Below are 91,128 nucleotides of genomic sequence, written 5' to 3'. Positions count from 1 at the left end.
AGCCGACCCGCCTGCGCAGCCACCGACCCCGCCACACCCCGGGCCGACACCACCCACGGCACCACCGACGACGCAACCACCGGAACCACGACATCCTGGGGCTCGGGTGCGTCCTGCGGTTCCGGCGCCTCGACGATCACATGCGCGTTCGTCCCGCTGATGCCGAAGGAGGAGACAGCGGCCCGCCGGGGATGATCCGGCCGCGGCCACGGCCGCTCTTCCGTCAGCAGCCGCACGGTGCCGTCCGACCAGTCCACGTTGGGGCTGGGGGCGTCCACGTGCAGGGTCTTGGGCATCACACCGTGGCGCATCGCCATGACCATCTTGATCACGCCACTCACACCGGCCGCGGCCTGCGTGTGTCCCATGTTCGACTTGATCGAGCCCAGCCACAGCGGACGGTCCTCGGGCCGGTCCTGACCGTAAGTCGCCAGTAGTGCCTGGGCCTCGATCGGATCACCCAGCGTCGTCCCCGTGCCGTGCGCCTCCACCACGTCCACCTCGGCCGCGGAGACCCCCGAGGCAGCCAGGGCCGCACGGATCACCCGCTGCTGGGACGGGCCGTTGGGGGCGGTGAGGCCGTTGGACGCGCCGTCCTGGTTGATGGCGCTGCCCCGCACCACCGCGAGGACCGGGTGACCGTTGCGACGCGCGTCCGACAGACGCTCCACCAGGAGCATGCCCGCGCCCTCGCCCCAGCCCGTGCCGTCGGCCGCGGCGGCGAAGGACTTGCAGCGGCCGTCGGCCGCGAGCCCGCGCTGCCGGCTGAACTCGACGAACACCTCGGGTGTCGACATCACCGCGACACCGCCCACCAGGGCCAGGGAGCACTCGCCGGAGCGCAGCGCCTGCACGGCCAGGTGCAGGGCGACCAGCGACGACGAGCACGCCGTGTCCACCGTCACCGCCGGGCCCTCCAGGCCCAGGGTGTAGGAGACCCGGCCGGACACGATGGAACCGGCGGCACTGCTGTAGGGGTAGTCGTGGTACATCACGCCGGCGAAGACGCCGGTGCGGCTCCCTCTGAGGGACAGCGGGTCGACGCCCGCGCGTTCCACCGCCTCCCAGGCGGTCTCCAGCAGCAGCCGCTGCTGCGGGTCCATCACCAGCGCCTCGTTCGGACTGATCCCGAAGAAGGCGGGGTCGAAGTCGGCCGCTTCATGCAGGAACCCGCCCTCGCGCGCGTAGGTCTTCCCGGCCCGCCCGGGCTCCGGGTCGAACACCCCCGGGTCCCAGCCGCGGTCGGACGGGAACCCCGACACCGCGTCCACCCCGTCCGCCACCAGCCGCCACAGGTCCTCCGGCGAGGCCACACCGCCCGGATAGCGGCACCCCATCCCCACGATCGCGATCGGTTCCCGCTGGGCGGCCGACATCTTGCGGTTCTGTCCGCGCAGCCGCTCGCTCTCCTTGAGGGATGCCCGGAGTGCCTCGACTAGCCGCTGGTCGGAGTTGGCCATCTCGGTCCCACTTCCCGTGTCACGTCGTGAATACTGGACAGGCGTCTGAGCGCCGACGGGCGAAGGCCGCGGCGCGGAATGCCGGATCGGGGCAACCCGGCGGGCTTTTCAAAATCCGGTGGCCGCATCGGAAAACCGGACGGACGAGCGCGCCGGGCGCCGGATGAGGGTCGGCGTGAAAAAGGGACAGCCTTGTTGGGGCCACCGTAGGACAGCGGGCAGGCGTCGTAACCCCTAAAAACTCCCCTACGCGACCCGACGAATTCTCCTGCGCCGACGGGCCCGCACCGGCCCGGTGCGGGCGATGGACGGGGACGGGTCGGTGACGGTGCCGGGGTCGCCGCGCGGCCGAGCGGGTCTGCGCGGCGGACCCCTAAGTGGGGGTGCCGCCCGGGAATAGGGGGACGGTGTCCGTCTCCGCGGGACGCCGGAACGGTATAACGAAATTCGAGTCGGCGCAGGGCGCACGCCGCGGGAGAACCACGAGCATTCTCGTACGTCTCTTCCGCTCTTCCGTGTTACTCCGGCAGTTCAGTTGCCTGCCCGGCCCGCGTGGCCGAACCGCCGTCCGTCATGTCACTACAGCAGAAATGTCTGGAGGGCCCCATGGGCCGGGTAGAAGGCAAAGTTGTCGTCATCACCGGTGCGGCGCGCGGGCAGGGGCGCAGCCACGCCGTGCGCCTGGCCGAGGAAGGCGCCGACATAATCGCGATCGACCTCGGCGAGGACATCGAGGTGGTCGGGTATCCGCTCGGCACCGCCGAGGAACTGGCGGAGACGGCGCGCCTGGTGGAGAAGACGGGCCGCCGGGTGGTGACGAAGCAGGCCGACATCCGTGACCGTACCGCGCTGCGCAAGGCGATCGACGAGGGTGTCGCGGAGCTGGGCCGGCTGGACGTGGTCGTGGCGAACGCCGCGATAGGCCCGGTGGGCGCCGACCGTCCGCTGTCCGCGTTCACCGAGGCCGTCGACGTGAACCTCAGCGGCACGCTGAACACCGTCCACGTGGCGCTGCCGCACCTTCGCGAAGGCGCGTCCATCATCCTGATCGGTTCCGCCGCCGCCTATTTCGCGTCCTACGGCGGCGACCCGGGCGGTATGGGTCCCGGCGGCATCGGCTACGCCTTCACCAAGCAGATGCTCGGCCACTACGTCAACTGGTTCGCGCCCTTCCTGGCTCCCCAGGGCCTGCGGATCAACGTGGTGCACCCCGCCAACGTCAACACGCCGATGCTGCACAACGAGGCCATGTACAAGGTCTTCCGTCCCGACCTGGAGCACCCGGTCGCACAGGACGCGGAGCCCGGCTTCGGCATGGTGCAGGCCATGCCGATCCCGTACGTCGAGCCGATCGACATCTCCCACGCGGTCACCTACCTCGCCTCCGACGAGTCCCGTTACGTCACCGGCACCCAGATGCGGGTGGACGGCGGCGCGGTCGTCAAGAACGGCAAGTGAGGCGTGAGTTCGCCACGCCGCAGCCAGGGCGGTCCTCGCACCCCGTGAAGGAGGCAGCCGGATGACGCACACCTTGCCGCACACGTCCACCGTGGCGCCCGTGAGTGATGAGCTGTCGGGGCGGTTCCGCGAGGCGATGGCCTCGTACCCGAGCGGTGTGACCCTCGTGACCACCACCGACGAACAGGGCGTCTGGCGAGGCTTCACGGCCACGTCGTTCTGCTCGCTTTCCGTGGCCCCTCCGTTGGTCCTCGTCTGCCTGGCGAGGACCGCGCAGTGCCATGCAGCGTTCCAGACGGCCGCTTCGTGGGTGGTGCAGGTGCTGCCGTTCCGGCGCGCGGACCTGGCCACGCGGTTCGCCACCCGCGGGGCGGACAAGTTCGGCCAGGGCGACTTCACGGCGAACGCGCAGGGCCATCCCGTACTGGAGGAGGCCGCCGCCGTGCTGGAGTGCGACGCCTACGTCCGCCACGACGTCGCCGACCACACGATCCTCGTCGGCCGGGTACGGGACGTACGGCTGCGCGACGATCCGCCGGCGGTCTACTTCCGCCGGGGGTTCCACGCTCTCGGAGGCTGAGGCTCGGAGCGGAGACAGGGGAGGGGCCTCGGACCGTGCAACGGTCCGAGGCCCCTTCCTCGTTTCGTTTTGGTGGTGCCGTGCGGCACTCGGACGGAGTGCCGCACGGGTCGTTCACTGGCCCACCGGGACCGCCTTCGAGTCCTGCTGGTCCGACGGCGAGGTGTGCGGCCGCAGCTTCGGCATGAACAGGGCGAAGACGCCCGACAGGGCGAAGGCTGCCACCGTGACCCACAGGGCGTTGGTCACGGCGTCGTTGAGGGTGTCGAAGGTCGGCTGGTCACCGGCGGTGTTGAAGAAGATCACACCGGCGACCGCCACACCCAGTGAGTAGCCGAGCTGCTGGAAGGTGGTGAAGGTACCCGACGCGGCGCCCGCGGCGCTCGGGGGAACGGTGCGCAGCGCCTCGTCCAGGAGCGGCACGATGAGCAGGACCATGCCGGCGCCGGAGACGCCGAGGGCCACCGCGAGGTCCCAGCCGGTCAGGCTGGTGCCCTGGTTGTTGATGACCCAGATCGCGTAGACGAACGCGGCGGCCTGGATGATCCCGCCCGCGAAGATGACGTACTTGCCGAACTTTTTCGCCAGCGGCGCGCCGGCGGGGGTGACGATCATCGAGCCGACGGTCATGCCGAAGATGGTCAGGCCGGTCTTGAGCGGGGTGAAGTCCAGGGCGGTCTGGAGGTAGTACCCGAGGGCGATCATGTAGCCGCCGTTGGCCATCCAGAACAGGATCTGCACCGCCAGGCCACGGCTGAACCCGTGGTCGGCGAACAACTGCATGGGCAGCAGGGAGGAACCGTCGCGCCGCATCCTGGCACGCTGCTGGAGGACGAAGAGCACGATCACGACCGGGGCGGCGGCCAGCATGCCCCAGATCCACGGCGCCCAGTCGGCCATGCGGCCGTCGATCAGCGGGAACTCGATGAGGAAGACGGCGCTCGCGGCAAGCAGTACGCCGAGGAGGTCCAGCTTCAGGGGGTGCTCGGACCGGCTGTTGGGGACGAAGAAGTTCGCCAGGGCCAGCAGCAGGACACAGACCGGCACGTTGACCAGGAAGATGATGCGCCAACCGAGGCCGAACAGGTCGGCGGTGACCATCCAGCCGCCCGCGATGAGGCCGACCACGGATCCCAGGGCGCTGATGGCGCCGATCAGTCCGTAGATCTTGCCGCGTTCGGCGGGTTCGTACATCACCTGCACCGACGACAGCACCTGGGGCACCATCACGCCGGCGAAGGCACCCTGCGCCACGCGGGCCATCACCAGCGCCTGACCGGTGTCGGCGGCGGAGGCCCACAGGGAGGTGAGGCCGAAGCCGGCCACACCGATGAGGAAGATGGTGCGGCGGCCGAAGATGTCTCCGAGGCGTCCGCCGGTGATCAGCAGGACGGCGAAGGCCAGCAGGTAGCCCGCCATGATCCACTCGAGGTGGGCGTCGGTGGCGTGCAGGTCCTCCTGGATCGGGCGCAGCGCGACATTGGTGATCGTGGTGTCGACCAGGTCCATGAACTGCGCCACGATCAGGGTGGTGATCGCGATGGTCCGTTTCTTCACGACGGACACTCCTCACTCGACAGGTCGGCGCGCGAACGCGAACACGGATGCGTCACCGACGAAGGTGTGCGGTAGTTCCGCCGGTCAGCGGGCGGCCAGCTCCGCGAGGTCCAGGACGCCGGTCGTCAGGCCGGCGGCGAGACTGGCCCCCTGAGCGGCACCGACCTGGTCGGACAACGGGCCGTCCAGCCGCATCGTGTGGGTGATGAGGGTGCCGCCGTTGTCCAACGGGGTCAGGTGGCAGATGGACTGGGCGATCAGGTCCCCGCCGGGCCGCGTCTCCATCGTGAAGCCGGTGCCCGACTCCACGGCGGTCAGGGTGAACGGCGCGGGCGGCCGGCCCTCGTTGGTCACGGTGCCGGTGGTGCCGGTGGCGAACGGGCCGGAGCGCTCGATGGAGATCAGATCCGGGTTCCAGTCGGGCCAAGTGGCGGGGTCCTCGTAGCAGGTCCACACGGCCTGCGGCGGTGCGGTCGTCTCAGCGGTCTGCGTGGTCTCCCACATGGGGGCTCCTGTCATTTGTTCTATACGTACTTACGCTTAAGACAAATGTACAGATGGCCTCGGGGGACCGCAACCGGGTCCGGGGCAACGGAAAACGGGCGGGTCCCGGCACCTCAGAGGTGCCGGGACCCGCCCGTCCGTGCGGACCGTCGATCAGGCGGTGGCCGCCTCGACCGCCGGAACGCGCATCCTGCGCCACGCGGTGCCGACGCTCGCCAGCAGCGTCGCGGTCGCGGCGATGGCCACGATCGAGAGGTGGATGGCCAGCGGCGCATCCGGTACGACGTCGTCGGTCCTGGCCAGGGTGAAGGGCAGCACGGTCGCCAGCGAGGCCAGTGACCCGAACAGCACGCCGGTCAGGGCCAGCAGCACGCCTTCCGCGGTCACCATCCGCAGTACCTGGCGGGGCGTCGCCCCGATCAGCCGCTGCTGGCCGAACTCACGGCTGCGGTGCGTGGTGGCGGCGATCAGGACGTTCACCAGCATGATGCAGGCGAAGAGGACCACGGTGCCGATGACCACGAAGTTCAAGGTCTCGATGTTGCGCTGTTCCGTCGTCTTGGCGACCCCTTCGGCGGCGGTCGCGGCGTTCTCGATGCTCTGCATGTAGAAGGTGCCGGAGCCGATTCCCGTGAACAGGATGACCGGCATCAGGGCCGTGCCGATCCGGTCCGCCCGCCGGCGCACGTTCTGCACCGTCAGGTAGCCGCTCACTCCGCCGAGCCGCTGGAGCGGGCCGCCCAGCAGGGCCGTGACACCGCGCATGAGCGCCGGAGCCAGCAGCGCCAGGCCGATCGCCACGAGGATCGACGCCGAGCCGGCCGTCTGCATGATCTCGGCGCTCTTGTCGTGATCCAGCACGATCGTCATCACACCGAGGTTCACCCCGCCCGCCAGGAACAGCACCGCTGCCGCGATCCTGATCCGCCCCATGCGGCGGGAGCCGTTGGCCGTCGCGGCGCTCGCCTCGGCCACCCGCATCCTGGCCGTGCGGCGCGCCGTCACCAGGGCGGCCAGCGTGGCGGCCACCAGGGTGATGACGGTGCCCGTGCCCAGCCCGATCGGGCCGAAGCTATACGACACGGCGGGCGCCACCTGATCGGTGTCGATCAGCACGTCCAGCAGCGCGCTGCCGCCGAAGATGGCCCACGGAATGGCACACACCGAGGCGGCCACCGCCAGCACCGCCGCCTCACCGACGATCATCCGGCCGACCTGCGCCGGTGTCGCGCCGGCGCTGCGCAGGGTGACCATGTCGGCGCCGCGCTGCTGCACGGCCAGCGTCAGCGTCGAGGTGACGGCGAAGACCACGAGCAGCAGCCCCCAGCCGCCGACGACGCTCGCCAGGGTGGTCAGCGTCTCCTCGCTGCCGGTGTCCACCGCGTCGCCCTGCGCGGTGTCGAGCAGCGAGGCGAACGACATCAGCATCACGGAGCCGAGGAACAGCACGAGGAAGCTCGCCAGATAGCCGCCGGGGCGGTGTCGCAGCGAACGAAGAGCCAGGGAGATCATCGTCACGCACCCGCCGTCACACGTCGCCGGGCCACCTCGTCACCCAGGTGGGTCATCCGCTCGGCGACGGCCTCCGCGGTCGGCCGCTCCATCCGGCCCACCAGCTCACCGTCGGCGAGGAAGAGCACGCTGTCCGCGTAGGACGCGGCCACCGGGTCGTGCGTCACCATCACGACCGACTGCCCGTGGACGCGGACGCACTCCTGGAGCAGGGCCAGCACGTCCCGGGCGCTCCGCGTGTCCAGCGCACCCGTCGGCTCGTCGGCGAAGACCACCCGCGGCTCGGTCAGCAGGGCACGGGCGATGGCCACCCGCTGCTGCTGGCCACCGGACAGCTCCGAGGGCAGGTGCCCCAGCCGGCCGCCCAGGCCCACCCGGTCCAGCACCGCGTGGGCGCGTCGGCGGTCGGGCTTGCGGCCGGACAGCCGCAGCGGCAGCGTCACGTTCTGCTCCACCGTCAGCATCGGCAGCAGGTTGAAGTGCTGGAAGATGAAGCCGATCCGCTTCCGGCGGAACCGGGTGAGCTTCGCCTCGCTCCCCTTGGCCATCTCCTGGCCGTCCACGAAGACCCGCCCGGAGCTCGGACGGTCGAGGCCCGCCGCGCACTGCAGCAGCGTGCTCTTGCCCGATCCGGACGGTCCCATCACCGCGACGAAGGTGCCGGCCGGCAGCGAGAGCGACACGTTGTTCAGTGCCGTGACCGAGCCTTCACCAGTGCCGTAGACCCTGCTGACCGCGTCGAGGCGCAGGGAGTCGTCGCTCCTGCTGGGGGTCGAATGAGTGATCCTTGACATCTGACGTCTCCTCAACGGGCGCCCGGTGCGCCTTCCACAACGACGCTACGGACCGCGCCGAGGAGTTTCGATGGGCGCAGCACCCGAGTTCGAGGGTGCACCTAACACACCCCTATCGAGGGCTAGGTGTACTGCCCTGTGAGGTTGGGGACGTGGCTGGCGGGTGGTTGGCCTTTGAGCGCGGTGTGGCCGCGGTGGTGATTGTGGGTGTGCGGCCAGCCGGGGAACGCCTGGCGTCGTTCCTGCTCGGAGCGGTAGGGGCGGGCGTAGGCCCATTCGTCGGGCAGGGTGCGGTTGAAGCGTTCGGCCTTGTCGTTGGTCTGGGGCCGGCAGGGCCGGGTTCGTTCGTGGGCGGTCCCGGCCGCGGCCGGCAGGTCGCGCCGGTCGCGGGAGCGGTGGCAGGAGCCGTTGTCGGTCAGGACCCGTTCGACGGTGATTGCGGCCTGGGTGAAGAAGGCGTGGGAGCGCTGCCGGAAGGCGGTGGCGGTCTGTTTCTTCTCGTCGGTGTGGATCTGGCTGTAGGCCGGGCGGGAGTGGTCGTCGAGGGCGGTGTGCAGGTGGCTGTAGCCGGCGCCGGAGCGGGTCCTGTGGCCCGCCGGGCGGCCCAGCACCTTGTGGCCGCCGCCGTCGGGGATGTTGCCGGGGTTTTTGATGTCCACATGCACCAGCTCGCCGGGCCGGGCCCGTTCGTAGCGGCGATTTCAAGATCGGTCAGCCGTGACCCCTGTCACCGTCCACAACCTCCCGGGACAGAACAGCCAGGGCCCCGGACACGGCGACGGAGGTACCCGGCCGCCGACCCTTCTTTTTGGCACCGCATGCCAGTACTGTTCCGTGAAGCGCACGGCGCGGTCGGCACGACACACGACCGACCGAGTGCGGCCCGCTCTGCCCTGCTCACCCACCCCTGCGCCACTGCTCGGAACCTCAAGGGAGAGTCGCATGAACGAGCCCAACTCGTCCGGGACGGAAACGAACTCGGACGACGAGTCGACCCCGTCCGCCGCAGCCACCGACGAATCCCCCCTCGCAGTGGATGAGTTGATCGAAGAGGTCTCGATCGACGGCATGTGCGGCGTCTACTAGAGTCGGCCCGCACCGATGTCCGCCGGACCCTCGTCCGTCACCGCCCTCGACCTGGACCGCCCTTGGGACCTGCATCCGCAGGTCGCGGTCCGGCCGGAACCCTTCGGCGCCCTGCTGTACCACTTCGGCACCCGGCAGCTGATCTTCCTCAAGGACCGCGGGCTCCTCCACGTGCTCCAGGCGCTCGCCGCGGCACCCACCGCCCGTGCCGCCTGCACGGCCGTCGACGCCGACACCGGGAACACCTCCCGGTACGGCGGGGCCCTGGCGTCCCTGGCCCGCTCGTCGATCCTGGTCGAAAGGACACCGGCCGCATGACCCCTGCCACCCCCGTGCCGACCCGGCCCGGCTCCCGTCTGGTGGACCTGTTCGAGTACGGCCTCGCCGCCCCGATCTGCCTGACGTGGGAACTCACCTACGCCTGCAACCTGTCCTGCACCCACTGCCTGTCCAGTTCCGGCCGCCGGGACCCCCGGGAGCTGACCACCGCCGAGGCCAAGGCCGTCATCGACGAACTGGAGGCCATGCAGGTCTTCTACGTCAACATCGGCGGCGGCGAGCCCACGGTCCGCCCCGACTTCTGGGAACTGCTCGACTACGCCACCGCCCATCGCGTCGGCGTCAAGTTCTCCACGAACGGGGTGCGGATCACCCCGGAGATCGCCCGGCGGGTCGCCGGCAACGACTACGTCGACGTGCAGGTGTCCCTCGACGGCGCGACCGCGGAGGTCAACGACGCGGTGCGCGGGACCGGTTCGTACGACACGGCGCTGCGCGCGATGCGTCACCTGGCCGACGCCGGGGCGCGGAACTTCAAGCTGTCGGTCGTCTGCACCCGGTACAACATCCCGCAGATGGACGACTTCAAGGCGCTCGCCGACCGGTACGGCGCGCAGCTGCGGCTGACCCGGCTGCGCCCGTCCGGGCGAGGCGCCGACGTCTGGGACGAACTGCATCCCCTGCCCGGGCAGCAGCGGCAGCTGTACGACTGGCTGGTCGCCCACGGCGACACGGTGCTCACCGGGGACTCCTTCTTCCATCTGTCCGCGTACGGGCAGGCGTTGCCGGGACTGAACCTGTGCGGCGCGGGGCGCGTGGTGTGTCTGATCGACCCCGTCGGCGACGTGTACGCGTGCCCGTTCGCCATCCACGACGAGTTCCTCGCCGGGAACGTGCGCGAGCCGGGCGGGTTCGCCGGCGTGTGGCGCGACTCGGCCCTGTTCCGGCGGCTGCGCGAGCCGCAGCAGGGTGGGGCGTGCCGCTCGTGCGCCTTCTACGACACCTGCAAGGGCGGCTGCATGGCCGCCAAGTTCTTCACCGGGCTGCCGCTCGACGGGCCCGATCCCGAGTGCGTCCAGGGATACGGCGAGCAGTTGCTCGCCACGCGGGGCCGCACCGTACCGAAACCGTCCGGTGACCACTCCCACCGCACCGTGTCCCGTCCCCGACCCGTCGACGTCGTCCTCACCCGGCGCGCGGACCTCAACCGGCCGCCGGTCGGTGCGTGCTGCGAGGACCCTCTGGCCGGCCCGGCCGAGGGCACGACCTGACGTCCCCAGCGAGAGAGGCCCTGACAGTGGGCAGAAACCCCTGGTTCGAGACCGTCGCGGAGGCGCAGCGACGCGCCGAGAAGTACCTTCCGAGCACCGTCTACGGCGCACTGGTGGCCGGCTCCGAACGCGGCCGGACCATCGACGACAACACCGACGCCTTCGCCGAACTCGGCTTCGCCCCCCGGGTGGTGGGCCATCACGCCGAGCGGAACCTGGGCACCACCGTGCTCGGGGTGGAGTCCGCGCTGCCGGTGGTGATCTCACCGACCGGTGTCCAGGCGGTCCATCCCGACGGCGAGGTGGCCGTCGCACGCGCCGCGGCGAACCGTGGCGTGATCATGGGGCTGAGCTCGTTCGCCAGCAGGCCCGTGGAAGAGGTCGTCGAGGCCAACGCGAACACCTTCTACCAGATGTACTGGCTGGGCAGCCGGGAGGCCATGGCCCGGCAGATGGAGCGCGCCCGCACCGCCGGGGCCAAGGCGCTGATCGCCACCCTGGACTGGTCGTTCTCCCACGGACGGGACTGGGGCAGTCCGGCGATCCCCGACCGGATCGACCTCAGGACGGCGCTCCGGTTCGCGCACGACATCCTGCCGCACCCGCGCTGGCTGTGGGCGTTCGCCAAGTCCCGGCGGTTGCCCGACCTAACCGTGCCCAACCTCTCGCCGGCCGGCGTCCCGGCGCCCACCTTCTTCGGCGCGTACGGCGAGTGGATGCAGACCACGCCACCCACCTGGGACGACGTCAAGTGGCTGCGGGAGGAGTGGGGCGGCCCGTTCCTGCTGAAGGGCGTGTCCCGGGTCGACGACGCGAAGCGGGCCGTGGACGCCGGTGTGTCCGGCATCTCGGTGTCCAATCACGGCGGGAACAACCTGGACACCACTCCCGCCACCATCCGCCTGCTGCCCGCGATCGCCGAGGCGGTCGGCGACGAGATCGAGGTGCTGCTCGACGGCGGCGTCCGGCGGGGCGGCGATGTCGCCAAGGCCCTGGCCCTCGGCGCCCGTGCCGTCCTCATCGGCCGCGCCTATCTGTGGGGCCTCGCCGCGAACGGGCAGGCGGGTGTGGAGAACGTGCTGGACATCCTGCGCTCCGGCCTCGACTCCGCGGTCCTCGGCCTCGGGCACTCCTCCGCCGCCGAGCTGGGCCCGGACGACCTGGTGATCCCGGACGGCTTCACCCGCGCCCTCGGTGTTCCACGTGCCGTGGGGTGACGGGACGGAACTGGCGCGCTCGGCCTGGCCGGAGGTCGTGGAGGGCGCGCTCGTCCTGGTGCCCGTGGGCTCCACCGAGCAGCACGGGCCGCACCTGCCGCTGCACACCGACAGCGTCATCGCCGAGGCCGTGGCCCGCGGCACGGCTCGACGGCTCTCCGCGCGAACGGTCCTGACGGCGCCTTGCATCGCGTACGGCGCCAGCGGGGAGCACGCGGGTTTCCCGGGGACGGTCTCGATCGGGCTGGAGGCACTGCGCTTCGTGCTGGTGGAGACCGTGCGGTCACTGTCGCTGTGGGCCGGCCGTACCGTCTTCGTCAACGGGCACGGCGGCAACGTCGTCGCCCTCGACACGGCCCTCGCGCAGCTCCGCGACGAGGGGCACGACGTGGCGTGGCTCGGCTGCGGGACACCCGGCGGTGACGCGCACGCCGGCCGCAGCGAGACGTCCCTGATGCTGCACCTGGCGCCCGAGCAGGTCCGGCTGTCCGCCGCGGCCGCCGGCGACACCCGGCCGCTGGAGGTGCTGCTGCCGCGGCTCATGGCCCACGGCGTCCGCGCGGTCTCCCCGTCCGGGGTGCTCGGCGATTCGACCGGTGCCACCGCCGAGCAGGGGCGCGCCTTGTTCGAGGCGATGGTGTCCACCGCCGTACGGCTCGTCACCTCGGGGCGGGCCGACGCGCGCGGCCGGCTGGTCGACGCCGGGGACACTCCGCATCCCGCCGGCGGACGGGAGCCGGCGCGCCCATGACGCTCCCGCACGGCTTCGTGGTCACCCTCGACCGGACCACCCGGGTCCTCGACGGCGGACGGGCCCTCCTGGGCGGCCATCCGCCTCGCCTGCTGCGGCTCGGCCCCCGGGCCGTGCCGCTGCTCACCGGACGCACGCTGCGGGTGCGCTGCGCGGCCGGTGCCGTCCTCGCCGGGCGTCTGCTGGAGACCGGCCTCGCCCAGCCGTCCGTGCGGGACCTGCCCCCGCTGCCGGGCCCCGGCGCCGGTTCCGCCCCGGTGTGCAGCTATGTCGTCCCGGTGCGCGACCGGCCGTACGAGCTCGACCGCCTCCTGGCGAGCATCCGTGCCCCGGCCGGCACCCCGGTCGTCGTCGTGGACGACGCCTCCCTCCGCCCGGGCCTCGTCGCCGCCGTCGCCGCACGTCACAACGCCCGGCTGGTCTCCCTCGCCGCCAACCTGGGACCGGCGGGCGCCCGCAACGCCGGACTGCGCGAGGTCACCACGCCCTACGTGGTGTTCGTCGACTCCGACGTCGTGCTCGCGCCCGAGACGGTGCCCACACTGCTGCGGCACTTCACCGACCCCGCAGTCGCCCTGGCCGCGCCCAGGATCACCGCGCTGACCACTGCGGACTCCGACCGCTGGCTCGGTCGCTACGAGAGCGTCCGCTCCTCGCTGGACCTCGGCCGCCACCCGGCCGCCGTCCGCCCCGGCACCCCGGTCTCCTGGCTGCCCGGAGCGTGCCTGGTCGCCCGGACGGACGTGCTGCGGGCCCTGGGCGGCTTCGACGCCGGGATGCGGGTGGGTGAGGACGTCGACCTGTGCTGGCGGGTGATCGGGGCCGGCCACCGGGTGCGCTACGAACCCGGCGTCCAGGCGGCCCACGAGCACCGGGTGGACCATGTCGACTGGTTCCGCCGCAAGGCCGTCTACGGCACCGGCGCCCACCCCCTCGCCGAGCGGCACCCGGAGCACATCGCCCCCGCCGTGCTGGCGCCCTGGTGCGTGGCGCTGCTCCTCGCCCTGTTCGCGCAGCGGCGCTGGTCCCTGCCCGTCGCGGGAAGCATCGTGGCCGGCGTCACCGTCCGCAACGCGGAGAAGCTCAAAGGGATCGAGCGGCCGGTGCGGCACGCCGCGCGGCTCACCGGGCTGGGCACGGTGGCGGCGCTCACCCAGGGCGCGGCGCTGCTGACCCGCCACTGGTGGCCGCTCACCGCCGTCGGCTGCCTCGCCTCGCGCCGGGTACGCCGGGTGGCGGCGGTGGCGGCCGTCACCGACATCGCCCTGGAACAGCTGGACCGGCCCTCCGCCGCCGCCCGGCCGCGTCCCGTCGCCTACGGCATCGCCCGCCGCCTCGACGACCTGGCCTACGGCTCCGGCGTCTGGATCTCCGCCCTGAAAGGCCGCTCGACGGCGGCCCTGCGCCCCCGTGTCGTGCGCCGCACCCGGCCTCGCGCGGCCTCCGGCGGGGCGTCGGAGCGACACGCGACGCGCGCACCGTGACCGCGGGCGCCGCCTGCTGTCGGGGGTGGCCCGTGCCGCGTCGGCTCAGGCGCGGCACAGCGTGATGTCGCCGCTGGCCGTGGTGATGTCCACGGTGACCTCCGCGCCGCCTTCCGAGGGGGCGCCGTCGGCGAGGTCGCCGTGCCGGTCACCGCTCCTGGTGTGCAGGCTGGGCCGCACGCCCAAGCCCGGGGCCACGCCGACGCTCACGTCGCCGGAGGACGTGGTGGCGTGCACGAGGCCGCCGCGGACCGTCTCGATGCGGACGTCACCGGAGGAGGTCTCGACGCGGACCTCTCGTTCGGCGGTACCCAGACGCATGTCACCGCTGGCGGACCTGCCGCTGACCGGGCCGCCCGCGTGCGCCACCCGCACCCCGCCGGACCGGGTGGCGAAGGTCAGGGAGCCGCCGACGCTGCCCAGCCGGGTGTCGCCGGAGGCCAGGTCGAGGCGTACGTCGCCGGTGACGCTGTCGGCCTCCACGGCGCCGGAGCCCGTGTCGGCCACGAGCGCGGCGAGCGGGCCGCTCGTGACGAGGCCGGCGGAGTCGGAGGCGTATTCCAGCGCCGAGCCCGCCGGCACGGTGATGGTGAGCCGGATGCGCCCCTTGATCCGGTCGCCCGGCTGTCCCCGGTCCACGGACAGGACGCCGTTGTCGTAGCTCACCTCGGTGCTATCGGCCGCCTTGCGGTCACCGGAGCGCCAGGACACCGCCGGGGCCACCTCGACGGTGACGCCGGGGCCGTCGCCCGCCCGTACCGCGCAGCTCCCGCCGGTGATGCGTACCCGCGCGGTCACCGGGCCGTCCGCCTTGAACTCGTACATCGCCATCGCGCCTTCACCAATCGTCGGAAGCGGGCCCAGGGGCCCGTGTGGGGGGTGTACGGCCGGGACCGGTGCCTGCCGGCGGCCGGTGCCGGCCGGCCGGTCACGGCTGGGCCGGCACCGTCGGTGAGGGCAGCAGCACGCCGTCGTCGATCCCGATCAGCCGGCCGACCAGGGGGGACCAGGTCAGGCGGACGCTCACCTGGGCGCTGCCCACCAGATCGCCCCAGGGCATCGCCGTGTGCGCTGCGCGCACCTGACCCGTCGGGGCGGTCGCGTTGGGTGGCGCGGCACACTCCTGCGCCGCGGGGGAAGGGAATACGGGGGGCGGTGCGCCGGTCGTCGGGAGGGGCGCGGCCAGCCGGGCGAGAGCGGTACGCGCACAGGTGCGCACCGCCTCCCACTGCCGTTGTCGCGCCGTGGCACTATCCTGCGGTCGATGCGGGGGGCGCGTCACTGCGCCGCCTCGGCACCGGTCCCGGTCGAAGATGTCATCGGCATGGCGTCAGGCTAGGGCCGGCCCCGACGCGTCGGACACCCCGACGGACCCCTGTTCCCCTGCCCTCGGCGGGATCGCAGCGGTGAGCGATAAGGGGTGCGGCGCCGCGGGGAGTCCGGGACCGGACGCACATCGTCCACGCCCGGCCTCAGTTCTGGTCCAGGTAGGCGAGGACCGCGAGGACCCTGCGGTTGTCGTCCTCCGACTGCGCCAGACCGAGCTTGCTGAAGATGTTGGCGGTGTGCTTCGCGACCGCGCGTTCGGTCATGCAGAGCTGGGCGGAGATGGCGGCGTTGGAGCGTCCTTGCGCCATCAGCTCCATCACCTCGGTCTCGCGCTTGGTCAGCCGGCCGATCGAGGTGCCCTCCGAGGACTGCCTGGCCACCAGCTGCGAGATGACCTGGGGGTCCATGGCGGTCCCGCCGCCCGCCACCCGGCGCACCGCGTCGATGAACTGGTCGGCGTCGAAGACGCGGTCCTTCAGCAGGTACCCGACCCCGCCGCTGCCGTCGGCCAGCAGCTCACGCGCGTACAACTGCTCGACGTGCTGGGACAGCACGAGCACGGGCATGCCCGGACGCTTCTGCCGGGCGGCCAGCGCACAGCGCAGCCCCTCGTCGGTGTGGGAGGGGGGCAGCCGCACGTCGACGACGGCCACCTCCAGACGGGGGTCGTCGAGGGCGCGGGTGAGATCGGGCCCGTTGTCGACCGCCGCGAGCACCTCGAAGCCATAGGCCTCGAACAGGCGGATGAGCCCGTCTCGTAGCAGGAAGAGGTCTTCGGCGAGCACCACGCGCACGGAGGTCTCCAACATTGCCGAGAAGTCGTCAGGGATCGCGGAATCACGGGCGCCGAAAGGGCGTTGGCGACCGCCGCTGCGACGAATCTACCCAGTTCGCGTCCGCCCCAGCGCCAGTCCAGGTGGTGCGCCCCCTAATCTTCTGTCCGCCGCGGGCCGGGGGCGGCCCCTCATCCGAGCGTGGCTCCACGAAGAAATGCGAGGTCAGCGGCGTAGGGGTGGTGATAACCCCCGGGAGGACCGGGAGGAAGTCCCCCGACGGATCCGGTACCTGGCCCGCTGTCGGCGCGGAGCGTTCCTGCCCAGACTCGAGTCCATGACGTTCTCCATCGACGCTCCCGTGGCGGCCGCACGGCCCTCCGGCCCTGCGCGGCCCTCCGGCACCGGCAGCGATTTCGCCAGACTCTCCCAACGCATCAGCGAGGCGGGCCTGATGGACCGGCGCCCGGGCTACTACACCGTGCGGCTGGGCCTGGTGCTCGCGGCTCTGCTGGGTGGCGGGGCGGCCTTCTTCGCACTCGGCGACACCTGGTGGCAGCTCGTCCTCGCCGCCGCGATGGCCCTCGTCTTCGGCCAAGTCGCTCTCGTGACGCACGATATGGCTCATCGTCAGATTTTCCGCCGACGCCGCCCGAGCGAGATGTGGGGCCGTCTCTTCGGCAACCTCGGCATCGGCATGAGCTACGGGTGGTGGATGAACAAGCACACCCGTCACCACGCCAACCCCAACCACGAGGAGCTCGATCCCGACGTCGCTCCGGACATCCTGGTGTGGTCCACCGAACAGGCGCGCGACAGCAGCGGCCTGGCCCGGGTCATCGGCGGCCACCAGGCGTTCCTGTTCTTCCCGCTGCTGACGCTGGAGGGCTTCAACCTGCACGTGTCGAGCGTGCGGGCGCTGCGCTCGCCGACTATGAAGCACCGGGTGCTGGAGGGCGCGCTGCTCTTCCTGCACATAGCGGCCTACCTGTCCGTGCTGTTCCTGGTGCTCTCCCCCGGCAAGGCCGTGGCGTTCCTCGCCGTGCACCAGTGCCTGTTCGGGGTGTATCTCGGCTGCACGTTCGCCCCGAACCACAAGGGCATGCCCACCTTCACCGGCGACGAGCGGCCCGACTTCCTGCGGCGCCAGGTGCTCACCTCCCGCAACGTGCGGGGCGGCTGGTTCACGGACGTGATGCTCGGAGGGCTCAACTACCAGATCGAGCACCACCTGTTCCCGAGCATGCCCACGCCTCATCTGCGACGCGCCCAGGTGATCGTGCGGAAGTACTGCGCGGAGATCGGCGTGCCGTACCACGAGACCGGGCTGATCCAGTCCTACCGCGAGGCCCTCACCCACCTGCACCGGGCGGGAGAGCCCATCAGGCAGCAGCGCAAGGCGTCTTGACGGACCGTCCTATCGAACGTACGTATGTCTCATGCGTACATATGTACGGATGCGCTCCATCCGCGGTCACGGCCGCACCCACGGACCGCCGCACCCCCACGCCACCCCCGTCGTCGGGGTGCGGCTCGGCCGGGGCTTCTGACCTCCAGAAGCCCCGGCCTTTGTGCACCTGCAAGCAGAACGGCCGCCTGGGGTCTGTCGGTTATCGACAAACCACTTCCCCACGAGCCCGAGGGTTGGGCTATATTCGGTCACACGTCTTAGTCATACGTCCTTGCCACACGCGCGTATAGCGGGGGGTCCGCGACATGACGCTCATTGAACGCGATCGACCCATCGAACCACTCGAACAACTCCCATGCGAGAGCGCTGCCGGTCGCGGGCAAGTGGCCCTGATCAACGGCGGCCTGGCCAGCGGGAAGACCGCCCTGCTCGACGCGTTCACCGACCGGACCGCGGCCTCGGGGGCCCTGGTCCTCACCGCCTCCGGCTCCCGCGCCGAACGAACCCTCCAGATGGGGGTGCTGGACCAGCTGTTCCGCGGCCCGGCCCTGCCCCCGGCGGTCGCCAGTGACGTGGCGCGCATGGTGACGGTCTCGGCACCGGCGTCCGGTGAGGAGGACGCCGACTCCGTGACGGTCCGTCAGCCCCACGTCACCCGGGTCCACGGCATCTGTTCCGTACTGCTCGACCTCGCCCGTGAACGTCCCCTGGTCATCGCCGTCGACGACCTGCACTTCGTCGACCCGGTCTCCTTACAGGTGCTGCTGTACCTGCAGCGCCGCATCCGCGCCGCCCGGGTGATGCTGGTCTTCACCGAATGGGACCATCGGGCCGCCGTCCCGGTGCGCTCGCACGCCGAGCTCACCCGCCGCCCGCACTGCCTGATCAAGCTGTCCATGCTGAGCAGGCAGGCCGTGGCGCAACTGGCGGCGCAGCACCCGACGGCGGCTGCGGGCCCGCTCCATGCCGAGCGCCTGCATCAGTGGAGCGGCGGCAACCCCCTTCTGGTGCACGCCCTGCTCCAGGACGGCCCGGCCGGCGGCCAGGAGGCGGCCGGTGACACCTCCGGCACCGAGGAGGGACCCGCGGCGGCACCGGGCAGCGCGTTCCGGCGGGCCGTACTGGGCTGCCTGCACCGCTGGGGTCCGCTGGTGCTAGAGGTGGGGGCGGGCGCTGGCCGTGCTGGGCGACTATTCGTCCCCCTCGATGGTGCGCCGGCTGATCGGCGTCAGACAGGACACGGCCGCCCAGATCATCGACGTGCTCCAGGAGGCCGGTCTGCTGAACGGCCACGTCTACCAGCACCGGGCGGCCCGCGCGGCGGTGCTCGCCAGCCTCAAGCCGGCCGACCGCACGGTGCTGCACCTGCGGGCCGCGTCCCTGCTCCACGAACACGGGGGCGCCGCCTCCGAGTGGCGCACCACCTGATCGCCGCGGACCGCGGTGAGAGGCAGTGGGCCGCCGACACGCTGCGGAAGGCGGCGGCGGAAGCCCCGTCGGTCCACCGCCCCCAGTTCGCGGTCCAGTGCCTCACCCTGGCACTCGGCGCCTGTGTCGACGAGGCCTCCCGCACGGCGGTCCGGGAGGCGCTGATGCGCATCGAGTGGCGCGCCAACCCCAGTGCCGCCGCCCGGCATCTGGCCCCTCTGCACGAGGCGCTGAACGCCGGGAGGCTGCACGGCTCGGAGGCCGCACTGCTCGCCCGGCGTCTGCTGTGGCAGGGCAGCCAGGACGCGGAGAAGGTCACCGCCGAGGTCCTCGGCGGCGCGGACGCCACCTCGGACTCCGAGACGGTGGCCGAGCTGCGGCTGACGCGGGAGTGGATCCACGGCTCGCCGCGGCGGCCCCTGCGGGACGCCTCGTCCGCCGCCGACGTGACGCTGAGCCGGAAGCCGGCCAAGGCGAACGGCAACGTGTGGGCCGAGGTGGGGGCGACCCTGACCGCGGCACTGGCCGCGCGGAGCAGCAGCCGGGTGGCGCACCACGCCGAGCAGATACTGCGCAGCTGCCGGCTGGGCGACCACACGCTGGGGGCCATCGCCTGCGCCCTGTCCGCCCTCGTCTACGCGGACAGAGCGGATCTCGCGGCCCCTTGGTGCGACTCCCTGCGGCAGCAGGCTCAGCAGGACGGGGCCACGACCTGGCAGGCGGTGCTGACGGCGCTGCGCGCGGACATCCATCTGCGGCAGGGCAGCCTGGCGGAGGCGGGCGCGCAGGCACGCGAGGCGCTCGAGCTGATGCCCATGCAGAGCTGGGGCGTGGTCGCCGGTCCGCCCCTGTCGATCGCCCTGCTGTCGGACATCGCGGTGGGCAGGCACGCGTCGCCGCCCGACCGGGCCGTGCCGCCCGCCATGTTCGAGACGGTGCTCGGGATGCGGTATCTGCACGCCCGCGGCCGTCACCACCTCGCCCACGACCGGGTCCTGGCCGCCGTCAACGACTTCCAGCGGTGCGGCGACCAGAAGCAGCAGTGCGGCATGGACCTGCCGACCCTGGCGCCCTGGCGCAGCGACCTGGCCCTGGCGCACCTGCGCATGAACCAGACTCAGACGGCGCGTGAGCTCGTGGAGGAGGAACTGCGGCGGCCCGGGGCGGACAATCCCCGGGTGCGGGGTCACGCGCTGCGCGTCCTGGCGAAGGCCAGCCAGGCCAAGGCGCGGTCGTCCCTGCTGAGGAAGGCCGTCGATGCCCTCCAGGAGTCCGGCGAACGGCTCGAACTGTCCTCGGCACTGGACGAGTTGAGCCAGGTGCACCACGAGCAGGGGCAGTACCGCCGGGCCCGCGTGGTGGCCCGGCAGACCGCGCAGGAGGCCCGCACGCTGAAGGTGCCGGAGCTTCCGCAGCAGCGCACCCGGGACGAGGCGGAACCGGCCGTCGCCGTCTCCGAGCCGGTGCTCAGCGGCGCCGAGCGCTGGGTGGCGGCCCCGGCCGCCCTGGGGCACACCAACCGGGAGATCAGCCGCCGCCTGTTCATCACGGTCAGCACGGTCGAACAGCACCTGACCCGCGTGTACCGCGAGCTCAACGTCAGCGGCCGGGCCGACCTGCCGGCGGGACTGACGCTCCACCGCGAGTACGCGGTGGGCAGCGCCGGGCCGCGGCCTCCGCAAGCCTGCTGAGGGGTGGCAGCGCCATCACCATGCGATCTCATGTCAGCCGGCCCGACCGACCGGGTGCCTCCTACACCTCAACAGTGGATCCACCCCCCTCTCCCGGACTCGCACACCCTGCCACCATGAAGGAGTGCCGTCAGGCGGACCCGGTGCACGGGTCACGCGGGCGGCCACCTGTCGGTGATACGGGAGAGCGGGCTGCACGAGGTCCGCGGGGAGGCCATCGTGCCCATTCGACCCAGTCCGGGCGTAACGGCAGTCGTTCTGGAGAACGGGGACCTGGAACTGCACTCTCAGGAGTCGGGGGTCCGTACCTGCTGGGGCCCGGTGAACACCGCGATGTGGATAGCCCTGCGGCAGAACGACGGGCACCTGGAGGCCGCCGCCGATCTGCTGGCGGCACTGTGGGACGTCGATCCGCCCTGCATGCGGTCGGATCTGGAGGTGTGGGCGAACGAACTCAGCGACGCGGGCCTTTTGCGCAATGTGCCGTGAGCGCGCGGCCGTCGCCGGGCGTGGAGCGGTGGCCGACGGCTCAGGGGGTCGTCGCGACCAGCCCCGCGGCGCGCAGGTCGTCCACCCAGATGTCCAGTTCGGCGTGGAGGATGACCGGTGCGGAATCCCACATCTCGGCGAGCGCGACCGCCGCCCGGTCGATGTCTCCGTCATGCTGCCGCAAAGCTATCCACAACGCGGCGCAAAGCTTCGGAAAAACGTGCGTCTCACCGTCACGCAGACATAGAAGGAGCTCTCCGCTCTGCAGAACATTCGCCCTCACACCGGGCACGGGCTGCACGTGCATGGATTACCCTCCTCGTGACAATCCACGTGTCCGAATCCAGGAGCGGCGGAACATCACAAGAGGCAGAGTATGGCTCCGGCGGTGTTGACGGGACGACACCCGCACCCGGGCAGACCAGGAGCGTCCCTGGTGCGCCGTGACAAAGAATCCCCAACGCACTCATTATACGCGGAGTTTACAAGCCTGTAAATTACCTGGAAATAGTTGGCGGAAGGTGGCGTTCCGAAAAGAGAAGGGCGCGGAACATGTACCGGGCGCATCGGGCTTTCGCTTGTCGGCGCCCGCCGTGAGGGAGGCGTTGCCCTACCGGGACCCCACCGCGGACGCGCCGACGTGGTCCGTGATGACGGACATCACCTCGGCGGCATGGGCGTTGAGGAAGAAGTGGCCGCCCTCGAACCACCGCAGCCGGAAGGCCCCGGTGGTGTGCTCGGCCCACGCTTCCGCCTCCGCCGCGGTGACCTGCGGGTCCTGGTCCCCCACGAGCGCGGTGACGGGGCAGGCAAGCCGCGTGTCCCCGGTGAAGCGGTAGGTCTCCGCGGCCCGGTAGTCGTTGCGTACGGCCGGCAGGATCATGCGCAGCATCTCCGGGTCGCCCAGTACCTGCGACTCGGTGCCGCTGAGCCGCCCCAGCTCCATGATCAGCGTGTCGTCGTCGGCCAGGTGGACCGTCTCGTGACGGAACCGGGACGGGGCCCGCCGGCCGGAGGCGAACAGCCCCTGAACTGCCAGTCCCCGCTGTTCCAGCCGCAGGGCCACCTCGAAGGCCAGGGACGCTCCCATGCTGTGACCGAACAGGTTCAGCGGCCGGTCCGCCCACGGCAGGAGCTCCTCGACCACCGCGTCGGCCAGTTCGGCGACGGTCTTCATGCAGGGCTCGTGCCGCCGGTCCTGCCGGCCCGGGTACTGCACGGACAGCACGTCCACGCCCGGTGACAGCGTGCGCGACACGGGGAAGTAGAACGTCGCCGATCCTCCCGCGTGGGGAAAGCACACCAGGCGGGTGGGCGCCTGGTCCGCCGGGTGGAACCGGCGGATCCAGGCGCCGTTGGAGGCAAACGATTCGGTCATGACGTCTCGGCTTCCTTTCCAGGTGCTCTCATTCGGAGCCCTGCCCTCCGGTGCGCAGCCGTCCGGGTTACCCCATTCAAGCTGTGTAAGGACCGGGTCCGCCAGAGCGGGAAACCCCTACTTCGCGACTCAATCCCCCTAGCGATTGCCCCGTCCGTCCGGATTTCACTGCGAAACCCTTCGGTGACGCGCGGCGAGTCGGCCATTTCCGCATGCCGGAACTCTTCGAAATTGGCTCGAATTATTCCCTGCACACACTGGGCGTCAAAGGAGAGCCGAATTAAGCTCGCAGCGATACCTGCACTCGGCACAAGCCGTTCTACGCCAACTGCGCACCGGAGCGGCCGAGCCGTACGGGCGCGACCGGCGACATCGAGACGACACGGGGGCGAAGTGACGCTGGTTGGTCGCGAAACAATACTGCACACATTGGACAAAAGGCTCGAAACCTGCGCGTCGGGGGAAGCGCACACCGTCCTGATCGAAGGGGCGGTCGGCTGCGGTAAGAGCGAGGTACTGGACACCTTCGCCAAACGGGCGGCGCGCAGCGGCGCGCTCGTGCTCCAGGCCTTCGGATCGGCCGCCGAGAGCACCCTCCCGCTCGGGGTGATGCGGCAACTGCTCGCCTCGGCGGGGCCGGGGCCGCTGCCGCCGCCCTCCTCGCTCGACGACGCCTCGGTGACCGCCGCCATGAACGTCTTCTGCGCCGGCCTGCACGCGGCGACCGCCGACGCCTCGGTGGTGGCCTGCGTCGACGACCTGCACCTGGTGGACGACGCCTCACTGCGCTTCCTGGCCCACGTCCTGCGACACGCCCACTCGGCGTCGTTCCTGCTGGTGCTGACCTCCCCCCTGCACGAAGCGCCAAACATCGACTTCCGGACAGAACTGCTGCGGCGGGACAGCGTCACCCGCGCCCGCCTGGAACGCCTCGCACCGCAGGAGGCGGCCGCGGCACTCGCCAGCTCCGCTCCGCAGTACGACGAAGACCTCGCGGCCCTGCTGCACAGGTCCAGCGGCGGCAATCCGCTGCTGCTGCGCGCCCTGGCCGAGGAGTACCGCTGGACGGCGCCGCGGGCGTCGGGCGAGCCGCTCGCGGACTTCCCCGCGGTGGGCGGCCTGTTCGTCCAGGCCGCCGAGACCTGTCTGCGACGGAGCGGTCCGGTGGCGCTGGACGTGGCCCGGGCCGTCGCGGTCCTCGGGACGGACGGGACCGAGGCCGAGATCGCCCGCCTGCTGAACATGACCGTGCCCGACGTGACCCACCAGCTTGCGTCGCTCGCCGCCGCGGGCATCGTCGAGGACAGGCGTTTCGGCCATCCCGCCGTCCCGACCGCGCTGCTGGGCCGGATGAACACCGCAGACCGCGCCGAACTCCACCGACGCGCAGCGGAGGTCCTGTACGACGGGGGGCGGCCCGCCCTCCGGGTTGCCGGGCACCTGGTGACCGCCCAGCAGTCGGGAGCCGTACTGCCGCAGGAGCAGTGGGTGACCGATCTGCTGCGGGACGCCGCCGAGGAACTGGTCGAAGCCGACGACCTCGAGCAGGCCACGGCCGTGCTGGAGGCGGCGTACGCCGGCCGGCCCGATCCCCAGCAGCGCGCGGAGATCAAGATCCGGCTCTCGGCGATCACCTGGCGGCTGAATCCGGCCACCGCCGAGCAGCACCTGAGCGAGCCGCTGGCCCTCCTGCGCGACGGCGGGCTGGCGACCGAGCGCATGGAGTCGCTCGCCTCGGTGCTCCTCGCGCAGGGCCGCCTCGAGGAGGCGCACGAGACGCGCCGGCACATCGCCGAGGCACTCGGCACGGAGTGCGGCGCCCCCGCCGAAGGCACCGACTGGCCCCTCCCCGACGCCGACCCGGCCGGTGAGACGGCTTCGTGCGAATGGTTTCTGCAGACCACCGCGCTCCAGGACACCACACTGCTGCCGATCGCCCGCGCGATCCGCACCCTGATCCACTCCGAGCAGCCCGAGTCCGCCGTGGCCTGGTGCCGAAGACGCCTGACGGAGGCGGGCCGCTACAGGGCCCCGGCGTGGCGTGCGGTCTTCGCCACGCTCCACGCGGAAGCGCTGCTGCGGCTGGGCGACCTCAGGGGCGCGGAGGAACAGGCCCTCCAGGCACTGCAGTTCCTGCCCCAGCGCAGCGGGAACGCCTTCGCCGGCAGCCCGGCGGCCCATCTGATCCGGGCACGCACCTCGATGGGCCGACATGCCGCGGCGGCAGCCCAGCTGGAGCAGCCGGTTCCGAGCACTCTCTTCCACAGTGTGCACGGTCTGCCGTACTTGCGCGCCCGTGGTCTGCACTGGCTGGCCACCGGTCAACTGCGTTCGGCACTGGCGGACTTCCTGGAGGCCGGGCGACTCGCCCAGGAGTGGGGGCTGGACCACCCCTCGGTGCTGGCCTGGCGGGGTGACGCCGCGGAGGTGCTGCTGCGGCTCGGGGACGCCGAACAGGCGGAGCAGTTGCTCCTTCAGCAGATGGCCAAGCCCGACGCCCGGCGCTCCTGGGTGCGCGGCACGTCGCTGCGGCTGCGGGCAGCGACACAGCCGGCCGCTCGCAGGACCGCCCTGCTGCAACAGGCGGTCGACGAGCTGCGCAAGTCCGGAGACCGCCTGGAACTGGCCCAGGCGCTGGCCGATCTGGCACAGGCGCACCAGGACAACGGCGACGCGGCGAAGGCCAGCGCCTCCTCGCGGCAGGCGTGGAGCCTCGCCGAGACCTGCGGTGCGGAACCGCTGCGCGAGCGCATCCTGCCCGGCGTCCGTGCCGAGGTGCATCCGGTCCGCCGTCCGGCACAGGCACCCGCGCTGCCCGACAGCGAGGGCACCCTCAGCGAGTCCGAACGCCGGGTGGCCACACTCGCCGCCCGCGGCTACACCAACCGGCAGATCTCCCGGGAGCTGTACATCACGGTCAGCACGGTGGAGCAGCACCTGACCCGTGTCTACCGCAAGCTCAGCATCACACGCCGCCAGGACCTCCCGGCCGACCTCCGGATCGTCTCCCGCGAGATCGCCTAGCGAGGCGCGCCCTGACGTGGTGGTGGTGCCGGTCCGGGTACCTCCGTCGCCGTGTCCGGGGCCCTGGCTGTTCTGTCCCGGGACGTTGGTGACACGCGTGCTGGGTGCTTGAAGAGGTGAGGGCCTTCTGGGTTCGGTGTGGATTGCGAGATCTACGACCGGTACTCAGGAGGCCCTCGTGTCCCACCGTAACGCCCCGCTGACGCCGACGGGGCGCCTTCGGCTGGCCCGGTGCGTCGTGGAGGACGGCTGGCCGCTGCGGCGGGCCGCGGAACGCTTCCAGGTCTCGCCGACCACGGCCCGGTGCTGGGCCGAGCGCCGCCGGCAGTTCGGCGAGGCCGGGATGTGCGACCGCTCCTCCCGCCCGCACACCAGTCCGCGCCGCACCCCGACCCGCACCGAGCGCCGGATCATCAAGGTCCGCCTCCTGCGCCGCTGGGGACCGGCCCGGCCGCTGGGGACCGGCCCGCACCGCGCACCTGCCGCGCCTGGTGCCCTCCACCGTGCACCGGGTGCTGACCCGCTTCGGCCCGGCCCGCCTCACGCACCTGGACCGGGCCACCGGCCACGTCACACACCGCTACGAACGGGACCGGCCCGGCGAGCTGGTGCATGTGGACATCAAAAAGCCCGGCAACATCCCCGACGGCGGCGGCCACAAGGTGCTGGGCCGCCGGGCGGGCCACAGGACCCGCTCCGGCGCCGGCTACAGCCACCTGCACACCGCCCTCGACGACCACTCCCGCCCGGCCTACAGCCAGATCCACACCGACGAGAAGAAACAGACCGCCACCGCCTTCCGGCAGCGCTCCCACGCCTTCTTCACCCAGGCCGCAATCACCGTCGAACGGGTCCTGACCGACAACGGCTCCTGCCACCGCTCCCGCGACCGGCGCGACCTGCCGGCCGCGGCCGGGACCGCCCACGAACGAACCCGGCCCTGCCGGCCCCAGACCAACGACAAGGCCGAACGCTTCAACCGCACCCTGCCCGACGAATGGGCCTACGCCCGCCCCTACCGCTCCGAGCAGGAACGACGCCAGGCGTTCCCCGGCTGGCCGCACACCCACAATCACCACCGCGGCCACACCGCGCTCAAAGGCCAACCACCCGCCAGCCACGTCCCCAACCTCACAGGGCAGTACAGCTAGGGCTTGCGCACAATGGCCGTGGCGGGCTTGGATTCTGAGCCATGACACCTGGCCGGCACCCCGTCCTCGTCGTCGCCGTTGTCGTCCGTACGGCCGTTGTCGTCCGTGCGGATGAGGGCCGACTGCCGTGAACCCCCGGCCCGATGTCGTCGTGGTCGGCGCCGGAGGTGCCGGTGCCGTGCTTGCGGCCCGGCTGAGCGAGGACGCCGACCGGAAGGTGCTGCTGCTGGAAGCTGGTCGAGTCCCGCGTGGCGCGGCCGAGTTCGGCCCCGCACTGCTCGACGCGCGGCTGGTGCCGGGCGCACAGCCGGATCATCCGGCCGTACACGCCCACGCCGTACGACTGACTCCGCACCGGCCGTGGCTGGCGCCCCGCGGGCGTGTCCTCGGCGGATCCACCACGGTCAACGGCGGCTACTTCATCCGGGCCCGGCGCGAGGACTTCGACCGCTGGGCCGCCGAGGGGAACCCCGCCTGGGCCTACGACAACGTCCTGCCCCTGCTGCGCGCCCTGGAGACCGACCTCGACTTCGGTCCCGGCCCGGCGCACGGGCAGAGCGGCCCGATGCGGATCACGCGCAGCCGCCTCGCGCACCCGGCCGCCTCCGCGTTCCGCGAAGCCGCCCGTGCACTGGGCTTCCCTCCGGAACCCGACAAGAACAACCAGGCCCCCGCGGGCTTCGGCCCCGTGCCCTCCAACTCGGTCGAGGGCGTACGCCGCAACACCGGGCTCAGCTACCTGCCGCCCGAGGTGCTCGACCGCCCCAACCTCACGGTTCTCGATACCTGTTCGGCTCACCGCGTCGTCGTGGAGCAAGGCCGCGCCACCGGCGTGCTGGCCGAACGCGGCGGCAACCACATCACGTTTGACGCGGACACCGTCGTCCTCAGCGCAGGCGCCCTCGCCACCCCCCGCCTTCTCCTGCTCTCCGGGATCGGCCCTCGTGCCGACCTCCGGCGCATCGGCATCCCCGTGGTCCACGACGCCCCCGCGGTCGGCACCCGCTTCGGCGACCACCCGCAGATCGTGCTCGACTGGGCACCGCGCGACGACCTGGGTGAGCCCGCCGAATCCTGGCTCGGCGGCTGCCTGCACCTGTCCTCCGCAGGCACCTCGGCCCCGTGTGCCGATCGCGGCCCGGGCGATGTGGAGATCCTCCAGTCCCTGATTCCCATGGTCGGACTAACCAGCGGTGCCGTGCGCGTCCCCGGCGCCCCGCTCTCCTTCCTCGCCTCCGTTCAACTGCCCCGGCCCACCGGACGCCTGCGCTTACGGTCCGCCGACCCCGCTGTGCCGCCCCGTATCGACTACCGATATCCGAGCGCCCCGGAGGTCCGGCGCCGGCTGCGCACCGCCGTCCGCGTCACCGCGGAACTCCTCGGCACGCCCCCCTTCGCGGCACTCACCTCCGGCCTGATCGAACCGGTGTCCGGCCTCCTCGACGACGACCGCGTGCTCGACCACTGGATCCGTGGCCGCCTCAGCACGGCCCAGCACACCTGCGGAACCGTTCCGATGGGGCCCGCCGACGACCCCACCCGCGGCGCGGTCGACCAGTTCGGCCGGGTGCACGGCGTGCGCGCGCTGCGTGTCGCGGACACCTCCATCCTCCCGGACACCCCCCACCGCGGCCCCGCCGCGACGGCCGTCCTCGTCGGCGAGCTGATCGCCGACGCGATCCGGCGCGACCTGCCCTGAGGCGGTCACACTGCGCCCAAGCCCTCGTCCAGCCGCCGGATGGCAAGGTTGAGCAGCCCGCTCAGCTCGGCGCCTTCCTGGGCCAGCCAGTGCTCGTATGCCGTGACGGCGGCGGCGAGCACGGTGTGGCCGAATAGCCGCGGCACCATGTGGGACGGCGGCAGACTCAGGTGCCGTCCCACGAAGTCGGTCACGATCGCGCGCCATGACGCGTAGCGCAGGGCAGCATCGGCCTGAAGGGCGGGCACGGTCAGGATGAGTTCCATCCGTTGCCGGTGCCAGGGCACCACGTCTGCGTCGAACCGGTTGAACTCCACGACGGCCTCGCGCAGGGCCACCATCACCGGCACGCCCGGGTCAGAGGCGTCCAGCAGGGTCCGGAATCCGGCCAGGTGCTGCTCGAAGTCGCCCCAGACCAGGTCGTTCTTCGAGGAGAAGTAGCGGAAGAAGGTCCGCCGGCCGATACCGGCGGCCCCCGCGATGTCGTCGATCGTGGTGGCGTCGAAGCCTTGCTGTGCGAACAACTCGAAGCCGAGCCGCTCCAGATCGGCACGCGAGGTGACACGCGGACGCCCCGCCCTGACCGGCTGGTTGGCCACAGCACGCGAAGGCGACTCCATACAGGACTCCTTCCGCCGGGGTTCAACATACCGCCGCCCGCCGACGAGGTACGGCCCTGCTCGCCGACCACGCACCGGCACCCGAGAGCGGTCGCGTGCTTCCACCGCGCCGGAACCCCGCCACCGGGTCTGTACACAGCGAGTTCCGTCGGTGCCCCACACCGTCGAAACGGGCGGCACCGATCACGGTGCCGCCCGTTTCGCTGTACGCTGACCTGCCGGTGTGTGAGAGATGTCTCAGAGGCCGACGGGCCCGGCGAGGCCGTCACGCCCGTACGCCCGCCAGGTCCACGGCGCGGCGGCGCAGGAGGAGCGTGGCGGGGACGGCGGACGCCGCCACCGCGGGTACCGCGCACGCGGCGGCCGAGGCGCCGGCGGCCGTCCGCAGCCGTCCACGGCAGCTCGACCGTGCCGCGCACCGACAGCAGGACGGGCGCGGCTCCCCTGCCGGCCCGGTCGAGCCCGGTGACCAGGAGGCCGAGCGGCGCGCCGGCCGCGACCACCGTCGGCGTCTCGGCGCCCGGGCCGCCGCCGCGGGAACCGCCCGGAGCAGGAGCGGTGCGCGGGAACCGCCCGGAGCAGGAGCGGTGACCGGGCAGCGCCGCGCCGGCCGCGTCCGGCCGCCCCTGTGATCCACGTCATGGCCGGAACCAATCGGTCGCCGCGTGTTCCGGCGGGGCGGCTCGCACGATGGTCTCCCGAGCCCCTTGACGCAAGGAGCGATGCGACATGGCGCAGCAGTCCTGCCCCTTCCTGGCGATCGACCCCTCCGGCCAGGACCTCTACGGCCAGATATCCCGGATACGGGCCCAGGGGCCGGCCGTCGAGGTCGAACTCCCCGGCGGCGTACGGGCGTGGTGGATCAGCGGCCTGGAGCTCAACAAGCGGCTCCTCGCCAGCCCTCTGGTCAGCAAGGACGCGTACCGGCACTGGCCGGCCTGGATCAACGGGGACGTCTCCCGCACCTGGCCGCTGGCGATCTGGGTCTCGGTGCGCAACATGGTCACCGCCTACGGACCCGACCACACCCGGCTGCGCAGACCGATGGCCGCCGCCTTCACCAAGCGCCGCGTCGACGCGCTCCTGCCCCGCGTCCAGGAGATCGTGGACCGGGTCCTGGACGGCCTCGCACGGGTCCCGGTGGGCGAAGTCGTCGACCTGCGCCGGTCGTTCGCGGCGCCGGTGCCGCACGAGGTGGTGTGCGAGCTGTTCGGCGTACCGCGCGAACCGCACGGTCCCGACGGTCCCCGCCAGGCCCTGTACCGCATCATCAACCGCTTCTTCGACACGGAGATCTCACTGGAGGACGCCCACGCCAACGCGCAGGACCTGTACCGGACCCTGACCGCGTTCCTCGACGCCAAGCGCGCCCGGCCGGCCGACGACCTCACCACGGCCCTCATCGCCGCGCACGAGGAGGGGAGCCTCACCGAGCAGGAGCTGATGGACAACCTGATCCTGCTGCTCACCGCGGGCTACGAGACCACGGTCAACCTCATCGACAACACCGTGCACAGCCTGCTCGCCCACCCCGACCAGCTCGCCCTCGTCCGCTCCGGGCGCGCGAGCTGGGAGGACGCCATCGAGGAGTCGCTGCGCCACGAGGCGCCGGGTGCCATGTCGGGCCTGCGGTACGCCGTCGAGGACATCGAGATCGAGCCAGGCCTGACCATCCCCAAGGGCGATCCCCTCGTCGTCTCCTTCGCCGCTGCCGGCCGCGACCCCGAGCGGCACGGCCCGGACGCCGACCGCTTCGACGTCACCCGTCCCACCAGCCGCGACCACCTGTCCTTCGGCCACGGCGTGCACCACTGCCTGGGCCGGCCCCTGGCCATGGCCGAGGCCACCACGGCCCTGACCGCCCTGTTCGACCGCTTCCCGCACCTGGCCCTGGCCGACCCGGCCCGGCCCCCGAAACGACTGCGCTCCGTCATCTCCACCGGCCACCAGGAGCTGCCCGTCCTGCTGCACGGCCGTGACGGCACCCCGGCCCGGGGTCCGGCCCCCGAGGAGCTGCGGGCGATCAGGAAGCCCGCAGGAACGACCGGTACCAGGGTGCCGAGCGCGTGAACGCGCCGGCGAACCCCTCGCCCGGAACGCAGTCCAGGCCCTTCCAGAAACCGTCGTCCGCGAACCAGTGGTCGACCGTGAGCAGGGCGAGGTGATGCAGCGCGCGCGCGGACCCGGCGGCCCGCTCCCGGGCGGTGGCGACGTCCACCACCGCCCCGCCGCCGGGGTCCTCGACCTGCGCGCACACGGTCGCGACCAGCTCCGAGGCCCGCACCGGCTCGGGGTGGTTGACGTGGTGCACACCGGGTCCGTGGGCCGGGGACAGGGCCGCGGCCACCACGGCACGGCCCAGCGTCCGCACGTCGATCATCGACTGCAGCGCCTCGCACCCGGTCACGGCCGCCGACAACTCCCTCAGCAGCCCGACCAGTCCGGGGACCACCCAGCGGTCCCCGGGGCCGTACACCAGGTGCGGCCGCAGCACCAGTCCGCCCGCCTCCAGGACGTGCCGCTCGGCCGCGGCCCGGGTGCGGCTGGTGGCCGAGGCGGGCGCGAGCGGCACGTCGCCGGGGCGTACGCCGCGGAAAGGGCCCGGTCCGTAGACGGCGGCCGTGCTCACGTACACGATCCGGCGCACGCCGTGGCGCACGGCGTCCTCGACCAGCGCCCGCGTGCCCACGTCGTTGACGGCGGCGGCGACGCCGGGGTCACCGCCGATCTGCGAGGCGCAGTGCACGAGGACGTCCACCCCGGCGCAACCGCCGCGCAGGGAGGGCGGATCGGCGAGGTCGCCGGGGACGGTCTCGTCGCCGACGACGCGGCGCGGGGGCGGCGGGGGTGTGCGGCCGCCCTGCCGGGGCGGCGGATCCGCGGGGCCGCCCGCGCCCGCTGCGGTCCCGCCGCCGAGGTCGCCGGAGCCGGCGGCGTGCGGTGGCGTACGGCGGGACAGCAACCGCAGGCGCACGTCCGGGCGCCGGCGGGCCGCGTCCGCGACCCGGCTGCCGATGAAGCCGCTCGCGCCGGTGACCAGGAGGGTGACCGTCACGGCAGGGACCGCAGCGGGGCCGTCGGGTCGCAGGTGAGCGTGGCGGTGAACACGGACTCGCCGTTCTGCTGCCCCGACACCCGGACCTCCACCTCCTCCGGGCCCTTGTCCAGCACCTCGGTCTCGATCCAGCAGGGGCGGTCCAGTTCGGCGTAGCGGCGGAAGGAGGTCGCCATCTCGCTCGGCAGGAAGGGCCGCCGGCCGGTTGCCGCGGTCGCGGCCTGGCGCGCGGCCTCGAACAGCAGCATGCCCGGGACGTGGTCGTTGGGGTGGGGGAAGAGGACCGGGTGGCCGGTGTCGACGCGCAGCCGCCAGAGGCCGGGGCGGCCGGCCGGGGACAGGACGACGTCCTCGGCCCGGCTACGGCCGACCAGCCCGGGCGGTACGGCGGGCAGGAGGGGGACCGGCGTGCCCGGGCCGGCCGGCCGGCGGGCCCGCAGCCGGCGGTAGGCGGCGGGTGAGGTGCAGCCGGTGCTGCCGGTGCCGCGGGCGACGAGGTGCCCCGCGCGGCGGAACTCCATCGTCGTGCGCATGCTGCTCAGGCCGCGTCCCCGGAGCCGTATCTCGGAGCAGACGACGTCGATGGCGACCGGCTGCGCGGCGTCCGCCGTCAGCAGTGCGGACGGGGCGATGCAGACCGTCATGTCCCGCATGACGAAGTGCGTGTCGGCCGGCACCCCGAACTCGGCGTGCGCGAGCACCATCGAGGTCTGCCGCAACGTTTCCCCGACGATCATCGGGTCCTGGTGACGGTCGTCGACGGGCTCGAAGAAGCCGTGGTCGGCGGGCCAGCGCGCGGTGACGAGGAAGCGGGTGCCGGAGAGGCGGCGCCAGTGAAGGGGGAGGACGTCGGACTCGTGCGAACGGTGGGCGAGGTGCGGGGTGACTTCGGTGATGTCGGTGGTGCGGGTGGTGCCGGTGACGTCGGCGGAGTGGGTGTACGGGGTGGAGTGGGTGGCGTGAGTGGACTGGGTGGCCTCGGCGACCCTGGTGATGTGCCCGTGCCCGGTGGCTCCGTTCACCGCGTCACCCTCGGGGTTTGCCGGACCGCCCGCCAGTCCGGTCTGATCGTCCGTGGGCGCGCTTGATGGGCCCGTGTGAGACATGAGGAGAACCCCCAGGATCGACTGCCTGGTCCCGGTCGACGTGGGCACTAAGATACGTACGAGACGGTTTTTTTCCAAGGGTGGTTCAAGGGCGGTTCGAGCTGGTCCAAGCCGCTGAGCAGGCATCGCGGCCGTGTCGTGGGGATGTCGGCGGGCAACGGTTGACACCGGTTGACGCGGTTGGCGTCGGTTGGCGTCGGTTGAAGTGGGTCGGCTCGGGTTGATGCCGGTTGGCGACTGTTGATACCGGTTGGTGTCGGCCGGCTCCGGCTACCGCCGGTTCGCGTCGACGCGCGGTGTGGGGGCGTCGGCCGGACGGTGCGGAGCGCCGAACGGGCTTCGCGGGGACGTCCGGATGACCGGGGCGTGTCGGGGGCGCCTGGGACGTCTGGGGACGTTTGCGGATGTCTGCGGACGTCTGGGGCGTCGTACGGGCGGGGACGTCGCGGGCCGGACTCCCCGGTGAGGAGACGTCAGGCAGAGGGGGACCCGGCGTCGGCGCGGATGGAGACGTCCGGAGACCTGGGACAGACGAAGACGTCGCCCGGATCGACCAGATCGACCGGCCGACGCGGAGCAGGAGGCATCCGATGGCGCGACAGGAGCGCGCGATCCGTACCCGGCGCACCATCCTGGAGGCGGCCGCGGCCGTCTTCGACGAACGCGGCTACACCTCGGCCACCATCGGGGAGATCCTGGAACGGGCAGGGGTCACCAAGGGCGCGCTGTACTTCCACTTCGCCTCCAAGGAGGAGCTGGCGATCGGCGTGTTCGAGGAACAGCTGGCGATCTCCCTGCCCCCGCAGCCCAGCAGGCTCCAGGAACTCGTCGACTCCGGCCTGGTGCTCGCCCGGCGGCTGCGGAGCGAGGCACTGGTACGGGCCAGCGTGGGCCTCGCCCTCGACCAGGGCGCCATGGACCTCGACCGCACCCCCGCCTTCCAGATGTGGATCGACCGGAACGCGCAGCTGCTGTCCGGGGCGAAGGCACAGGGCGAACTCCTGCCGCACGTCGACGTGGCCGAGACGGCGGAGCTGCTGGCCGGCAGCTTCTCGGGGGTGCAGTTGCTGTCACAGCTGCGCTGCCAGCGGCAGGACCTGGAACGCCGGGTGACCGTGCTGTTCGAGCACCTCCTGCCCAGCATCGCCGTCCCGGCGGTGCTGGCCCGGCTGGACCTCGCGGCGGACCGGGCCGAGCGGCTGCTCGCCGAGTGCGGGGCGCACGACGCGGGAGCGGAGGGACCCCTCACGGCGACGCCGGGGGTGCCGGCCAGGGCCGAGGCGGGGTAGCGGGGCAGACGGGGTACTGGGGCAGGGGCGGGGTGGTCCTCCGGGGCTTTCGGTGACCGGCGGTGGCCCGGGGCGTAGCCCTCCGTGCGGCGGGGGACGCCCGTCGGCGCGGGCGGGTTCTCCCCGACGACGGAGTTGTCCACAGGGTCTGACGCTCCCCGGCCCCCGGTTGTACGGTCGGCACGAGTTGATGTCCGTGCGTGTGCGGGGAGGCGGTCGCGGTGACCGAGAGCGGTGCCAGGACGACGGGCGCGGACGCGGCCGTGGAGCAGGCGGTGCCCGGCGGCACCGGGCGGGCGCGCAGGCTGCCCCGGGTGCGGGGCTTCGCCGCGTGGCCCGCCGACGGCTCCCCCAAGGACGAGGGGAAGGCGCTGCGCAAACAGGTCCCGCGCCGCGCGCACGCCACGCTGGACCTGGACGGCTCGCGGCCCGACGCGGTGACCGCGGTGCAGGAGTCCAACCGCGGACGGCTCCCCGATCTCACGCCGATGCGGGTCGGCCGGATGGCGGCCACACCCTTCGCCTTCCTGCGCGGCGCCGCGGGCCTCATGGCGTACGACCTGGCCCGCACCCCCATGACCCGGATCCTCGCCCAGATCTGCGGCGACGCCCACGCGGCCAACTTCGGCCTCTACGGCGACGCGCGCGGCGGCCTGGTCATCGACCTCAACGACTTCGACGAGACGGTCCGGGCCCCCTGGGAGTGGGACCTCAAGCGCCTCGCGACCTCGCTGGTCCTCGCGGGCCGGGAGGCCGGCGCGGACGAGGACACCTGCCGCGAGGCGGCGCACGACGCCGCGGGCTCCTACCGCCGCACCATGCGGCTGCTGGCCGGGCTGCCGGCCCTCGACGCCTGGAACGCCATCGCGGACGAGGAACTCGTCTCCCACACCGACGCCCACGACCTGCTCGGCACGCTGGAGCGGGTCTCCGAGAAGGCGCGCCACAACACCAGCGGACGCTTCGCGGCCAAGTCGACCGAGGCGAGCGAGGACGGCGGGCGCCGCTTCGTCGACGCCCCGCCGGTACTGCGCCGCGTCCCCGACGCGGAGGCCGCGGCGGTGGCCGAGTCCCTGGAGGAGTACCTGACCACGCTGCCGGAGGACCGCCTGCCCCTCATGGCCCGCCACGCGGTGCAGGACGTGGCGTTCCGGGTCGTCGGAACGGGCAGCGTCGGCACCCGGTCGTACGTGGTGCTCCTCCTGGACCACCGGGGTGAGCCGCTGGTGCTGCAGGTGAAGGAGGCCCGCCCCTCGGCCCTGCTGCCGCACCTGGTGACCGCCGGCTTCGAGACGCCGCCGGCCGGCCACGAGGGCCGCCGGGTGGTCCTGGGCCAGAAGCGCATGCAGGTCGTCAGCGACGTCCTGCTGGGCTGGACGACGGTCGACGGCCGTCCCTACCAGGTCCGCCAGTTCCGCAACCGCAAGGGCAGCGTCGACCCCACGGCCCTGGCCGCCGACCAGCTGGACGACTACGCCCGCATGACCGGCGCCCTCCTGGCCCGAGCCCACTCCCACAGCGCCGACCCCCGCCTGGTCGCCGGCTACTGCGGAAAGAGCGAGGAACTGGACGAGGCGATAGCGGCCTTCGCCGTCGCCTGTGCCGACCGGACGGAGGCGGACCACGCGGAACTGGTGGCGGCGGTGCGGGAAGGGAGGATCGCGGCGGAACTGGGGGTGTGAGGGCTCGGGGGAGCCCTCCAGGCGATGCCGGTGAACTCCGCCCGACCCGTGGCCTACGCTGGTCGGGTGACGACCCCGGAAGTTGAGCAGTCCCGCCCGGAGGAGCGGCTGGAGCGGGCCGTGCGGGCCGCCGAGCACGCGCTGATCGAATACGAGATCGCGGTGGAGACCTTCCGCGTCGAGGTCGAGAACTTCTCCCGGCTGCACGAGCAGCGGCTCGGCCCCGTGTACGCCCGCATCGAGGAGCTGGACGCGCAGATCGCCGAGGCCAGGGCCGCCCGTACCGGTGACCCCGAGGACGTCCGCAAGGCCCAGGAGCTGCGAGCCCGCCTGATGCCGATCCCCGGCGTCGAGGAACTGCTGAACGGCTGGATGGACGGCGACGGCCTGTTCCCGGAGGCCGCCGCGATGCTGACGGACCAGCCGGTCCGGCCCCCGCAGCGGGTACGGCCCAGCGAGGAGGCCCGCAAGCTCTACCGCGAGCTGGCCCGCAAGGCCCATCCGGACCTGGCGCAGGAGGAGAAGGAGCGTCGGCGGCGCGAGGAGTTCATCACCCGGGTCAACGCCGCCTACGCCCGCGGTGACGAGGCGGAGCTGCGCGAACTGGCCGAGGAGTGGGCCGCCGGTCCGGAGCTGAAGCAGGTCCCGAGCCGCAGTGAGGAGCTCTACGCCCGCCTCGAATGGCTCACCCAGCGCAAGGAACTGCTCACCCTCGTCGCCAAGGAACTGGAGGAGAGCGCCATCGGCTCGATGCTCCGGCTCGCCCCGGACGACCCCGACCGCCTCCTGGAGGAGATCGCCCAGCAGCTCCAGGCCCAGGTCGCCGAGCGTGAGGCGGAGCTCGCCGCGCTGCTCGGGTAGCGTCGGGGACATGAATTTCGGAGCTGGTGTGCCCACGGTCCGGGTCGCGGACCTCAAGGACGGCGACTTCCTGCTGGACGTCCGCGAGGACGACGAGTGGAAGGCGGGTCACGCCGAAGGAGCGCTGCACATCCCCATCAGTCAGTTCGTGGCCCGTTACGGCGAGCTGACCGAGGCCGCCCCGCAGGACGGCCGTGTCCATGTGATCTGCCGCTCCGGGGGCCGTTCGGCGCAGGTCGCGATGTACCTGGTCCAGCAGGGCGTCGACGCCGTGAACGTCGACGGCGGCATGCAGGTGTGGGAGGCCGCCGGCCGTCCTGTCGTGACGGACGACGGGCAGCCGGGTCACGTTCTCTGACGGGCAGCGGGGGCGGGTCCCCGCGCAGGACCGGGCAGCGGGGTCGCGTCCTCCTGCCGGGCCGGTTCCCGCAGGAGGACGTGTCCCTGTCCGGTCCGCCCGAGGCGGAGGGGGCGGTTCGTCTCCCGCCGTCGTGGGCGAGCCGGTGTGCCCGCCTACCGGTCGAAGTCCAGCTCCACCGTCTCCGTCACCGGGTGCGACTGGCACGCCAGCACGTAGCCGGCCTCCGTCTCCTCCCGCTCCAGCGCGAAGTTGCGGTCCATCCGCACCTCGCCCGAGACCAGGAGGGCCCGGCAGGTCCCGCAGACCCCGCCCTTGCAGGCGTAGGGCGCGTCGGGCCGGTTGCGCAGCACCGTCTCCAGCAGCGACTCGCCGTCCTGGACGGACCAGGTGCCGCCGCGTCCGTCGAGCCGGGCGGTGACCGTGCTGTGTGCCGGAGCCGCCGCCCTGGTGGCCACCGGGGTGGAGTCCACGTGGAAGATCTCCTCGTGGATGCGACCGCGCGGCACGTCCAGCGCCCGAAGCGCCCGCTCGGCCTCCTGCACCAGTCCCAGCGGCCCGCACAGGAACCACCCGTCCACCCGCCGCACCGGCACCAGCGCGGGCAGCAGCCCGGTCAGCCGTTCCTGGTCGAGTCGTCCGGAGGGCAGACCGGCCTGCTGCTCCTCCCGGGAGAGCACCGTCACCAGTTGCAGCCGCTGCGGGTAGCGGTCCTTCAGGTCGGCGACTTCCTCCAGGAACATCGTCGAGGCGGTCGTGCGGTCGCTGCGGATCAGGCAGAACCGTGCCTCCGGCTCGCGCGCGAGCAGTGTGGAGACGATCGACAGCACGGGGGTGATCCCGCTGCCGCCGACGATCGCGGCGTACAGGCCGGGTGCCGGTTGCAGCGTGAAACGGCCGGCCGGTGTCATGACCTCCAGCTCGTCCCCGACGTTGATCTCCTTCAGCGCGTACGTCGAGAAGGCTCCGCCCTCCACCAGCCGCACTCCGACGCGCAGGGTGGCCGGGCCCGTGCCGTCGGGGGCCGGGGAGCAGATGGAGTACGTGCGCCGTATCTCCTGCCCGTCGGCCGTGCGGCGCAGGGCGAGGTGCTGGCCCGGAGCGTGGCGGTACTCGTCGGTGAGCTCCGGGGGCACGGCGAGGGTGAGGGCCACGGAGTCGTCGGTGAGCCGGTCGACCGCGGCCACCCGGAGCCGGTGGAAGCGCGCCATCACAACTCCTTGAAGTGGTCGAACGGTTCACGGCAGGCCAGGCACCGGCGCAGCGCCTTGCACGCGGTGGAGGAGAAACGGCTGAGCAGTTCGGTGTCGGCGGAGCCGCAGTGCGGGCAGCGGACGGGGTCCCCGGGGTGGTCTCCGTCCGGGCCGAGGGTCCGCGTCGGGCCCAGCGCGACGGTGACCGGGCCGCCGTCCGCCCGCCCTGCGCGCGGCGGGGCTATGCCGAACTCCCGGAGCTTGCGGCGTCCTTCGTCCGTGATGTCGTCCGTGGACCAGGCGGGTGTGAGGACCGTGCGGACGCTGACGTCCCGCATGCCGTGCTCGCGCAGCACCCGTTCGATGTCCAGGGACATCGCCTCGACGGCCGGGCAGCCGGTGTACGTCGGGGTCAGCTCGACCTCGACGGCGTCCGTGCCGCGCACGCGCACCGCGCGCAGCACGCCCAGCTCGCGCAGGGTGAGCACGGGCAGTTCGGGGTCGGGCACCGAGCCGGCGAGCTCCAGCAGCTCCGCCTCCAGGGCGGTGACCGTCACCATGTCGCTCCCGGGTGGCTGCGGTGCAGGTGCTGCATCTCGGCGAGCATCCGCCCGAAGGGCTCGGTGTGCACGCCCTGCCGGCCCGCGCCGGCCGACCAGGCCCCCGAGCGCGGTCCCTCGGGCACGGTGAGGGTGGCGCGGCGCAGTACCTCCGCGACCTGTTCCAGCCAGGCGGTCTGCATGCCCGCCCAGTCGGCGTCGAGGCCCTCCACCGGCTGGAACATCTCGCCGGTGTACCGCCACAGCCGCTCGCACGCCCGCCGCATCCGCTCGTGGCTGACGTCCGTGCCGTCGCCGAGCCGCAGGGTCCACTGCTCGGCGTGGTCGCGGTGGTAGGCGACCTCCTTGACGGCCTTGGCGGCCAGTGGCGCGAACGGTCCGTCCGAGGCGGCCAGTTCGGTGTACAGCAGGTGCTGGTAGGTGGAGAAGTACAGCTGGCGGGCGATGGTGTGGGCGAAGTCGCCGTTGGGCTGTTCCACCAGCTGGAGGTTGCGGAAGGCGCGCTCCTCGCGCAGATACGCCAGCTCGTCCTCGTCGCCGACCAGCGACAGCAGCACCCGGGCCTGGCCGAGCAGGTCCAGCGCGATGTTGGCGAGGGCGACCTCCTCCTCCAGGACGGGCGCGTGGCCGGCCCACTCTCCCAGGCGGTGGGAGAGCACCAGGGCGTCGTCGCCCAGGGAGAGGGCCGCGGTGGCGGGAACGGTCGTCGTGCGCGGTGCCGTCACAGGTGCTGCACCCCCTCCGGGATTTCGTAGAACGTCGGGTGCCGGTACGGCTTGTCGGCGGCCGGCTCGAAGAAGGGGTCCTTCTCGTCGGGCGAGGACGCGGTGATCGAGGACGAGGGCACCACCCAGATCGAGACGCCCTCGCCGCGCCGGGTGTACAGGTCACGGGCGTTGCGCAGGGCGAGCTCCGCGTCCGGCGCGTGCAGGCTGCCGGCGTGGGTGTGGGACAGGCCGCGGCGCGAACGCACGAAGACCTCCCACAGGGGCCAGTCGGTGGTGCTCATGCCCGCGCCTCCTCACGCTCGTCGGTGTGGTCGCCGGTGCGGCCGCCGCTGTGCTTGGCCGCGTAGGCCGCGGCCGCCTCCCTGACCCAGGCGCCCTCTTCGTGGGCCCGCCTGCGCTGGGAGAGCCGCTGCTCGTTGCACGGGCCGTTGCCCTTGAGGACCTGCCAGAACTCGGTCCAGTCGATCGGGCCGAAGTCGTAGTGCCCGCGCTCCTCGTTCCACTTCAGGTCGGGGTCGGGGAGGGTGAGGCCCAGCGTCTTCGCCTGGGGGACGCAGATGTCGACGAAGCGCTGGCGGAGCTCGTCGTTGGAGTGCCGCTTGATCTTCCAGGCCATCGACTGCGCCGAGTGCTGCGACTCGTCGTCGGGCGGGCCGAACATCATCAGCGACGGCCACCACCAGCGGTTCACCGCGTCCTGGGCCATCGCGTGCTGCTCCGGGGTGCCGCGGCTGAGGGCGAGCAGCAGCTCGTAGCCCTGGCGCTGGTGGAAGGACTCCTCCTTGCAGATGCGGACCATCGCGCGCGCGTAGGGACCGTAGGAGCAGCGGCACAGCGGCACCTGGTTGGTGATCGCGGCGCCGTCCACCAGCCAGCCGATCGCGCCGACGTCTGCCCAGGTCAGCGTGGGGTAGTTGAAGATCGAGGAGTACTTCTGGCGGCCCGCGTGCAGTTTGTCGAGCAGGTCGTCACGGCTGGTGCCGAGGGTCTCGGCCGCGCTGTAGAGGTACAGGCCGTGCCCGGCCTCGTCCTGGACCTTGGCCATGAGGATGGCCTTGCGGCGCAGCGAGGGCGCGCGCGTGATCCAGTTGGCCTCCGGCTGCATGCCGATGATCTCGGAGTGGGCGTGCTGGGCGATCTGCCGGACGAGCGTCGCGCGGTAGGCGTCGGGCATCCAGTCGCGTGGTTCGATGCGCTCGTCGGCGGCCACGGCCGCGTCGAAGGCGCGCTGGTACGCGGTGGTGTCCCCGGTGGCGTCCGGTGCGCCGTACGCCTCGCTGCGGGCCGTCTCGTGCGCGGCTGCTGTCGCCATGAGTCCCCCTCGACCTGGGCTCTGCTCGGAGCACGCTCCCGACCGATCGTTCGGTTCGTGCGATTCCATGGTGGGACGGGCGTCGTAAGGTGTCAACCGCTGTGGATAACCTGCGCGGTTCCCGCGGACGATCCGCGGGGGGCACCTCCTCGGACGATCCGCGGGGTACCTCCGGGGACGGCGTGGGCCGCGGCTCCTCCTGCGCGGGAGGGCCGTACGGCCGGTTCCCGCGGTGTGGCGACGGCCACGGCGGGAGTGCCGGCCGGGGGTTGTGCCCGGCGGGGCGGGCCTGAGTACGGTTCCCGTGCCGGCGCCGTGCGGCGCGCAGGCGCACGACGCCCCGCGGCCGGGCGGACGGAGCGACGGACCGGATCGGGGAACGGGGCGGAATGGACGCGTACGACAACGGCTCGGACGCCCGGCACGGGGCGACCGGGCCGGACGATCCGACGGGCCCGCGGCTCCCGCCGCCCGGCCGGGAACCGGCGGCCGGTGAGCCGCCCCGTGCGCCGGACGGCCGCTCCCGGGCCTTCCGGTCCCCCGGGGACTCCCGGGCCCCCGAGGACTCCCGGGAGTCCGGCGCCGGCCCGGCGGACGGCGTACCGCTGCCCGCGCCCCGTGCCGCCACGCCGGGATCCACCGCCCCGCCAGGTCCTGCCGCCCCGCACACCGCGGGCCCTCCCGAGGCCACGCCGCCCGGACCGCCCGGACCGCCCGGCGACCCGCGCACCGGGGTCGCCGCGCTCTCGTTCCGCTACCGGATCGGCGCCGCACTCGCGCTCGCGGCCGTGGCCGCCGGGGTCTGCGCGCACCTCGTCATGACGTTCCTGCACGTGGCGCCGGCCAACACGGTCACCAAGGAGCACGGCAGGGCGATCGACGAGTGGATCTACCCCGAGTTCGAGCAGAACTGGAAGCTCTTCGCGCCGAACCCGCTGCAGCAGAACATCGCCGTGCAGGTCCGGGCCGAGGTGCGGACGGCGGACGGCGGCGTCCGCACCACCGGCTGGTACGACCTGTCCGCCCAGGACGGCCGGGCCATCGACGGCAATCCGCTGCCGAGCCACACCCAGCAGAACGAACTGCGCCGCGCCTGGGACTTCTTCGTCGCCACGCACGACGGCGACAACCGCCCGGTCGGGCTGCGGGGCGCGCTGGCCGAGACGTACCTGCGCCGCATCGCGGTGCTGCGCCTGCACCGCGAGGACGCGGCCGGACCCGGCGGCGTCCTCGAACGCGTCCAGTTCCGCTCCCGTACCACCAACGTGCCCCCGCCGCGGTGGAGCCGTGAGCAGGTCGCGACGGCCCCCGTGTACCGCGAGCTGCCGTGGTGGCCGGTGCCGGACGCCGAGGCGCGGGGAGGTGCGCGGTGAACCGCGTCGTGCTGTGCCTGTCGCGCGGCATCGCCCGCGTCACCGGGTCCGCGCTCGGCCCGTACCAGACGGCCGTGGTCCGCATCGGCTTCGCCCTGACCTGGCTGCTGTTCCTGCTGCGCGAAGTGCCCCACCGCCACGAGCTGTACGGCCCCGACGGCCCGTGGAGCTGGGACCTGGCCGAGCAGCTGATCAGCGACAACGGCGCCTTCAGCGTCCTGATGTGGTCGGACGCCCGGATCTGGTTCGAGGCGGGTTACGCGTGCGCGCTCGTCTCCAGCGCCCTGCTGGCGCTGGGCTGGCGCACCCGCACGACGTCGGTGCTGTTCATGGTCGGCGTGCTGTCGCTGCAGAACCGCAGCATCTTCATGGGTGACGGCGGCGACAACGTCCTGCACCTGATGTCGGTCTACCTCGTGTTCACCCGCTGCGGCCAGGTGTGGTCGCTGGACGCGCGGCGGGAGCGCCGGGCGCGGGCGGCACGCGCGCGCGGGGAGCGGGCCGTGGACCGCGTCGGTCCGGCGCTGTGGGGCGTGCTCGGGTTCGTGCTGGTCGCGGCGACCCTGGCGGGCCGGTTCGACGGTGACCGGCTGATACCGGTGATCCTGTGGGGCGTGTGGCTGGCCCAGGCCCTGTGGTGGCTGGCCGGGCACCGTGCCAGGACCGGCCAGCCGCGGATCCTGCTCGACGTCGTCGCCCACACCGTCCACAACGGCGCCCTGCTCGTGATCATGGCCGAGGCGTGCCTGATCTACGCCACGGCCGGCTGGTACAAGATCCAGGGCTCCCGCTGGCAGGACGGCACCGCGGTGTACTACCCGCTGCACCTGGAGTACTTCTCGCCCTGGCCCGGCCTGGCCGACCTGCTGTCCGCCAGCGGCACGGTGGTGATGCTCGTGACGTACGGGACGGTCCTCGTGCAGGTCGCCTTCCCGTTCACGCTGTTGAACCGGCGGGTCAAGAACGTCCTGCTGGCCGCCATGATGACCGAGCACGCGGTGATCGCCGTCGTCCTCGGCCTGCCGTTCTTCTCCCTGGCCATGATCGCGGCGGACGCGGTCTTCCTGCCGACGTCCTTCCTGCGCCGGGCCGGCGGGTGGGCGGCGCGCGTGCGTGCGGGCGTCCTTTGGCGCCGCGGCCGTGCGGTGACGCCGGAGCACGTCCCGGAGAGTGCCGGGCACACGCACGTAGGCTTCACCGCATGACCGATCCCGACTCCGAAACCGGGCGTGCGACCGATCCCGGGGCCGGGCGCGCGACCGCCCCCGGCACCGGGCCCGACCCCGTGACCGCCTGGCGCGCGCTCGCCGGCACCAGCGTGCTGCTCGACGGCTTCCACGCCCTCAAGCACGCCGTGCGCTTCGGTGCCGAGGTCCCGGTGGCGGTCGCCTGCGACCGGGCGGCCGCGCTCGCCCTCGCCGACGAGCTGGCCCCGGACGTGCGGGACGCCCTGGACGCGCTCCTGACGGAGGTCTCGGAGGCGGCCTACACGTCCCTCGTGCCGCGCCCGCACCCCACCGCCGTGGCCGCCCTGGCCGTACGGCCCTCCCGCGCGGCCGGCCTCGGCAGGCTCGCGCGCCTGCCCCGCACCGCGCCCGTGGTGGTCCTGGACAACCCGCGCAACCTGGGCAACGCGGGTGCCGTGATCCGGCTGGCCGCCGGTTTCGGGGCGACCGGGGTGGTCACCACCGGCACGCTCGATCCCTGGCACCCCACGGTCGTGCGCGGCGGTGCCGGGCTGCACTTCGCGACCACCGTGGAACGGCTGGCCGTCGACGACCTGCCGCCCGGCCCGCTGTTCGCGCTGGACCCGGAGGGCGAGGACATCCGCGGGCTGGAGCTGCCGGACGACGCGCTGCTGGCCTTCGGCTCGGAGCGCAGCGGACTGTCCCACGAGCTGCGCGCGCGGGCCGACCGCCTGGTGGCGCTGCCGATGCGCCCCCAGGTCTCCAGCTACAACCTCGCCACCAGCGTGGCGATGACGCTGTACCACTGGAGCGCCACCGGGGGCGCGGCGCGCGTGCATTAGGACCTGCCGTCAGGCCTCCCGGCGCACCTCGACCACCCGGAAGCGGTTGGCGACGAACGCCCCGTCGCACAGCGCCGCGTTGGCCGCCGGGTTGCCGCCCGAGCCGTGGAAGTCGGAGAAGGCGGCCGTCTGGTTGACGTACACCCCGCCGGTGAGGTTGAGCGACAGCTGGGCGGCCTCCTCCAGGCACACCTCCTCGACGGCCCGCTCGACCTCGGCGTCGGTGGTGTACGCGCCGACCGTCATCGCGCCCTTCTCGCGGATCGTCCGGCGCAGCAGCTCCACCGCGTCCGGCACCGAGTCCACGGCGACGGCGAAGGAGACCGGCCCGAAGCACTCGCTCATGTAGGCGGCCTCGGCGTCCGGCTTGGCGCCGTCCAGCTTCACGATCACCGGTGTGCGGACCACCGCGTCCGGGAAGTCCGGGTTGGCGATCTCCCGGGAGGCGAGGGCGACCTCGCCGAGGCCGGCGGCGGCCTCCAGGCGGGCCTTCACGTCCGGGTTGACGATGGCGCCGAGCAGGGCGTTGGCCCGCGCGTCGTCGCCCAGGAGGCCGTCCACGGCCCGGGCGAGGTCGGCGACCACCTCGTCGTACGACTTGGGGCCCTGGTCCGTGGTGATGCCCTCGCGGGGGATGAGCAGGTTCTGCGGGGTGGTGCACATCTGGCCGCTGTACAGGGACAGGGAGAACGCGAGGTTCGACAGCATCCCCCGGTAGTCGTCCGTGGACTCCACGACGACCGTGTTGACGCCGGCCTTCTCGGTGTAGACCTCGGCCTGGCGGGCGTTGGCCTCCAGCCAGTCGCCGAAGGAGGTCGAGCCCGTGTAGTCGATGATCCTGATCTCGGGGCGGGTGGCCAGGGTCTTGGCGATGCCCTCGCCGGGCCGCTCGGCGGCCAGCGCGACCAGGTTCGGGTCGAAGCCCGCCTCGGCGAGGACCTCGCGCGCGACCCGCACGGTGAGGGCGAGCGGCAGCACCGCGCGCGGGTGGGGCTTGACCAGGACGGCGTTGCCGGTGGCCAGGGAGGCGAACAGGCCCGGGTAGCCGTTCCACGTCGGGAAGGTGTTGCAGCCGATGACCAGGCCGATGCCGCGCGGGACGGGCGTGAACCGCTTGGTCAGCGCGAGCGGGTCCCGCTTGCCCTGGGGCTTGGTCCACTCCGCCGCCTGGGGCGTGCGCACCTGCTCCGCGTACGCGTACGCCACCGCCTCCAGGCCGCGGTCCTGCGCGTGCGGGCCGCCCGCCTGGAACGCCATCATGAACGCCTGGCCGGAGGTGTGCATGACCGCGTGGGCGAACTCGTGGGTGCGGTCGCTGATCCGCTTGAGGACCTCCAGGCAGACCACCGCGCGCACCTCGGCGCCCGCGTCCCGCCAGGCGCGCTGGCCGGCCCGCATGGCGGGCAGCAGCACGTCGACGTCCGCGTGCGGGTAGGTGACGCCCAGCTCGATGCCGTACGGCGAGACCTCGCCGCCCACCCAGTCGTCCGTGCCGGGCTGGCCGAGGTCGAGGCGGGTGCCGAGCAGGGCGTCGAAGGCGGCCTTGCCCGCCGCGGCGTCCAGGCTGCCGTTCTCACCGTAGGCCTTGGGGTGCTCGGGGTGCGGGGACCAGTACGCGCGCGTGCGGATCGCCTCCAGCGCCTGGTCGAGGGTGGGCCGGTGCTTGGCGATGAGGTCGTGTGCGGTGAGTTCGGCGGCCATGCGGGACCAACTCCTCGTCTGGAGAACTCTTCGTCGAGTTCGTGACCTGGCAGAAACATGGGCGGGAACGGGCGGTCAGGGCTAGAGTAACCGAACGATCGGTCGGTTCAAGGGGGTCCGCCGCATCTGTGGAAAACCCCGTGCGGGAGGATCGCGCACATGACAGCACTCGACCTCAGCAGCCCCGTGGCCGTCGTCGGCACCGGCACCATGGGCCAGGGCATCGCCCAGGTCGCGCTGGTCGCCGGGCACCCGGTACGGCTGTACGACGCCGTTCCCGGGCGTGCGAAGGAAGCGGCCGCGGCGATCGGTGCCCGGCTCGACCGGCTCGTCGAGAAGGGCCGGCTCCCCGCCGCGGACCGGGACGCGGCCCGGGCCCGGCTGGTGCCCGCCGACGGCCTCGCCGAGCTCGCCGACTGCGCCCTGGTGGTGGAGGCGGTCCTGGAACGGCTGGACGTCAAGCAGGAGCTCTTCCGCGAGCTGGAGGGCGTCGTCGGCGACGACTGCCTGCTCGCCACCAACACCTCGTCCCTGTCCGTCACCGCCATCGGCGGCGCCCTGCGCGCTCCCGGCCGGTTCGTGGGCCTGCACTTCTTCAACCCCGCGCCGCTGATGCCGCTGGTGGAGGTCGTCTCCGGCTCCGCCACCGACGTCACCTCGGCCACCCGCGCGTACGAGACCGCCCGCGCCTGGGGCAAGACGCCCGTCGCCTGCGCCGACACCCCCGGCTTCATCGTCAACCGCATCGCCCGTCCCTTCTACGCCGAGGCCTTCGCCGTCCACGAGTCCCAGGGCGCCGACCCGGCCACCATCGACGCGGTCCTGCGCGAGTGCGGCGGTTTCCGGATGGGCGCCTTCGAACTGACCGACCTCATCGGGCAGGACGTCAACGAGTCCGTCACCCACTCGGTGTGGCAGTCCTTCTTCCAGGACGTGCGCTTCACGCCGTCCCTCGCCCAGCGGCGCCTGGTGGAGTCCGGCCGGCTCGGCCGCAAGAGCGGCCAGGGCTGGTACGACTACCGCGACGGCGCCGAGCGGCCCGAGCCGCACACCGCGGAGCGGCAGGAACCGCCCGCGTACGTCGTGGCCGAGGGCGACCTGGGCCCGGCCTCGGAGCTGCCGGCGCTGATCCGCGAGGCGGGCATCGAGGTCCGCGAGGAGGACGAGGACAACGGCACCCGCCTGGTGCTGCCCGGCGGTGGCCAACTGGCCCTCGCCGACGGGCAGACCTCCGTGGAGTTCCGGGACGTCGTCTACTTCGACCTCGCCCTCGACTACCGCAAGGCGGGCCGCATCGCCCTGTCGGCGTCCCAGGACACCTCCGCGCGGACCCTCGCCGAGGCCACCGGCCTGTTCCAGGCGCTCGGCAAGAAGGTCAGCGTCATCGGCGACGTGCCCGGCATGATCGTCGCCCGGACGGTCGCGCGGATCGTGGACCTCGCCCACGACGCCGTCGCCAAGGGCGTGGCCACCGAGGAGGACGTCGACACCGCGATGCGACTCGGTGTCAACTATCCCCTGGGCCCGTTCGAGTGGAACCGCAGGCTCGGCCGGTACTGGGCCTACTCGCTCCTCGACGACCTCCACCTGCGCGACCCCTCGGGGCGCTACGCGCCGTCCCTCGCGCTGTACCGCCACGCGCACGCCTCCGACAAAAGGGAGGGCACCGCCTCATGACCACCGCCAGGCGCGACACGTACACCCCGGAGACGCTGCTGTCCGTCGCCGTGCGGGTCTTCAACGAGCGCGGCTACGACGGCACCTCCATGGAGCACCTCTCCAAGGCGGCCGGCATCTCCAAGTCGTCGATCTACCACCACGTCGCCGGCAAGGAGGAACTGCTGCGCCGGGCTGTGAGCCGGGCGCTGGACGGCCTCTTCGGGATCCTCGACGAGGAGCAGGCGCGCGTGGGGCGTGCCTCCCGGCGCCTGGAGTACGTCGTACGGCGCATGGTCGAGGTGCTGATCGCCGAGCTGCCCTACGTCACCCTGCTGCTGCGGGTGCGCGGCAACACGGACACCGAGCGGTGGGCGCTGGACCGGCGCCGCGAGTTCGACCACCGGGTGGCCGAACTGCTGAAGGCGGCGGCCGCCGACGGGGACGTGCGCGGCGACATAGAGGTGCGCCTGGTGACCCGGCTGGTCTTCGGCATGATCAACTCGATCGTCGAGTGGTACCGGCCCGACGGGCGCGGCATGGGCCGGCGGGAGGTCGCCGACGCGGTCGTGCAGTTGGCGTTCGCGGGCCTGCGCAAGCAGGGCTGACTCACCCCTGCGGCTCCAGGTCCTCCTCCTCGAACACCAGCAGGGTGCGCGTGCTGAGCACCTCCGGGATCGCCTGGAGCCGGGTCAGCACCAGTTCGCGCAGCGCGCGGTTGTCGGAGGTGTGCACCAGCAGCAGCACGTCGAAGTCCCCGCCCACCAGAGCGATGTGGGAGGCCCCGGGCAGTTTCCGCAGCTGTTCGCGCACCGTGCGCCAGGAGTTCTGGACGATCTTCAGGGTGATGTAGGCGGACGTCCCCTGGCCGGCCCGCTCGTGGTCGACGCGGGCGCCGAAGCCGCGGATGACGCCGTCCTCGACGAGCCGGTTGATGCGCGCGTAGGCGTTCGCGCGCGAGACGTGGACGCGTTCGGCGACCGACCGTACCGAGGCGCGGCCGTCCGACTGGAGCATCCGCAGGATGTCCTGGTCGATGGCGTCCAGGGGGCGCGGCGGCGAAGCGGCGCCGTCCGGCGAGCTGTCGGCCATTTGTTCAGATGCCACGCGCCCCCGCCTCCCTGCCATGGACGTACTGCGTCCATCTCAGGTTGTGGAGAACCGTTTGTCCACAGCCCGGGGCCACCCATAGCCAAAATGCGCCGACGACCGAACAATCGGTAGGTGGGGCGCGTCACGGACGCCGCGCCTCGTGAAGCCGCTCCCACGAGGAGGTGCCGTCATGACGGTCATGGAGCAGCGGGGCGCGTATCGGCCCACACCGCCGCCCGCCTGGCAGCCCCGTACCGACCCCGCGCCGCTGCTGCCCGACCAGGAGCCCTACCGCGTCCTGGGCACCGAGGCCGCCGCGCAGGCCGACCCGGAGCTGCTGCGCAGGCTGTACGCCCAGCTGGTGCGCGGCCGCCGGTACAACGCGCAGGCCACCGCCCTCACCAAGCAGGGCAGGCTCGCCGTCTACCCCTCCAGCACCGGTCAGGAGGCCTGCGAGGTCGCCGCCGCGCTCGTCCTGGAGGACCGTGACTGGCTCTTCCCCAGCTACCGCGACACGCTCGCCGTGATCGCCCGCGGCGTGGACCCGGTCCAGGCCCTGACGCTGCTGCGCGGCGACTGGCACACCGGCTACGACCCCTACGAGCACCGGGTCGCCCCCCTGTCCACCCCGCTCGCCACCCAGCTGCCGCACGCGGTGGGCCTCGCGCACGCCGCCCGCCTCAGGGGCGACGACGTGGTCGCGCTGGCCATGGTCGGCGACGGCGGCACCAGCGAGGGCGACTTCCACGAGGCGCTGAACTTCGCCGCCGTCTGGCAGGCCCCGGTCGTCTTCCTCGTGCAGAACAACGGCTTCGCGATCTCCGTCCCGCTCGCCAAGCAGACCGCGGCCCCGTCGCTGGCCCACAAGGCCGTCGGCTACGGCATACCCGGCCGCCTGGTCGACGGCAACGACGCCGCGGCCGTCCACGAGGTGCTCTCCGACGCCGTGCGCCGCGCCCGCGCGGGCGGCGGCCCCACGCTCGTCGAGGCCATCACCTACCGCGTCGACGCCCACACCAACGCCGACGACGCGACCCGCTACCGCGGCGACGCCGAGGTCGAGGCCTGGCGCGCGCACGACCCGATCCTGCTGCTGGAGCGCGAGCTGACCGGGCGCGGCCTGATCGACGAGGCCGGCATCGAGGCCGCGCGGCAGGACGCCGAGACCATGGCCGCGGCCCTGCGCGAGCGCATGAACCAGGACGCGGAGCTCGACCCCATGGACCTCTTCGCCCACGTCTACGCCGAGCCCACCCCGCAGCTGCGCGAGCAGCGGGAGCAGCTGCGGGCCGAGCTGGAAGCCGAGGCCGAGTCGGAAGGGACGCACCGATGACCACCGTCGCCGTCAAGCCGGCCACCATGGCGCAGGCACTCACGCGCGCGCTGCGCGACGCCATGGCCGCCGACCCGGACGTCCACGTCATGGGCGAGGACGTCGGCACCCTCGGCGGTGTCTTCCGGGTGACCGACGGGCTCGCCGAGGAGTTCGGCGAGGACCGCTGCACGGACACCCCGCTCGCCGAGGCGGGCATCCTCGGCACGGCCGTCGGCATGGCCATGTACGGCCTGCGGCCGGTGGTGGAGATGCAGTTCGACGCGTTCGCCTACCCGGCGTTCGAGCAGCTGCTCTCGCACGTCGCCAAGATGCGCAACCGCACCCGCGGCAGGATGCCGCTGCCGATCACCGTCCGCGTCCCCTACGGCGGCGGCATCGGCGGCGTCGAGCACCACAGCGACTCCTCCGAGGCGTACTACATGGCGACCCCGGGGCTGCACGTCGTCACGCCCGCGACCGTCGCCGACGCCTACGGGCTGCTGCGCGCCGCCATCGCCTCCGACGACCCGGTCGTCTTCCTGGAGCCCAAGCGGCTGTACTGGTCGAAGGACTCCTGGAACCCCGAGGAGCCGACGCCCGTTGAGCCGATAGGCCGCGCGGTGGTGCGGCGCTCCGGGCGGAGCGCCACGCTCATCACGTACGGGCCGTCCCTGCCCGTCTGCATGGAGGCGGCCGAGGCGGCCCGGGCCGAGGGCTGGGACCTCGAAGTCGTCGACCTGCGCTCCCTGGTGCCGTTCGACGACGAGACGGTGTGCGCCTCGGTGCGGCGGACGGGACGCGCGGTCGTCGTCCACGAGTCGGGCTCCTTCGGGGGCCCGGGCGGGGAGATCGCGGCCCGGGTCACGGAGCGCTGCTTCCACCACCTGGAGGCGCCGGTGCTGCGTGTGGCCGGGTTCGACGTCCCGTATCCGCCGCCGATGCTGGAGCGCCACCACCTGCCCGGTGTGGACCGGATCCTGGACGCCGTGGGGCGCCTGCAGTGGGAGGCCGAGAGCTGATGGCACAGGTGCTGGAGTTCAAGCTCCCCGACCTCGGTGAGGGACTCACCGAGGCGGAGATCGTGCGCTGGCTGGTGCAGGTCGGCGACGTGGTCGCCGTCGACCAGCCGGTCGTCGAGGTCGAGACGGCCAAGGCGATGGTGGAGGTGCCCTGCCCCTACGGCGGTGTCGTCACGGCCCGCTTCGGCGAGGAGGGCCAGGAGCTGCCCGTCGGCGCCCCGCTGCTGACGGTGGCGGTGGGAGCGCCGGCCGCCGGCGGCCCGGCGGCGGACTCGGGCACCGGCCGCACGCACGGCGCGGCCACCGGCGGGACGGCGGCCACCGGCGGGACGGCGGACCCGGCCGCCGAGCGCGCCGAGGGCTCGGGCAACGTCCTGGTCGGGTACGGCACCTCGCAGGCGCCCGCGCGGCGGCGCAGGATCCGGCCGGGAGCCTTCGGCGCCGGGGCGCCGAAGGCGGTCAACGGCGGGGCGAGGGCCCCGGAGACGGCGGAGACGGCGGACGCGCAGGCCCCGGCCCCCGCATCGGTCGACGGCCGGGCCGGCGTCCCCGGGGCGACGCACGGTGAGGTCGCCGCCCCCGGCGCGGCGGGCGACGGGGCCGCCGTGCCCCACCCGGCGGACGGTCCCGTCCCCGTGATCTCACCGCTGGTCCGCAGGCTGGCCCGGGAGAACGGCATCGACCTGCGGGAACTGACCGGCTCCGGGCCCGACGGGCTGATCCTGCGCGCGGACGTGGAGTACGCGCTGCGGGCCGCGGCCGCGCAGGGCCGGACGGCCGTCCGGCCGTCCGCCGGACCGCACCCGCGCCCGGCACCGGCACCGGCACCGGCACCCGCAGCGGCAGGCGTCCCCGGGGCTCCCGCCGCCGAGGCCGCCGACGGCCTCCGCACGCCCGCCGCGGCCTCCGGTGGGCTGCGCACCCCCCTCAAGGGCGTCCGCGGCGCCGTCGCCGACAAGCTCTCCCGCAGCCGCCGCGAGATACCCGACGCGACCTGCTGGGTGGACGCCGACGCGACGGAGCTGATGCGGACGCGGGCGGCGATGAACGCGGCGGGCGGGCCGAAGATCTCCCTGATCGCCCTGCTGGCCCGGATCTGCACCGCCGCTCTCGCCCGGTTCCCCGAGCTCAACGCCACCGTCGACACGGAGGCCAGGGAGATCGTCCGGCTCGACCGCGTGCATCTCGGCTTCGCCGCGCAGACCGACCGGGGTCTCGTCGTGCCCGTCGTACGGGACGCGCACGCGCGGGACGCCGAGTCGCTCACGGCGGAGTTCGCCCGGCTGACCGAGGCGGCCCGGGCCGGCACGCTGACGCCCGCGGACCTCACGGGCGGGACCTTCACGCTGAACAACTACGGGGTCTTCGGCGTCGACGGCTCCACACCGATCCTCAACCACCCCGAGGCGGCCATGCTCGGGGTCGGCCGCATCGTCCCCAAGCCCTGGGTGCACGAGGGCGAGCTGGCGGTGCGGCAGGTGGTCCAGCTGTCGCTCACCTTCGACCACCGCGTGTGCGACGGCGGCGTGGCGGGCGGCTTCCTGCGCTACGTGGCGGACTGCGTGGAACAGCCGGCGGTGCTGCTGCGGACGCTGTGACCGGGATGCCCGGCCGCCCCTGACCGGAACGCCTGGCCGCCCTTGACCGGAACGCCTGGCCGCGGAACGCCCGGCCGCCCCTGACCAGGGCGCCCGGCACGATCGGGGCGGCTCGGCGGGTGTGTGCCGAGTCCGTACCCGCACCCGCGCACCCCGCGTCCGCGCCGGTCCGCCCCGGGCCCCGACGGCCGGGGCGGCGAGCGGGCTCCCGCCCGGCGCCTGCCGTCCGTCTCGCGCCCGTGGGGCGGGATGGCCCCGGGGTGTCCGCCCGGCCCGCACCCGCCCGCCGCACGTCCGCGGTGATCGGCTCGTCCCACCCGCACGTTCCCTGTGATCGGGATGGCACGCATACTCAGGGGGTGACCTCGTACGAGCCGACGGGCGCTCCCGGCGCCGACACCGGCCGCGCGCCCGCCGCGTACGACGCCGTCGTGCTCGCCGGCGGTGCCGCGCGGCGGCTCGGCGGCACGGACAAACCCGGCGTGCGCGTGGGCGGACGTGCGCTGCTCGACCGGGTGCTCGCCGCGTGCGCCGGCGCCCGGACGACCGTGGTCGTCGCCGATCCGCGGCCGACGGCACGGCCCGTGACCTGGGCCCGCGAGGATCCACCCGGCGGCGGACCGCTCGCCGCGCTCGGCGCCGGGCTGCGGCACACCACGGCGGAGCACGTCGTGGTGCTCTCCGCCGACCTGCCGTTCCTCGACGGCAAGGCCGTCGACCGGCTGCTGACGGCGCTGCGCACGAGCGGCTGCGACGGCGTGCTGCTCACCGACGCCGACGGCCGTGACCAGCCGCTCGTCGCGGCCTACCGCGCACAGCGCCTGCGCGCAAGCCTCGCGGCCGTCCAGGACGAGCACGCGGGCCTCACCGGCCTTCCCCTGCGGCTGCTGCTCGCAGCCCTGCGTCTCACCCGGGTCTGCGACCCCGTCGCGTCCTTCGACTGCGACACCTGGGACGACATCGCCACCGCCAGGTCACGTATCAGGGAGCATGGGCACGTGTTGGACGAATGGATCTCCGCCGCCAAGGACGAGCTGGGCATCGACCTCGACGTCGACACCGGCGCCCTGCTCGATCTCGCCCGCGACGCCGCGCACGGCGTGGCCCGCCCCGCGGCGCCGCTGACCACGTTCCTCGTCGGCTATGCGGCCGCACGGGCCGGCGGCGGGCCGGAAGCCGTCGCCGAGGCCACCCGCAAGGCCGCGGCCCTCGCCCAGCGCTGGGCCCAGGAGGACACCGCGCGGGCCCGGCCCGCCGGCAGCACTCCCGGCGCCGCGGAACCCGCCGGCTCCGCCGCCGAGTCCGCCGGCCGGCCCGACGTCGCCCCCGACGCCACGCCCGACACCCGCCCGGACGCCGGATGACCGCCCGCTCCCCCCAGGCCGCCGGGACCGCCGCGGACACCCAGGCCGCCGAGGGCGTCGAGGGCGTCGAGGACCTCTACGTCGAGGAGGCGCTCGCCCTCGTGAAGGAAGCCAGACGCCCCGCCTCCGGCGGCCGCGCGCCCGTATCCGCGCCCGGCGACGAGCGGCGCCACGGGACCCACCGCGGCGACCGCCACGAGGCGACGCCCTGGCCCGAGGCCCGGACGATCGCCGCCCGCACCGGCGCCGGGGCGGCGCGCCGCCCCGCCGTCCAGGTCCCCCTCGGCGCCGCCCTCGGCCTCACCCTGGCCGCCCCTCTGACCGCCCTCACCGACCTGCCCTCCTTCGACACCTCGGCGATGGACGGCTGGGCCGTCGCCGGCCCCGGCCCCTGGGCCGTACGCGACGAGGGCGTCCTGGCCGGGCACGCCGAGCCCGCGCCGCTCCGCGACGGCGAGGCCGTGCCCGTCGCCACCGGTGCCCGCGTCCCGCCGGACACCACCGCCGTCATCCGCAGCGAGCACGGCCGCACCGGTGACCGCCGCCGTCTGCAGGCCACCCGCGACGTGGTGCCCGGCCAGGACATCCGCTCCCGCGGCCAGGAGTGCCGCAGCGGCGACCGGCTGCTGCCCGCCGGCACCCTCGTCACGCCGGTCGTGCTGGGGCTGGCCGCGGCCGCCGGGTACGACACCCTCGCCGCCGTCCCGCGCCCTCGCGTCGACGTGCTCGTCCTCGGCGACGAGCTGCTCACCGAGGGGGTGCCGCACGACGGCCTGATCCGTGACGCGCTTGGTCCGATGCTGCCGCCCTGGCTGCGGGCGCTCGGCGCCGAGGTCACCGCCGTGCGAGGGGTCGGCGACGACGCCGAGGCGCTGCACCGGGCGGTCACGACCTCGCGGGCCGACGTGGTCGTCACCACCGGCGGCACCGCCGCCGGGCCCGTCGACCACGTCCATCCCACCCTGCGCCGCATCGGCGCCGAACTCCTCGTGGACGGCGTCCGGGTGCGGCCGGGCCACCCCATGCTGCTGGCCCGCATCGAGGACGGCCGGTACCTGGTCGGTCTGCCCGGCAACCCCCTGGCGGCGGTCTCCGGACTGCTCACGCTCGCCGAGCCCTTGCTGCGGGCCCTGGCGGGCCGGCCTGCCCCGGAGCCGCACGGGCTGCCGCTCAAGGACGCGGTGCACGGGCACCCGTACGACACACGGCTGGTTCCCGTCGCGCTGCGCGGTGGCCGTGCCGTGCCGCTGCACTACAACGGCCCGGCCATGCTGCGGGGCATCGCGGCGGCCGACGCGCTCGCGGTCGTCCCGCCGGGCGGCGGACGGCCGGGACAGGAGACGGAACTGATCGGACTCCCCTGGGCGTCTGGGGGAATCGGGGTGTGTTTCACGTGAAACTTCCGGGCCAGGACACGATCGCCCGTCAGCCGGACGAGCATCTCGTCTCGCATCAGGTGCTGCTGCCGCGCAAGGTCGTGGAGCACCCGTTCCGCCAGGTCGCCAAACGGCTGTCGATGGCCCTGGTGGTCCTCCTCTTCACGGCGTTCATCGTCTACGCCGACCACGACGGCTACAAGGACAACAACGGCGACGGCATCAGCCTGCTCGACGCCTTCTACTACGCGACCGTCACCCTCTCCACCACCGGGTACGGGGACATCACCCCGGCCAGCGACACCGCCCGGCTGGTCAACATCTTCGTCATCACGCCCCTGCGGGTGCTGTTCCTGATCATCCTGGTCGGCACCACACTCGAGGCCCTCACCGAACGCACCCGTGAGGAATGGCGCCTGAACCGCTGGAGGTCCACGTTGCGCGATCACACCGTCGTCATCGGCTTCGGCACGAAAGGACGGTCGGCGATCCGGACCGTGTGTGCGACGGGGCTGAAGAAGGAGCAGGTCGTGGTGGTCGACCCCAGCTCCAAGGTGATCGACGCGGCGGCCGCCGAGGGCTACGCGGGCATCATCGGGGACGCCACCCGCAGCGACGTCCTGCGGCGGGCCGAGGCGCACCGGGCGCGGCAGATCATCATCGCGACCCAGCGCGACGACACGGCCGTCCTCGTGGCGCTGACGGCCCGGCAGCTCAACCGCGGCGCGAAGATCGTGGCCGCCGTGCGCGAGGAGGAGAACGCGCCGCTGCTGAAGCAGTCGGGCGCCGACGCGGTCATCACCAGCGCCAGCGCGGCCGGCCGGCTGCTCGGCCTGTCCGTGCTCAGCCCCGCCGCCGGCATGGTGATGGAGGACCTCATCCAGCAGGGCAGCGGACTGGACATCGTCGAACGGCCGGTCATAAAAGCCGAGGTGGGCAAGACCCCGCGCGAGACGGAGGACCTGGTCATCAGCGTCGTGCGCGGCCACCGGGTGCTCGGCTACGACGATCCGGCCGTGGGGAGGCTGGAGCTGACGGACCGGCTCATCACGATCGCGCGCGTGACGCCGGGTACGCAGGTCGCACCCGACATGCGCCCGCTCCCCCGGGACTGAGGGCCGCGCAAGGCCCGCCCGCGGCCGTCCGGGCAGCCGATCGGCCGCCCGGAGGGCCTGCGAGGACCCGGGCGGCCGGCCGGCGCGGGAGGCCTACTTGCGGTTGTACAGCCGCATCGTGATCGGTCCGAAGACCAGCACGAACAGGGCGGCCCACCCCAGCGACCAGGCGATCTCGTCCGCCGGCCAGTCGCCGGCCATCAGGCCGCGCACCGCGGACGCCAGGTGGGTGACGGGACTGTTGTTGACGAAGGCCTGGAGCCAGCCCGGCATGGTCCTCGGATCGACGAAGACGTTGGACAGGAAGGTCAGCGGGAAGATCACCATCATGCTGACTCCCATCACCGACTTCTCGGTGCGCAGCATCAGGCCGAACATCGTCCAGATCCACGAGAACGCGAACGAGAAGACGATCAGCAGCGCGACGCCGAGGACCACGCCCGGCACGCCGCCGTCCGGCCGGTAGCCGAGGACCAGGCCGACGGTGAGCATCACGACGGAGGCGATGGTGTAGCGCAGGGCGTCGCCGAGCAGGTAGCCGACCATCGTCGACGGCCGCCAGATCGGCAGGCTGCGGAACCGGTCGAAGACGCCCTTCTCGATGTCCGTGTTGACCGAGACGCCGGTGTACATGGTGATCATCACGACCGACATCACCAGGATGCCCGGCAGCAGGAACTGGATGTACTCCTTCGGCGACCCGGCCAGCGCCCCGCCGAACAGGTACGTGTACATCAGCACCATCATGATCGGGAACGCCGTGACGTCGAAGAGCTGCTCCGGCACGTGTTTGATCTTGAGGATGGCCCGCCAGCCGAAGGTCAGCGAGGCCGACCACGCGCTGGGGCGCGGCGGGCGCTCCTTGGCGACCAGCAGCGCGGCGAGCGAGTCGACGCTGACCGGGGTGAGTTCCCTGCTCTCGGTGGTCGTCGCGGTGCTCATGCCGTGACCTCGTCCTTCGTGTCGCGAACGTCCTGGGATTCCCGCGCGTGGTCCTGCGTGCCGTGTCCGGTGAGGGCGAGGAACACCTCGTCCAGGCTGGGCTGGCCCAGCGCGAAGTTGTCGACGGTGACACCGGCGCGGGCGAGTTCGGTCAGGGCGCGGGCGGCCTGCTCGGAGGCGGTGTCGGCGCCGGCCGCCGTCCCGAGGCGGGCCGTGAGCGCCACCGGGTCGGGCTCCGGCTGGACGTCCGCGTCGAGGGCCCGCTGCAGGACGTCCGCGGCCAGGGGCCGCTGGTCGGCGTCGCGCAGCCGCAGGTGGACGGATCCGGCGCCCACGGACGCCTTCAGCTCGCCCTTGGTGCCCTCGGCGATCACCTTGCCGCGGTCGATGACGGCGATCCGGGACGCCAGCTGGTCGGCCTCGTCCAGGTACTGCGTGGTCAGCAGCACGGTCGTGCCCTGCGCGACGACGGCCCGCACGATGTCCCACACCTGGTTGCGGCTGCGCGGGTCCAGGCCGGTCGTCGGCTCGTCGAGGAACAGCAGGTCGGGGGTGTTGAGGATGGACGCGGCGATGTCGATGCGGCGCCGCATGCCGCCCGAGTAGTGCTTGACCTGCTTCCCGGCCGCGTCCGTCAGCCCGAAGGCCTCCAGGAGCTGCCCGGCGCGCTCCCGGGCGGCCTTCTTGCCGTGCCCGAGGAGCCGGCCCAGCAGGACCAGGTTCTCGGTGCCGGTGAGGTCCTCGTCCACGGAGGCGTACTGCCCGGTGAGGCTCACGCGGCCGCGGACCCGGTCGGCCTCCCGCACGACGTCGTGTCCAAAGACGTGGGCCTCACCGCCGTCCGGCCGCAGGAGCGTGGCGAGCATCTTCACGGTGGTCGTCTTCCCGGCGCCGTTCGGGCCGAGGACGCCGTAGACCGTGCCGGCCGGTACGGCCAGGTCCACTCCGTCGACGGCCCGTGTCTCGCCGAACGTCTTCACCAGGCCCGCGGTCTCGATCGCCAGGCCGGACGTATGCGTGCTCATGCTTCGGGTCCTTCCGCGTGCTTGGGCTACGCATGGGGAGACTTTTACGGTCCCGCAAACTCATCGCTCCCGCCCAATGTTTTCCTGCCGGTTCGGCCCAAGGGCCCAGACGGTTCGGTCCGGGGACCGAGGCGGTTCGGCCCGGAGGCTGAGACGGCTCGGCCCGGGGACCGAGGCGGACGGGCCCGGGAACGCGGGCCTGGGGCGGCCTGGCCGGAAGGACGGGGCGGAGGAGGCAGCGGATCGGGTCCGGGCCCGGAGGGGCCGCCCCGGCCCGTGGTGGGCCACAGGCACCCCGGGGCCGCCCCGGCCGCACAGGACCCGGCGACCGGACCGGCCCCGCAGGACCCGGCGACCGGACCGGCCCCGAGGGGTAGCGTCCCCTCCATGTATGCGATCACGATTCCTGAACCCGGTGGACCCGAGGCGCTGGTCTGGGACGAGGTCCCGGACCCCGTGCCCGGCGAGGGCGAGGTCCTGGTCGAGGTGGCGGCCGGCGCCGTCAACCGGGCCGACCTGCTGCAGCGGCAGGGCTTCTACGACCCGCCGCCCGGCGCCTCCCCGTACCCGGGCCTGGAGTGCTCCGGACGGATCGCCGCGCTCGGCACGGGCGTGTCCGGCTGGGCCGTCGGCGACGAGGTGTGCGCGCTGCTCTCCGGCGGCGGCTACGCGCAGAAGGTCGCCGTACCGGCGGGCCAGCTGCTGCCCGTCCCCGAGGGGGTCGGTCTCGAGCACGCCGCCGCCCTGCCGGAGGTGGTGTGCACGGTCTGGTCGAACGTCTTCATGATCGCCCACCTGCGTCCCGGCGAGACCCTGCTCGTGCACGGCGGCTCCAGCGGCATCGGCACGATGGCGATCCAGCTCGCCAAGGCCGTCGGCGCCAGGGTCGCCGTGACGGCCGGCACCCGCGAGAAGCTGGACCACTGCGCCCGGCTCGGTGCCGACATCCTGATCAACTACCGCGAGCAGGACTTCGTCGAGGAGATCGGGAAGGCCACGGACGGCGCGGGCGCCGACGTCGTCCTCGACAACATGGGGGCCAAGTACCTGGACCGCAACGTGCGCGCCCTCGCCGTCAACGGCCGCCTGGCGATCATCGGCATGCAGGGCGGCGTCAAGGGCGAGCTGAACATCGGCGCCCTGCTGAACAAGCGCGCCGCCATCAGCGCGACCTCGCTGCGGGCCCGTCCGCCGCAGGAGAAGGCGACCATCGTCGCGGCCGTCCGCGAGCACGTCTGGCCCCTGATCGACGCCGGTCGCGTGCGCCCCGTCGTCGACCGCGAGATCCCGATGCCGGACGCGGCGGCCGCCCACCGCGTCGTGGAGGAGAGCGGGCACGTGGGCAAGGTGCTGCTCATCGCGCCCTGACGCGGGACCCGCCGGCGGGTCCTACGCCCGGCGCAGCCGGAGCGCGACGAACGCGAGCCCCAGGCCGATCCCGATCAGGACCAGCCCGCTGCCGAGCGGCAGGATCCGCAGCACGGGCCCGACGGACCCCTCGGCCCGGGTCTGCCCCGCGGACGGTGTCGCCGAGGGCACCGGATCGGTCTCCGGCGTGCGCTCGGGCACGGCGTCGGCGTCATCCAGGTCGGGCTCCTCGTGCAGGTGTCTGTGGTGCTCGCCCCGCGGGCCGTCCGGCCTCTCCTCGGCCTCCGCCCGTCGCCCCGGCCGCTCCCGCCCCTCGCCCGCCCGGTTGCCCGCCCAGCGGGAGGGCCCGGCGGACCGGGAGGGATCAGCGGTCGGCGGGGCGGCGGCGCCGGGCACGTCCCCGGGACGGTACGCCGTCCCGGGGACGTGCGTCGGGGCGGGACGGCTGCCGGAACTGCCGGCCGGACCGCGGGCGGGACCACTGACCGGACCGCGGGCGGAACCACCGCCGGAACTGCCGGCGGACGCACTGACGGAAGCGCTGACGGAAGCACTGGCGGCACTGCCGGCCGAAGCACTGGCAGAGCCGGCAGGGCCGGCAGAGCCGGCATGGCTGCCGACGGAAGCGCCGGCAGGGCCGGCGGAACCGCCGGCGGAAGCACTGGCAGCACTGACAGGACCGCCTGCAGAAGCACTGGCAGGACTGTGAGGGACCCCCACCACACCCGCCCCCAGGACGACGGTCGCCAGTCCCGTCGCCGGTAGTGCGCGTAGCCATGGAGTCACGCCGGTGACCCCCTCCCGTGACCGGTTCGGCCGGCTGAGCCGATCCGGCAAGATCGGTCGGATGGACGGCACCAGCCTCACATTCACCCACCTTCCCGGCATTCCGGATTCGGCCGATGGGTCGAACGGCTGCAGAATCCGGTTATGTCGATACGTCACGGGCTGCTGGCACTCCTGGCGGACGGGCCCCGCTACGGCTCACGCCTGCGCACCGAGTTCGAGGCCCGCACCGGCGGGGCGTGGCCGCTGAACATCGGGCAGGTGTACACGACCCTCGACCGGCTGGAACGGGACGGGATGGTGACCCGGCACGGCGTGGACGAGGCGCGGCGGGAGCTGTACGCGCTCACCGAGGCGGGCCGGGCGGAGCTGCGGTCCTGGTACGCGCGGCCCGTGGAGCGGGTGAGCCCGCCGCGCGACGAACTGGCCATCAAGCTGGTGATTGCGGCCGGGGCGGACGGCGTCGACGTACGGGAGGTCGTGGAGACGCAGCGCCGCCACGTCGTCCAGGCCCTGCACGACCACGTCCGGCGGCGGGCCGAGGCGCTGGCCCGGGCACCCGGGCACCCGCGGGAGATGGCCCGGCTGCTCGTCCTGGAGCAGCTCGTCCTGCACACCGAGGCCGAGGTGCGCTGGCTCGACCACTGCGAGGCCCGGCTGCTGCGCCTGACCCGCGACACCACGCAGGGGCCCCGGAGCAACCCGGAGCCCTGAGACGGACGTCCTCCCCGTACACGGCGGAATGCGTGCACGGCGGGTTCGTCCACGGTGGACCGACTTCACCCGGGGCACCACGGAGGAGAGGCGTACGCGTGCGAGAGAATGGCGGCATGGAGATGCCGAGGAACGAACGGTCGTCGGAGAACCCGCAGATCCTGGTCGTCGGCCAGGACGGCATGGCTCTGGGCGGCGGCAACGCAGACGATGACTCCCGCGAGACCCCGGTCACGGAGCAGGTCGAGCAGCCCGCCAAGGTGATGCGGATCGGCAGCATGATCAAACAACTGCTGGAGGAGGTGCGGGCGGCTCCCCTGGACGAGGCCAGCCGGGTCCGGCTCAAGGAGATCCACGCCAGCTCGGTGAAGGAGCTGGAGGACGGTCTGGCGCCGGAACTGGTCGAGGAACTGGAGCGGCTCTCCCTGCCCTTCACGGACGACACCACCCCGAGCGACGCCGAACTGCGGATCGCGCAGGCTCAGTTGGTGGGCTGGCTGGAGGGCCTCTTCCACGGCATCCAGACCACCCTGTTCGCCCAGCAGATGGCGGCGCGCGCCCAGTTGGAGCAGATGCGCCGCGCCCTCCCGGCGGGCCTCGCCCACGAGGGCCAGGAGGAGCGGGGCACGGGCGGCCGGTCGGGCGGCCCGTACCTGTAGGCCGTCGCCCGGAGCCCTCACGTGAAGGCGGCCCGGCACCGGACGCCGGGCCCCTTCCCGGTCCGGGCGGGGCGGGTCGCCGCGCGGCCCTACGAGGGGTTGCCCGTGGAGACGTCGAACTGGATCTGCGGCGGGTCGTCCGGGTCGAAGTCCGTGCCCGCCTTGGGGGACTGCCGCATGACGGTGCCGTCCCCGTAGGTGTTCTCGTCCACGGAGACCTTCTCGTACGGCCAGCCCGCCGCCTGCAGGCAGGACAGGACCGAGTCCCAGTTCTTGAACGTGAAGTCCGGCAGCTCCACCTGCTCGGGGTCGTTGTACGACTCCCGCGGTTCCGTGCACTCGGTCTTCTCGATCGTCTTCGTCGTGTCCGGCCCGCGGTAACCGGGCTTCTCGGAGGCCGACACCGACGCCGGGGCGCTCGTCCCGCCGTCCTGGCCCTCGTTCTCGCCGCCGCCCCGCATCGTCAGGGCCGCGACCAGCCCGCCGACCGCGACCAGGGACACCACGATCGCACCGATGACCACCGGCCTGCTGCTCCTGCCGCCGCCCGGGGCCGCGGTGCCCGCGGGCCGGGGCGCGAGGTCGTAGGGCGGCGGGGTGGACGGGCCCGGCTGCGGGGGATGCCCGGCCAGGGCCGGCGTGGGGTACCCGCCCTGCTGCGGATAGCCGTACGCCGGGGACGGCGTCGGCGGGGCCGGGGGGCCGTACGGGTTGGGCACCGGCGCCGGCTGGTACGGCGTCCGGACGTCGCCCGTGGGCGCCGGGGCGGCCTGGTCGACCGGCGGGAACACGGCGGAGCCGACGCCCGAGCCGCTCTGCGCCGGCGTGCCCGGGACGATGCTCGGCGGGGCGGGCCGGAAGGAGGACGCGACGCGCAGGCACTCGCCGCGCATGGCCTCGGCGCTGGGGAAACGCTCGTTCGGGTTCTTCTTCAGCGCGCGGGCGATCAGGGCGTCCACGGCCGGCGGCAGGGAGCGGTTGACCGACGACGGGACCGGCGGCTCCTCCTGCACGTGCGCGTACGCGATGGCCAGCGGCGAGTCCGCGTCGAACGGCAGCCGCCCGGTCACGAGCTGGAACAGCATGATGCCGACGGAGTAGAGGTCGCTGCGCGCGTCCACGCCCCGGCCGAGCGCCTGTTCGGGCGAGAGGTACTGCGGGGTGCCGACGACCATGCCGGTCTGTGTCATCGACGTCACACCGGACTGCATGGCGCGGGCGATGCCGAAGTCCATCACCTTGACCACGCCGCGCTTGGTCATCATCACGTTGCCCGGCTTGATGTCGCGGTGGACCAGGCCCATCTCGTGGCTGATCTCCAGCGCCGCGAGCACGTCCGCGGTGATCTTCAGCGCCTTGTCGGCGGGCATCGCGCCGTGCTGCCGCACGTCCTCGTCGAGCACCGAGCCGAGCGGGCGGCCCTCGACGTACTCCATGACGATGTACGGCATCGTCATGCCGTTCACCTCGTCCTCGCCGGTGTCGAAGACGGAGACGATGTTGGTGTGCGTGAGTTTCGCCACGGCCTGCGCCTCGCGGCGGAACCGCTCGCGGAAGGCCTGTTCCCGGCCCAGTTCGGTGTGGAGGGTCTTGATCGCCACCTGGCGGTCGAGCACGGAGTCGTAGGCGAGGTGCACCGAGGCCATGCCGCCCTGGCCGAGCAGGTCACGCAGCTGGTAGCGCCCGCCGGCGAGCGCCCGCCCCGTGTGGTGGCCCTGTGCGCCGTCCTGGCTCATCTTCCGCGTCCCCCGTAGCCTTTTCGGCGCTGACGATTACCTTTGATCAAGGAGTGATCCAAAGAGCTATTCCCGGCCAAGTCTGCCCCAGGGCACCGACACGTCAAGCTCGGTGCCCGTTCCGTGACCGTACGCGAAAGAAGCGTCGCGGAAGCGTTACAGCGGGCGTGCGGCCGGTACACAGAATTTGCACGACCGTGCGTGCGCCGGGTTTCATGACCGGTCCGTCCCGTGCCGGTCCTGGCGCCCGTCCCGGACCGGAGGCTTGCGCGGAGGCTGTAGCGTGGCCGACGGAGACCGTAACAACACCGCGCGCACCGCGGGCAGAAACGACGGCGAGGACTGATGGCACAGCAGCAGCGCGCTCAGGGCCCGTCCGACCCCGAGGCGACTGGCGGCGGTATGTCGGACGCGCCGGAGTCCTGGGGTAACGGCGGGCTGGTCGGGGACGGCCGGTACCGGTTGACCCACAGGCTCGGCCGGGGCGGCATGGCCGAGGTGTTCGCCGCCGAGGACGTGCGCCTCGGGCGCACCGTCGCCGTCAAACTGCTGCGGGCCGACCTCGCCGAGGACCCCGTCTCCAAGGCCCGCTTCACACGCGAGGCCCAGTCGGTGGCCGGGCTCAACCACCACGCGATCGTCGCCGTGTACGACTCGGGCGAGGACTTCGTGGGCGGCCAGTCGGTGCCGTACATCGTCATGGAGCTGGTCGAGGGCCGCACCATCCGCGACCTGCTGATGAACGCCGAGGCGCCGGGGCCCGAGCAGGCCCTCATCATCGTCTCGGGCGTCCTGGAGGCGCTGGCCTACTCGCACCAGCACGGCATCGTGCACCGCGACATCAAGCCCGCCAACGTGATCATCACGCACAACGGCGCCGTGAAGGTGATGGACTTCGGCATCGCCCGCGCCCTGCACGGGGCGTCGACGACGATGACGCAGACCGGCATGGTGATGGGCACCCCGCAGTACCTCTCCCCGGAGCAGGCGCTCGGCAAGGCCGTCGACCACCGCTCCGACCTGTACGCGACCGGCTGTCTGCTGTACGAACTGCTGGCGCTGCGCCCGCCGTTCACCGGCGAGACCCCGCTGTCGGTGGTCTACCAGCACGTCCAGGACATCCCCACGCCCCCGTCGGAGACCTCGGACGCCTGCCCGCCGGAGCTGGACGGCCTGGTCATGCGCTCCCTCGCCAAGGATCCCGACGACCGTTTCCAGACGGCCGAGGAGATGCGCGGGCTGGTCCAGTACGCGCTGCAGATGCTGTACGACCAGGGCGGCCACACCGGCACCTGGAACACCGGCCCGGTGGCCGCGCACGACGGCCGGCACACCGCGGCGGCGGGCCTCGCGGGCACGGCCGTCCTGCCGCACCCCGGTGGTGACGGCCCCGGCACCACGCAGATCCCGCAGCCGATCCTGCCCGCCGGGTACGGCAGCGGCGACGACGGCGGCTTCGAGGGGCACGGCAACCGGGGCGGCGGCCGCGGCAGGCTGTGGGTCCTGGCCGTGCTCGCGGTGATCGCCATAGCGGCGGGCGTCGCGCTGGCGCTGCAGGGCGCCGGCGGCGGCGACGGCAAGGGCGGCGACCCCACCAAGTCGCCGACCAGCTCGCGGACCGCCGAGAAGAAGTCGCCGAGCGAGACGCCGAGCGACCAGGAGACGGACCAGCCCTCCGACAGCACCACGCAGGACGGCACCGGCACGGGCTCCGGCGGCGGGAACTGGGTGCCGTCGTACACCCCGTCCTGGACGCCGTCGCAGCCGACGCCGCAGGAGCCGACGGACCAGCCGACGGGCCAGCCGACCCAGACTCAGCCGACGGCCCAGCCGACCGAGCCGACGAGCGAGCCCACGGATCCGACCAACGGCGGGACGGAAGGCGGCGGCACCGAGGGCGGCGGCGGCACCGAGGGCGGCGGCGGCACCGAGGGCGGCGGCACCGAGGGCGGCGAGAACTGAGCGGACGCCGCCGGCCACTCCCCACGCGCGCGGGGCCCTTCGCCGGGCCCCGCGCGCGTGCCGTTCACCGGCCGGTGACGTGCCCGCCCCCGCGGGCCGGCCGGCTCACCGCGCGAACGCGTCGCACACCGCGTCGTACTCGCGCGTCCACCACACCGCCAGCGCCGAGGCCGCCGGGAACTGCGGGTCCGCACGGGTGTCGCCGCGTTCGTAGTGCCAGCGCAGCATCCAGAAGTCGTTGAGGCGCTCCCACCACACGCGGTGCACGGCCGCCGCGAGCTCGGAGGGGGTGGCGCCGGCCGTACGCCGGTAGGCGCGCGCGTACGCCCGTACCTTGGGCAGGTCGAGCGTGCCCGCGGGCCGGACGAAGAAGATCACGGCGGCGCGCACGGCCTCCTCCGCGCGCGGCTGCACGCCGAGCCGGTCCCAGTCGACGATCGCGGCGGGCGCGTCCCCCCGGTAGAGCAGGTTGAAGGGGTGGAAGTCCCCGTGCACCCAGCCCACGCAGCCGCCGCGCGGCGGACGCCGGCCGGCGTGCTGCTCCAGCAGCGCGCGCCGCTCCAGCAGCCGGTGCCGGGCCAGTTCGTCGAAGGAGTCGGCGGGGCGGCGCCGCTCCACGCGCGCGAGGAGGTCGTCGATGAGCGCGAAGGTGCGGGCCGGGTCCGCACTGTCGGCGGGGGCGGCGCGCGCCCGCCCGTGCGCCGGCATCACGCGCTCCAGGCTCGCGTGCACCACCCCCAGCAGCGCGCCGAGCCGCCCGCACTGGACGGTGGTGAGCTGGCCGCCGTGCCGGTGCCGGCCGTCGATCCACGGGTGCAGCGCGTAGGCGTGGCCGCCGACGACGGCGACCGTGCGCCCGTCCCGCCCGGGCAGCGGCGGGGCCACCGGGACGCCCAGGTCGGCCAGGCGCTGGGTGGCCCGGTGCTGGCGGGCGATGGCGCCGGGGGCGGCGGTCTCGGGGTCGGAGTGGTGTTTGAGGAAGTAGCGGCCGCGGGTCGTGCACAGGCGGTAGCCGCGGTTGAGCAGCCCCTGGCCGACGGGCTCGCAGGCGACGGCGGAACCGGCGGCGTACTGGCGCAGAAGGGCGCCCAGCGGGGGCGCGTGAGGTACGGGGGGTGGTACACGTAAGCGCGACACGCGGCAGATGCTAGGGCACGGAAGACGGCGCTGAGCTGGGCGTTGTCACAGTCAGTCTTTTCCGGTCACAGAACGTGCCCGAAGGGGCTCGTCGCGGGCTGTCGCCGGTCTGTCGCAGGCCGTCGCGCCGGTCCGGGCGGCGGGGGCGCACCCCGGCGGACATACCGCCGTACGGGGGGCGCGAAGTCTTCCCGTGCCCGGGGTGGCCGGGATAACGTGCCGTTGCTCCGGCCTCCTGCAAGGCTGTGACCAGCGCCCCGTCGAAGCCTTCTCGGTTTACTTGGAAATCCAAGGAAAATCCCAGTTCAGGAAGGTTTCACAGAGATGTGCAGCACTGGGTAACGTGCCTCTTGCAGGGCGCTCGCCGGGGCGCATGTCACGCCTGTTCCCGGCCGAGCGGCACCCACCCCGTGCCCGGTGGTCGACAGCAGGTGAGCCGCACTGGCCGACCGGCAACCCCGGGGGCCGGACCGACGGAGGAGCACACGTGACCGTGGAGAGCACTGCCGCGCGCACACCGCGACGCAGCGCCGGAAGCAAGGCCGGCACCACCGGCACCAAGCGCACCACCCGCACGACCTCGAAGAAGGGCGCGGACGCCGGCGGGAGCGCCGAGCCCGCCCTCGTCCAGTTGCTGACGCCCGAGGGCGAGCGCGTCAAGAACGCCGAGTACGACCAGTACGTCGCCGGCATCACCGCCGAAGAGCTGCGCGGCCTGTACCGCGACATGGTGCTCACCCGCCGCTTCGACGCCGAGGCCACCTCCCTGCAGCGCCAGGGCGAGCTGGGCCTGTGGGCCTCGCTGCTCGGCCAGGAGGCCGCCCAGATCGGCTCCGGCCGGGCCCTGCGCGACGACGACTACGTCTTCCCCACCTACCGCGAGCACGGCGTCGCCTGGTGCCGCGGGGTGGACCCGACCAACCTGCTCGGCATGTTCCGCGGCGTGAACAACGGCGGCTGGGACCCCAACGGCAACAACTTCCACCTCTACACGATCGTCATCGGCTCCCAGACGCTGCACGCCACCGGCTACGCGATGGGCGTCGCCAAGGACGGCGCGGACTCGGCGGTCATCGCCTACTTCGGCGACGGCGCCTCCAGCCAGGGCGACGTGGCCGAGGCCTTCACCTTCTCCGCGGTCTACAACGCCCCGGTGGTGTTCTTCTGCCAGAACAACCAGTGGGCCATCTCCGAGCCGACCGAGAAGCAGTCCCGCGTGCCGCTCTACCAGCGCGCGCGGGGCTTCGGCTTCCCGGGCGTGCGGGTGGACGGCAACGACGTCCTGGCCTGCCTGGCGGTCACCAGGTGGGCCCTGGAGCGGGCGCGCGGCGGCGAGGGCCCGACGCTGATCGAGGCGTTCACCTACCGCATGGGTGCCCACACCACCTCCGACGACCCGACCCGGTACCGGGGCGACGAGGAGCGGCTGGCCTGGGAGGCCAAGGACCCGCTGCTGCGCCTGCGCCGCCACCTGGAGGCGGCGGGCCACGCGGACGAGGCCTTCTTCGCGGAACTCGAGGCCGAGTCCGAGGCGTTGGGCAGGCGGGTGCGCGAGGCGGTCCGTGCCATGCCGGACCCGGACCACTTCGCCATCTTCGAGAACGTGTACGCGGACGGTCACGCCCTCGTCGACGAGGAGCGCGCCCAGTTCGCCGCCTACCAGGCGTCGTTCACCGACGCAGAGGGGGTCTGATCATGGCAGCGGAGAAGATGGCCCTGGCCAAGGCGATCAACGAGTCGCTGCGCCGCGCCCTGGAGTCCGACCCCAAGGTCCTGATCATGGGCGAGGACGTCGGCAAGCTCGGCGGCGTCTTCCGGGTGACGGACGGCCTGCAGAAGGACTTCGGCGAGAGCCGCGTCATCGACACCCCCCTGGCCGAGTCCGGCATCGTCGGCACGGCCGTCGGCCTGGCCCTGCGCGGCTACCGCCCGGTGGTCGAGATCCAGTTCGACGGCTTCGTCTTCCCGGCGTACGACCAGATCGTCACGCAGCTCGCGAAGATGCACGCCCGCTCGCTGGGCACGGTCAAGATGCCGGTCGTCGTGCGCATCCCCTACGGCGGCGGCATCGGCGCGGTCGAGCACCACTCCGAGTCCCCGGAGGCGCTCTTCGCGCACGTGGCGGGCCTGAAGGTGGTCAGTCCCTCGAACGCGTCGGACGCGTACTGGATGATGCAGCAGGCCATCCAGAGCGACGACCCGGTGATCTTCTTCGAGCCCAAGCGCCGCTACTGGGACAAGGGCGAGGTCAACACGGAGGCGATCCCCGGCCCGCTGCACAGGGCCGCCGTGGTCCGCGAGGGCACCGACCTGACCCTGGCGGCCTACGGCCCGATGGTGAAGCTGTGCCAGGAGGTCGCGGACGCCGCCGCCGAGGAGGGCCGCTCCCTGGAGGTCCTGGACCTGCGCTCGGTCTCCCCGATCGACTTCGACTCCGTCCAGGCGTCGGTGGAGAAGACGCGTCGCCTGGTCGTCGTCCACGAGGCGCCGGTGTTCTTCGGCTCCGGCGCGGAGATCGCCGCGCGCATCACGGAGCGCTGCTTCTACCACCTGGAGGCCCCGGTGCTCCGGGTCGGCGGCTACCACGCGCCGTACCCGCCGGCCCGCCTGGAGGAGTCCTACCTCCCGGACCTGGACCGGGTGCTGGATGCCGTCGACCGCTCGCTGGCGTACTGAGGAGGGGGTCGTGACGACGATGACGGAAGCGTCCGTGCGCGAGTTCAAGATGCCCGACGTGGGCGAAGGGCTCACCGAGGCCGAGATCCTCAAGTGGTACGTCCAGCCCGGCGACACGGTCACCGACGGCCAGGTGGTGTGCGAGGTCGAGACGGCGAAGGCCGCCGTCGAACTCCCCATCCCCTACGACGGCGTGGTGCGGGAGCTGCACTTCCCCGAGGGCACCACGGTCGACGTGGGCACGTCGATCATCTCGGTGGACGTGGGCGGCGGAGCGGCGCAGGCGCCCGCGCCCGCCGCCTCCGAGGCGCCCGCGGCGCCCGCGGCCGAGGAGGCGCAGGCCCCGGCCCGCCAGCCGGTCCTGGTCGGCTACGGCGTGGCCGCCTCCGCCACCCGCCGACGCCCCCGCAAGGGCGGGCAGGCGCCGGCCGCCGAGGCCCCGGCGGCGGTCCAGGCCGAGCTCAACGGCCACGGCGGCCCCGCCGCGGCCCCGCCGCGCCCGCTGGCCAAGCCCCCGGTGCGCAAGCTCGCCAAGGACCTCGGCGTCGACCTGGCCACGGTCGTCCCGACCGGCCCCGACGGCATCATCACCCGCGAGGACGTCCACGCGGCGGCGGCCCCGCAGCAGGCGCCGGAGCCGGTGGCACAGCCGCGCGCCGAGACCCCTGCCGCGCCCGTGGCGCCGTACGACACGGCCCGCGAGACCCGCGTCCCCGTCAAGGGCGTCCGCAAGGCGACGGCGGCGGCGATGGTCGGCTCGGCGTTCACCGCGCCGCACGTCACGGAGTTCGTGACGGTCGACGTGACGCGCACGATGAAGCTGGTCGAGGAGCTGAGGCAGGACAAGGAGTTCACCGGCCTGCGGGTGAACCCGCTCCTGCTGATCGCCAGGGCCCTGCTGGTCGCGATCAAGCGCAACCCGGACATCAACGCGTCCTGGGACGAGGCCAACCAGGAGATCGTGGTCAAGCACTACGTCAACCTGGGCATCGCGGCCGCGACCCCGCGCGGCCTGATCGTCCCGAACATCAAGGACGCCCACGCCAAGACGCTCCCGCAACTGGCGCAGGCGCTGGGCGAGCTGGTGTCCACCGCGCGGGAGGGGAAGACGTCCCCGGCCGCGATGCAGGGCGGGACGGTGACGATCACCAACGTCGGCGTCTTCGGCGTCGACACCGGCACGCCGATCCTCAACCCCGGCGAGTCGGCGATCCTCGCGGTCGGTGCGATCAAGCCCCAGCCGTGGGTCCACAAGGGCAAGGTGAAGCCCCGTCAGGTCACCACGCTGGCGCTGAGCTTCGACCACCGCCTGGTCGACGGCGAGCTCGGCTCCAAGGTCCTGGCGGACGTGGCCGCGATCCTGGAACAGCCCAAGCGGCTGATCACCTGGGCGTGACGGGACCGGCGGCCTGACCGGCACCTCCACGACCGGGCCCTCCCGATGCCGTCCAGGCATCGGGAGGGCCCGGCCGCTGCCGGACCCTTCCTCCAGGAGCGAGCGAGCGTGAAGGCCCTGCGGAGCATCGACGCGACGCCGCCGGCCGACCGGCACCCGCGGCGGGTCTGGTACACGTCCTACGGCTCCAACACCCACCTGGACCGGCTCGCCGCCTACCTCCGGGGCGGACGCCCGCCCGGCGCGGCGAGGGAGTACCCGGGCTGCCGCGACCCCGCGCCGCCGGCCCGGTCCGTCCCGGTGGAACTCACCGGCGCGCTGTACTTCGCGACCTGGTCGCCCGTCTGGGAAGGCGGCCGGGCCTTCTACGACCCGCTGGCCGAGGGCCGGGTGCTGGCCCGGGCGCACCTGGTGACCGCGGGCCAGTTCGCCGACATCGCGGCCCAGGAGATGTACCGGGGACCGGGCCTGGACCTGGACCTGGCGGAGGTGATCGGCCGGGGCCGTGCCGTCCTGGGCGAGGGCCGCTACGAGACGCTGGTCTGCGCCGGCCGGCTGGACGGCCTGCCCGTCCTGACCTTCACCGCGCCCTGGCGCATGAACGACGTGCGCTGGGTCCCCCCGTCCGCCGCCTACGTCCGCTTCCTGGTCACCGGCCTGCTGTCGGCCGGAGCGTGGGACCTCGAAGCGGTCGCCTCCTACGTCGCCGCGTGCCCCGGGGCGGAGGGGCACTGGTCGGTGCGGGACGTCATGGAGCTGGTGACCGGGCACGGGTGAGCCGGGCCGGGCCGCGTTCCGCAAGGGCGGGCGTGCATGGCCGCGGTACGGGAAGTCCCGGTGGGACCGGTCCCGGCCGGTGCCGGTCCCGGGAGCCCGGAAAAAAATCGGACGGTGACGGCGGTGATGTCGAGAACCCGCGTCCGGCTGCGTCCCCGGGGTGAACGCGACCACAATGGGTCGTACGAGCACCGAGGAGAACCACGATGGCCAAGTACCTGCTGCTGAAGCACTACCGCGGTGCCCCGGCTCCGGTCAACGACGTGCCGATGGACCGGTGGAGCCCGGAGGAGATCTCGGCGCACGTGCAGTACATGAACGACTTCGCGGCCCGGCTGCAGGAGACCGGCGAGTTCGTCGACGGCCAGGCGCTCGCCCCCGAGGGGGCGTGGGTCCGCTACGACGGCGAGGGGCGCCCGCCGGTCACCGACGGACCGTTCGCGGAGACCAAGGACCTCATCGCCGGCTGGATGATCATCGACGTCGACGGCTACGAGCGCGCCGTCGAGCTGGCCGGGGAGCTGTCGGCCGCCCCCGGGGCGGGCGGCAGGCCGATCCACGAGTGGCTGGAGGTGCGCCCGTTCCTGACCGCGCCGCCCACCGTCACGGAGTGACGTCACCGATGGACGAGGCCCTGCTCAGGAGCCTCACACCGGGCGTGCTCACCGTCCTCGTCCGCCGCGGAGCCGACTTCACGGCGGCCGAGGACGCCGTGCAGGAGGCGCTCGTCGAGGCGCTGCGCGTCTGGCCGGCCGATCAGCCTGGGGACGCCAAGGGCTGGCTGGTCACCGTGGCCTGGCGCAAGTTCCTCGACGCGACGCGCGCCGACACCGCCCGCCGCCGGCGTGAGGACCGCGTCGAGAAGGAGCCGGCACCCGGGCCGGCGCCCGCGGTGGACGACACCCTCCAGCTCTACTTCCTGTGCGCCCACCCGTCGCTGACCCCGGCATCGGCGGTCGCGCTCACGCTGCGCGCCGTCGGCGGGCTGACCACCCGCCAGATCGCCGCGGCCTACCTGGTGCCCGAGGCGACCATGGCGCAGCGCATCAGCCGGGCCAAGCGCACCATCTCCGGCGTGCGCTTCGACCGGCCCGGCGACGTCGCCACCGTGCTGCGCGTCCTCTACCTGGTCTTCAACGAGGGCTACTCCGGCGACGTCGACCTGGCCGCCGAGGCCATCCGGCTCACCCGGCAGCTCGCGGCCCGCATCGACCACCCCGAGGTGGCCGGGCTGCTCGCCCTCATGCTGCTCCACCACGCCCGGCGCGCCGCCCGGACCGCGCCCGACGGCAGCCTGGTGCCGCTCGCCGAGCAGGACCGCGGCCGGTGGGACACCGCGCTGATCGCCGAGGGCGTCGGGATCCTGCAGGCGGCCCTCGCCCGCGACCGGCTGGGGGAGTTCCAGGCCCAGGCCGCCGTCGCCGCCCTGCACGCCGACGCGCCCACCGCCGAGGAGACCGACTGGGTGCAGATCGTCGAGTGGTACGACGAGCTCGCGCGCCTGACCGACAGCCCCGTCGTCCGGCTCAACCGCGCGGTCGCCGTGGGGGAGGCCGACGGGCCGCGCGCCGGCCTGGCGGCGCTCGCGGCGCTGGACCCCGCGCTGCCCCGCCACGCCGCGGTGGCGGCGTACCTCCACGAGCGCGACGGCGACCCGGCGACGGCGGCGCGGCTGTACGCCGAGGCGGCCCACAAGGCGTCCAACCTCGCCGAGCGCGACCACCTGACGCGCCAGGCGGCCCGGCTCAACGCCCGCCGAGTCCGCTGACGGAGGCGGCGCCGGGGCCGGCGACACTCAGACACCGGCGCCCCTCGTGACGTCCAGCTCCGCCCACACCGTCTTGCCGACGGTGAGTTGTCCGACGGCCCAGCGGCCGGCCGGCGCCCGGACGATCAGCGGGCCCCGGCCGAACGAGTCGCCGGTGCCGGGCAGGCGGGGCTCGGGCAGCCGTTCGCCCCTCGGGTCCGTGACGTCCACCCGCAGGGCGGTACCGGTCAGGGAGGTCTCCACGCGGAACAGGCGGTCCCGCAGGCAGCCGTGCAGCAGGGCGTCGGCGCACAACTCGCCGGCCGGCAGCGCCGCGTCCCCGGCCGCGGCGGGGTGGCCCCAGTCGACGGCCGGCCGGGCGACGCGTCTGCGGGCGCGGGAGACGTTCCGCGGGCGGCGGCAACGCCGGCCAGGAGTGCGTCGAGGCCGCCCGCAACGTCCCCGGCTGCATAGCCGTCCGTGATTCCGAGGACGCCGACGGGCCGGTACTGCGCTTCACGCCCCCGGCGTGGGCCGCGTTCGCGGGGGAGGCCCACCGCTCGTTCGCGGCGGACCCCCGCTGAGAGCGTGAAAGGGGGCCGGCCGCGTCATGCGGCCGGCCCCCTTTTCACGGGCGGTGTCCTCGGACGTCAGCCCAGCTGGGCGAAGCCGTAGTTCAGCAGCTTCTTGGCGTCCGACGCGCGCGTGGTGCCGTCGGTGGAGGCGAGGACCGTGCCGTAGACCGTCTTGCCGTTGCGGGTGGCGGCGAAGACCAGGCAGTACTTGGCCTCCGGGCCGGAGCCGGTCTTCACACCGATCGCGCCGGTGTAGGTGCCGAGCAGCGGGTTGGTGTTCACCCACGGCGCCATCGTCCGGGTGCCGCCGGACTTGGTGGTCGTCTTGGCCGTGTACTTCTGGGTCTTGACGATCGTGCGGAACGTGGCGTTCTGCATCGCGTTGCTGGCGAGCTTCGTCAGGTCACGCGGGGTGGAGTAGTTGGCGCCGTGGCCGATGCCGTCGAACGAGTCGAAGTGCGTGTTCTTCAGACCGAGGTTCTTGGCGGTGGTGTTCATCTTGCCGATGAACGACTTCAGTCGGGCCGCCCGCGTCGAACCCGTGCCGAACTTGTCGGCGAGCGCGTACGCGGCGTCGCAGCCGGACGGCAGCATCAGGCCGTACAGCAGCTGACGGACGGTGACCTTGTCGCCGACGATCAGCTTGGCCGACGAGGGGTAGTTGTTGTCGACGATGTAGTCGCTGATCTCCTTCGGGACGGTGTACTTCGCGTCCAGGTTCAGGTTCGGCTGGGAGAGCACCACCTTCGCGGTCATGATCTTGGTCGTGGAGCCGGTGGAGCGCTTGGTGTCCGCGGCCTTGGTGTACAGCGTCTTGCCGTTCGCGTTGTTCATCACGTAGCCGCCCTTGGCGGCGATCGTGGGTGCGGCGACGGCCTGCGCGGGCACGGTGGAGAGGGCTCCGGTCGCGAGCACGGCACCGGTGGTCACGGCGACGGCGGCGGCTCTGCGGAGTCGGATGCCCTGGAATGCGGTTATCAAGTGAAATACCCCGATTGTGTCGGATGCCCCTGGGTGCGGCCCAATTGAGGTCATGGCGAAGCGGTGCCGCACGTGTGTGACTCGTAACTAGCACAGATGGTTGTGCGGTTGCCGTGCCGGGAAGCGTTTTTCCCCACGATCGAGGGGTCGCCGAGTCCGCATGATGGACGGATACGGTCATGTGTACCTGTTGTATCTATCCTGTGGGCATGACTGTCGCCGTGAAGCAACCCCCCGCTGCCGACCGCGTCTACACCCACGTCAAGAAGGGCGTCCTCGACCGCCGCTACGAGGGCGGGACCCTCCTCACCGAGGGCGAGCTGGCCGAGGCCGTGGGGGTGTCGCGCACACCGGTGCGCGAGGCGCTGCTCCGGCTGGAGGTCGAAGGGCTGATCAAGCTCTACCCGAAGAAGGGCGCCCTCGTGCTGCCCGTCTCCGCGCAGGAGATCGCCGACGTCGTGGAGACGCGGCTGCTCGTCGAGGAACACGCGGCGCGCAAGGCCGTGCCCGCGCCCCCCGGACTCGTCGAACGCCTCGAAGCGCTCCTGGCGCGGCAGAAGGAGCAGGCCGCCGCCGGCGACCTGGCCGCGGCCGCCGTCACCGACCGCTGCTTCCACGCCGAGATCGTCCGCAGCGGCGGCAACGAGATCCTCTCCCGCCTCTACGACCAGCTGCGCGACCGCCAGCTGCGGATGGGCGTCGCCGTCATGCACTCCCACCCGGACCGGATCGCCAAGACGCTCGCCGAGCACGAGGAGATCCTCGAGGCGCTGCGCTCCGGCGACGCGGAGGCGGCCGTCGGCGTCGTCCACCGGCACGTCGGCTGGTTCTCCCACCTGGCCCGGGGGGAGGTCCGATGAGCTCCTCCGCCGCGAGGGCGGCGGCCCTGCCCGGCGACCCCCCGGGCGGCCGGCGCGCGGTCGCCGTCTGGTGCGTCGGCGTCTCCGTCTACTTCGTCGCGGTCATCTTCCGCACCTCGCTGGGGGTGGCCGGCCTCGACGCCGCCGACCGCTTCCACGTGGGCGCCTCCGCGCTGTCGACGTTCTCGATCCTGCAGCTGCTGGTCTACGCGGGCCTGCAGATACCCGTCGGCCTGCTGGTCGACCGGCTCGGCACCAAGAAGGTGCTGACCATCGGCGTGGTGCTGTTCACGGCCGGGCAGCTCGGCTTCGCGTTCTCGCCCTCGTACGGCATGGCGCTGGCCTCGCGGGCGCTGCTCGGCTGCGGCGACGCGATGACGTTCATCAGTGTGCTGCGGCTGGGCGGCCGCTGGTTCCCGGCCCGGCGCGGACCGCTGGTCGCGCAGCTCGCGGGGCTGGTCGGCATGGCGGGCAACCTGGTCTCCACCCTCGTCCTGGCCCGGCTGCTGCACGGTGTCGGCTGGACGGCGGCCTTCGCGGGCAGCGCGCTCGCGGGTGCCGTGGTGCTCGTGCTGGTGCTGCTGTTCCTGAAGGACCACCCCGAGGGCCACGGGCCGGAGCCCGTCCCGCACCGGGGCGCCGCGTACGTACGGCGCCAGATCGCCGCCTCCTGGCGGGAGCCGGGCACGCGGCTGGGCCTGTGGGTGCACTTCACCACCCAGTTCCCGGCGATGGTGTTCCTGCTGCTGTGGGGCCTGCCGTTCCTGGTCGAGGCGCAGGGCCTGTCCCGGGCCACGGCCGGCCAGCTCCTCACGCTCGTCGTGCTGTCCAACATGGCGTTCGGCCTGGTCTACGGCCAGATCGTCGCCCGGCACCACGGGGCGCGGCTGCCCCTCGCGCTCGGCACGGTGGGCACGACGGCGGTGCTGTGGGCCGCGACGGTCCTGCACCCCGCCGACCGCGCGCCGATGTGGCTGCTGATCGTGCTGTGCACCGTGCTGGGCGCCTGCGGCCCGGCCTCGATGATCGGCTTCGACTTCGCCCGGCCGGCGAACCCGCCGGAGCGGCAGGGGACGGCCTCCGGGATCACGAACATGGGCGGGTTCGTCGCCTCCATGACGACGCTGTTCGCGGTCGGGGTGCTGCTGGACGCCACCGGGGACGACTACCGGGTGGCTTTCTCCAGCGTGTTCGTGCTCCAGGCGCTCGGCGTGAGCCAGATCCTGCGGCTGCGCGGGCGGGCCGCCCGGCGGGAGCGGGAACGGCTCGTCGCCAGCAGAGTGGAGACGGTCCACGTTCCCGCGTAGGTGTTCTCGCGCGGGCGTTCTCGCGCAGGTGTTCCCGCGCGGGCACCCGGCACCGGTGCCGCCGTCGCCGCGCACTCCCTACGGCGTCACCGCGAAGTTCCGCAGGATCGCCGCCGCCAGCTCCGGGTCGCCCTCCGTCTTCACCCGGTCCGCCACCGCCTCCGGGCCCACCCGGCCGCAGGCCAGACGGACGTAGGTCTCCCAGTCGAGGGTGAGGGTGGCGGCGGGGCCGAGGGCGGGAACGGTCTCCAGCGTGCCGCGGCCCTGGATGTCGACGCGGATCGTGCGCAGGAACTCCACGGGGCCGTGGACGTCGAAGACGACGGCCGAACTGCGCGGTGCGTGGGCCTCCTCGGCCACCACGCGCGGGAGGGCGGCGAGCAGCACGTCACGGGCGACGTGCGCGCCGGGCGAGTCGAGGTTGCCGGGGCGGCCCAGGGCCGTGCGCAGGTCCTGCTCGTGCACCCACACGTCGAACGCGTGCCGGCGCATGGACTCCTCCAGCGTGAGCTCCGTGCCGAGCGGGCCGCGCACCTTCGCGTCCGGGTCGCGGCTGTCGTTGCGCAGCTGGCGGTTGCGCCGGATGATCATGTACTCCAGCTCGGCCGTCATCTCCGGCGCCGTGTGGTGGCGGCGGACGTCGACCTGCATCTCCATGTAGCGCTGGTGGTCGGTGGTGACGTGGAACAGGTCGCGCGGCAGCGCGTGGATCGGGCGGGGGTCGCCGAGCATCTCGGAGTCCAGGCCGATGACGTGGGAGACGATGTCGCGCACCGACCAGCCCGGGCACGGCGTCCGCCGGTTCCAGTCCGCCTCCACGAGTGGCTGGACCAGCTCGGATATCGCCTCGATGGAGTGAGTCCAGGCGTCGGCGTAGGGCTGGAGGGTGGGATGCAGACTCACGGAACGGGACCCCTCGGCGGTCGGTGCACGGGCAGGTGGTGGCGGCTTTGCCAGTGGTGAGGTGGCTGCTGTCGGCGGGTGTCTCGGAACGCTAAGTTACGCTGCTGTGAGGCACCCCGGCAGTGCTTTCGTGTGACGATCGTAGGCCCGTGTGCACGGGCCGGACGCCAGGACGGTGGTAGTGTGCGCGCCTCTTTGATCCAGATCGCCGTGGAGGAGGGCGAATCGGTCGAATCGCGCAGGCGCCGGGCCGCCGCGCTGGTACGCGAGCAGGCCGGGGCCGACCTCGTCGTCCTGCCGGAGCTGTGGACCACGGGCGCGTTCGCGTACGAGGAGTTCGGACGCGCGGCCGAGGAGCTGCGGGGGCCGACGTACCGGGCGATGGCCGAGGCGGCGAGCGACGCGGGCGTGTGGCTGCACGCCGGGTCGATCCCCGAGCGCGACCCCGGGGGCCCGCTGTACAACACCTCGCTCGTCCTCTCCCCCTCCGGTGACCTGGCCGCCGCCTACCGCAAGATCCACCGCTTCGGCTTCGACCGGGGCGAGGCCGTGCTGATGGGCGCGGGCGAGGACCTGGTGACGGTGCGGCTGCCGTCGACGACCCTCGGCGTGGCCACCTGTTACGACCTCCGTTTCCCCGAACTCTTCCGCGGCCTCGTCGACGCCGGCGCCGAGACCTTCGTCGTCCCGGCGGGCTGGCCGGAGCGCCGCCGCTCGCACTGGACGCTGCTGGCCCGGGCGCGGGCGGTGGAGAACCAGGCGTTCGTGCTCGCGTGCGGAACGGCCGGGACGCACGCCGGAGTTCCGCAGGCCGGTCACTCGGTCGTGGTCGATCCCTGGGGCGAGGTGCTGGCGCGGGCCGGCGCGGGCGAGGAGGTCCTCACCGTGGAGTTCGACCCCGGGAAGGCGGCGGCGACCCGGGAGCAGTTCCCGGCGCTGAAGGACCGGGTGCTGGGACTGGCGCCGCCGCGCCGCTGAGATCCGCCGGAGGGTCCTGCGCCGGAGGGGCCTAGTCCTCCTCGCCCCGTTCCTTCTCCGCCAGGTGGATCACGCAGACCGCTACCGCGACCAGCAGCGCCGGGTCCGCGTCGTCGCGGACCACGTCGATGCCGTAGGTGTCCCGGAGGGTCAGCCAGCGGCGGGAGACCACGGCGAGGAGTTCGCCGTCGTACTCGATGGCGAACTCCCGGTCGAGGACCTTGCCGCTGACGTCCAGCCCGGTGCCGTCGGCCAGGGACACCAGGTAGTGGTTGCGCAGCAGCGACAGCCGCTTGCGCCGGATGGTCGCCAGGGGTTCGTCGCCCCGGTGGATCACCATCGTGTCCCGCAGGGCGAGCATCTTCTGGTGGATGTCGATCAGGACGCGCCCCCGGGTGTCCTTCAGTTCCCAGGTGTCCCGCAGGCGCAGCGCCTTGCCGTCGACGAGGAAGACCTTGTTGCCGCGGTCGTCCTCGATCCAGTAGTCGTCGCCGATGCCGAGGAGCCGGTCGTACACGAGGAATCTCATGGCTTGAGCGCTTCCCCCGGGGCCGGTCCGAAACGCCGCCGGTAGGCCGATGGGCTGAGTCCCGTCCCGCTGCGCAGGCGGGCGCGGAGGTTCGCCGCGGTGCCCAGGCCGCTGCGGGCGGCGACCACGTCCAGGCGTTCCTCACCGCGTTCGATGAGGCGGCAGGCCAGCGCCACCCGCTCGCCCGTCAGCCAGGCCAGCGGCGTCGTGCCGAGCTGGGCGCGGAAGCGGCGGTGCAGCGTGGCCGGGGAAACGGCCGCGCGGGCGGCCAGGCCGGCCACCGTCAGCGGCTCGTGCAGCCGTTCCTGGGCCCAGGCCAGGAGCGGTCCCAGCGACTCGTCGGGCACGTCCGGCACCGGCCGCTCCACGAACTGCCGCTGGCCGCCGTCCCGGTGCGCGGCGAACACCAGCCGCCGGGAGACCGCGTTGGCGAGCTCGGCGCCGTGGTCCCGGCGCCAGATGTGCAGCCCGAGATCGAGCGCGGCGGCGCTGCCGGCGGCGGTCAGGACACCGCCCTCGTCCACGAAGAGCACGTCCGGCTCCAGCTGCACCTTCGGGTGCAGCTCGCGGAAGGCGTCCGCCCACATCCAGTGGGTGGTGGCCCGGCGGCCGTCGAGGATGCCGGCCTCGGCGAGCGCGAAGGTGCCGGTGCAGAAGCTCACCACGCGGGCGCCGCGCGCGTGCGCGCGGCGGATGGCGTCCAGGACGGCCGGTCCGCGCGGGACGACGTTGTCGGGACGGCCGGGGACGACCAGGGTGTCGGCGGCGTCGGCCGCGTCGAGCCCGGGCACGCCGGTCAGGGTGAAGAACCCGTGGTTCATCCGCACCCCGGGCGCCGGCGTGGCCAGCGTCACCTCGTACGGCGCCCGGGGCAGCCCCAGTTCGGGACGCGGCAGCCCGAACAGCTCCGTGGCCACGCCCACCTCGAACGGGTTCGTGCCCTCGTCGACGATGACGACGACCCGGTGCGGCACCTGAGAGGATCCTTGCGGCATGTGCGATTTCTAGCACTCGTGCGGACGGCCCGCCACGGCCGACGATGACGGCATGACCCAGGAACCCGTCGCCCTCGCCCAGGCCCTCGCGTCCTTCACCGACCGCTGGAGCCCTCGCATCGTCACCACCGTCAACGACTACGACGTCCGCATCGCCAAGGTGGAGGGCGAGCACGTCTGGCACGTGCACGACCACACCGACGAGTTCTTCCTCGTCCTCGACGGCGAACTGCACCTCGGCCTGCGGGAGGCGGACGGCGAGCGCACGGTGGTCCTGCCCAAGGGCTCGGTCTTCACCGTCCCGCGCGGCACGGAGCACCGGCCCCAGGCCCCCGTCCCCACCGCGATCCTCATGTTCGAACCCACGGGGACCCTCACGGTCGGGGACCGCCACGACGACGTGCCCGGCCACGTCGACGCCACCACGGGGCACGCCCTGACCTGACCGCCGGCACCGCCCGGGCCCGTGAATTGCCCGGCGCCCGGGCCCGTGAATTGCCCGGCACCACGCCGCGCTCCGTCCCCCGCGCGGCGAGCCGGCCGGCCCGCGCCCCGCCTGTCACCCGCACCGGCGGGAACGGGGCGTGCTTGTCCGGCTCACCGCGCGGGGGACGGAGCGCCGCCGGTCCCGGCCGGCGCGAAGGTCCGGTCCGCGGGGACCGTCGCGGCGCTCAGACGCCGTACCCGTCGCCGTAGCCGTCCCGGCGCTGGTGCGCCCGCTCGTCGACCACCGGCGTCGCGGGCGGCACGACCACGCGCCGGCGCCGGGCAATGCTGCTGAACGTCGTGACGCCGATCAGTCCGACGATCATCAGGATGATGCCGACGAGGTCGAGGTTGACCCCCTGCATATCCCAGTCGGTCGCGAACGTGAGGATGGCTCCCACGGCGATGAGGATGATGCACCCGCCGAGGCCCATGAGTGTCGCCTCCCTGTCCGGTCCGGTCGTTCCGGTCCGAAACTGCGGGTACCCCGGTTGTCAACCCCCATGCAGGGGCGGTCAGTTCCGGCCCTCCAGAAATGCCGCCAGCGCGTTGGCCAGCAGGAACGGGTCGTCGGCGCCGCACAGTTCCCGCGCGCTGTGCATCGACAGGATGGCCACGCCGATGTCGACGGTCGTGATGCCGTGCCGGGCGGCGGTGATCGGGCCGATCGTGGTGCCGCAGGGCATGGCGTTGTGGGAGACGAAGGACTGGAGGGGGACGCCCGCCCGCTCGCAGCAGGCGGCGAAGGCCGCGCGGCCCGAACCGTCCGTCGCGTAGCGGTTGTTGACGTTGACCTTGAGGATCGGGCCGCCGTTGACGCGCGGGTGGTGCGTAGGGTCGTGCCGCTCCGCGTAGTTGGGGTGGACGGCGTGGCCGGTGTCCGAGGACAGGCAGACCGTGCCGGCGAGGGCGCGCGCCCGGTCCTCGGGGGAGCCGCCGCGCGTGAGCACCGAGCGCTCCAGCACCGTGCCGAGCAGCGGCCCGTCCGCGCCGGTGTCGGACTGGGAGCCGTTCTCCTCGTGGTCGAAGGCGGCCAGGACGGGGATGTACGGCAGGTCGCCGCCGCCCTGGGCCACTGCGGCCAGCGCGGCCGTACCGGCGTGCACGGACAGCAGGTTGTCCATGCGCGGCCCGGCCACCAGCTCGTTGTCGCGGCCCAGGTAGGCCGGCGGCTCCACGGAGTGGGTCATGAGGTCCCAGCCGGCGACCTCGCCCGCCTCGATGCCGGCCGTCTCCTCCAGGAAGGCGATGAGATCGCCGTCGCGCACGTCGTCGCCCAGGCCCCAGACGGGCTGCAGGTGCCGCTGCTTGTCGAGCTTGAGGCCCTCCGAGCTCACCGAGCGGTCCAGGTGGATCGCGAGCTGCGGGACGCGCAGGAGCGGCCGGTCGACGTTGACCAGGCGCGTGGAGCCGTCGCGCAGGGTCAGCCGGCCGGCGAGGCCGAGGTCGCGGTCGAGCCAGGAGTTGAGCAGCGGCCCGCCGTAGACCTCCACGGCCACCTGGCGCCAGCCGTGCGCCCCGCTGTCCGGCCGCGGCTTGACGCGCAGGTTGGGGGAGTCGGTGTGGGCGCCGACGATCCGGAACGGGGTGTGGGGTGCGACGCCCTCGGGGACGTACCAGGCGATGATCGCGCCGCCGCGCAGCACGTACTTGCCGCCGCTCGTGCCGTCCCAGGCGTCCGTCTCCGCGACCTGCCGGAACCCGGCCTTCTCCAGCCGCGCGGCGGCGTTGGCCACGGCGTGGTACGGCGACGGGCTGGCTGCCAGGAAGGACATCAGGTCGTCGGTGTGACCGCGGTCGAAGGCGAACGGTGCGCGCGGCGCGCTCCGTGGGGGGACGGCGGCGGGGGACGGGCGGGAGGGTTCGCTCATGGGTTCACCTTAACGACGGACGAGGGCCCGCTCCCGGTGAAGGGAGGCGGGCCCTGGTCTGTGCGGGCGCGGGCGCCGGAAGGGCTAGAACGCCGCCTCGTCCAGCTCCATCAGGTCCAGGTCGACACCCTCGGCGACCTTGCGGGCCAGGGTGACGCCGGGCAGGACGTTGGCCGCGAAGAACTTCGCCGCGGCGATCTTGCCGGTGTAGAACGCCTTGTCCTTCGCGGAGGCCGTCTGGAGCTTCTCGGCGGCCACCGCGGCGCCCTTGAGCAGCAGGTAGCCGACGATCACGTCACCGGAGGCCATCAGCAGGCGGGTGGTGTTCAGGCCCACCTTGTAGATGTTCTTCACGTCCTGCTCGGTGGCCGCGAGGTCGGTCAGCATCAGGCCGACGATGGCCTCCAGCTCGACGGCGGCCTTGGCCAGGTGCTCGCGGGCGCCCGCCAGCTCCTCGCCGCCGGTGCCGAGCGCCAGGAACTTCTTGATGTCCTCGGCGAGGGAGTTCAGCGCGGCGCCCTGGTTGCGGACGATCTTCCGGAAGAAGAAGTCCTGGCCCTGGATCGCCGTGGTGCCCTCGTACAGGGTGTCGATCTTGGAGTCGCGGATGTACTGCTCGACCGGGTACTCCTGCAGGAAGCCGGAGCCGCCGAAGGTCTGCAGGGACTGGGCGAGCAGCTCGTAGGCCTTCTCGGAGCCGTAGCCCTTGACGATGGGCAGGAGCAGGTCGTTCAGGGCGTGCTCGGCGGAGGCGTCCTCGCCGTTCGCCTCCTTGACCTGGATGGCGTCCTGGATCGAGGCGGTGTACATCACCAGAGCGCGCATGCCCTCGGCGTACGCCTTCTGCGTCATCAGCGAGCGGCGCACGTCGGGGTGGTGGGTGATGGTGACCTTGGGCGCGGTCTTGTCCATGAAGTTGGCCAGGTCCGGGCCCTGGACGCGCTCCTTGGCGTACTCCAGCGCGTTGAGGTAGCCGGTGGACAGCGTGGAGATCGCCTTCGTGCCGACCATCATGCGGGCGAACTCGATGATGCGGAACATCTGGCGGATGCCGTCGTGCTTGTCGCCGACCAGCCAGCCCTTGGCGGGATGCTTGTCGCCGAAGGTCATCTCGCAGGTGTTGGAGGCCTTCAGGCCCATCTTGTGCTCGACGTTGGTGGCGTAGACGCCGTTGCGCTCGCCCAGCTCGCCGGTCTCGAAGTCGAAGAGGTACTTCGGGACGAGGAACAGGGACAGGCCCTTGGTGCCGGGGCCGGCGCCCTCGGGGCGGGCCAGCACGTAGTGGAGGATGTTCTCCGACATGTCGTGCTCACCGGAGGTGATGAAGCGCTTGACGCCCTCGATGTGCCAGGAGCCGTCCTCCTGCTGCACGGCCCTGGTGCGGCCGGCGCCGACGTCCGAGCCGGCGTCCGGCTCGGTGAGCACCATGGTGGAGCCCCACTGCTTCTCGACGGCGATCTTCGCGATGTGCTTCTGGACCTCGTTGCCCTCCTCGAAGAGGATGCCGGCGAAGGCCGGGCCGGAGGAGTACATCCACACGGCCGGGTTGGCGCCGAGGATGAGCTCGGCGTAGGCCCAGATCAGGGAGCGGGGCGCGGTGGTGCCGCCGATCTCCTCGGGCAGGCCCAGGCGCCAGTACTCGGAGTCCATGAAGGCCTGGTAGCTCTTCTTGAAGCTCTCCGGGACCGGCGCGGTGTTCGTCTCCGGGTCGAAGACCGGCGGGTTGCGGTCGGCGTCGGCGAAGGACTCGGCCAGCTCGTTCTCCGAGAGCCGCGTCAGCTCCTCCAGGATGCTCTTCGCGGTCTCGACGTCCGTCTCCTCGAACGGGCCGGTGCCGTACAGCTTGTCCCGCCCGAGTACTTCGAAGAGGTTGAACTCGATGTCGCGGAGATTCGACTTGTAGTGCCCCATGGCGACGGCTCCGTAGAGGGATCGGCGAGGCACTGACTCCTCGCACCTAGTTCACGTACCAACAAGTAGCTACGATGATGCTACCCGTCGGTAATAAGAAGCAACCCCGATCCGGCCATCTGTGACGGGCCCCACCGCGCCCATCACCGCCGCCGCCCGCGGTGGCGCGCCGGGGAGCCGCCGGCGAACTCCCCGTGCCCCGCCTGGCGGGGCCCGCCGCTCGGTACGCTTGCGCTCATGTACGGCTACGACCAGAACGTCGGTGCCCAGCAGGGCTACGTCCCGCCGCAGCAGCAGATGCCCGGCGGGTACGGACAGCAGCAGGCGCCGCTGTACCCCGAGCCGTCCCCGCCCTCGCTCGCGGACGCGGTCCGGGCCTTCACCACGGGGCAGATGTCGGCCGAGGACTTCCAGCAGGTCTTCGCCACGTCGAAGGTCTACTGCCCGCGCGGCGACAACCCCGGCTTCCTCGCCCTGCACAACACCCAGCAGCCGGTGATCCCGATGTTCACCTCGCTGAAGGAGCTGCGCCGGTACGCGGGCAAGGAGTCCAAGTACTTCGTGATCACCGGGGCCGAGGTGATCGACCTGCTGCCGACCGGCTACGGCTTCGTCCTGGACATGGAGGGCGAGCACCGGATCGTCTTCGACGCGAAGGCGGTGGAGCAGATGGTGGAGTTCGCGATGCGGCGCATGTACGGCTAGGCGCATGCACGGCTAGGTGCATGCGCGGCTGGGTCCTGTCGTCGGACTCCCGTCGTCCGCCCGGAGGGAATGCCCTCCGGGCTTTCTCTGTTGGGGCTGGCAGAAAGTTCAACGCTCAACTAAAATGGGCGGAGACCGAGGAGGTACCGACATGCCTGCAGTGACCGTCGAGAACCCGTTGACGCTGCCCCGTGTGACCGCTCCCGCCGACGCCGTGGCACGTCCCGTGCTCGCCGTCACGACCGCGCCGGGCGGTTTCGAGGGCGAGGGCTTCCCGGTGCGCCGGGCGTTCGCGGGGATCAACTACCGCCACCTCGACCCGTTCATCATGATGGACCAGATGGGCGAGGTGGAGTACGCGCCGGGCGAGCCCAAGGGCACCCCCTGGCACCCGCACCGCGGCTTCGAGACCGTCACGTACATCATCGACGGGATCTTCGACCACCAGGACAGCCACGGCGGGGGCGGCACCATCACCAACGGCGACACCCAGTGGATGACGGCGGGCGCGGGCCTGCTGCACATCGAGGCGCCGCCGGAGCACCTGGTCATGTCCGGCGGGCTCTTCCACGGCCTGCAGCTGTGGGTGAACCTCCCGGCCAAGGACAAGATGATGGCCCCGCGCTACCAGGACATCCGCGGCGGCTCCGTCCAGCTGCTCACCTCCCCCGACGGCGGCGCGCTGCTGCGCGTCATCGCCGGTGAGCTGGACGGCCACGCCGGTCCCGGCATCACGCACACGCCGATCACGATGATCCACGCGACGCTGGCGCCGGGTGCGGAGATCACTCTGCCGTGGCGCGAGGACTTCAACGGCCTGGCGTACGTGCTGGCCGGGCGCGGCAGCGTCGGCACCGAGCGCCGGCCGGTCCACCTGGGCCAGACCGCCGTCTTCGGCGCCGGCTCCTCGCTGACCGTCCGCGCGGACGAGAAGCAGGACTCCCGCACCCCGGACCTGGAGGTCGTCCTGCTCGGCGGACAGCCCATCCGCGAGCCGATGGCCCACTACGGCCCGTTCGTCATGAACACCCGCGAGGAACTGCAGCAGGCCTTCGAGGACTTCCAGAAGGGCCGGCTGGGAACCGTTCCGGCCGTGCACGGGATGACCCAGGAGGGGCCGCGGGCCTGACGGCCGCCGAACGGACGTCGCGTCACCCGGGCGGGCCGTCGGTGTTCTCGTGGAGCTCGAACCAGGTGGTCTTGCCCTCGCCGCGCGGGTCCACGCCCCACGCGTGCGCCAACAGCCCGATCAGGAGCAGGCCGCGCCCGGAGGAGGCCAGTTCCCCGGGGCTGCGCCGGTGGGGCAGGTCGTCGCCGGCGTCGGTGACCTCCACCCGCATCCGCCGGTCGCCGGCCCGCCCGGTGACCTCGGCGACGAGCAGCGCGTCGGTGTCGGTGTGCACGAGGACGTTGGTGAGCATCTCGGACAGCAGCAGCACCGCCGAGTCCACCTGGTCCGGCGAGGACCAGTCGTGCAGCAGCTCGCGCAGCTGCTGCCGGGCCACGGCGATCCGCTCGGGCTCGGCCTGCGCGACCGTCAGCACCGTGCGGCGGCCGGGCGGCCGTACGGTGACGTCGTCCGCGCAGCCGCCGCCCTCCCCCTGACGGCACAGCAGCAGCAGGGCGATGTCGTCCTCGCGGCGGTCGGTGAGCGGGCCGGCGGTGTGGTGGGAGGACGGGCCGTGCACGGCCTGCACCAGCGCGTCGGCCAGCTCCTCCAGGTCGCCCCGGTGCCCTTCGAGCAGCGCGCGGATGCGCTGCCAGCCGGTCTCCAGGTCGTGCCCGCCCGTCTCGATCAGGCCGTCCGTGCAGAGCACCATGGTCTCGCCGGGTTCCAGGAGGATCCGGGTGGTGGGGTAGTCGGCGTCCGGGTCGATGCCCAGCGGCAGGCCGCCCGCCGTGGGGCGCGAGAGCACGGTGCCGTCCGGCATGCGGATCGCCGGGTCCAGGTGCCCGGCGCGCGCCACCTCCAGGACCCCGGTCGCCGGGTCGACCTCCACGTACAGGCAGGTCGCGAAGCGGGGCTCGGCCGGGTCGGCGTCGCCGACGCCGTGCAGGAAGCGGGAGGCGCGCGCGAGCACCGCGTCGGGGCGGTGGCCCTCGGAGGCGTACGCGCGCAGGGCGATGCGCAACTGGCCCATCAGCCCCGCTGCCCGCACGTCATGGCCCTGGACGTCGCCGACGACCAGGGCGAAGCGGCCTCCGCCGGACCTCGCCCGGGAGGTGCCGCCGGGCAGCGGGATCATGTCGTACCAGTCGCCGCCGACCTGCAGACCGCCTCCGGTGGGGACGTAACGGGCGGCGACGCTCATGCCGGGGATGCGCTGCGGGCCGAGCCTGGGCAGCATCGTGCGCTGCAGGCCGTCGGTCAGCGCCCGCTCGCTCTCGGCCAGGCCCGCGCGGGACAGGGCCTGTGCGAGCATCCGCGCCACGGTGGTGAGCACCGACCGCTCGTCCGGGGTGAACGCCACCGGGTAGGCGAAGGCCGCCATCCACGCGCCGATCGTGCGGCCGGCCACGACGAGCGGCAGGAACGCCCAGGAGTGGCTGCCGAAGGGCCGGGCGAGCGGCCAGGTCAGCGGGTAGCGGGTCTTGTACTGGGCCGGGGAGGGCAGGTAGACCGCACGGCCGGTGCGCACGACCTCGGCGGCCGGGTGGTCGGTGCCCAGCGCCATGGACGTGAACGGGTCCCCCTCCCCGCGCTCGTGCCCGTGGTTGCCGATGACCGTCAGCCGGTCGCCCTCCAGCCCGAACACCGCGAGCCCGTTCGGCGAGAACCCCGGCATCGAGAGGTTGGCCGTGACCCGCAGCACCTCCTGGGTCGAGCGCGCCTCGGCCAGCGCCCGGCCCGCGTCCAGCAGGAACGCCTCCCGTGAACGCCGCCAGTCGCCGGTGACGGCACGGCGCCCGGCGGGGGTGCCGGGCGCCGGTTCGGTGACCTCCTGGAGGGTGCCGACGAGCTCGTACGCCTTGCGTGCGGGATCGAAGGAGGGTTTGGAGCGGCTGAGCACGACCCGGACGACCCGGCCGCGCTCGTCCATGATCCGGACCCGCACCTCGGCGAGCGTGTCCTCGGCGGCGGCGAGCTGCACCACCCCGGTGATCTCGTTCCAGTCGACCGGGTGCAGGCGGGCCCGTGCCTGGGCCTCGGTCAGGCTGACCTGCTCGGCGGGCAGTCCGAGCAGCCGTGCGGCCTCCGCGTCGACCGTGACCAGTCCGGTGGAGGTGTCCCAGTGCCACAGCCCGGTCGCGAGGGCGGCGAGGACCTCCCCCACGGCGGGCAGGGGCTCACCAGTGCGCATGGCCTCACTGTAGGAAGAGGTGATCGGGCGCTGCCATCGAAACCGTACGGGATTCACTCTTTTATGTGGGGGGAGGCGATCGTGAGGCGGCCGGTACCCTGGGGGTGTTTCACGTGAAACACAGACCCCGATCCGCGAAGACTGGATGAACGACGATGCATCGGTACAGGTCCCACACCTGCGGCGAGCTCCGCGCCTCTGACGTCGGCACCGACGTCCGGCTGAGTGGCTGGCTGCACAATCGGCGCGACCTGGGCGGCATCCTCTTCATCGATCTGCGTGATCACTACGGCATCACGCAGCTCGTCGCCCGTCCGGGCACCGAGGCGTACGAGGCTCTCGACAAGATCTCCAAGGAGTCGACGGTCCGCGTCGACGGCCGGGTCGTCTCCCGTGGCGCCGAGAACGTGAACCCCGACCTGCCGACCGGCGAAATCGAGGTCGAGGTGCGCGAGGTCGAACTGCTGGGGGCCGCCGCCCCGCTCCCCTTCACCATCAACACCGAGGACGGGGTCAACGAGGAGCGGCGCCTCGAGTACCGCTTCCTGGACCTGCGCCGTGAGCGCATGCACCGCAACATCATGCTGCGCACGCAGGTCATCTCGGCGATCCGCCGGAAGATGTCGGCGCTCGGCTTCAACGAGCTGGCGACCCCGATCCTGACCGCCACCTCCCCCGAGGGCGCGCGCGACTTCGTGGTCCCCTCCCGTCTGCACCCGGGCAAGTTCTACGCCCTGCCGCAGGCCCCGCAGCAGTTCAAGCAGCTGCTGATGATCTCCGGTTTCGACCGCTACTTCCAGATCGCGCCCTGCTTCCGCGACGAGGACGCCCGCGCCGACCGCTCGCCGGGCGAGTTCTACCAGCTCGACGTCGAGATGAGCTTCGTCGAGCAGGAGGACGTCTTCCGTCCGATCGAGCAGCTGATGACCGAGCTGTTCGAGGAGTTCGGCGGAGGCCGGCACGTCACTTCGCCGTTCCCGCGGATCCCGTTCCGCGAGGCGATGCTGAAGTACGGCTCCGACAAGCCCGACCTGCGCGCCAAGCTGGAGCTCGTCGACATCACGGACGTCTTCGCGGGCTCGGAGTTCAAGGCGTTCGCCGGCAAGCACGTGCGCGCGCTGCCCGTCCCGGCCGTGCAGGACCAGCCGCGCAAGTTCTTCGACCAGCTCGGTGACTACGCCGTCTCGCTGGGCGCCAAGGGCCTGGCCTGGGTGCGCGTCGGCGAGGACGGCTCGCTCACCGGCCCGATCGCCAAGTTCCTCACCGAGGAGAACGTCGCCGAGCTGACCAAGCGCCTGGCGCTGGCGCCCGGTCACGCGGTGTTCTTCGGCGCCGGCGACTTCGACGAGGTCTCCAAGATCATGGGCGCGGTGCGGGTCGAGGCCGCCAAGCGCGCCGGGCACTTCGAGGAGGACGTCTTCCGGTTCTGCTGGATCGTCGACTTCCCGATGTTCGAGAAGGACGAGGAGACCGGCAGGATCGACTTCTCGCACAACCCGTTCTCGATGCCGCAGGGCGGCATGGACGCGCTGGAGAACCAGGACCCGCTGGACATTCTGGCCTGGCAGTATGACATCGTCTGCAACGGCGTCGAGCTGTCCTCCGGCGCGATCCGGAACCACGAGCCGGACATCATGCTCAAGGCCTTCGAGATCGCCGGGTACGACCGGGAGACCACCGAGCGCGAGTTCGCGGGCATGCTGCGCGCCTTCCGCTTCGGCGCCCCGCCGCACGGCGGCATCGCGCCGGGCGTCGACCGCATCGTCATGCTGCTCGCCGACGAGCCCAACATCCGCGAGACCATCGCCTTCCCGCTCAACGGCAACGCCCAGGACCTGATGATGGGTGCGCCGACGGACACGTCCACAGACACAGCGTTCCCTTGTAGACGACCTATAGCAAATGTATCATAGCACAGTATTGTTACAAGACCACTGCTTTTGAAAAGACGACAAAAGGGTAACTTAAACCCGCCTTTTACTCCTCCTTGGCGCCACCGCGGCCAGCCTTCTCAGCAGCCTCGACAGCCTTCTTGTCGCTCTGGGTCGCGCCGCCTTGCATGGCGCTCATGA

The 91,128-nt window shown here is 72.8% G+C and carries 81 protein-coding genes and 3 pseudogenes; 49 read left to right on the top strand and 35 right to left on the bottom strand.

The features are described from left to right. A partial coding sequence (locus AB0L29_RS27725) for a beta-ketoacyl synthase N-terminal-like domain-containing protein (RefSeq protein ID WP_365830646.1) occupies positions 1-1,460 on the bottom strand: 1,460 nt, incomplete at its 3' end. 606 nt (positions 1,461-2,066) lie between these two features. Between AB0L29_RS27725 and AB0L29_RS27720 the strand changes: the two genes are divergently transcribed. After that, positions 2,067-2,918 carry a mycofactocin-coupled SDR family oxidoreductase gene (locus AB0L29_RS27720; protein ID WP_365830644.1) on the top strand — a complete coding sequence of 284 codons (852 nt, stop codon included), beginning with the start codon at positions 2,067-2,069 and terminating at the stop codon, positions 2,916-2,918. A gap of 61 nt (positions 2,919-2,979) precedes the next feature. Beyond that, positions 2,980-3,498 (top strand): flavin reductase family protein, encoded by a 519-nt coding sequence (locus AB0L29_RS27715; RefSeq protein ID WP_365830642.1) that lies wholly within the window; start codon positions 2,980-2,982, stop codon positions 3,496-3,498. 114 nt (positions 3,499-3,612) lie between these two features. Here AB0L29_RS27715 and AB0L29_RS27710 read toward each other — a convergent pair whose 3' ends face one another. From AB0L29_RS27710 to AB0L29_RS27690, 5 genes and pseudogenes are all read right to left on the bottom strand, one after another. Then, on the bottom strand, positions 3,613-5,055 hold the full coding sequence (locus tag AB0L29_RS27710) for an MFS transporter (RefSeq protein WP_365830640.1): 1,443 nt from the start codon (positions 5,053-5,055) through the stop codon (positions 3,613-3,615). Between the two features lie 84 nt (positions 5,056-5,139). After that, complete coding sequence (locus AB0L29_RS27705; protein WP_365830638.1) at positions 5,140-5,559, bottom strand: SRPBCC family protein; 420 nt, start codon at positions 5,557-5,559, stop codon at positions 5,140-5,142. Between the two features lie 153 nt (positions 5,560-5,712). Further along, positions 5,713-7,071 carry an FtsX-like permease family protein gene (locus tag AB0L29_RS27700; RefSeq protein WP_365830660.1) on the bottom strand — a complete coding sequence of 453 codons (1,359 nt, stop codon included), beginning with the start codon at positions 7,069-7,071 and terminating at the stop codon, positions 5,713-5,715. Between the two features lie 2 nt (positions 7,072-7,073). Then, complete coding sequence (locus AB0L29_RS27695) at positions 7,074-7,865, bottom strand: ABC transporter ATP-binding protein (RefSeq protein ID WP_365830636.1); 792 nt, start codon at positions 7,863-7,865, stop codon at positions 7,074-7,076. A 122-nt stretch (positions 7,866-7,987) separates the two neighbouring features. Beyond that, positions 7,988-8,563: pseudogene (locus AB0L29_RS27690) on the bottom strand (integrase core domain-containing protein); the annotation flags it as partial. Positions 8,564-8,807: 244 nt separating this feature from the next. Between AB0L29_RS27690 and mftA the strand changes: the two are divergent. The 6 genes from mftA to mftF are packed head-to-tail and all read left to right on the top strand — an operon-like array spanning position 8,808 to position 13,953. Further along, a complete protein-coding gene (mftA, locus tag AB0L29_RS27685) occupies positions 8,808-8,951 on the top strand; it encodes a mycofactocin precursor MftA (protein WP_365830634.1) in 144 nt (47 codons plus the stop codon). Positions 8,952-8,966: 15 nt separating this feature from the next. Then, positions 8,967-9,269 carry a mycofactocin biosynthesis chaperone MftB gene (gene mftB, locus AB0L29_RS27680; RefSeq protein ID WP_365830632.1) on the top strand — a complete coding sequence of 101 codons (303 nt, stop codon included), beginning with the start codon at positions 8,967-8,969 and terminating at the stop codon, positions 9,267-9,269. Continuing rightward, on the top strand, positions 9,266-10,501 hold the full coding sequence (mftC, locus tag AB0L29_RS27675; protein WP_365830630.1) for a mycofactocin radical SAM maturase: 1,236 nt from the start codon (positions 9,266-9,268) through the stop codon (positions 10,499-10,501). Before mftB ends, mftC begins: the two co-directional genes overlap by 4 nt. 26 nt (positions 10,502-10,527) lie before the next feature. After that, complete coding sequence (mftD, locus tag AB0L29_RS27670) at positions 10,528-11,718, top strand: pre-mycofactocin synthase MftD (RefSeq protein ID WP_365830628.1); 1,191 nt, start codon at positions 10,528-10,530, stop codon at positions 11,716-11,718. Further along, positions 11,705-12,469 carry a mycofactocin biosynthesis peptidyl-dipeptidase MftE gene (gene mftE / locus AB0L29_RS27665; RefSeq protein WP_365830626.1) on the top strand — a complete coding sequence of 255 codons (765 nt, stop codon included), beginning with the start codon at positions 11,705-11,707 and terminating at the stop codon, positions 12,467-12,469. The genes mftD and mftE overlap by 14 nt, the downstream gene beginning before the upstream one ends. Continuing rightward, on the top strand, positions 12,466-13,953 hold the full coding sequence (mftF, locus tag AB0L29_RS27660) for a mycofactocin biosynthesis glycosyltransferase MftF (protein ID WP_365830624.1): 1,488 nt from the start codon (positions 12,466-12,468) through the stop codon (positions 13,951-13,953). Before mftE ends, mftF begins: the two co-directional genes overlap by 4 nt. A gap of 45 nt (positions 13,954-13,998) precedes the next feature. Here mftF and AB0L29_RS27655 read toward each other — a convergent pair whose 3' ends face one another. The 3 genes from AB0L29_RS27655 to AB0L29_RS27645 all read right to left on the bottom strand — a co-directional run bounded on the left by AB0L29_RS27655 (position 13,999) and on the right by AB0L29_RS27645 (position 16,076). Further along, a complete protein-coding gene (locus tag AB0L29_RS27655) occupies positions 13,999-14,778 on the bottom strand; it encodes a DUF4097 family beta strand repeat-containing protein (RefSeq protein WP_365830622.1) in 780 nt (259 codons plus the stop codon). A gap of 103 nt (positions 14,779-14,881) precedes the next feature. Beyond that, positions 14,882-15,034 carry a hypothetical protein gene (locus AB0L29_RS27650; RefSeq protein ID WP_365830620.1) on the bottom strand — a complete coding sequence of 51 codons (153 nt, stop codon included), beginning with the start codon at positions 15,032-15,034 and terminating at the stop codon, positions 14,882-14,884. A 391-nt stretch (positions 15,035-15,425) separates the two neighbouring features. Beyond that, a complete protein-coding gene (locus AB0L29_RS27645) occupies positions 15,426-16,076 on the bottom strand; it encodes a response regulator transcription factor (protein ID WP_365830658.1) in 651 nt (216 codons plus the stop codon). A gap of 316 nt (positions 16,077-16,392) precedes the next feature. On the opposite strand from AB0L29_RS27645, the gene AB0L29_RS27640 reads away from it, so the two are divergent. From AB0L29_RS27640 to AB0L29_RS27630, 3 genes are all read left to right on the top strand, one after another. Then, on the top strand, positions 16,393-17,463 hold the full coding sequence (locus tag AB0L29_RS27640) for an acyl-CoA desaturase (protein ID WP_365830619.1): 1,071 nt from the start codon (positions 16,393-16,395) through the stop codon (positions 17,461-17,463). A 308-nt stretch (positions 17,464-17,771) separates the two neighbouring features. Continuing rightward, positions 17,772-20,585, top strand: a complete 2,814-nt coding sequence (locus AB0L29_RS27635) for an AAA family ATPase (RefSeq protein WP_365830617.1) — start codon at positions 17,772-17,774, stop codon at positions 20,583-20,585. Between the two features lie 219 nt (positions 20,586-20,804). Continuing rightward, positions 20,805-21,074: a PqqD family protein gene (locus AB0L29_RS27630; RefSeq protein ID WP_365830615.1), complete on the top strand. Its 270-nt coding sequence runs from the start codon at positions 20,805-20,807 to the stop codon at positions 21,072-21,074. Positions 21,075-21,114: 40 nt separating this feature from the next. On the opposite strand, the gene AB0L29_RS27625 is transcribed toward AB0L29_RS27630, so the two are convergent. Next, complete coding sequence (locus tag AB0L29_RS27625; RefSeq protein WP_365830613.1) at positions 21,115-21,258, bottom strand: hypothetical protein; 144 nt, start codon at positions 21,256-21,258, stop codon at positions 21,115-21,117. Positions 21,259-21,684: 426 nt separating this feature from the next. After that, entirely contained in the window at positions 21,685-22,452 is a 768-nt protein-coding gene (locus AB0L29_RS27620; RefSeq protein ID WP_365830611.1) for an alpha/beta fold hydrolase, read from the bottom strand. Between AB0L29_RS27620 and AB0L29_RS27615 the strand changes: the two genes are divergently transcribed. From AB0L29_RS27615 to AB0L29_RS27605, 3 genes and pseudogenes are all read left to right on the top strand, one after another. Next, positions 22,363-25,476 (top strand): BREX system ATP-binding domain-containing protein, encoded by a 3,114-nt coding sequence (locus AB0L29_RS27615; protein ID WP_365830609.1) that lies wholly within the window; start codon positions 22,363-22,365, stop codon positions 25,474-25,476. The genes AB0L29_RS27620 and AB0L29_RS27615 overlap by 90 nt on opposite strands. A gap of 178 nt (positions 25,477-25,654) precedes the next feature. Further along, a pseudogene (locus tag AB0L29_RS27610) lies at positions 25,655-26,627 on the top strand (IS481 family transposase). 127 nt (positions 26,628-26,754) lie between these two features. Continuing rightward, positions 26,755-28,326, top strand: coding sequence for a GMC family oxidoreductase N-terminal domain-containing protein (locus AB0L29_RS27605; protein ID WP_365830607.1), 1,572 nt, complete (start codon positions 26,755-26,757; stop codon positions 28,324-28,326). Positions 28,327-28,331: 5 nt separating this feature from the next. Here AB0L29_RS27605 and mftR read toward each other — a convergent pair whose 3' ends face one another. After that, on the bottom strand, positions 28,332-28,946 hold the full coding sequence (gene mftR / locus AB0L29_RS27600; RefSeq protein WP_365830605.1) for a mycofactocin system transcriptional regulator: 615 nt from the start codon (positions 28,944-28,946) through the stop codon (positions 28,332-28,334). Between the two features lie 314 nt (positions 28,947-29,260). On the opposite strand from mftR, the gene AB0L29_RS27595 reads away from it, so the two are divergent. Continuing rightward, the gene (locus AB0L29_RS27595; protein WP_365830603.1) at positions 29,261-29,578 is read left to right on the top strand and encodes a hypothetical protein; all 318 of its coding nucleotides are present in this window, start codon (positions 29,261-29,263) and stop codon (positions 29,576-29,578) included. A 97-nt stretch (positions 29,579-29,675) separates the two neighbouring features. Continuing rightward, positions 29,676-31,016 (top strand): cytochrome P450, encoded by a 1,341-nt coding sequence (locus AB0L29_RS27590; RefSeq protein WP_365830601.1) that lies wholly within the window; start codon positions 29,676-29,678, stop codon positions 31,014-31,016. On the opposite strand, the gene AB0L29_RS27585 is transcribed toward AB0L29_RS27590, so the two are convergent. Both AB0L29_RS27585 and AB0L29_RS27580 read right to left on the bottom strand, forming a co-directional pair. Next, on the bottom strand, positions 30,970-32,001 hold the full coding sequence (locus AB0L29_RS27585) for an NAD-dependent epimerase/dehydratase family protein (RefSeq protein ID WP_365830599.1): 1,032 nt from the start codon (positions 31,999-32,001) through the stop codon (positions 30,970-30,972). The genes AB0L29_RS27590 and AB0L29_RS27585 overlap by 47 nt on opposite strands. Beyond that, the gene (locus AB0L29_RS27580; RefSeq protein ID WP_365830597.1) at positions 31,998-33,023 is read right to left on the bottom strand and encodes a ScbA/BarX family gamma-butyrolactone biosynthesis protein; all 1,026 of its coding nucleotides are present in this window, start codon (positions 33,021-33,023) and stop codon (positions 31,998-32,000) included. Before AB0L29_RS27580 ends, AB0L29_RS27585 begins: the two co-directional genes overlap by 4 nt. A 674-nt stretch (positions 33,024-33,697) precedes the next feature. Here AB0L29_RS27580 and AB0L29_RS27575 point away from each other — a divergent pair. The 4 genes from AB0L29_RS27575 to AB0L29_RS27560 all read left to right on the top strand — a co-directional run bounded on the left by AB0L29_RS27575 (position 33,698) and on the right by AB0L29_RS27560 (position 37,297). After that, complete coding sequence (locus AB0L29_RS27575) at positions 33,698-34,396, top strand: ScbR family autoregulator-binding transcription factor (RefSeq protein ID WP_365830595.1); 699 nt, start codon at positions 33,698-33,700, stop codon at positions 34,394-34,396. Between the two features lie 263 nt (positions 34,397-34,659). Next, positions 34,660-36,078 (top strand): DUF2252 domain-containing protein, encoded by a 1,419-nt coding sequence (locus tag AB0L29_RS27570; protein ID WP_365830656.1) that lies wholly within the window; start codon positions 34,660-34,662, stop codon positions 36,076-36,078. A gap of 66 nt (positions 36,079-36,144) precedes the next feature. Beyond that, positions 36,145-36,939, top strand: coding sequence for a hypothetical protein (locus AB0L29_RS27565; protein ID WP_365830593.1), 795 nt, complete (start codon positions 36,145-36,147; stop codon positions 36,937-36,939). A gap of 28 nt (positions 36,940-36,967) precedes the next feature. Then, a complete protein-coding gene (locus tag AB0L29_RS27560) occupies positions 36,968-37,297 on the top strand; it encodes a rhodanese-like domain-containing protein (RefSeq protein WP_365830654.1) in 330 nt (109 codons plus the stop codon). Between the two features lie 155 nt (positions 37,298-37,452). On the opposite strand, the gene paaE is transcribed toward AB0L29_RS27560, so the two are convergent. From paaE to paaA, 5 genes are read right to left on the bottom strand one after another with little or no spacing between them, the layout of a single operon-like run. Continuing rightward, the gene (paaE, locus tag AB0L29_RS27555; protein WP_365830591.1) at positions 37,453-38,508 is read right to left on the bottom strand and encodes a 1,2-phenylacetyl-CoA epoxidase subunit PaaE; all 1,056 of its coding nucleotides are present in this window, start codon (positions 38,506-38,508) and stop codon (positions 37,453-37,455) included. Beyond that, complete coding sequence (gene paaD, locus AB0L29_RS27550) at positions 38,508-39,050, bottom strand: 1,2-phenylacetyl-CoA epoxidase subunit PaaD (RefSeq protein ID WP_365830590.1); 543 nt, start codon at positions 39,048-39,050, stop codon at positions 38,508-38,510. Before paaD ends, paaE begins: the two co-directional genes overlap by 1 nt. Then, positions 39,044-39,775, bottom strand: coding sequence for a 1,2-phenylacetyl-CoA epoxidase subunit PaaC (paaC, locus tag AB0L29_RS27545; RefSeq protein WP_365830588.1), 732 nt, complete (start codon positions 39,773-39,775; stop codon positions 39,044-39,046). Before paaC ends, paaD begins: the two co-directional genes overlap by 7 nt. Further along, entirely contained in the window at positions 39,772-40,059 is a 288-nt protein-coding gene (gene paaB, locus AB0L29_RS27540) for a 1,2-phenylacetyl-CoA epoxidase subunit PaaB (protein ID WP_365830586.1), read from the bottom strand. The genes paaC and paaB overlap by 4 nt, the downstream gene beginning before the upstream one ends. Further along, positions 40,056-41,090 (bottom strand): 1,2-phenylacetyl-CoA epoxidase subunit PaaA, encoded by a 1,035-nt coding sequence (gene paaA / locus AB0L29_RS27535; protein ID WP_365830584.1) that lies wholly within the window; start codon positions 41,088-41,090, stop codon positions 40,056-40,058. The genes paaB and paaA overlap by 4 nt, the downstream gene beginning before the upstream one ends. Before the next feature lie 389 nt (positions 41,091-41,479). Here paaA and AB0L29_RS27530 point away from each other — a divergent pair, with 389 nt between their 5' ends. From AB0L29_RS27530 to AB0L29_RS27520, 3 genes are read left to right on the top strand one after another with little or no spacing between them, the layout of a single operon-like run. Continuing rightward, positions 41,480-42,463, top strand: coding sequence for a DUF5819 family protein (locus tag AB0L29_RS27530; protein ID WP_365830582.1), 984 nt, complete (start codon positions 41,480-41,482; stop codon positions 42,461-42,463). Next, positions 42,460-43,668, top strand: a complete 1,209-nt coding sequence (locus AB0L29_RS27525) for an HTTM domain-containing protein (protein WP_365830580.1) — start codon at positions 42,460-42,462, stop codon at positions 43,666-43,668. The genes AB0L29_RS27530 and AB0L29_RS27525 overlap by 4 nt, the downstream gene beginning before the upstream one ends. Continuing rightward, positions 43,665-44,492 carry a TrmH family RNA methyltransferase gene (locus AB0L29_RS27520; protein WP_365830578.1) on the top strand — a complete coding sequence of 276 codons (828 nt, stop codon included), beginning with the start codon at positions 43,665-43,667 and terminating at the stop codon, positions 44,490-44,492. Before AB0L29_RS27525 ends, AB0L29_RS27520 begins: the two co-directional genes overlap by 4 nt. Before the next feature lie 9 nt (positions 44,493-44,501). Here the strand turns inward: AB0L29_RS27520 and paaN are convergent, their stop codons facing one another. After that, a complete protein-coding gene (gene paaN, locus AB0L29_RS27515) occupies positions 44,502-46,193 on the bottom strand; it encodes a phenylacetic acid degradation protein PaaN (protein ID WP_365830576.1) in 1,692 nt (563 codons plus the stop codon). Between the two features lie 159 nt (positions 46,194-46,352). Here paaN and AB0L29_RS27510 point away from each other — a divergent pair, with 159 nt between their 5' ends. Both AB0L29_RS27510 and AB0L29_RS27505 read left to right on the top strand, forming a co-directional pair. Next, the gene (locus AB0L29_RS27510; RefSeq protein ID WP_365830574.1) at positions 46,353-47,870 is read left to right on the top strand and encodes a 3-hydroxyacyl-CoA dehydrogenase; all 1,518 of its coding nucleotides are present in this window, start codon (positions 46,353-46,355) and stop codon (positions 47,868-47,870) included. Then, positions 47,867-48,457 carry a TetR/AcrR family transcriptional regulator gene (locus AB0L29_RS27505; protein ID WP_365830572.1) on the top strand — a complete coding sequence of 197 codons (591 nt, stop codon included), beginning with the start codon at positions 47,867-47,869 and terminating at the stop codon, positions 48,455-48,457. Before AB0L29_RS27510 ends, AB0L29_RS27505 begins: the two co-directional genes overlap by 4 nt. A 1-nt stretch (position 48,458) precedes the next feature. Here the strand turns inward: AB0L29_RS27505 and AB0L29_RS27500 are convergent, their stop codons facing one another. Continuing rightward, complete coding sequence (locus AB0L29_RS27500; RefSeq protein WP_365830652.1) at positions 48,459-48,941, bottom strand: Lrp/AsnC family transcriptional regulator; 483 nt, start codon at positions 48,939-48,941, stop codon at positions 48,459-48,461. Positions 48,942-49,131: 190 nt separating this feature from the next. On the opposite strand from AB0L29_RS27500, the gene pdhA (AB0L29_RS27495) reads away from it, so the two are divergent. The 6 genes from pdhA (AB0L29_RS27495) to AB0L29_RS27470 all read left to right on the top strand — a co-directional run bounded on the left by pdhA (AB0L29_RS27495) (position 49,132) and on the right by AB0L29_RS27470 (position 56,728). Next, positions 49,132-50,274 carry a pyruvate dehydrogenase (acetyl-transferring) E1 component subunit alpha gene (gene pdhA, locus AB0L29_RS27495; RefSeq protein WP_365830570.1) on the top strand — a complete coding sequence of 381 codons (1,143 nt, stop codon included), beginning with the start codon at positions 49,132-49,134 and terminating at the stop codon, positions 50,272-50,274. Then, on the top strand, positions 50,271-51,275 hold the full coding sequence (locus AB0L29_RS27490) for an alpha-ketoacid dehydrogenase subunit beta (protein WP_365830568.1): 1,005 nt from the start codon (positions 50,271-50,273) through the stop codon (positions 51,273-51,275). Before pdhA (AB0L29_RS27495) ends, AB0L29_RS27490 begins: the two co-directional genes overlap by 4 nt. Further along, positions 51,275-52,873: a dihydrolipoamide acetyltransferase family protein gene (locus AB0L29_RS27485; RefSeq protein WP_365830566.1), complete on the top strand. Its 1,599-nt coding sequence runs from the start codon at positions 51,275-51,277 to the stop codon at positions 52,871-52,873. The genes AB0L29_RS27490 and AB0L29_RS27485 overlap by 1 nt, the downstream gene beginning before the upstream one ends. Positions 52,874-53,232: 359 nt before the next feature. Next, a complete protein-coding gene (locus AB0L29_RS27480) occupies positions 53,233-54,237 on the top strand; it encodes an NTP transferase domain-containing protein (RefSeq protein WP_365830564.1) in 1,005 nt (334 codons plus the stop codon). After that, complete coding sequence (locus AB0L29_RS27475; protein WP_365830562.1) at positions 54,234-55,634, top strand: molybdopterin molybdotransferase MoeA; 1,401 nt, start codon at positions 54,234-54,236, stop codon at positions 55,632-55,634. Before AB0L29_RS27480 ends, AB0L29_RS27475 begins: the two co-directional genes overlap by 4 nt. Further along, positions 55,631-56,728 carry a potassium channel family protein gene (locus AB0L29_RS27470; protein WP_365830560.1) on the top strand — a complete coding sequence of 366 codons (1,098 nt, stop codon included), beginning with the start codon at positions 55,631-55,633 and terminating at the stop codon, positions 56,726-56,728. The genes AB0L29_RS27475 and AB0L29_RS27470 overlap by 4 nt, the downstream gene beginning before the upstream one ends. A 93-nt stretch (positions 56,729-56,821) precedes the next feature. On the opposite strand, the gene AB0L29_RS27465 is transcribed toward AB0L29_RS27470, so the two are convergent. Both AB0L29_RS27465 and AB0L29_RS27460 read right to left on the bottom strand, forming a co-directional pair. Further along, on the bottom strand, positions 56,822-57,670 hold the full coding sequence (locus AB0L29_RS27465; RefSeq protein WP_365830558.1) for an ABC transporter permease: 849 nt from the start codon (positions 57,668-57,670) through the stop codon (positions 56,822-56,824). Further along, positions 57,667-58,695 carry an ATP-binding cassette domain-containing protein gene (locus AB0L29_RS27460; RefSeq protein ID WP_365830556.1) on the bottom strand — a complete coding sequence of 343 codons (1,029 nt, stop codon included), beginning with the start codon at positions 58,693-58,695 and terminating at the stop codon, positions 57,667-57,669. Before AB0L29_RS27460 ends, AB0L29_RS27465 begins: the two co-directional genes overlap by 4 nt. A 387-nt stretch (positions 58,696-59,082) precedes the next feature. Here AB0L29_RS27460 and AB0L29_RS27455 point away from each other — a divergent pair, with 387 nt between their 5' ends. Beyond that, positions 59,083-60,063: an NAD(P)H-quinone oxidoreductase gene (locus AB0L29_RS27455; RefSeq protein ID WP_365830554.1), complete on the top strand. Its 981-nt coding sequence runs from the start codon at positions 59,083-59,085 to the stop codon at positions 60,061-60,063. 21 nt (positions 60,064-60,084) lie between these two features. On the opposite strand, the gene AB0L29_RS27450 is transcribed toward AB0L29_RS27455, so the two are convergent. After that, positions 60,085-60,459, bottom strand: coding sequence for a hypothetical protein (locus AB0L29_RS27450; RefSeq protein ID WP_365830552.1), 375 nt, complete (start codon positions 60,457-60,459; stop codon positions 60,085-60,087). Positions 60,460-60,993: 534 nt separating this feature from the next. On the opposite strand from AB0L29_RS27450, the gene AB0L29_RS27445 reads away from it, so the two are divergent. Next, a complete protein-coding gene (locus tag AB0L29_RS27445; RefSeq protein WP_365830550.1) occupies positions 60,994-61,563 on the top strand; it encodes a PadR family transcriptional regulator in 570 nt (189 codons plus the stop codon). Positions 61,564-61,679: 116 nt separating this feature from the next. Beyond that, complete coding sequence (locus AB0L29_RS27440; protein WP_365830548.1) at positions 61,680-62,222, top strand: bacterial proteasome activator family protein; 543 nt, start codon at positions 61,680-61,682, stop codon at positions 62,220-62,222. Between the two features lie 89 nt (positions 62,223-62,311). Here AB0L29_RS27440 and AB0L29_RS27435 read toward each other — a convergent pair whose 3' ends face one another. Further along, positions 62,312-63,958 carry a protein kinase gene (locus tag AB0L29_RS27435; RefSeq protein ID WP_365830546.1) on the bottom strand — a complete coding sequence of 549 codons (1,647 nt, stop codon included), beginning with the start codon at positions 63,956-63,958 and terminating at the stop codon, positions 62,312-62,314. A 345-nt stretch (positions 63,959-64,303) separates the two neighbouring features. Between AB0L29_RS27435 and AB0L29_RS27430 the strand changes: the two genes are divergently transcribed. Then, positions 64,304-65,920: a protein kinase gene (locus AB0L29_RS27430; protein ID WP_365830544.1), complete on the top strand. Its 1,617-nt coding sequence runs from the start codon at positions 64,304-64,306 to the stop codon at positions 65,918-65,920. A gap of 105 nt (positions 65,921-66,025) precedes the next feature. Here AB0L29_RS27430 and AB0L29_RS27425 read toward each other — a convergent pair whose 3' ends face one another. Further along, complete coding sequence (locus AB0L29_RS27425) at positions 66,026-67,057, bottom strand: phosphotransferase (protein WP_365830542.1); 1,032 nt, start codon at positions 67,055-67,057, stop codon at positions 66,026-66,028. Positions 67,058-67,544: 487 nt separating this feature from the next. On the opposite strand from AB0L29_RS27425, the gene pdhA (AB0L29_RS27420) reads away from it, so the two are divergent. The 6 genes from pdhA (AB0L29_RS27420) (at position 67,545) to AB0L29_RS27395 (ending at position 73,674) form a co-directional block, all read left to right on the top strand. Beyond that, positions 67,545-68,750: a pyruvate dehydrogenase (acetyl-transferring) E1 component subunit alpha gene (gene pdhA / locus AB0L29_RS27420; protein ID WP_365830540.1), complete on the top strand. Its 1,206-nt coding sequence runs from the start codon at positions 67,545-67,547 to the stop codon at positions 68,748-68,750. Between the two features lie 2 nt (positions 68,751-68,752). Next, positions 68,753-69,733 (top strand): alpha-ketoacid dehydrogenase subunit beta, encoded by a 981-nt coding sequence (locus AB0L29_RS27415; protein WP_365830538.1) that lies wholly within the window; start codon positions 68,753-68,755, stop codon positions 69,731-69,733. 10 nt (positions 69,734-69,743) lie between these two features. Next, positions 69,744-71,129, top strand: coding sequence for a dihydrolipoamide acetyltransferase family protein (locus tag AB0L29_RS27410; protein WP_365830536.1), 1,386 nt, complete (start codon positions 69,744-69,746; stop codon positions 71,127-71,129). 108 nt (positions 71,130-71,237) lie between these two features. Further along, a complete protein-coding gene (locus AB0L29_RS27405) occupies positions 71,238-71,906 on the top strand; it encodes a histone deacetylase (RefSeq protein ID WP_365830534.1) in 669 nt (222 codons plus the stop codon). A gap of 206 nt (positions 71,907-72,112) precedes the next feature. After that, entirely contained in the window at positions 72,113-72,520 is a 408-nt protein-coding gene (locus AB0L29_RS27400) for a YciI family protein (RefSeq protein ID WP_365830532.1), read from the top strand. A gap of 8 nt (positions 72,521-72,528) precedes the next feature. Beyond that, complete coding sequence (locus AB0L29_RS27395) at positions 72,529-73,674, top strand: DUF6596 domain-containing protein (RefSeq protein WP_365830650.1); 1,146 nt, start codon at positions 72,529-72,531, stop codon at positions 73,672-73,674. 27 nt (positions 73,675-73,701) lie between these two features. Here the strand turns inward: AB0L29_RS27395 and AB0L29_RS27390 are convergent, their stop codons facing one another. Further along, entirely contained in the window at positions 73,702-73,968 is a 267-nt protein-coding gene (locus tag AB0L29_RS27390; RefSeq protein WP_365830530.1) for a hypothetical protein, read from the bottom strand. 101 nt (positions 73,969-74,069) lie between these two features. Between AB0L29_RS27390 and AB0L29_RS27385 the strand changes: the two are divergent. Beyond that, positions 74,070-74,237, top strand: a pseudogene (locus AB0L29_RS27385) (DUF397 domain-containing protein); the annotation flags it as partial. Positions 74,238-74,303: 66 nt separating this feature from the next. Here AB0L29_RS27385 and AB0L29_RS27380 read toward each other — a convergent pair. Continuing rightward, on the bottom strand, positions 74,304-75,209 hold the full coding sequence (locus AB0L29_RS27380; RefSeq protein WP_365830528.1) for a D-alanyl-D-alanine carboxypeptidase: 906 nt from the start codon (positions 75,207-75,209) through the stop codon (positions 74,304-74,306). A 209-nt stretch (positions 75,210-75,418) separates the two neighbouring features. Between AB0L29_RS27380 and AB0L29_RS27375 the strand changes: the two genes are divergently transcribed. Both AB0L29_RS27375 and AB0L29_RS27370 read left to right on the top strand, forming a co-directional pair. Beyond that, positions 75,419-76,069 (top strand): GntR family transcriptional regulator, encoded by a 651-nt coding sequence (locus tag AB0L29_RS27375; RefSeq protein ID WP_365830526.1) that lies wholly within the window; start codon positions 75,419-75,421, stop codon positions 76,067-76,069. After that, positions 76,066-77,376, top strand: a complete 1,311-nt coding sequence (locus AB0L29_RS27370; RefSeq protein ID WP_365830524.1) for an MFS transporter — start codon at positions 76,066-76,068, stop codon at positions 77,374-77,376. Before AB0L29_RS27375 ends, AB0L29_RS27370 begins: the two co-directional genes overlap by 4 nt. A gap of 78 nt (positions 77,377-77,454) precedes the next feature. On the opposite strand, the gene AB0L29_RS27365 is transcribed toward AB0L29_RS27370, so the two are convergent. Next, complete coding sequence (locus tag AB0L29_RS27365; protein WP_365830522.1) at positions 77,455-78,279, bottom strand: maleylpyruvate isomerase family mycothiol-dependent enzyme; 825 nt, start codon at positions 78,277-78,279, stop codon at positions 77,455-77,457. Positions 78,280-78,462: 183 nt separating this feature from the next. On the opposite strand from AB0L29_RS27365, the gene AB0L29_RS27360 reads away from it, so the two are divergent. After that, positions 78,463-79,257, top strand: a complete 795-nt coding sequence (locus tag AB0L29_RS27360; protein WP_365830520.1) for a carbon-nitrogen family hydrolase — start codon at positions 78,463-78,465, stop codon at positions 79,255-79,257. A gap of 31 nt (positions 79,258-79,288) precedes the next feature. Here the strand turns inward: AB0L29_RS27360 and AB0L29_RS27355 are convergent, their stop codons facing one another. After that, on the bottom strand, positions 79,289-79,786 hold the full coding sequence (locus tag AB0L29_RS27355) for an LURP-one-related family protein (protein WP_365830518.1): 498 nt from the start codon (positions 79,784-79,786) through the stop codon (positions 79,289-79,291). Continuing rightward, positions 79,783-80,781 (bottom strand): helix-turn-helix domain-containing protein, encoded by a 999-nt coding sequence (locus tag AB0L29_RS27350; protein WP_365830516.1) that lies wholly within the window; start codon positions 80,779-80,781, stop codon positions 79,783-79,785. The genes AB0L29_RS27355 and AB0L29_RS27350 overlap by 4 nt, the downstream gene beginning before the upstream one ends. Positions 80,782-80,833: 52 nt before the next feature. Here AB0L29_RS27350 and AB0L29_RS27345 point away from each other — a divergent pair, with 52 nt between their 5' ends. After that, a complete protein-coding gene (locus AB0L29_RS27345) occupies positions 80,834-81,226 on the top strand; it encodes a cupin domain-containing protein (RefSeq protein WP_365830514.1) in 393 nt (130 codons plus the stop codon). Positions 81,227-81,452: 226 nt separating this feature from the next. On the opposite strand, the gene AB0L29_RS27340 is transcribed toward AB0L29_RS27345, so the two are convergent. The 3 genes from AB0L29_RS27340 to AB0L29_RS27330 form a co-directional block, all read right to left on the bottom strand. Further along, on the bottom strand, positions 81,453-81,701 hold the full coding sequence (locus AB0L29_RS27340) for a DUF6458 family protein (protein ID WP_365830512.1): 249 nt from the start codon (positions 81,699-81,701) through the stop codon (positions 81,453-81,455). Between the two features lie 81 nt (positions 81,702-81,782). Next, positions 81,783-83,138 (bottom strand): M18 family aminopeptidase, encoded by a 1,356-nt coding sequence (locus AB0L29_RS27335; protein ID WP_365830510.1) that lies wholly within the window; start codon positions 83,136-83,138, stop codon positions 81,783-81,785. 84 nt (positions 83,139-83,222) lie between these two features. Next, positions 83,223-85,049: an acyl-CoA dehydrogenase gene (locus AB0L29_RS27330; RefSeq protein ID WP_365830648.1), complete on the bottom strand. Its 1,827-nt coding sequence runs from the start codon at positions 85,047-85,049 to the stop codon at positions 83,223-83,225. A gap of 237 nt (positions 85,050-85,286) precedes the next feature. On the opposite strand from AB0L29_RS27330, the gene AB0L29_RS27325 reads away from it, so the two are divergent. Continuing rightward, positions 85,287-85,754, top strand: a complete 468-nt coding sequence (locus AB0L29_RS27325; protein ID WP_365674867.1) for an SseB family protein — start codon at positions 85,287-85,289, stop codon at positions 85,752-85,754. 151 nt (positions 85,755-85,905) lie between these two features. Beyond that, positions 85,906-86,883 carry a pirin family protein gene (locus AB0L29_RS27320; protein ID WP_365830508.1) on the top strand — a complete coding sequence of 326 codons (978 nt, stop codon included), beginning with the start codon at positions 85,906-85,908 and terminating at the stop codon, positions 86,881-86,883. A 22-nt stretch (positions 86,884-86,905) separates the two neighbouring features. Here AB0L29_RS27320 and AB0L29_RS27315 read toward each other — a convergent pair whose 3' ends face one another. Continuing rightward, positions 86,906-89,056: a SpoIIE family protein phosphatase gene (locus AB0L29_RS27315; RefSeq protein WP_365830506.1), complete on the bottom strand. Its 2,151-nt coding sequence runs from the start codon at positions 89,054-89,056 to the stop codon at positions 86,906-86,908. 155 nt (positions 89,057-89,211) lie between these two features. On the opposite strand from AB0L29_RS27315, the gene aspS reads away from it, so the two are divergent. Next, positions 89,212-90,969 carry an aspartate--tRNA ligase gene (aspS, locus tag AB0L29_RS27310; RefSeq protein ID WP_365830504.1) on the top strand — a complete coding sequence of 586 codons (1,758 nt, stop codon included), beginning with the start codon at positions 89,212-89,214 and terminating at the stop codon, positions 90,967-90,969. Positions 90,970-91,128 lie beyond the last annotated feature (159 nt).

The sequence above is a fragment of the Streptomyces sp. NPDC052701 genome (assembly GCF_040678355.1).
Lineage (GTDB): Bacteria > Actinomycetota > Actinomycetes > Streptomycetales > Streptomycetaceae > Streptomyces.
Note: the sequence above shows the minus strand (reverse complement) of the source record. Positions and strands in the feature narration are given on the sequence as shown.

What these genes read in the sequence shown, in the direction of transcription:
- AB0L29_RS27640 (WP_365830619.1), top strand. Translation starts at nt 16,393, where the DNA reads ATGACGTTCTCCATCGACGCTCCCGTGGCGGCCGCACGGCCCTCCGGC.
- mftA (WP_365830634.1), top strand. Translation starts at nt 8,808, where the DNA reads ATGAACGAGCCCAACTCGTCCGGGACGGAAACGAACTCGGACGACGAG.
- mftC (WP_365830630.1), top strand. Translation starts at nt 9,266, where the DNA reads ATGACCCCTGCCACCCCCGTGCCGACCCGGCCCGGCTCCCGTCTGGTG.
- AB0L29_RS27350 (WP_365830516.1), bottom strand. Translation starts at nt 80,781, where the DNA reads ATGCCGCAAGGATCCTCTCAGGTGCCGCACCGGGTCGTCGTCATCGTC.
- AB0L29_RS27395 (WP_365830650.1), top strand. Translation starts at nt 72,529, where the DNA reads ATGGACGAGGCCCTGCTCAGGAGCCTCACACCGGGCGTGCTCACCGTC.
- AB0L29_RS27340 (WP_365830512.1), bottom strand. Translation starts at nt 81,701, where the DNA reads ATGGGCCTCGGCGGGTGCATCATCCTCATCGCCGTGGGAGCCATCCTC.
- AB0L29_RS27465 (WP_365830558.1), bottom strand. Translation starts at nt 57,670, where the DNA reads ATGAGCACCGCGACGACCACCGAGAGCAGGGAACTCACCCCGGTCAGC.
- AB0L29_RS27355 (WP_365830518.1), bottom strand. Translation starts at nt 79,786, where the DNA reads ATGAGATTCCTCGTGTACGACCGGCTCCTCGGCATCGGCGACGACTAC.
- AB0L29_RS27705 (WP_365830638.1), bottom strand. Translation starts at nt 5,559, where the DNA reads ATGTGGGAGACCACGCAGACCGCTGAGACGACCGCACCGCCGCAGGCC.
- AB0L29_RS27315 (WP_365830506.1), bottom strand. Translation starts at nt 89,056, where the DNA reads ATGCGCACTGGTGAGCCCCTGCCCGCCGTGGGGGAGGTCCTCGCCGCC.
- AB0L29_RS27520 (WP_365830578.1), top strand. Translation starts at nt 43,665, where the DNA reads ATGACCGATCCCGACTCCGAAACCGGGCGTGCGACCGATCCCGGGGCC.
- mftF (WP_365830624.1), top strand. Translation starts at nt 12,466, where the DNA reads ATGACGCTCCCGCACGGCTTCGTGGTCACCCTCGACCGGACCACCCGG.
- AB0L29_RS27655 (WP_365830622.1), bottom strand. Translation starts at nt 14,778, where the DNA reads ATGTACGAGTTCAAGGCGGACGGCCCGGTGACCGCGCGGGTACGCATC.
- paaD (WP_365830590.1), bottom strand. Translation starts at nt 39,050, where the DNA reads ATGGTGACGGTCACCGCCCTGGAGGCGGAGCTGCTGGAGCTCGCCGGC.
- AB0L29_RS27715 (WP_365830642.1), top strand. Translation starts at nt 2,980, where the DNA reads ATGACGCACACCTTGCCGCACACGTCCACCGTGGCGCCCGTGAGTGAT.
- AB0L29_RS27475 (WP_365830562.1), top strand. Translation starts at nt 54,234, where the DNA reads ATGACCGCCCGCTCCCCCCAGGCCGCCGGGACCGCCGCGGACACCCAG.
- paaA (WP_365830584.1), bottom strand. Translation starts at nt 41,090, where the DNA reads ATGGCGACAGCAGCCGCGCACGAGACGGCCCGCAGCGAGGCGTACGGC.
- aspS (WP_365830504.1), top strand. Translation starts at nt 89,212, where the DNA reads ATGCATCGGTACAGGTCCCACACCTGCGGCGAGCTCCGCGCCTCTGAC.
- AB0L29_RS27415 (WP_365830538.1), top strand. Translation starts at nt 68,753, where the DNA reads ATGGCAGCGGAGAAGATGGCCCTGGCCAAGGCGATCAACGAGTCGCTG.
- AB0L29_RS27530 (WP_365830582.1), top strand. Translation starts at nt 41,480, where the DNA reads ATGGACGCGTACGACAACGGCTCGGACGCCCGGCACGGGGCGACCGGG.
- AB0L29_RS27485 (WP_365830566.1), top strand. Translation starts at nt 51,275, where the DNA reads ATGGCACAGGTGCTGGAGTTCAAGCTCCCCGACCTCGGTGAGGGACTC.
- AB0L29_RS27635 (WP_365830617.1), top strand. Translation starts at nt 17,772, where the DNA reads ATGACGCTCATTGAACGCGATCGACCCATCGAACCACTCGAACAACTC.
- AB0L29_RS27505 (WP_365830572.1), top strand. Translation starts at nt 47,867, where the DNA reads ATGACCACCGCCAGGCGCGACACGTACACCCCGGAGACGCTGCTGTCC.
- AB0L29_RS27590 (WP_365830601.1), top strand. Translation starts at nt 29,676, where the DNA reads ATGGCGCAGCAGTCCTGCCCCTTCCTGGCGATCGACCCCTCCGGCCAG.
- paaN (WP_365830576.1), bottom strand. Translation starts at nt 46,193, where the DNA reads ATGGCCGCCGAACTCACCGCACACGACCTCATCGCCAAGCACCGGCCC.
- pdhA (WP_365830570.1), top strand. Translation starts at nt 49,132, where the DNA reads ATGACGGTCATGGAGCAGCGGGGCGCGTATCGGCCCACACCGCCGCCC.
- mftR (WP_365830605.1), bottom strand. Translation starts at nt 28,946, where the DNA reads ATGGAGTCGCCTTCGCGTGCTGTGGCCAACCAGCCGGTCAGGGCGGGG.
- AB0L29_RS27335 (WP_365830510.1), bottom strand. Translation starts at nt 83,138, where the DNA reads ATGAGCGAACCCTCCCGCCCGTCCCCCGCCGCCGTCCCCCCACGGAGC.
- AB0L29_RS27375 (WP_365830526.1), top strand. Translation starts at nt 75,419, where the DNA reads ATGACTGTCGCCGTGAAGCAACCCCCCGCTGCCGACCGCGTCTACACC.
- AB0L29_RS27720 (WP_365830644.1), top strand. Translation starts at nt 2,067, where the DNA reads ATGGGCCGGGTAGAAGGCAAAGTTGTCGTCATCACCGGTGCGGCGCGC.
- AB0L29_RS27620 (WP_365830611.1), bottom strand. Translation starts at nt 22,452, where the DNA reads ATGACCGAATCGTTTGCCTCCAACGGCGCCTGGATCCGCCGGTTCCAC.
- AB0L29_RS27445 (WP_365830550.1), top strand. Translation starts at nt 60,994, where the DNA reads ATGTCGATACGTCACGGGCTGCTGGCACTCCTGGCGGACGGGCCCCGC.
- AB0L29_RS27575 (WP_365830595.1), top strand. Translation starts at nt 33,698, where the DNA reads ATGGCGCGACAGGAGCGCGCGATCCGTACCCGGCGCACCATCCTGGAG.
- AB0L29_RS27455 (WP_365830554.1), top strand. Translation starts at nt 59,083, where the DNA reads ATGTATGCGATCACGATTCCTGAACCCGGTGGACCCGAGGCGCTGGTC.
- AB0L29_RS27325 (WP_365674867.1), top strand. Translation starts at nt 85,287, where the DNA reads ATGTACGGCTACGACCAGAACGTCGGTGCCCAGCAGGGCTACGTCCCG.
- AB0L29_RS27510 (WP_365830574.1), top strand. Translation starts at nt 46,353, where the DNA reads ATGACAGCACTCGACCTCAGCAGCCCCGTGGCCGTCGTCGGCACCGGC.
- AB0L29_RS27430 (WP_365830544.1), top strand. Translation starts at nt 64,304, where the DNA reads ATGGCACAGCAGCAGCGCGCTCAGGGCCCGTCCGACCCCGAGGCGACT.
- AB0L29_RS27330 (WP_365830648.1), bottom strand. Translation starts at nt 85,049, where the DNA reads ATGGGGCACTACAAGTCGAATCTCCGCGACATCGAGTTCAACCTCTTC.
- AB0L29_RS27435 (WP_365830546.1), bottom strand. Translation starts at nt 63,958, where the DNA reads ATGAGCCAGGACGGCGCACAGGGCCACCACACGGGGCGGGCGCTCGCC.
- AB0L29_RS27400 (WP_365830532.1), top strand. Translation starts at nt 72,113, where the DNA reads ATGGCCAAGTACCTGCTGCTGAAGCACTACCGCGGTGCCCCGGCTCCG.
- AB0L29_RS27370 (WP_365830524.1), top strand. Translation starts at nt 76,066, where the DNA reads ATGAGCTCCTCCGCCGCGAGGGCGGCGGCCCTGCCCGGCGACCCCCCG.
- AB0L29_RS27695 (WP_365830636.1), bottom strand. Translation starts at nt 7,865, where the DNA reads ATGTCAAGGATCACTCATTCGACCCCCAGCAGGAGCGACGACTCCCTG.
- AB0L29_RS27440 (WP_365830548.1), top strand. Translation starts at nt 61,680, where the DNA reads ATGGAGATGCCGAGGAACGAACGGTCGTCGGAGAACCCGCAGATCCTG.
- AB0L29_RS27320 (WP_365830508.1), top strand. Translation starts at nt 85,906, where the DNA reads ATGCCTGCAGTGACCGTCGAGAACCCGTTGACGCTGCCCCGTGTGACC.
- AB0L29_RS27345 (WP_365830514.1), top strand. Translation starts at nt 80,834, where the DNA reads ATGACCCAGGAACCCGTCGCCCTCGCCCAGGCCCTCGCGTCCTTCACC.
- mftB (WP_365830632.1), top strand. Translation starts at nt 8,967, where the DNA reads ATGTCCGCCGGACCCTCGTCCGTCACCGCCCTCGACCTGGACCGCCCT.
- AB0L29_RS27460 (WP_365830556.1), bottom strand. Translation starts at nt 58,695, where the DNA reads ATGAGCACGCATACGTCCGGCCTGGCGATCGAGACCGCGGGCCTGGTG.
- AB0L29_RS27500 (WP_365830652.1), bottom strand. Translation starts at nt 48,941, where the DNA reads ATGGCCGACAGCTCGCCGGACGGCGCCGCTTCGCCGCCGCGCCCCCTG.
- paaE (WP_365830591.1), bottom strand. Translation starts at nt 38,508, where the DNA reads ATGGCGCGCTTCCACCGGCTCCGGGTGGCCGCGGTCGACCGGCTCACC.
- AB0L29_RS27490 (WP_365830568.1), top strand. Translation starts at nt 50,271, where the DNA reads ATGACCACCGTCGCCGTCAAGCCGGCCACCATGGCGCAGGCACTCACG.
- paaB (WP_365830586.1), bottom strand. Translation starts at nt 40,059, where the DNA reads ATGAGCACCACCGACTGGCCCCTGTGGGAGGTCTTCGTGCGTTCGCGC.
- AB0L29_RS27700 (WP_365830660.1), bottom strand. Translation starts at nt 7,071, where the DNA reads ATGATCTCCCTGGCTCTTCGTTCGCTGCGACACCGCCCCGGCGGCTAT.